Here is a 109,189-nt window from a genome sequence, read left to right on the forward strand (position 1 = left end):
CCAACAGATGCAGAGTTGTATGTCAGCTCGCCGCTTTAAGCACAGACACCGGATAAATCGCCGTAAACGCCCCGTCGTCGACACTGATCGCCCGGCAATCCACGCCGTAAACGTGGGCAAGGTTTTCCGGAGTCAATGTGTTGCGCGTCGGGCCGCTGCAGTGCACGTGGCCGTGATGCAGCATCAGCGTGTCGTCGGCATAACGGCTGGCCAGATTCATGTCGTGGAAGATCGCCAGCGTGACGATGTTTTCCTTGCGGGTATAGGCGCTGACCGCATCAAGAATCTGCAATTGATTGGCCAGATCCAGTGCCGAAGTCGGCTCGTCGAGCAACAACAGGCGCGGGCTGCGCACCAGTGCCAGTGCCAGGGAAATCATCTGTCGCTCACCACCGGATAACTGCCCCGGCTGACATTCGGCAAAACGCTGCAAACCGAGCAGTTCGAGCATTTCACTGGCCTTGCGCTGGGCATCCTTGCCAGTTGCCCAACCGCGTGCGCTGCCGTGCTGAGCGAGCAACAGCAGTTCGTAGGTGGACAGTCTCACGTCCAGGTGCGCCAGATCCTGAGCGACATAGCCGATCAATTTAGCCCGGATCGCGGGAGATGAACTCAGCAGGTCGATACCGTCGATGGTGGCTGAACCGTGAGCCTTGGTCAGCCCGCACAGGCCTTTCATGAACGTTGATTTGCCGGCGCCGTTGGCACCCAGCAGTGCCAGCGTACGACCTGCTTCGGCTTTTACGGCGAGCCCGTCGAGGATGGTCCTGCCGTGGATCGTGACGCGATAGTCAGCAGTAGCGAAGCTCATCGGGATGTCAGTCTCCGGTCGCGCAGGATAAGAATGATGAAGAACGGCAAACCGATGAGCGAGGTCACCATGCCGATGGGTAGCACGGCGCCCGGCACGATCAACTTGCTGGCCAGCGAGGCGAGGGTGACGAAGATGATCCCGCAGGCAATCGTCACGCCGATGGTGAAGCGTTGATCTTCACCCACCAGCAGGCGAGCAACATGAGGCGCTACCAGACCGACAAAGCCGATGATGCCGACCACCGACGTCACAGCACCAGCGAGCAAGGCCGCCAGCATCAGCATCACGGTGCGTATACGGCGCACCGGAATGCCTAACACCGCCGCCTGTTCGCCGAAGCTGCGCAATGCCGTCAGTGCCCAGGCTTGAACCAGCACCACGGGAATCGCAATCGCCGCGATGATCGCGCACAGCGTGACCTTGTTCCAGGTCGCATGCAACAGCGAACCCATCAGCCAGAACACAATGCTTTGCAACTGGTCGACACTGGCCACGTATTGCACCAGACCCAGCAGCGAGCTAAACACGAAGTGCACGGCGATGCCCAGCAGGGTGATCGCTTGCAAGCCGACATGGCCGCGGGTCAGCAGGAGGATGATGCCCACCGTCAGCAAAGAAAACAGAAAGGCATTGCCCGTCACCAGCAGGTCGGCACCAAACCCCGGCAAGGCATTGCCCAGGGAAAAGTTGAATGCCAGCGCCAGTGACGCGCCAAACCCTGCTGCCGAGGAGATCCCCAGCGTGAAAGGTTCGGCCAGCGGATTATCGAGTACCGTCTGCATCATCAACCCGGCCAGCGCCAGACAGGTGCCCGCGAGCACCGCCATCAGCGTCATGGGCATGCGCAGCTCCCACAGGATGACTCGCGTGCTGGCGTCGACGCTGTCGGGCTGCAACAACCCGCTCATGGCCTGGCCAAACGTTAGTGTCCCCGAGCCGACGATCAGGTCGGCAATGAAAGCCACCACCGCGATCACCAGGAGGCTGATCAGCAAGACCGTGCGTTTCCACACGGTGTGGGTGTAGCGAGTCTGATAGCTGCTGGCGTCAGATGAAGCGTTACCGATAGAGGTCGTCATGGTTGCGGGTCATTTACCGGTCGCTGGTGCAGGCGCGTACAGAATTGCAGGTACTGCCTTGATGCCGGTCAGGGCGAACAGCGCCTTGAGGCTGGCATCGGCGTCGAGCTGTTTGGCGCTGTCCGGGTAGAAAGCCTGACTCAGGTTTTCTACCGCCAGAATGTTCCAGCTGCTGGCGTAAAACTGGTGGTAAACGCCGTAGACGCGACCGTTCTGGCTGGCCCTGAGCTGAGCAAAACCAGGGCGTTGTTCCAGCAGCTTCAACTGGCGCTGGATGGCGTCAAGCTTGACACTTTCACCGAAGCCAAATGGTGGCGAAACCGATGTGTTGCCCGGGAACTGGGTGCCGGTCATGACATACACATCAGGTTGCTTGCCCAGTACGGTTTCCAGCGTGACATCGCCAGTTGCGCCCGGCAGCAGTTGCGAACCCAGGTTCACCCCGCCGGCAGCCTGTACCAGCTTGCCCCAGTACACATCGCCATGGGTGAAGCAGCAGGCGGATGCGCCGCCCTGGCCCGCTTTGGCTTCAACGAATACCAAAGGCTTTTTGTTGCGCTCTTTGGTAATGGCTTCAACTTTTGCCAGTCGGGATTTGTAGAAATCGATATAGGCTTTGGCTTCTTCTTCGCGGTTCAGTACCTGACCGAGCAAGGTCACAGTCTTCTGGCTATTGACCACCGGCTCCAGGTCGCTGTCGACGAACAGGACGGGAATCTTCAGTGCGGCCAGCTTCTGCGCTACGCCTGCGTTTTCCAGCGAAGCACGGGCGCGGGTCTGGAACACCAACAGGTCCGGGCGGGCTGCGACGACTGCTTCAAGGTTGAGATCACCGTCGTCACCGAACTTCATGTCGGTGGCCTGATTGGCGGTTTTCGGCCACTGGTTCTCGAAGACTTTCCAGGTGTTGGGATCGGAGCGCTTGATGATGTTGTTCCACGCAACGATACGCTGGAACGGATCGGCGCGGTCCAGCAGGGCGAGGGTGAACAGGTCACGGCCGTCCTGCAGAACGATGCGTTTGGGTTCGGCGGGGATTTCAACCTGGCGGTTGGCAACGTCGGTGACAGTGACTGGATAGGTGGTTGCGAAGGCCAGGGTCTGACCGGCTAGCAGCAGGCTGACACCGGCTGCGAGATGTTTGAACAGGCGCATTGAATTACCCATACCGAGAGGTGAGGACGAATCGGCCGCAGGCAGCACGACATATCCGCCGTAAAAAAGTGCGCACAGGGTAACGGAATTGTTCTCATTCGTCAGGTTTTAGCATTCACACCGGGCAAGGTGCCTCTGACAATTTGAAATGTCATTGTGAGAGCCGAGATTGGCCTGGGGATTGAATTGCATTTTCTGTAGGAGCTGCCGAAGGCTGCGAAGCATTTCTCCTGATTACGCCGCGATCGCAGCCTTCGGCAGCTCCTACAACATCAATATCTGGGTTTCAGGCAATTTGGTTAGCCTGCAGCCCTTCAATCACTCTGCCAACAACACCGCCGCATCAAAGCCCATCCGCAGGTTGCCCCAATGGCGACCGTCGAAGAAGAACGGCACATCGATCTCGGTCATGATTTCACCGGTGTCGCGCAGGTAAGTCTGGAGCAGGAAACGCTGCGTGTTGCCCGCCGCGCGCAGGCCGATCGGGTCGGAGAACATGCGTTTGTTGCGGCACACCGGCAGGTCGATCGCGCGATCGCCGGTCGGTTGTTTCGATACCCAGCTGTTGTTCACCGGGCAATAGCCTTTGCTGTCGACGATAAACGATACCTTGCCGCCTTTTGTACCCTTGGTCAGCTTGTCGCATTCTTCCTGGCAGACCTGGGCGAAGCGTTCGGTGTAGCTGGTCAGGTACTGTTTGGGGTCGGTACCGGGGATCAGTTTGTAATTTTGATCGAACAGATTCAGTCCGCTGCGGTGCAGTTCGGCGAGGCGCTCCTGCAGAATGTCGCGGCAGTGGCTGGCGCGGGTAATGGCTGCGTCCAGCGCGCCATGCCCCAGGACAAACTTGCCAAGCATGGTTTGCACGCGCTCGGCGACTCCTGAGAGGTCGCGGGTCGCAGTTGCCGAGTGCTGCATGCGCTGATCAATGGACTGGCTGTCGGCATAAATCTGGGTGACCCGATCGTTGATGCCGTTGTTGCTTTCAGCGAACTGCAGGATGTGTTCGGCAATGTCGGCGAGCTTGCCATTGGTGGACTCAAAGTCGCCGATCATGCTTTCGAAGTGGCCGGAAGCGCGCTCGACGACTTTTTGCGTTTCACGTGCGCTGTGGCTGATTTGCGTGGTCTGCTCGTGAGTAGAGCTGACTTCCCTGAGCATCGCATCGATGTTTTGTGAAATGTCGTCGGTGGCCTTGCTGACGTTCTGCGCCAGCGTGCGGACTTCGTCAGCCACCACCGCGAAGCCTCGGCCGCTTTCCCCGGCGCGCGCCGCTTCGATGGCAGCATTGAGCGCCAGCAGGTTGGTTTGCGAGGAAATCTGCTGGATCAGACCCACGATGGATTTGATGCTCGACGAGCGCTGATTGAGCGCCGAGACCAGCGTGCCGAATTCGTTGAGGCTGGAGGAGATTTCGCTGATGTTGCCGGTCACTTCCAGAAGCTCGGCATAGGAGTCGCGTGCCATGCTCAGGTTTTGCGCGGTGGTGCTGGAAATGCCTTGGGTTTGCTGGGAAACCTCTTGAATGTTACCCACGGCCATATTGCTCTGGTCCATCACTTCCTTGGCGAAGCGTGCCTGATGGGTGGCGCTGTCGCTGGAGTCGCTGATGTTCTTCAGGGAGCGTGCCGATTCAACAGCGATGTGCACGGTCAGGGCTTGTACGTTGCTGATGATTTCCCGTTGTTTACCCAGAAACCGGTTGCAGGTGCTGGCCAGTACGCGGATCTCGTCGTGGGTCAGTAACGGCAAGTCTTTGGACAGGTCGCCTTCACCATTGGCAATCTCCGCCAGGGCGTTGGTCATGTGCGTAACCGGGCGAACGATCAGATGGCGAAAATACCAGACCAGAAAGCTGACCATGAACAGCGTAAACAGCGTGCTGAACAAAATGGCGTTGCTAAGCCCGTTCAGGCTGCCTTCAATCTGGCCGAGCAGGGCAGTATCCAGTTGTGCGCCACGCAATTGCTGAACGATGTCGGCACGAATGCTCAAGGCGATCCAGTACAGCAACGCACTGACGGCAACCAGCAGAAAAAGGCTTGAGAGCTTTTTAGTCAGCGAATCGAAAAACTGCATTTCGATGGATTCATACAATGCCTTGAACATCCGCATGCCGCTGCTCCTAGAGGTATTTATTTATTCTTTGATAGGTAATCGTCGACCGCAGACGGCAAAGCTTTAACCTGACCTGTCGCCCCATACTGCAAAGAGGCCCGATCACGCACATTCATCGGTCTGATCGATGTTCTTATATCTGCACGGTAATCTTGCTTGCTACACGGTTACGGCCTGATGCCTTTGCGTAGTACAGCTGTTGATCAGCGCGTTTTATCAGTGCAGTTGTATTGGCATCTGCGGAGTCGGCCAGGCCAATACCGATGCTCACGGTCACTTGCCCAACCAGATCAAAGGTCGCATCGGCAACGGCTTTGCGAATCCGCTCGGCAACAACTTCCGGGCTTTCCGCGCCTTCTGGCTCCAGCAACAGAACGGCGAACTCTTCACCGCCATAGCGAGCCACAAAGTCAGTGGAGCGGACGTTTTCCTGAATCAACTGAGCCAGTTGGTGCAGCACGTCGTCGCCGGTGGCATGGCCGTAGGTGTCGTTGACGTGTTTGAAGTGGTCAGCATCAATGAACAACAGGGCGAAGGGTCGACCGGAACGCTCAAACAGTTGATTGCATTCGGCGAGCTTTTCATCGAAACGGCGGCGGTTGTAGACCCCGGTCAAAGCGTCATGGGTCGCCATTTTCAACAGGTCGGCATTGGCTTGGGTGAGGGCGGCGGTCCGCTGCTCGACAGTCGCTTCAAGGGACGCATTGGTGTCCTGCAGTTCGCGTTCCTTGTCCAGCAACGACTCGGTCATGCTCTGGATGGACTGGCCTAGCTGGGCGATCTCCCGTACCGAATGCACCTGTGGAAAGTCGGCGCCGGGCTGTTTTGCTTGAACCTGTTTAGCGGCCTTGGCCAGTTGCTCAATGGGGCGGCTCATGTACTGCGCCAGGTAATAAGCCACCAGACCAAATGCCAGCGCTGCGGCGACCCCCAGTATCAACAGCTTATAAAGCAGAATCCGCGCAGGCTGTAGCGCCGTCTCAAGAGGCTGGCGAACCACGATGTACCAGGACAGTTTGGCTGACTGAGGCGTCGGCACCTTCAATATGCTGGACAGGTAGTCAGCGTCTTCTGACCATTCTGGTGCGTCAGCGGCTTTCTGATTAGGGGAGGGTTGCTGTGCGGCGAGCAGTTCGGGGCGCATTTGCCCGACCATCTGTTGTGGATACAGCACCGCACCATCGCCATTGATGATCATGACCTCAAGGTCAGCAGTCACGCCTTCACGCAGAATGGCCGACTCGACAATCCGGGTCATCCAGTTCCAGTGCACATGGGCGCTCAACACCCCGACCACCGTTCCGTCGGTAGTGCGTATCGGTGCAGCGAAGTCGATGAAGCGCAGCAGTTCACCACTGGCATTGGCAGGCAGGAGTTTGGCCAGCAACACCGCTTCGTGCGGGTCGCCGGTGTACGGTCCCTGTAGTCCGGCTTTGAACCAGGGACGCTCCAGCACGGATTGATTGACCAGCAGGCCTTGCACCGCTTGGCGAACTTTGCCTTGGGTGTCAGCAACCCCCATCCAGGCGTACTCGGAGTGGGACTGGGTGCGCAGTTCCATCGAGGGCAAGATATCCGGGTCATCCAGGTTGCCGCGCACCAGATGTGGCTCACGGCTGAGCAGGAAGATCTCCAGTTGACGCTCACGCAACTGGGTTCCCAGCATTGTAGAGGCTGACTTGGCGGTGCTCAGCAGCGCGTTGCCACTGGCCTGTTTGATTTGTTCGGTAGCGATATGCCCGACATAGAAACCCACGCTCAGCAGGGCGAGCAGCGACAGTCCGGCGAACCAGAGTGTCAGGTGGCTGCGCAGGCTGGCTATAATCATGGGTGATATCTGGCTATATGGAATCACGGCATGTTATTCCCAAGTCGGATCAGCCGCTAGTAGCGCGTGAACAACGTGCCAGTCATTTATGGCAACACTAGAGAGTGTTGCTCTCCAGGTATTCCTGTAACCGATGCTGGAAATGCTTAATAGCTGACGTATTCGCCAGAAAAGCCTCTATCGTGGTAACCGCCCAGCGCTGGCCTTCATTGCCGAAGCTGATGTTGGCGAAGGTTGCGGGCGGAACCTGTGCCACGAAGAACCAGGTATCGAGGCCGCCCATCCCCTGGCCCGGATACACTTGGGTCCAGACAACAGTGTCGGGGCTGATGGTCAACCCAAACTCTTCCCAGGTCTCGCGTAAAGCGCACTCCAGCGGCGTCTCTTTTCCCTCGCGGCCTCCGCCAGGAAGGTCCCATAAACCGGGCCATGGAATAGAAGGTTTGTCATCGCGCAGATAGCTCAGCAGCATGCCTTCGCAAAGAAGCGCGATCTTGGCGCCTGAAAACGGAGCAACGCTGGGCATGTGTGTCACCTGTCGCAGAAGAGGGAATAGGACCGTATTGCTCGGGTCGAGTTGAAAAAATAATCGATAATCGCACGCTTTTGAATTCCCGGAATGGCTCTGCCAATAAAGATTTATTGATGGTTTTCGGCGAATTTATATTTCATTAGGGCTAGTTTCGAAGGATATAAACGACTTTAGATGCCAGAGGCTCAGGCTTGGCGGCAAATAATCGGTGCTATTGGATATTGACCGAATTAACCAGTTAGTATATTTTCCATGTCATAAACCTTGGCCAGCAGTGCCTCGGAACAATAAAAACAATGGAGACACCCCCATGCGGCCGCAATTGCACGTTCTCGATTCCTTCCCCTGTGCCCGACCAATGACCCGGCAGGCTATGCCCAGCGGCATTTGCATGCGCGCGCGTCACCACGATTCGGACCAGTAAGGGCCAAGTCAGATTAGTCGAGCCGGATTTTGGGTCTCTGCGAGGCAACAATAATGAAAAGAATAGTCGGCCTGTATTTCAAGCTGCTGAAGTTACTGATCGTGCTGTGCATGATTGCCATGCTCGTCCTGGTGTTCGGCAATGTGGTGCTGCGCTACGCCTTCAACTCGGGTATCAGCGTGTCGGAAGAGCTGTCGCGCTGGCTGTTTGTCTGGATGATCTTCCTCGGTTCATTGGTGGCGCTCAAAGAGCGCGCGCACATGGGTTTCGACAGCCTTGTGCGGCGCTTGCCGGCGGGCGGCAAACGGTTCTGTCTGGTGGTCGGCCATGTGCTGATGCTCTACATCTGCTGGTTGGTATTCAGTGGCAGCTGGCAACAAGCGGTCATCAACCTGGACGTGGTCGCGCCTGCATCGGGTCTGTCCATGGCGCTGTTCTACGCTGCGGGGCTGGTGTTTGGTGCCAGTGCTGCGGCGATTCTTCTTTATGAGCTGTATCTGGTGCTGACCGGCAAACTGGCGGATGACGAGTTGGTCATGGTCACCGATAGCGACGCCGCGGAAGAAATCAAACATATCCAGAATCAGCAATCGACCACCGGGAGAACTCATCCATGACGCTGGTTATCTTTCTCGGTTCGTTGATTGGCACCATGGCGCTGGGCATTCCAATCGCGTTCGCCTTGCTGCTGGTCAGCGTTGCATTGATGGTGCAACTCGATCTGTTTGACGCGCAGATCATCGCGCAGAACCTGCTCAACGGCGCTGACAGCTTTCCGTTGATGGCGGTGCCGTTCTTTATGCTGGCCGGCGAAATCATGAACGCTGGCGGTCTGTCCAAACGCATCGTCAACATCGCCATGGCGTTGGTGGGGCACAAGCGCGGTGGTCTGGGGTATGTGGCCATTCTGGCGTCTTGCCTGCTGGCGTCGCTGTCGGGTTCTGCGGTGGCCGATGCCGCCGCGCTTGCGGCGTTACTGGTGCCGATGATGGTTCGCGCCGGGCATAACCGGGCTCACTCGGCGGGCCTGATTGCGGCGGGCGGGATTATCGCGCCGGTGATTCCGCCGAGCATCGGCTTTATCGTCTTTGGTGTGGCGTCGGGTGTGTCGATCTCCAAACTGTTCCTGGCCGGCATCGTGCCCGGTCTGATGCTCGGTGCATCGCTGGCAGTGGCCTGGTGGTTCGTTTCCCGCAAGGAAAATATCGAGCCGCCGCCCAAGCAGAGCGCCAGGCAAATCATGCGCGCGTTGATCGAAGGCCTATGGGCGCTCGGCTTGCCGCTGATCATTGTCTTCGGCCTGAAGTTCGGCATTTTTACGCCGACCGAGGCGGCGGTGGTTGCTGCGGTGTACTCGCTTTTTGTCGCGTTGTTCATCTACAAGGAACTGAAGATCAACCAGCTGTACGACCTGATTCTTTCATCGGCGAAAACCACGTCAGTGGTCATGCTGCTCGTCGCTGCGGCTATGGTCTCGGGGTGGCTGGTAACCATTGCTGAGCTGCCCGAACAACTGGCTGGCGTGCTTGAGCCATTCATGGACAACCAGACGATACTGCTGGTGGTCATCATGCTGCTGGTGATTCTGGTCGGTACGGCCATGGACATGACCCCGACTATTTTGCTGCTGACGCCAGTGCTGATGCCCGCTGTGGTCATGGCCGGTATCGATCCGGTGTATTTCGGCGTGCTGTTCATGATCAATTGCGCCATCGGCCTGATTACCCCGCCCGTAGGCACGGTGCTGAATGTGGTGTGCGGCGTTTCCAAAATCAGCATGGATGAAATCATCCGCGGCGTCTGGCCGTTCATGCTGGCCCAGTTTGTTGTGCTGTTTCTGCTGGTGTTGTTCCCTTCGCTGGTGCTTGTACCGCTGAAGTTTTTCACCGGCTGACGTCGGTGGGCATTTACGTAACTCGACTTCTAAAAACAATATGGAGAGTGACATGCAAAAACTGATGAAAACCCTGCTGGCAGGCGCCTGCGCCACGGGCCTTTTACTGGGCAGCATGGCCAGCCACGCGGCCGAGATTCGTGAACGGACCCTGCGTTTCGCGTTCCAGAACGTGCAGGAACATCCTCAGGGGCAGGGGGCTCAGAAGTTCGCCGACCTGCTGGCCGAGAGCAGCGGCGGCAAGATCAAGGTCAAATTGTTTCCGGGCGGCACGTTGGGCGGTGACGTCGTGACAGTCTCGGCGTTGCAAGGCGGGACGCTGGATCTGACCGTGCTCAACTCCGGCATCCTCGCGGCTCAAGCGCCTGACTTCGCCATGCTGGACTTCCCGTTCCTCTTCAATAATGTCGAAGAGGCACACGCCGTTATCGATGGTCCCGTCGGGCAAAAGCTTGCTGCACAACTGGACAGCAAAGGGCTGGTCAGTCTCGGTTACTGGGACCTGGGGTTCCGTAACGTGACCAACAGCAAGCATCCGATCAACAAGCTGGAAGACATGCAGGGCCTCAAGATCCGCGTGATTCAGTCGCCGATCTATCTGGACACCTTCAATGCGCTGGGCGCCAACCCGGTGGCCATGGCGTTTCCGGAGGTCTACACCGGCCTGGAGCAGGGCGTTATCGACGGTCAGGAAAACCCGCTGACGGTAATCCAGGGCAGCAAGTTTTATGAGGTGCAAAAGTACATCTCAACCACCGGCCACATCTTCAATCCGCAATCTTTCATCATTGGCCAGAAAACCTGGAACAAGCTCAATGATGATGAGAAAAAACTGGTTAAAGACGCCGCGGTTAAGGCCCAGCAGTACCAGCGTGAAGTGACCGCGAGCAGCATGGACAAGGCGCGTGGCTATCTGGAACAGCAGAAAAACGTTGCTGTGAACGATATCTCTGCCGAAGAGAAAGACCGTTTCCGCGAGCGCGTTCAGCCGGTCATCAAAAAGTACTCGGAAAAACTCGATGGCAGTCTGGTGAAATTGATGTACGACGAAATCGCCAAGGTGCGTGCCAAGCAGTAAGTCTTGTTCCGATGGGTCATAAGTTCGCCGTGCTACTCATGACCCACGGCTAGCGCTATCAACAACTCCGTCACGAGATTCCCGTGACGGCTATTAATCGCTTTCCATTGCTGATGCGGGCCTTTACGGCCGCGCATGGAGCTGTTCGTCCAACTGAAAGTGGGGATAACAAAAATGGCTAAATTAAATACCCTTGCAGCGAATGTTCTTGGCTTCACCACGACGGCGCTGGGCCTGTCACTTATTGCGCCGGGGGCTGCCTTGGCCGCCGGTTTTGTCGAGGATGCCAAGGTCAACCTTGGGCTGCGCAACTTCTACATCAATCGCAACTTTGTTGACCCCAGCAACCCGCAGAGCAAGGCGGAGGAGTGGACCCAGAGCTTCATTCTCGATGCCAAGTCCGGCTTTACTCAGGGGGTGGTGGGTTTTGGCGTTGATGTGCTGGGCATGTGGTCGGTCAAGCTCGACGGCGGTGGCGGTACTTACGGCACTGCGCTGTTGCCTCGTCACAGCGACGGCCGTCCGGCAGATGACTTCGGACGCCTGGCGGTGGCGGGTAAAGTGCGAGTCTCCAGGACCGAGTTGAAAGTCGGCGAATGGATGCCAGTATTGCCGATCTTGCGCTCGGATGACGGACGCTCGTTGCCGCAGACCTTCCAAGGCGCGCAAGTGACCTCCAATGAGATCGATGGGCTGACCCTCTACGGCGGCCAGTTTCAGGGCAACAGCCCGCGTAACGACGCCAGCATGGAAGACATGAACTTCGCTGGCGGTGTCTCTGACCGATTCAACTTCGTCGGCGGCGAGTACAAGTTCAACCAGAACCGCACGATGGTGGGGTTGTGGGGCGCGGAACTGAAAGACGTTTATAACCAGCAATACCTGCAGTTGTTACACAGCCAGCCGCTGGGCGACTGGACGCTGGGTGCGAATCTGGGCTTCTTCAAAGGCGGGGAGGACGGTCGGGAGCTGGCGGGTAATCTGGACAACAAGACGTACTCCGGCTTGTTCTCTGCCAAGTATGGCGCGCATGTGTTTTACGTCGGTTTGCAGAAAGTCAGTGGCGACACCTGGATGCGGGTCAACGGCACCAGTGGCGGCACCCTGGCTAACGACAGCTACAACGCTAGCTTTGACAATGCCGAGGAACGCTCATGGCAGGTACGCCACGATTATGACTTCGCCGCACTGGGCATACCCGGCCTGACCCTGATGAACCGCTACATCAGTGGCGACAATGTCAGAACCTCAGCCACCAACGACGGCAAGGAGTGGGCACGCGAAACTGAGCTGGCCTACACCATTCAGAGTGGCGTCCTGAAAAAACTCAACGTGAAGTGGCGCAACTCCACCATGCGGCGGGACTTCAGCAACAACGAGTTCGATGAAAACCGGTTGATCATCAACTACCCGTTGTCGATTTTGTAATTGGGTTGAAACGCTTGCTGTAGGCGTATACGAGCAATGCGAGGTCGCGATGGCGGGGTGTCAGACAACATGCCATCGCGGCCTCGCGTTGCTCGTGCGCTCCTACAGGTTCGGGGTTTATTACCCGAAACGTGCCAGCCTCACTTCAACAGCTGTTTTACCAACTCCGGCGTCACGTAATGTGGACCATCAAACAGGTACAGCGGGTAACCGTCATACGCTGCCAGCTGCGGTTTGAGTTCTTCTGCGGTGGCTGAGCGGAAACCGCCGCCGTATTGCGGCCTGAAGGCTTCGGCGATGATTCGAACGCGATCCTTGCCCAGTCGGTCGCGCATGGCATCGGCATAAGTACGGGCCACCGGAGCGGTGCGGGCATAGACCCCGACGCCGTCCTGAAAGAACACACCGATGTCATCCGGCAGCCACTGCTTGAGCCAGTCAGCCGTGGCAGCGGGGCCGATGTTGGCGCCGTCGTAAACGCTGATCCACAGGGGTCTTGGCAGCTTGGCGAGTAGTGCAGGCAAATCCTTGGCCTTGGTCCAGCTTGGATCGACTTCAGCCGGGAAGTAATACCCCGTAACGTTCAACGGCAAGGACAGCGTGGCAATTTTCTCCGAGAGTCTGGCCAATTGCTCGACATTGTCTCGTGAGCGATTCTCGCTGAAATACCCGGCCAGACCGACGATGACGTCTTTGGCCCAAGGCTCTTTACCGATGCGCGTCCAGTCCGGCATTACTGGTACGCTAGGCAGGCCCGTACCCGGAATGAACGCCTGATCGTCGACCACCGTCCACTGCACCAACAATTCGCGAGCACCCAGTTTGTGCCAGTCGCCCTTGATGCCTACCGTGGCGTTGTCCGGTTGCCAGACCATCCCGACGACTCCGGGTTTCAATGCTTTAACTGCGTTCGTGCTCAACATGGCGATCCCTGTCCCAATCATGGCTGCAAGCAGCAGAGCGGTCAGAGTCGCACGGTTTAAACGTCTACCCATAATCCTCACGGAAGCGCCTGCTTGATGCGCTGATGCCACTGGCTCAACGACACCACGCCTTTGGCGTTCCAGTTCGCCGAAGCATCAGGACCTTGATGGAACTGCCCTTCATTGAACTGCCAGACGATGACTTGAGGTTTTTGCTGAGCAAAATCCGGTGATTGCAGGTATTGCAGCAGGGTGGCCCATGGACCGATATCACCGGGGTTCCAGGTCAGCGTAACGGGACGATCCAGCGCGTTGGACAGCTTTTGAGTGAAACCCAGATAAGGCTGCACAAAGCTGTTGCCGATCACGTGTACCGGCGCCGGAGCATCGTCGATCAGCAGGTCTTTTTCCACCTGATGACGCACTGTATAGATGTCGCGGCCGATAGCTTTGCGTTTGACCGCAGGCAGGAAGTTGCTCGCCAGGTCGCCAAAGGCGCGTTTGTCGAACCATTCACCCAGCACTGCGCCGCCACCTGGCTCGCCTTGCAGCTTGTAGCGCTGGTTGATCAGCCGGGCAGTCGCATCAGCAGTGTTTTCGGCACTCCAGGCAGTCCAGTGATAATCGGCCCGGTAGAACGCAGTCTGATCACCGTGTTCGGTTTGTTGCAGGATAGGTTTGATATCCAGCGTGGTAAGGCCCGCTTTATTCATCGCACCCTGCAATTGATCGTAGCGCTGCGCAACGGCTGGTTTCAGAGGCTGATCAGCGGGCAAGCGCTGAGCATAAAACGGCGCTTTCATGGGCACGACCAGCACAACCAGTGCAATCTTGTTGCGCTCAAGTTGCTGCTGCACATCCTTGATCAGAGCGATGCTGCGAGTGGTACCGGCATTGTCGACTTTGCTGAGGCTTTCCCACGCAGGGAATAGCCAGCCGTCTTTGCCGGTGATCACGGCTGAAGCAGCTTGCACCGTGGTGCTGGAGAGCCCCAGCAATACGGCCGTGATCATCGCGGGCATAAGCAGGCGGCGTCGGAAGAGGGGCACGTTCAGTCGGGCCATCATGGCGCAGTCTGATCAACAAGGCCCACCAGACGCGGAGTCTGGCCCGAGCCGATCAGGAACAGGCTGTAGCGATCACCGGCCTTGAACGGTTCGAGTTTGAACGGCAGGCTGACGCTCTGGCCGCAGCTGGCGATCAGGGTCGCTTGCACTGGATTGATAGTGCGCTGCGCCTGACCCTTGAGCGGCAGTTGGCTGAACACGGTCGAGCCATTGGCCAGTTTGATGTCGGCCTTGTCACACGCGTTGTTCAGGTTGTAGACGTTGAGTTCAGCGCGCAAATCCTTGCCGCGTGCCGGCGGATCAATCACCACGCGCGGTGCAGCGGCGGGGTTGCTGTCGAGGATCAGGGTGACAAAAGCGTTCGCCTGAGCCTTGAGGTCTTTGATCTCGCGGCCATTCACCGTCAGACGCAACGGTTGACGCCCGTCGACAACCTGAAACGGGCTGGCCAGTGCTGACTGGGCAGAAAGATTGAAGCTGGTGCCCTGATCAATGCGAACCTGCATTGTGGTGTCGGTTGGGTTGACCACCCGCACCCAGGCCGAGCCTTCCGGCAATTTGGATTCATACAGTTGAGCAATTTCGGACGCGGCGTGGGCCGTCGTGGCAGCCAGGCTCAAGCCCAGCCACAAACAGATTCGAGGGTACATATCAGTCCTCAGTAAGAGTAAGTCAGTCGGGCAAACACGCCTTTGGCACGGTCATCGCCAGACACTTTCACCCGGTATTGCAGAGAAAAATCCACGTAAGAGCGTGGCGCGTTGTACGCGTCTTCACGGAACCAGTAGCGCACGTTATTACCCACGCCAACGCCAGCAGCGTGCCCCGACGAATAATCATCGCGGCCATCGGATCCGGTTTTGCTGTTCATTTTCGAGTCGTAATCGTAAGCCGCCACAACATGCGGGAAGGTCACCCAGCGCGAGCCAGTACCACCGATGGCGTAGCTGCGGCCGCCTTGCCATTCGCTGTTGAAGTAGTTGCGCGAATCGTTGACGTAATGCCCGGCTTCGGCGAACAGCTGTGAGGTCCACCAGCTTGGTGTGTCGACCCGCAGATCGGTACCGATGCTGGAGCCATAACCCAGGCGAAGCAGCCAGTCGCCGTCGACGTTGGACGAACCGATTGGAAAGGTGCGTTCCGCAGCCGCCATCACGTTCAGCGACGAGAACGGTTTGACCCGCACGCCCAGTGCGCCTTGCAGAGCGTCAAGGCCGGTGTCCGAATCGTTGTTCTTGGCCCACAAGGTGTCGGTGATCCGCCCGTAAAGCTCGACAAAGCGCGCATTGCGATAACCCAGCGGACGCCACGACAGTTCGGTGCTGTTTTGCAGGCTGTCGTTGCTGCTGCCGCCACTTCCACCGTTGCCATTGCTGCCAGTGCTCGGCGCTGAGCTCAAGCCGCTGCTGGAACTGTTGCCGCGATAACTGGTGGTGCTGATCAGGCCCCAGGTGCGCGAGACGTCGGCGACTGCACGTCGGGTATCGAACAGCTGTTGCGCAGGCATGTCCAGTTCACCGGCATTCTGTGCATCGATCACGCGCTTGAAGTAGCCCACCGCCTGCTCATCGTCGTTGACGCGCATGGCGTTGTACGCCGCGTCCTGAGTCGCTGTCGGTGGCAATGGCGCTTCGGCGTCAGCCTTGCGAAACGAGTCATGCGCTGCGTCGTCGTCACCGGCCTGAACCGACAGGTAGGCGACTTGCAGATTGCTCATGCCTTCCAGCTCACCGGCATCACGCGCCTGTTGCAAGCGCTCACGTGCGGTACGGCGTTGCCCGAGCGCAGCGTAAAGACTGGCTTCTTCATAGGTGGGCAAGCTGCCCAGTGCCAGCGCTTGAGTGAAGTCTTTGCGCGCCCCGGAATCATCTCCGGTTTGTTGGCGCAGACGACCGCGTTGAGCCAGCAAACGCGCATCGTCGCCATTGGCGGCAATACCTTGGCTCGCTGCGTCGATCGCCTCTGGCAGGCGCTTTTGTTCAGTCAGCGCACTCACCAGCAAACCGCGGTACGCCGGATTTTGCGGCGCACGACGAATGGCTTCGTTGGCCAGTGCAGCCGCTGAGGCGGCGTCTTTGCGAGCCAGTGCGGCATACGCCTGCACCGCAGTGTCGGTGCCGGCATCTCGTTGGTTGCCTGGCCAGATATCGCAGATCAGGCCGAAGGCGCTTTCCTGGCAGTTCAAGGCCGGGGCAGGGAAGCGCACCGCCGTTTTCAGACCGTTGCTTTTTTGTCGCGCAACCACCTGCGCAGCGGCACGTCGACGGGCGACTTCACCACCTTCGTCAGGCTTGAGTTGCTGCAACTGGTCGAGCGCTTGTTGCGGGTTGCCGTTGGCCAACGCCAGATCGGCCGCAAAGAAGCGAATCTCACGCTCTTCGGAATCCAGCAAGCCGTCAATGGCCAGTGCCTTATTCAGATCAGCCTGTGCCGCCTGGGTTTTGCCCTGACGATCCAGTGCATAGGCGCGCAGCACCCACGGCGCAATTTCACCGTCGTCTTGCGCCAGCGCGCCGGTAGCGGCTTGCTCGGCGGCAGAATAATCCTTTGAGGCGAGCAGGGCGCTGATCAGCAGTTGCTGGTTCGCGCCGATTTCTGGCGCCCAGCCCACGGCCCTGCGAGCCTGATCCACTGCCAGCGGCAGGTTGTCCTGTTCCAGCGCACGATAACCGGCGATGGCCAGCGGTGCTGCAATCTGGCGGCGAATCGCTTCGCGGCGCATCAACAGCGCATCGTCATCCGGGAATACCCGCAGCGCCTCAGTGGTTGCCTGATCGGCCTCGACCAATTGCTGTTGGCGTTGCAGAGACTCGATCAGCAGCAGTCGATAGTCCATGCGCTTTGGCGCCAGGGCGATGGCTTTGCGGGCGGACTGGGCAGCAAGACCGAAATCGTCGCGGTCGTAGGCTTTGAACGCCTGAGCCGCGACGCTGAAGCCAGGAGCGGGCTTCGCTTGCGGATAACGCCGAGGGTTGTCGCGCATGTCCTTGTCGCGTTCCGCCAGTTCGATCAGCCGGTTCAAACGGGTCACGTCGGCACGCTGCCGCAAGGCCTCACGAGCTTTGGCAATCGCCAGGTCGTAGTCCTTGCGATCGTAAGCGCTGTAGGCTTCGTTAGCCGTTTGATAGGCCGGGCCGGTTAACGGCAGCGGCAGCGTTTCGGCCTGACTCAAGGTCGGCAGCAGGGTTGCACTGGCGACCACAAGGCTCAGCAGAGAGCGGTTCATAATGCGGGCTCCGGCTGATAATGGCTGTGCTGACGGGCGACCGCCTGCTCAATGGTTGCGCGAGGCAGTACACCGGTATCCACCAGGTAGTCACCGATACGACCATGTTGCTGTGGTTTGTAATGCAGCATCGCTTTGTTGAACACGTCGCGATCCAGCAAGCCCATTTCGATCAGCAGATCGCCCAGCAGCGGTGCGCTGGCATGCGGCAAGGCGCGATCATCCGGTGCATCAAGCTGACGCAACTGGTTGATGATTTCGCTTTCTCGAGCGATCAACTGCACAGGCTCGCTGCCCAGTTCAGCGCTGACTTGCTCAAGCCCTTCGGCTGACAGTGGGCTGGCCACCGCAATCTGCTGACGGCCCTCAGGACTCAGGCCGACCGGCACGGCGCGCCAGCGCAGGGCAAACTCGTCGGCCAGCGCAGGTTCTGCACGCTCAGCCTTGGCGGCCACATCGAAAACACGCGGCATATCATTCTGAAAGGCAATGGCTTCGGCGAGGGTTTCATCGTCCAGCCAGCCGTTATTGAGCAGAATGCGCCCCAATGGCAGTTGGCGAGTCTGTTGTTCGGCCAGTGCGCTTTGCAGATTGCTGTCGTTGATTGCTTGCCACGACAACAGCACGCTGCCCAGCTTGCGCGGGGCAACCGCTACAAGGTCAGTGGACGGGAAGTCATGCATGGTCTTGTCCCAGACCAGCTTGCGGTTGAGCACCTTACCGACAATGAACATCTTCCAGGCCCGGGAAGCGGCCATGAAATTGACGAAGTTACCGACGACCATCCGTGGAATAGCCAGCAATGCATGCTGCCAGCCATACAGCACGCCGGTGAAGTAGCAGCGATGAACAACGCGCCAGGCCAATGCGATACCGTTGGCCACCAACAGGTATTTGATCCAGCCGTTGGCTTCGAACGGGGTAGGGAAGCTCACATCCCACAGGCCGCTTTGGCGCAGGATGATCAACACCAGCAGTTGCACCAGGATCAGGTAGGCAATGATGCTGACAAACGCCGTGACCACACCTTTGCGGTCACGGAACAGCAAATAACGGTTGGCCAGCGAACCGGTCCAGCCCATCTGCTCCCAGCCTTGCAGGCCGATACCCAGTGTCCAGCGCGCCTTCTGGCGAAATGCAGTGCGGAACGTGTCAGGGAAAAACTCACGCACACACAACGGCATCTTAAGTGTCGATTCGTAAGGCTTCCTGAACCAGGACTTACGCAGCACCCGGTATTCCACCGGGAAACGCACGAAGATCGCGTTCATGCCGACTTTCGACAGACGAGCACCAACATCGTAGTCCTCGGTCAGGCTGTCGGTGTTGAACGGCATGTTCTGGGTTTCCCCGGCCAACACCTGCAACGCACGGTGCGAGAAGCAGGTACCGACACCGGCTGAAGGCACGGTGTCGCTCATGCTTTCGCGCACCACCAGGTCCTTGCCGTGCCATTCGGCGAACTCGTCCATGTAAGTGCCCGCAACCCACTCGTACCAGTTGCGCTCCAGCGAAACCACCGGCAACTGGATCATGTCCTTGCGCGGCAACAGGTAGTTGAACAGACGCAATTCCAGCGGGTGCAGCACGTCTTCACTGTCATGCAGGACCACACCGGCGAACGTCATACCGTGGGTTTTCTCATGAAGGAAGATCGCCTGAATCACCCAGTTCAAGCAGTCAGCCTTGCAGGTCGGCCCGTCATGCGGGACTTCTACACGGTGCAACTGCTTGTAGCGGCGACGCATGCGTTCGACTTCGTCGATGGTGCGCTGATCGTTGATGTAGGTGCCGACGAAAACCACATAGTTCTGGTAGTCCAGCGTCGACACCATGTTCTCGATCATCGGTGCGATGACGTCGTATTCCAGCCACGCCGGGACCATGATCGCCAAGGGCTGCTCGTCCCTGGCGACCAATTGCTCTGCGGTCAGCGGCCGGTATTTGCGTCCGGCGGTGAAACTGCGGAATATCCGGCGCGACCAGTACCACAGGTCGATGAACAAGTCGTCCAGGCTGGAAATCAGGATCAGCACCGCGATCACGATGGTCGCGACTTCCAGGACGCTGTAGTAATGGGCCAGCCAATAAGGCCAATAAAGCGACGTCATCTCAGGTTCCCGTCACTGGCGATTGCGACGGGCGCTACGGCCAGCCAGCAACAGCACGAGGAACAACAGAATGCCGCCCGGAATCAGCCACAACAGCGAAGGCGTGCGCCATGCATCCAGACCTTTTGGCTCGTCGTCATCAATCATCCGGCTGCCGTTAGGGTCTTTGCTGTCCAGGGTGGTCAACACACCGTTGTTGCCCAGCACGCTGGTATCGCCGCGGGTCAACAGGATTGGCTTGGCGAACTGCGGAGCGTCGCTGCCCAGAGCCTGATAAACCAGACCACGCTGGCTGCCGGACTCGACCACTTGCAACGAGGCGAGGTTGTTCAACTGGGTAACATCCAGCAGGACTTTATCCTTGTCGTTGATGCGCAGTCGGCCTTGATCATCGACTTGCAGCGCCTGCTTGCTGTCGGCGACTGGCAGTGCGAACGCCAGGAAGGATTTCTCCGGCTTGACTGCGGTTTTCGGGTCAGCACTGACATTCAACTGCGCACGCAGTGGTGAAACACCGGTGGCGCTGGCTACTGAAATCACCTGCGGCAAGCTGCTGGCCGGGTGATCGAGCCAGGTCTGCGGAACCAACACCTGGGTATCAACCGCGAAGCGTGCTGCCATGCCTGCGAAGTCATCACTTGGCGTGGTTTTTTCGAGGACGATGTGGCTGGTCGGGCGTACCGAAACCGGGAACGCCTGTGGCGTTTCCAGGCAGCGATCACTGACCGGCTGGCGCTGGAAAGAGACGCGCAGGACGTTGGTCGAGCCCAATGCGTAACGCGGGATGCGTGCTTCAATGCGCTGCTTCTCGCCGGTAGTTTCCAGCTGCTGCGCGCCGATCAGGTAATCATTGAGGAACAGCGAGGCGACCGGGGCAGTGTCCGATGCGCCTGGTGCGGCAGCAATATCAATCACTGCTTTGACCGGCAGACGTCCGTCGTAAGCTACGGCACCCAGCGGGAACGAGGCGCTCCAGTCGGCTTTGGCCAATACGTCGATGGTGCCCGGCTGGCCGCCCAGTCGCGACAGCGCTACACGGCCATCGGTATCCAGCGGCGCCTGTGCTTCGCTGATGGACAACTGACGGGTGCGGGCCAGTTTGTTCCACGCCGAGCTGAACATCGTCAGCGCTTTGGTGGTGGCGTCCGGTGCAATCATCAGCATCGGGCGGCTGCCCAGCAATGCCAGACGTACGTTTTCTTTTCCGGTTTTCTGACCTGCGTTGATATGACGCTCACGCCATTGGTTAAACGCATCGACTGCAGTCGCGTCGCGGCTTTGAATCTGGGCCTGCAAGGCATCCAGCGAATCGTTGATTGCTTTAAGCAACTGCGGATCATTGATCGCCAGGTCAGCCTGAACGTTTGGCGTCTGACCGAGCACCAACAAGGCGCCGACCTGTGCCGGGTCGCTCAGAGTCTGTGTGCCTTTGCCATTCAGGCTGGCGAAGGCCGGAATGTTCAGCAGTTCGGCCGGGATGCGCAGAGCGCTCAGGTCGACGCTGTCCTGCAAAGCAGGGAATGGCAGGATGCGTGCGTGCTTGCCGATGCGCTCAAGAGCGACACCGATACGCCATGCAGCGTCGTAACTTTCGGCAGACAGGCTGCCCGGAGCAACCATGATGCCTGGCTTGCCGGGGAGGGCATTCCACGCCGCGCCGATGTCCTGCAGATCATTGGCGTCGTAGCTGTAGGTCAAGCGGGTCGCCGGGTCGATACGCAACACATTGCCGATCACGCGTTCGTCTTCGCACAGTACGCGGGAAACGATCGACGACCAGGCGACGCCCAATCGCACCGAACCGCTATCGCGGGCTGCCTTGTCAACGCCCAACGTAGCGCTGGCGTTGCCTTGCGGCTCGGTCAGGCCTTCGGCGCGTACCGGGAAACCGTCCAGCGACAGCAACATAGTGTTGCGTCCGCCTTCGCCGTTCAGGTAGCTGGCGTCGAACTGCAAGGTGGCGTCAGTCAGCGGCACACCAGCCGGGACCGGCAGATACAGCTCGCGGCGCGAGTCGGTGGAGCCGAGGATGATCGGCGCATCGATACCCAAATCGCTGAGACGAATCTCGCGCTGTTGTTGGGTATCAGTGTTCAGCCGGTTGATTGCCTGAGTGAGCGGGCTCTCCGCGGCCAGGGCAAAGTTGGGCATGAGCGCGAGCAGGCTCACGCCACAGGCAAAGGCGCTCAGCGCGCCCGGTTGAGTGGCAACGGAAAACTTCATTCAGGCAGATCTCGGGCTGTTAAGGGGCGAATGTTTATTGGAATGTGGAAACTGGCCGGGTGAATTCCGGGTTCGGAATCATCAGGGGGTGTTCAATGTTTCGCGGTGATTTGCCTACCACGAATTCATGCATGGGTCTGCCCAGCAGGACATCGACAATGCGGGAGCTGGCTTTGCCATCGCCATAAGGGTTGGCCGCCTGGGAGGCGCGACGCCACAGCAGGTCATCGTCGTACAGGGCCGCGACGCCGCTGATGATGGATTCCGGCGCAGTACCGACCAGTCGAACGGTGCCCGCCGCGACAGCTTCAGGGCGCTCGGTGACGTCACGCATCACCAGCACTGGCTTGCCGAGGGAAGGGGCTTCTTCCTGCACGCCGCCCGAGTCGGTGAGAATCACGTGAGCACGCTGCATCAAGCGAACAAAGGCCAGATAGTCCAGTGGCTCGATCAAATGTACGTTATCCAGACCGCCCAGATGCTCGTTGACCGGGCCTTGAACGTTAGGGTTCAAATGCACGGGGTAAACGATCTGGATGTCCTTACGACTAGCCAACTGGCGCAGCGCCTTGCAGATATCAAGGAAGCCGTCGCCGAAATTTTCCCGACGGTGACCGGTGACCAGCAATACCTTGCGGCCTGGCTTGATGAACGCAAACTGGCTATCAAGACTGTCACGCAATGCATGGTCTTGATCGATCCGGCTAGCGGTCAATTGCAGGGCGTCAATGACCGTGTTGCCAGTGACGAAAGAGCGACCTTGCAGGCGCTCACTGAGCAAGTTGGTACGGGACTCGAAAGTCGGCGCAAACAGCAGGTCGGCTCCCAGGTCGATGCAGCGGCGGTTCATCTCTTCCGGCCACGGCGAGCGAATATCACCCGTACGCAGCCCTGCCTCAACATGGCCGACCGGGATACGGCGATGGAACGCCGCCATTGCAGCAACCATGGCTGAGGTGGTGTCGCCATGCACTAGAACGCGGTCCGGCTGGATCATTTCCAGTATCGGATCAATTGCGCCATAAAGAGCAGACGTCAGTGTATTGAGGGTCTGATTGGGCCTCATCACGTCGAGACTGAAATCAGGCGTGAGGTCGAACAGATCCATCACCTGCTTCAGCATGCTTTGATGCTGGCCTGTGACGCAGATCTGCGAATGGACGCCAGATTCCGCCGCCAGTGCTTTAACCAGCGGAGCCATTTTTATGGCTTCGGGACGCGTGCCGAAGATCGATAGGACCTTAATCCTGGATTCACTGCGAGCGATGATGCCCTCCTCGCGCAAGTTTCTTGCGCCGCACGAGCAGTCAGCTCAAAGCCTGATGGCATGTTGAGCAAACTACTGAATAGTTTTTAGGCCGGGGTTGAATCGGAATGAAGCTGATTATTCACTTCGTGTGAGATGGCGCATTGCCTTGCAACCCGGAACTGGGCCGATTATTAGCAGCATTCGCGGCGAGCGCAAAGATTTAAATAGTGTTTTTGACATTAATTTCAGAGTTCGAAACTTTTACATTTGTAACGAGTCTTTAACAGGTTTTGCGGGGGTTTGGCGCGGGATTGAGAAGAGCGTCTTACTGTTGTTAACTGTTTGTTTTAATTGACTATTGTTAATTTAATAAACCATTCGTCAATCAATGTTGAATCTTTTGTTTAGGGTGATGTCGGCCAATTTTTTTTGGAGAAAAGCATGTCGGTTGGCTGACGCCTGTATATTGTCATCGATTCGAAGTGTCCGACAATATCGAGAGAACCACAAGTAAAGTTTAATAGTGGTTTGAACGGGCCGACCAATTGCTGGTCAGCCCGTCCTCATAATGAAGAGTTCATTCATATGAGGGTAATGACACGGCGGCGTTATTAGCAAACGAATGTTTTCCGAGTGGTGAGGCTTTTCTTTGGGAATGTCGTTCAAGTCACATCACCGCCAGTTGCTGTCCATGGTTTTTACATTGAGCGTAAGACCCATCACCGCGTGATGGGCATTGCACTGATCTCTCTGTTTTTGACTCCTTTCACGCTGCGACCCTTGAGATAGAGCCTTTCGCTGTTGAAGCAAACCCGACGTACGGAGGTATCTGAATATTGACGTCAAGATGATGGCTATCTAATATCGCCGCCTTTTTGCGATATCGTAGAGCCATCACAAGGACGTGCCGTGTATTTTTCTGTTCACCGAATTGCAGCGCTACTTGCGCTCGTCCTTATGCCTTTCATGGCATACGGCGCACCCACGCCGGGTGAACAAGACCTTATTCGCGACCGTCAGGATCGCCTGCTCGAAGAGCAGCGTCGCCGCCTTGAAGAACTCAAAGACCTGCCCGGTCGCCAGCAGGCACTTGCCGCTCCGACGACCCCTCCGGATGCGCGCTGCTTCCCGATCAAAAACATCGAGCTCAAAGGCGCGGCCTCGCTGTCCACTCGCGAGCGTAATGCGCTGCTAGAGCCTTTTATCGGCCAATGCCTGGGTGTGGCTCAGCTCAATGGCGTGCTCAAGGCCATTACCGATCACTACATCGACAAGGGCCTGGTCACCACCCGTGCCTATCTACCGCAACAAGACCTTTCTCAAGGCACGCTTCAGGTATTGGTCGTCGAGGGCAAGCTGGAAAGCCTCAAGCGTGACACTGCCAGTGGCCTGACTCAGCGCGAGCTGGCCATGGCTTTTCCAGGGCGCGAAGGGCAGGAGCTGAACCTGCGCGAGATTGAGCAGTTGCTCGATCAGCTCAACCGTTTGCCGTCCAATCAGGCGCAGATGGAGTTGACCCCCGGCAATGTGGTCGGTGGCAGCAATGTGTTGGTGAAAAACACCCCGCAAAAACCCTGGCGCGCCACACTGGCCCGCCATAACGACGGCCAGAAAAGCACCGGCGAACAGCAGTGGGGTGTGGGTCTGGATTGGGACAGCCCGTTGGGCCTTGCCGATCAGTTAAACCTGCGCGGCGGGCGTGATGCGGTCAGCGATCATCAGCGCACGTATGAGAGCAATATGCTCAATTACAACCTGCCGTGGGGCTGGTGGAACTTCAGTTACTCCTACAGCGACAGCGAGTACCGCACCCTCGGCCAGGGCGATGGCTTTGATTTCAAATATACCGGCGAAAGCCAGACCCACCAGTTTCGCGCCGAGCGCGTCATCCACCGTGACGCCAAGGGTAAAACCGCGTTGAGCGCCGGTCTGAGCCACCTGCGCACCCGCAACTTCATCGAAGACAGCGAACTGGCCAACGGCGGCCAGCGCATCACCGAAGCCCAGTTTGGCTTCAGTCATGGCCGCGTAGTGGGCAGCGCATTTGCCAACCTTGAACTGGGCATGCAGCAGGGCGTTGGTGCACTGGACGCCATGGGCGAAGGCGAGCGCGCCAGCAACGAACCCACCGCTCGCTATCGCAAATACACCGCCACCCTCAGTTATCTGCAGCCGTTTCAGATCGGTGACGAGCGCTTCAGTTTCAGCAGCCTGGCCACTGGTCAGCGCAGCGAAGACATGCTCTACAACAGCCAGCGTTTCAGCGTCAGCGGCCAGTCAGCCGTGCGCGGTTACAAGGAGCAGTTTCTCTCCGGCGACAGCGGCGGCTACTGGCGCAACGATTTGCGCTGGACACGGCCCGTCACCCTCGACTGGCTGCAGCCGGTCTTCCAGCAATACAGCCTGGGTGTCGGCTACGACCAGGGCGTGATTCGCCGCGATGACAACAGCGGCGGCCAGAACGGCCGGGTGTCCAGCAATTCCCTGGAACTGTCCGCCCGTGGCAAACACGTCTCCGCCAGCGTGACGTTCGCTCACTCACTGGAGCGGCCTGTCGCCCTGAGTGAACGTGAAGCCCCGATCTATTTCCGTCTCGAACTTCTTCTCTGATTCCCGCGCCAAGGAACCCTCTACATGGACGTTAAACAACTGGCCTTCCTGGCGCGTCAACCCTCGGCTGCGCTGAACTCGCGTGAGCGTTTTTGGGGCATGCCCAAACGCGGTATCGCGCTGATTCTGGCCAATGCGATGTTCTGGCAGCCGCTCATGGTCCAGGCCGAAGGCATCGCTGTCAGTGGCAGCGGGACCAGCCTGACCACGGCGGGCAACGGCGTTCAGGTCATCAACATCGCCAAGCCCAATGGCACGGGGCTGTCCCACAACACGTTCGACCAATACAACGTCGGCAGCCAGGGCGTCATCCTCAACAACGCCACGTCCCGGACCCAGAGCACCCAACTGGGCGGGATTATCATAGGCAACAGCAACCTGCAGGGCACTGCGGCGACCACCATTCTCAACGAGGTCACCGGCACCAATCGCACTCAGCTCAAGGGCTACACGGAAGTGGCCGGGCAAGCGGCGCGGGTCATCGTTGCCAACCCCTATGGCGTGACCTGCAACGGTTGCGGCTTCATCAACACTCCGCAGGCCACCCTGACCACCGGCAAACCGGTGCTGGATCAAGGCCGTCTGGATCACTTCCAGGTGGATGGCGGCGACATCTCCATCGAAGGCGCTGGCCTTAACGCCAGCAACATCGAACAGTTCGACCTGATCACCCGCTCGGCAAAACTCAACGCCAGGCTCTATGCGAAAAAACTCAACGTCGTGACCGGCCGCAACAAGGTCGACGCGAATACCCTCGACGCAACGGCCCTGGCCGACGACGGCAGCGTCAAGCCATCGTTGGCCATCGACAGCAGCGCACTGGGCGGCATGTATGCCGGCTCAATCAAACTGGTGGGCACCGAGCAGGGCGTAGGCGTGAAGCTTAATGGTGAACTGGCAGCCAGCGCGGGTGATATTCAGCTTGATGCCAACGGCAACCTGCGAATGGCCCAGACCTCAGCCAACGGTGCCGTCAAGGTCAAGGCTGATAGCCTGGATGTGCAGGGTGTAGTTTCTGGAAGTAGCGTCGATCTGCAGACCAGGCAGGCGCTCAACGTCCATCAGAGTATCGTGGCGCGGGATAAGGTCACCCTCAGCAGTGGTGGGCAACTGACCAACAACGCGGTCATCGAATCCGGGGTGAATGCTGACAATAGTCGCAACGCCACGGGCGATATCAGCCTGACCGCAAAAGACCTGCGCAACGTCGGCAGCGTGGTCGCCAGCCGGGACTTGAAAGTCAAAACCACCCAAGTCCTCAATAACGACGCCGGTACATTGGCCAGTAACAATGCGCTGGAGCTGGACGTCGACGGCCTGCTCTCCAATCAGAACGACGGTCTGATCTACAGCCGCAACGCTAACACGAAGATCAAGGCAGGCTCACTCGACAACAGCAAGGGCACGCTGCTCGCCGCACAAGGCCTGGATGTCAACGTCACTGGCGATATCGTCAATCGCAACGGGCGAGTCATCGCCCGGGACGATGTACTTAGCGTCAAGGCCGCCAACCTGAGTAACGCCGGTCAGCTGGCAGGCAAGTCCGTCGATCTGGTTGTGAGCAAAGCGCTGAACAATCGCGGTGGCTCCATTGAAAGCGACAACACGCTGACTGTCAGCGCTGCCAGCGTCGATAACCAGAACGGCGCCCTGCGCGCGGTGGGCACCAGTGGCCTGACGCGGTTTAGTATCGGCGGCGCGTTCGATAACAGCGACGGTACCTTAGAGACTGCCAACAACGCCCTCGAATTGTCCGTTGGCAGCCTGATCAACACCGGTGGCAGCGTGTTGCACATCGGCCGTGGCGATTTCGGCCTTTCAACCCGCACCGTCATGCGCGCAGGCGGCAGCCTTGTCACCCACGGCGGCCTGACCCTTGACGCCGACAGTTGGATCAACAGCAGCGTGATCCAGGCCGCTCGGCTGGTCGTCAATGTCGACCACTTCACCCAGACCGTCGACGGCCAGTTGCTGGCTTCCACTGCGTTTGAAGGCAGCGGGGTTGACTGGACCAACAACGGTTTGATTGCCAGTGACGGCGATCTCGTGATTGACCTCAGCGGTGAATACGCCGGAGCCGGGCGAACCACTAGCCAGGGTGATCTGTGGCTCGATGCGGGCAGCCTGAAGCTGGCCGAGGCCGGCCGGATCACCGGCGGTGGTACAACGGACGTCTACGTCAGTGGCGCGCTCAATAACGCCGGGCGCATCAGCGCCAGTCAGGACCTGCTGATCAATGCGGGATCACTCGAGAACCGGGGTACGCTAAGCGCCGCTGAATACGTCACGATCAACACCGGAGAACTGCTGAACGAAGGCGGTTTGATCTTCAGCGGCGCGGACATGGAACTGCGCGGCACCAAGGTCACCAACCGTTTTGGTGATATCTACAGCATGGGTGATCTGACCATCGCCAAAAACGCCGCAGGCGACCGTGCGCAGGTCATCGAAAACATTTCCGGCACGCTCGAAAGCGCCGGTGATATGAGCCTGTCCGCTGACGCCGTCACTAACCGCAAGGATGTCCTGACCCTCGCCAATCAACGAGTCAATGCCTACATCACCCATAGCTGTGCGCACTGCTCGGACGAGTGGAACGTCTGGTACTACGTCAACGAAATCTACGAGCGCACCGTCACTGAGGATTCAGCGTCCGCGTTCATGACCATTGGCGGCAACCTTACCGTCACCGGCGCAAGCTTCCTCAACCAGTACAGCTCGGTATCGGCGGTCAAGGACATCGACATCACCGTCAATGACTTCAAAAATGAAGGCACCACGTTAGCGACCATCACTTACCGAGCGAACTACCGAAACCCCGCTGACCAGGAGCCGGGCAGCATCTATCTGGGCCTGATCGATCCGGGTGGAGCGGTAAACGAGTTCAACAAGTACAGCGCCAAATACGTGCCGTTATACCGGCGAGCAGATGGCAGTTATTTCTATCAGCAGGAGAGCGGTTTAAGTACCACGCTCAACCCTGATTACGACCCCACCAAAAACATGCCGGTGCCCACCGCCGTCACCCGGTATGGCGTGTTTTCCGCAACCCAGGTCACCACACCGGGCAGAAGCATCGATGCCGTGATTCAGTCCGGTGGCAACACCACCATTGTCGCGAACGACGAGTTCAACAACAGCATCCAGAAAGTCAGCGCGCCCATCGTCACCAGCGACAGCCAGGTCGATGCCTCCGGCACGCTGCAGGCCACCACGCCTTTTATTGCCCAGCTCAACACCCAGCTTCCGGCAGACCTGGCTCAACAGCAGGTCGACCCGCTGACGTTGCCGGGCTTTGTTATCCCCGACAGCGAAAATGGTCTGTTTCGGCTCAGCAGTGGACCTGCCAGCCAGAACATCCCCGATGCCAACGGTCAGGTCACCCCGCACAAATACCTGATCGAAACCAATTCCGCGCTGACCGACCTCAAGCAGTTCATGAGCTCGGATTATCTGCTGGAAAAGCTGGGTTATGACCCCGCACTCAGCGCCAAACGCCTGGGTGACGGCCTCTATGAACAGCGTCTGATCCAGCAAGCCATCGTCGCCCGCACCGGTCAGCGTTTCATCGACGGCCAGACCTCGGACGAGGCGCAGTTCAAATACCTGATGAACAACGCTGCTGCCAGTAAGGAAGCGCTGAATCTGTCCGTGGGCGTGACCCTCACCGCAGCGCAAGTCGCGGCCCTGACCGACGATATCGTCTGGATGGAAGAGCGTGAAGTAAACGGCGAAAAAGTGCTGGTGCCTGTGCTGTATCTGGCTCAGGCCGACAACCGTCTGGCCCCGACCGGCGCGCTGATTGCGGGTAACAATGTCTCGGTGACTTCCGGTGCCAACCTGGACAACGCCGGAACGCTGCGTGCCAGTAACAACCTGTCCGTCCTGTCGGGCGAAGACCTGATCAACAGCGGCCTGATGCAAGCCAATGCCCGCCTGGACGCCTTGGCGACAAACAACATCGCCAACCAGGCGGGCGGCATCGTCAAGGGCAACGACGTATCGATCACCTCGCTTTTCGGCAGCGTGCTCAACGAACGCACCGTCACCACCTATGCGGGCAGCAACACCAGCGGCAAAGGCAACTGGAACTGGTCCCAGGACTTCGTCGATAACGCCGCCCGCATCGAAGCAGGCAACACGCTGGGCATCAATGCCGCAGGTGATTTCACCAGCGTCGGCAGCGTGCTCAGCAGCGGCGCAGACATGAAGATCGACGCAGGCGGCAGCGTCAACATCCTCTCCACCCAGCAAAACAACCGCATTGCCGACGGCGAGTCCCACGACGACTCCACGATCCGTCAACACGCCTCGCAAGTCATTGCAGGCGGGTCTCTGACCGTAAATGCCGACAACGACATCACGGCCGTCGCCAGCCAGATCGAAGCCAAAACCGACGTTACCCTGACCGCAGGCAAGAACCTGACCCTGGCCTCAGCCGCTGACGAAGACCACTCGTACACCAAAGGCTCAAGCATCACCCGGCAGGAAGATCATGTTCGCCAGGTTGCCGCCACCGTGAAGGCGGGCGGGGATGTGAAGCTGAGTGCGACTGAAGACTTGACCATGATTGCCAGCCGGATTACGGCGGGTGACGAAGCCAGTCTGATCGCAGGTAAAGACCTCAACATCCTCGCCGCGCAAAACAGCGACTACACGCTGTTCGACATGAAAAAAGAGGGCGGTTTCGGCAACAAGGAAACCCAGCGCGATGAAGTTACGCAAATCACCCATGTCGGCAGCGAGATCACCACAGGCGGCAACCTGACCCTAAAGAGTACTGGGGACCAGCTGTATCAGGCGGCCAGGCTCGAGAGTGGTAAAGACCTGACGATTGATAGTGGTGGGTCGATTACGTTTGAGGGTGTGAAGGATCTGCATCAAGAAAGCCACGAGAAAAGCAAAAACAGCATGGCATGGATGTCCATGTCGGGCGAAGGCAGTACGGATGAGACGCTGCGCCAGAGTGAGCTAATCGCTCAGGGGCAGCTGGCAATTCGTGCAGCAGGCAAGATCAACATTGATATCAAGCAAATTGATCAGAAGAGCGTCAGCCAGACCATTGATGCGATGGTCAAGGCTGAGCCAGGTCTGGCATGGCTTAAACAGGCAGAGGCCGAAGGCAAGGTCGATTGGCGAGTCGTCAAGGAAATTCACGAGAGCTGGGATTACGAGCAATCCGGACTAGGCGCTGCTCCGGCGATGATTATCTCCATCGTGGCCAGCTTTTATCTAGGTCCGCTTTTGGGGGCGATGCTCAGCAATTTTGCCGTTGGTACGATCAACGGCGGTGGTGATTTAGGTGCCGGTTTAAAAACTGCCTTCAGCGCAGATGCAATCAAGGGCTACGCCACACAGTACGTTACTGGTTATGTGATGGGCGGACTTGACGGGATGGTGAGCGGTTGGAGTACTGACGGAGCACTCATCATTAAGCCAGACGGAATCATGAATCCTGGCTACTCGGCCAATATGCTTGACTGGAATACCATTAGTCAGAATGTTCTGCGTAGCACATCGCATGCACTTATTGCCGGGTCTATTAATACAGCTATCAATGGCGGCAGTTTTGGGAGCAACCTGGGTTTAGCTTTTGTCTCAGAAGGTTTGGACCTGGCTGCTGCGTTCGGCAACAAGCAAGTAGGAGATCTCGCCGAATATTTGAACGCTGATCCGGGGTCAGCACAAAAGATACTGATGCATGCGGTTTTAGGTGGCTCGTTATCGGTGGTCAGCGGTGGGGACTTCAAGACGGGAGCTTTGGCGGGAGCTGCTGCTGAAGGCTTAAGTGGACCCGTTACCGAGGCGCTGGGAGAGTATCTGGATTCTCGGTTCTCAACGGACGATCAGTTCAAGGTGGGGACCTCACAGATTATTGGTGTGCTGGCTGGCGCGTTGTCTGGAGGCGACCCCGCAACAGCGAGTTGGATCGCGGGGAATGTCCAGCGGTATAACGATTGGCTCCATCAAGGTGGAAGCGGTGATCCGGGGTTTAGTGACCCGACGGACATGTTGGATGGGAATGGAATGTCCATCGCACAACCAAATGATTTGACCCCCATAGACAAACTCAAGGTTCAGATATCGCTAGCTATTCTTTTTGGGTTTGTACCGGGTTTATCTCAGTCGATGACAATCTGGGAAGAGGGATTTGGTGGGATCTTCTCCGATATCGGGTCGATTTTCAGTGAGTCAACTGAAGGTCTTGAGACAGCTGGTGGCGGGACCGAGGTCGGTTCGAGTGGGGGGTTGGTTGACGTAGGGGGCGGAGCGGGAGAAACTTCCGGGAGCCTTCCAAGTGAAGTGCTGGCAGATCTTGGATATAGTGAGAATAATATTTCACATATTTTTCAAGATAAACACTTGCTCGATTCGCTTGTAAAAAACTTTGGTTCGCGAAATGAGGCATTGCTCGCCATGCAAAAGGAAGTGACTAGTGTAGTGACGCCGGTAGAATACCAAACTGGGTCTTGGGTTAGTATCCAGGTAGGTGGCGTTCCTGTTGCTGTTAAAGGGGCTTTCGTAAACGGTGTTTTTAGAATTGCTACCGCTACAATGAGGTCGTTCTGATGCTGCTGACAACTGAAGAAAAATTTGCGCTGCAGATGCTCTTCGCTGGATCTGATGAAGTAAGTGTTATGGTTAGACTACAGTTAGATAATTGTGAAGTGCTAACGCGTAAAAATACAGGCGTTGGTTTTTTTACTAGCATTGCTTTGGAAGTGCCGCTGGATGTAAATTTTCCGCATCAGCGGGACTTGAGCTTTGAACATCGTGATTTAAGTCATGGTGGATCGTTTATGTGTTGGTTTGAGAATGCTAGTGTTCTAGAGCTGGAGGCTGTTTCTTATAATGGCGAGTGGCCGCAGCGATTCGATGTTCTTGATTTTAAGTGGGTCTAACTATTTGAGTTTGAAGCGTGGTCTGAAGAGCTAGTCGGTATTTAAAGTGAGCATCTAGGAGAGAAGCGGGGTCAGATTACCATTGTTTTATTGGCTCTTTAATTGTTGATCTTTTGAAGTGATTAGGTTGTTCTTAATCGTGGTCTGATCTCAATTTTCCATAGCAGGGCTTAGATATATTTCTCGAAGCGATGCGGGAGCGGTTGAGCAGGTATTGATTGAGTGGCACGGTAAGGGGGAGGGAGGGGCATTGATGAATAGGATAAATAGCATAGCCAAAACTAATCCGATCTATGCGGAATCGCTTACTAGAGGCGCGGCTCTATTGAAAACAGCCGGTTATCCAGGATTTTAACTATGAGTAAAGCCGGGGATGTCTATGCTATCGCAACGAAGAATGGAAATGCATATTTTCAGTATGTGAGGAAGGTGCCTTCTTTAGGGTATCTTATCCGTATCTTGCCTGGTATGTATGAGTCGGAGCCTGATCTAGATTTGGCTAGGTATACCGGTGATGGAACTCCGGTGGTTGTCCGCATTGTTGATAACACGAAAGGTACTGACTTTTCCCATTTTGTTGTGGTGGATGGGGTTACAACTAGAAATGGAATCTCCGTTGAAGCTATTCGCGATCCGCATGGGACCCAATACTTTAGTCCCGTCAGTACCTTTCAAAGAAATTTTTCAGGTGAGGTTGTTGTTCCTCGGAGTGCACTAAAATGAAATTAAATATCGACTTCCCTGAAAATATGATCACGGATGAATTACTCAGGCAGGAACGAATACCCTGCTTTTGTAAGGTTTCAAAAGAATTTGAGATCTCGTTTTCGGATACTGTTCCTGAGTCATCGGGGGTGGTATCGGAATGGGATCGTAGAGAGTTGGAGTTAAGAGCCGTTGCAGGGGCGGGTGGTCGATACACGCATTTTGCTAATGGTTTGATTACATTGCAGAAAATTAATAAAGGCGTTTACAAGATCCTTGATCTTGAGATGTTTTATAGAAGTTATGGCTGGTGCGCTGTCTTACGGGGTGGGGAGTATGCGCCTCCCGGAAATTTTTGGGATGAAGAGTAAAAGCTTTCTGATGTATCCTGGGCTGGGGATTCAATTGCATGAACGGACTCTCCGAGTCGAATTTTGAATCCAATCATTTGTTGCTAAGCTTCCCACTGCTGCAAAAAACTTGGTTGGGGCTTTGGCTGAGTTGCCATTGATACGATCGATGGGGAAAGCTCCGGAGATTGGGGGCGAAGGTGGTGCAAAAGGAGGGCCAGAGAGTAATCTGAATGCGACGAGTGCTATAACAGACGCTGAGGCTGGAACCAGTGGATTGGCAAAGATAGGTTCTTTGAAGGGAGAGCCTGAGCTGCCACCAAAAAATGCAAGTCCGGACATGATTCGATCAACTGAGCGTCAAAATGAAGCTTCGAAGGGGCTTGCTCAAGCTGGATATGATGTTGAGCAGTTGGCAAATTCTGGGAAAAAAGGGGCCAACCCTGATTTGCGGATTAATGGTGAACTAGCTGATGTTTTTTCGCCAATCACCAATAGCCCAATCTCAGTGCTGAAAACAATAACCGGTAAAGTTGAGACTCAGGCTAGCAATATTGTTGTGAATTTGGCTGACTCTCCATTGACCTTTGATCAGTAGAAAGTGCACTGCGCTCGAATCCTGTCGAAGGTTTGAAAAAGCTTTATTTGATGAAGGGCGGGGAATTTAGGGTGATAGGGGCTGCGAAGTGACAATTACAATGAATCTTGAGGTTGAAGTTGGAATTTCCTTTGAAGAAATTGCTTCAGTGCTCTCAGTGATGGGGGCTGAGCACGCAATTGAAAGTGGTTATCTAACAGGTAACTTTAAATATTCAGGTGTTTATTTTGTATTTCGTTGCTTTAGTACTCCTGAGGACGTTGCTGCTGAAGGGGTTGATGTTGATTGGAAAGCAGGTATGAGTGGAGCGTTTCATTGTCCTATAAAATATTTGCTGGAGAGTTCTGAGGATATTAAGTCTTTCCTTACGAAGCTGTCGATAGAGACGGATTTTAAATTTGTTCTTTCTTTTCAGTACGAAAGCTTGTATGTGATTCGTGATGAGTTTGGTATTGGTTTTCTGAGAAATATGGTTGATTAGTTGATCCAAAAGTAACAGGTGGTGCAGTAGAGCTAACGTTTGACAAGGCTACCCGGACTTGGACAACTCCAGCTGGTCTAGACTATGGACAAGGATCGGTTCAAGGAAACAGAGTTTTGCATGTTTTAGAGGATGCGGAGCCGAATCCCGCCAAGACAACACATAGCGTCTTTAGTACGGGTAGAAAAGAGATTTTAGGCGCTGTCGATGAAGCATGGCTCAAGAAAGGTAGTCCTGTAGTAGGTTATCCGGGTGCATATTTTGTCCCGATGGGCCGAGCGATTGGTACTTCGGGAGAAACGAGTATTAAAATTATTGTTCGGCCTGGGACCAGTCAGCTCATTACAGCCTATCCTGTTAAATAGAGAAGTTTTATATGTTGTGTCCAAGGTGTGAGCAGGGAGATATTGTCAACGCTGAAATTATAGCTGACAACACTTGTTTGTTCGTATGTCAAGAGTGCGAGGCCTCATGGTTTTTATACGAAGACATTGGGATTAGGGACTTTTTCGACTATGGGACTTATATGGAAAGTCTAGGGCTGAAACCACTATGGAGTGAGTTGAAAATTATTTCTGAGTAGGTCCAAAAGCTACTGGTGGCGCTGCTGGAAAGGTAAATGATCTTGCGTCAACTAAGGTCAAGTGGGTTGATGAGAATGCAGGTATGAGTTCGCGTACCCTTGATTACAATGACTCAGCAACCGGTGCTCGCTCCAATCCTGCAACCCAATCTGGCCAAGCTCCTGCGCTAGAAAGAACAATGCGGATGGATCAATAAGGTTGGTTAAATTTGATGGTGTGGATGGTGAAGTCTTAGTTGATCGCAAGATTCCGGGGTGCTCGACAAGTCCTTTGGCGTTAAAACTGCGGATATATCCAAAGCTACTCACGGTTTCGAACTTGGAACCGTGGATGACTTTACCAAATTTGCAGGCTATACCGTTGCTCAAGAAGGCTTTAGCGCGGTTGCAAATACCGCAATCAATGGCGGGAGTCTCAAGGATAACCTGGCTCAAGTCGCAATCAGCTCTGCAGCCGATGTGTTGACGGCTGGTATTTACAACAAACTGGGATCCCAGTTGGAGTTCTCCGGACTTCCGGCGAAAGTAGGTGCACACGCCCTGGTTGGCGGGTTGATTGCAGAGTTGGCGGGTGGGGACTTCCGGGTCGGCGCCTTGGCGGCAGGTGCCAATGAAGCGTTTGTCGCCTCGGTAGGCGACAAGATATTTGCAGAAAACTCTCGCGATCAGTTGCTGGCGATGACCTCTCAACTGATTGGTTTAACGGTCGCTGCGGCAGCGGGAGGATCTGACAAGGATCAGGCGGTTGCGTCGTGGGTTGCCATGCAGGCGACTAAATACAACAGTCTTGATCACCCGACGGCCGAGAGACTGCTGGATGAATTGAAAGCGTGCAGGGCCAATCGCTGTAGCGAAGATCAGCAGCGCAGCCTGATTGCGAGGTACGAGAAAATCTCGGCCGACCGTTCAGCTCTGCTAGCGGCTTGTCCTACTGCTGAATGTAGGGAGGCTATTCGAGCCAATACGATAGCGTTGGATGATCCCGTCGCCCAAGAGCTGGTGGCTTGGTATCGGCAGCGTGTTTCGTACGACATGGTCGGTCTGCTGACGGGGGACCCGAGCCAGATCGCAATGCCAGCGCAAGGGTATGATCCTTGGGGGGCAACATATGTAACAGATGATCAAATAATACTGGCACTAAATATTCAGCAGAATGCGCTGACACCCGCTCAGCAGGCATATTTAGAAACATGGAATAAAGAAACAGACTGGATGGACCTGGCTGCAGGGCGCGTGTTGACAGTGGCCGAAAAAGCAGAAAAGATTGTGGCGCTTGGCAACGCGATGCTGACCGAGGGTTGGGGGAAAGCGTCAAGTGGGAATAGCGCCTCTGGAAATGGAACTGTTCAAGGCGGGAGCGGTGCTGGTGCAAAAGCAACAGCTACTCCACGCACTCCACTAGCTGGTCCTACTGAAAACTGGAAAACCTTTGTTAATGCTGAAAAACAGATTCAACTGGAAGCAGGTGCTGGGCAGCGTGTAGATCAAGTTATCAATGAAACTCTATCTGGTAAGAAAAATTTCACGAGCTCTATGACGCTCACAACCGATGAGGCTCTATCGGCAGGGCAAAAATATCTCGGTCCCGAGTACAGGGAAATCGGTAAGCCCGGCTCTGGGGTGTTTCACAGTGCTGATGGCACCAAGGAGTTCCGTATCGACTCAGGATCTATATCAGGAGCACACGCTCCGGGAGTTCCGCATGTACATTTCGGAGTTAAAGACCCTGTGACTGGAAAATATATTTCTAACAATTATGTTCCCTATGCGGACTAGGATATGGATATGTCTATCATTCGGAAGGGTATTGTTGTCACTGGCGAATATTCTGGTTGGGAAATTTTTGTTGCGGGCGACCGTGATGGCGACACTGGCGGGTACTATCTTTACTTGAAGAAAAGTAATGTTGAAGGGTTTGACTACTGGTTCGAGCATGAGGCAGGGCTTCAGGCTCAGCTAGTTGATTTTGAGGTGAAGTGGATAGTTTAGTAAGTTAATTAACATGGCTTTTATTTTGCCGTCGGTGCAAAAGACGCAGGCAGTGCCACACTTCATGCGGCTGACAATATTCGGTTCTCGCAAAATAGCGTTTCTTTCAATAAAACTGACCGAGTAACGGGTACGAATTGCACATACGAAGATTTGGTTAAAAAGCATGCGGACTAATGGTTGGAAAGGTGATCCAGCTGACGTCGTTAAAATGCCTGATGGCAAACTTGCTAGCATGGATAACACTCTTGGAGTAATACATACGAGGATTGACAAGGCTGTTCTACCTGAGTGGCCAGGGGGCGCAAAATCACCCATAGATACAGTTTTTGAGATAAAAATACCGGCAGGTACGAAGGTATACATTGGTGAAGTTGGATCTCAAGGCGGGTTCTATGTTGGTGGATCGCAGCAAATTGTTGTCCAGAAGCCTTGGCTGGTTGACGGAGTTCAGGTGACTAATTCGAGACCATTGAAATGAAAAATCTTAACGACATTGAAGTAATCCTGACGAGAATGATTGAGCTGCTACGTATTGGGGCCTTTAATGATTGGGCGATAGCTCTTGAAAAAGTAAAGACGGGTTTTGAATTTGACCCAAAATCTTCACCATCAAAACTGTTGTCAATGTACGGGGGGATGGGGTCTCTGAACGATGTTGTCCTCTATAAAGATGGTCAGCCACTAATTTTAGAAAATAATGAATTAGATGGCTTAAGATCGCATCTTTATGAACTTTGTAAAAAATAGTCTGATGGTCCAAAAGGTCTAGGTTCAGACCCCGATTGTTATATTGTCAGACCCCGATTCTTTCCCATTTTGGAGAATCAAAATCTAGTTAATGAGTGGGTCAAGGATGTACCTGCGGCTCAACAGGATAAGATATTGCTTCTTAGGTGATTAAGATGGGTATGTATATTTCTATTGACGATACAGCTGGTTGGGGTACACATTTTGGCATTTTTGATTGTATTTTTTAGGCTGCGAGAGATAAATTTTCCACCGAGCAGGCCGAGTGTGTGTACAGAATATATGATGCGCTATATGCACAGGGGCAGAGTTTTGTGACTCTCGATAAGGTTCGACTCAAATTGCTTTAATTTATTTTACTAGCATTGTGAAGAGGCTATGAATGAGTTTGCAGACTCTGACCGAGGAAGGTATGTTTCTGAAAGGCATGTTGAAGGTATTCTTTGGAATTGGTCTGAAATGCTCCGAATCATGAGAGAGGATTCACGCTATGTAGTGGTCAGGTGTTGCACCCTCCGATGAAAAGTACTTTTTGATTGTGGCCGCAGATAACCAAGCACCTAGAGAGTTTTTCTACTACGCCTACAAGTCAATTTCCCCTGGGATGATTGTCTCTGACGCGATGAGAAGCGCGCCGTTTGGAGTGGTGACTGCCTATGTTGAGTTTCCGGATGAGTAGGTCGGAGCTAAGTAACGCGGGATCAGAAAACGATTTGCTTGTTCATTTTTTATACTTTATTTTTCAAAATGATTAGGTTGTTCTTGATTGTGGTCTGCCCCCAGTTTCTCTTGAACATATCGAGTTCGATACGTTTGCGTCGCGGTAATAAAATTTTCCGCTAGCCAAATTCCAACTTTCCAGAGATTCAGAATAAAAATGCAGCAGTCGTTGCAGGTTTGAAATCTTTACTTCTCAGGCCTTAGTAAGCACGATCAACAATCGAGGCGATTTAGGCGCCGTTTTCAAGGATGTAACAAGCGGCGATAGTTTAAAAAAATCTGGCCATCACTGGACTTGCTGCTGGGTTTACGGCTGGGGTGATAAAACCTCAGTTGGCGGAACAACCGAGCCTTACAACGGCCTGACTAAAGGTTTCGATTTATCAGATTTGAGTGATATTGGCGGCTTCGCCTTACATGCAGGTGCGGAGGGTGTCGCGTCTGGTTCTATCAAAACCGCAATCAAAGGTGGCGGTCTAAGCGATAACATCGTTGGAAGTCTGGTGTCTCAAGCAGGTAACGTCGCTGCCGCTATTGGCTTCAATTACATCGACAACGATGTTCAGCAGCAGAATGTAACAGCCTTGCTTAACAAAGATTTTGCGGGTCAATTGCTTTGGATGGAAGGTGGTCTAGGAAGAGTTGCTTTGCATGCACTTATGGGCGGAGCCATTTCAACGGCTACGGGTAGTGATTTTGCATCCGGTGCGATTGCCGCAAGGGCAAGCCAAGCGATGGCTGGAGTGCTAGATGATGTATTCCCTACTCATCCAGAATTTCGCGAGGCAGCTTCACGAATTGTCGGATTGACTGTGGCTGTTCTCGCCGATAAAGACGTTGAAAAAGCGTCTTGGATTGCTCTCGTTGCTGATCAGTACAACCGACAGCTACGTTCAACTGAGCGAGAAATGGCCAGAGCCCTTGCGGAAAAGAGTGGCGGTAAATTCACTGCGCAGCAGATTGAGGATCAACTGAGAATCTCCTACATCACTGGTACCGAGATTTATCCCACTAAGTACATGGTGGCTAATAACGCTGGTATCTATGACACCGGCGGGGGATTGGATTGAACTTGGAAATAGTGGTCTATATGTTCAGAATTTCGCACACGCCGATAAAGACGTCATCGCTTTCATCAAGCAACATATTGATATATTCATGGGCCGTATATGACTCGAGCAATTATCCGCGCATGCCAGTCGCTTCTGGTAGCAGTAATGGTGCAAGGGATCGACTGATCGACTGATCGGTTATTCGCTAGACGAAAATGGAGGTTACAGAGTGCCGGTCGCGATGGATGGGGTTGTTTACACTCCTCGGTACTTTTCTTGTGGGAGTGCTGAGTGTATAGCGAGTGGCGCTAATATTGATTTTTCTGATGTAAAAAAGTTGTCGTGGCTAAAGGCAGTAGATGCCAAAGCTATAAGTGATATTGGCTGGATGATGGGTGTGGCTGCGGTGCCGACAAATGGGGCCGCAGCGACTTTCATCCAACGGGTCTACCGCTGCATCTTTGCTGTCATCCTATTTAAAGGATGATCTCGCAACTGCAGTTGCGAGTGCTGCGCTGGGTTATTCTTTTGAGGAATTTGCTGTTGCGCGTGGGGTTCCAGAAAAAAAACGGCCAGTCAGATCTCGAATGGTTTGGGTGCAGCAGGGGTATGGGATACAATTGCTCAGAAATCTACTGAAATATTTAAGGGCGATTGAGTGTTGAGAGTACTAAAGGAATATTGCCATTTTATCGGTTTCGCCTTACTGGTTGTCTCACTGTTAGCGAGTTTTATTAGGTTTGATGGGAGTTGGCACCGATTTTTTTCTATGCTGCTAGTCCAGCTGTGGTTTGGTCAAGCTGTATATAACTATCTGCGCGGAGGACGTGTAGGTATCGGGCCTGGAAGTTTGGGGGCGGACGCTGATCCAGTGATGAGAGGAGCTCTTGCAGCTTTTGCCTTGTTTGTACATTTTCTCGTATTTGCTCTTTTCTAAGTCGTTTAAGTCTTCAGGATAATGGGGGCAGATGACTATTGTTTTATCCGTTATTTGATATTTTGATTTTATTTTCTGTGCAGGGCGGTTGCAGGAATTTCTGTAGGAATAACATTTCTTTAATTCTTTTTGGATATAGATAATCCTCATCGCCCAGCGACCTACATCTGACAGGCCGCCCCAATCGAGGATTACCAATCGCCACCCAGTGCGCTGACATTAAAGTCAGCAGGCTGCTCCATGGTGTCTCAATCTGTTGGTGAGATCCCACATGATCAAATCCGCACCACATTCAGCTACCCCTATACCTTCGCTTCAGTCTCCAAGCTTCAGCCCCCTCACAGTAAAACCAGATGTCAGCACAAAGCGATTTAGTGTGTTTTGGTAGGGGCGTTTTTCAATGGCGGTGGATGTAAGTCGTTAATTCATCTGATGCATCATCGCGCTCATATCGCGGGCAAGCCTCGCTCCCACAGGGAGTTTAAGTTTGCAGAGACATTCCAGAGGTATATCTCAATATTGGGGAGAGTTCGTGGTACAGGCTTTAACCACGACAATAAAAAACCCGCTGTCACCGTTGAGGTGGCAGCGGGTTTTTGCTTTTACTGATTACTTGCTATCAGGCAGCGCGTAAGCGATCACGTAGTCACCGCGATCCGGCGACTGACGGCCACCACCGGCGGTGATGACCACGTATTGCTTGCCGGTTTTCGGCGAAACAAAGGTCATTGGGCCGCCCTGGCTGCCGACGGGCAGACGGGCTTTCCAGGCTTCTTCACCGTTGGCCGAGTTGAAGGCGCGCAGGTAGTAATCCTGAGTACCAGCGATGAAGATCAGGCCACCCTGGGTAGACAGCGTGCCGCCCAGTGTTGGCATGCCGATCGGCAGCGGCAGGTGCATCTTGATCCCTAGCGGGCCGGTGTCTTCAACGGTGCCGACCGGCACTTGCCACGCGACTTTCTGGGTCTTCATGTCAATCGCTGTCAGCGTACCGAACGGCGGTGCTTGGCACGGAATACCGGCAATCGACAGGAAGCGGTTTTTGTTCACAGCATACGGCGTGCCTTTGAGCGGTACTGCACCCATGCCGGTGTTCAACGCTTCGCCACCGGAAGAGGCTTTGGCGTCTTTCTGTTGCGGCACCATCTGAATCCACAGGCCCAGACGCATGTCGTTGACGAAGATGAAACCGTGTACCGGATCCGTCGAGAGGCTGCCCCAGTTCATGCCGCCCAGCGAACCGGGGAAGCTCAGCGACTTGTCAGTGCCCGGCGCGGTGTACAGGCCTTCGTAACGCATTTGCTTGAACGAGATACGGCACAGCATCTGATCAAACGGCGTGGCGCCCCACATGTCCGATTCGGTCATGTGCTTGGTGCCAATCTGCGGCATGCCGGTCGACAGCGGTTGTGTCGGCGAGTAAGGCTCGTTGGGGATGTTGGCGGCCTTGACCGCGACGTCTTCAACTTTGGTCAGCGGCTTGCCAGTGGCACGGTCGAGCACGAAGATCTGACCGGCCTTGGTACCGATCACCACGGCAGGCACCTTGCTGCCGTCGGCCTTGGTGAAATCGATCAGGCTTGGCTGCATCGGCAGGTCGAAGTCCCACAGGTCATTGTGGACGGTCTGGTAGACCCACTTTTCTTCACCGGTTGTTGCATTCAGCGCCAGAATCGAAGCGCCGTATTTGTGATCCAGCGCGGTACGCTCAACGCCGTAGATGTCGGTCGACGAGCTGCCCATTGGCAGGAAGATGGTGTTCATCGCCGGGTCGTAGGACATTGGTGCCCAGCTGTTTGGCGTACTGCGCACATAAGTGGCGTCGGCCGCTGGAGCTTTCTTGTCTTCTGGATTACCCGGGTCGAACGCCCAGCGCATGGTGCCGGTGATCACGTCAAAACCTCGGATCACGCCGCCAGGCATGTCAGCCTGAACGTTGTCGGCAACGCGACCGCCCACGACCACAGTAGAACCGGCCATCAACGGCGCGGACGACAGCTGATAGTAGGAATCCGGAACATTACCCAGGCCTGCTTTGAGATCAACCTGGCCGTTGGTGCCGAAGCCTTGGCAGAACTCGCCAGTGTCGGCGTCTACAGCAATCAGGCGTGCATCGATGGTATTGGTCAGCAGACGACGCTGGCAGTTGGCACCGGCGGGTACCGATACAGCAGTGGCGGGCGTGCTGCCGTCAACTGGCTGCACCAATGCGGCTGTCGAGTCGAAGTACGCCAGGCCACGGCAACGCTGCCAGACTTTGCTCTGCGCGTTGATTTCGTTTTTCCACAGCTGTTTGCCGGTGTCGGCATCCAGTGCGATGACGTTGTTGTGTGGGGTGCAGATGAACACTTTGTCGCCGACTTGCAGCGGGGTCATCTGGTCTTCAGCGCCGTTGCCGTCGCTGATCGCAACGTCGCCGGTCTGGTAAGTCCAGGCGGGCACAAGGCTGCCGACGTTGCTGCGGTTGATCTGGTCCAGGGCAGCGAAGCGGCTGCCGCCTTCGTCATTGCCGTAGTGAGCCCAGTCTTTCTGCGCCTTGGCAGGGTCGACTTTGGTCAGGCCCGGGCCGTCGCCGGTTGGGGAAACCGAGGCGTGAGGAATAAACATGCCCCATGCGCCGCCGACGATGGCCAGTGCCAGAAGGCCGCTGAGTGCATAGCCACCACGACCTCCGACCAGGCCATTCGCCTTGCGCATTGTCGGGTAGACCAGTGCCACCACCAGGCTCAACACGCCCAGTGCGAACAGGCGGGAGATTTGTGGCCAGAAGTTCAGCCCGGCATCTACCAGCGCCCAGATGATGGACAGCACCATGACGACCGCGAACAGCCAGGCACCTGTGAGGCGCTGTTTAAATAGCAGTACCGCAGAGACGAGCATGCCGAGACCGGCGAGCAGGAAGTACCAACTGCCGCCAAGTGTGGCGAGGTAACCGCCCAGTCCTGTGAACAGTAATCCAAATACCAGCACGCCGAGCGCCGCGACCCAGATGGGCCAGCGGCTGACGGATGCCGTAGGTTGAGACTTAGTCATGGTGCATGATCCTGGTGACGCATGAGCGTTTGTATGAAAGGTTAAGCGTAGTGGAGGAAACGGCTTGAAGAGCTGTTCCCGAACAGCGGTCGCGAGGGGACTTTTCAGGGTCCATGCTGACGACACGGCTCAGTTCTATTGAACTCCGCAAACAATTAACTAACTGGTTACTTTTGCAAAGATATCAAAAAAAGCCCCGCCTGCGACAAATTGTCATTCCGCATTTAGGGAAAACACTGTTGCGGGATTGGTAATAATTGCGAATTATCGAGCCGCTAGAGGGCGTTATTTGAACTTTATTGTTCTGAGCTGAACCGGATCCTGTAGGAGCTGCCGAAGGCTGCGATCGCGATGTGTCAGGAAATGCTTCGCAGCTTTCGGCAGCTCCTACGGGAACTACATTTCAATCCGGATGATCAGTGTGTTTCACGCGCTCTTCGATCACTTCCCGATCCGTACGCCGCCCCAGATACCACCCGGTAACCGCCCAGAGCGCCGCACACGCAGCGCCTACCAAGGCCACCAGCGCAGTACCTTGACCGAGCATGTCCAGCAGGCTTTTGGCCCAGCCGCTGATGGCGTCGCCGCCGCGATAAACCACGGTGTCAATGAAGTTCTTGGCCTTGTACTTGGTCTCGGCGTCCAGCGGCGCAAAGAGCATTTCCCGGCCGGGTCGGATAAACGCGTACTCGCCGATACGTCGCACGATCATCAACCCGGCCAACATGGCGAATGTTGGCGCCAGTGCCAGGCCGATAAAGCCGATACACACCAGCACTGGCACGCCCGCCAGCAGTACGCTAACTCCAAAGCGCTGGGCGATACGCCCGGTGATGAACAACTGCGAAACCAGCGCGCCAGCCTGCACCGCGAAATCGATCAGGCCAAACACGCGGATCTGTTCTTCACGAGTCGCGAACAACTCGGACACCAGTCGTGCCTGTTCGAAATACAAAAAGGTGCTGGCAGTGGCGAGCAGCACCACGAACAGACACACGCCCAGCAGATACCGCGAGCGCAGTACCCGCAGCATGCCGCTGAACGGATTGCCTGCCACCGGCCGTCGCGGGTTTTCAGCAGGCGGCGCACCGGGCCGACCCGCGCCGCCAGATTCGCGCCAGGCCATGAGGTAACGCTTGAGCGCCAATGCCAGCAGCAACAGCAGGGCACTGAACAGCGCCAGCCCGCCCTGACCGAGCACTTCAATCGAGAAGGCGCTGATCAACGGTCCCAACAAACCACCCACGCTGGCACCCGCTGCGATAAAGGCAAACAACCGCCGTGCCTGAGCGCCGTCGAACGCATCGGCCATCAGGCTCCAGGCGACTGAAACCACGTACAGGTTGTAGACCGAAATCCACACATAGAACACTCGCGCCAGCCAGACACTGTCGTCATGCAGGGCAAAGGTCGCGGCGAAAAACAGCAGGTTGACGGCAAAGAACCCATAAACCCAGTCGATGAACTGGACACGTGGCACCGCAGAATTAAGCCAGCCAAAGAACGGAACCGCGATCAGCATGACCACGAATGTCGCGGTGAATAGCCACTGAAGATTTTCGACCCCGGCCTGAATACCCATGGCTTCACGAATGGGCCGCAGCATGAAATAGCCGCAAAACAAGCAGAAGAACAGGGCGAAGCCTGCCAATGCCGGACGCAGTTCGTCCGGTTCGGCATTGATGGTGCGGGCAGCGCGTTGGCTCAGTGGGTGGTCAACAAAGGACACGGATACGCTCCCGGCTGTGAATGATCAGGCGAACAGTTCGGCGATCCGCTCACGCAAGCTGGCGTCGGGCAACCGACCTTGGCCCGCCAGCAGGTTGTGGGCAGCATAACGCGGGTTGTTGGTCGCCGGAATCACTGCGGTGATGGCGGGGTTGGCGAGCACGAACTTGAGCATCAGTTGTGCCCATGAACTGGCATCCAGTTCAGCGGACGCCCAATCCGGCACTGGTTTACCTTTGACCTTGGTAAATAGTCGTCCGGCTTCGAACGTGCGGTTGGCCAACACTGCCACACCATTATCTGCGCACCAGGGCAGCAGACGCTTTTCAGCGTTGCGGGCGCCGATGGAATAGTTGACCTGTACGAAGTCGACTTTCTCTTTTTGCAGTACGGCCAGCAGTTCGTCGTGGGCGGACTCGACGTAATGCGTCACGCCGATGTAGCGAATCCGGCCCTGTTGCTTAAGCTCGCGCAACGTCTGCAATTGCGTGGCGGTGTCCTGCAGGTTGTGCACCTGAATCAGGTCGATGCGCTCGGTTTGCAGTTGCTTGAACGCTTGTTCTATTTGGCGAAGACCCGCCTCACGTCCGGTTGATGAAACCTTGGTGGCGATAAAGGCCTGACGGTGGGCGTTGGCGCGGGTCAGCAATTCACCGGTTACGGCTTGAGAATCGCCGTAGCTAGGCGCGGTGTCGATCAACTTGGCGCCGCCACTCAGTAGCGTCTTGAGTACTTCCAGCGCCGGAGTCATCTCCTCTGAAGTCACCGCAAAATTGAAGGTTCGGGCAGTGCCCAGGCCAATCACCGGCAAGTCCTCGCCTGATGCGGGAATCTTGCGGGTCAGCAGCGATGTTGCGGCAAACGCCGGGAGCAGGGGAGACAGGGCTGCCATGGCGGCCAGCGCTGAGCTTGCCTGAATGAAGTAGCGACGACTGAGCGAGTGGGCGGGCATACGAAGACTCCTTTCATTCTTGAAGGTGTAACAGAGGTGTCATGGATAGAAACACATCCAGACCCGGTAAGGCGGGCGCCTGTCGGTGAGAGGGGCGGGGATGTTTTACAAATCGTTACTCTGACTTGATGGGGGTTGCTGACAGGCAGCGAGGTTTACAGCGCCAGTGAGGTGTTCGTCCCACCCCGGTCAACGTGGCTGATGGCCGACCGATTCGCTCGGGTCAGCGAGCGGCTGAATGCGCTGTATCAGCAGCACATTAGCCAGCCTGTATAGGCCTTGGTGTGGAATGCTGTTTCATGTGGGAGCGGTGCTTGCACACCCCCAAAACGCTACTTACCCACTGGCTTCACAAACCGCAACGTAAACCGGTCCGACTCGCCAATCTCCGCATATTTCGCCCGGTCTTGTTCCCCCAGTTTGTAAGACGGCGGCAGGGTCCAGACGCCTGCTGAATAGTCCTTGGTGTCCTTCGGATTGGCGTTGACTTCGCTTTGCGCGTCCAGCTTGAAACCCGCATCCGTGGCCAGTTTCACTACGTAATCGGTGGGCAGGTAGCCGCTGTCCTTGATGCTGCTGACATCAGCGCCGTCTTTGGCGCGGTGATCCACTACGCCCAGCACGCCGCCGGGTTTGAGCACCTTGAAGAAAGCCGCGAACATCTGTGGCGCGTCATCAGCCAGGACCCAGTTGTGTACGTTGCGAAAGGTCAGTACCCGGTCGGCTGTGCCGGGTTTACCAAATGCCGGTGCCTGGGAATCGAACTCGATGGTTTCGGCTTTGCCATAGCGCGCAGGGTCCGCCTTGAACTTTTGCTTCAAGCCATCAGCGGCTTTCTTGTAATAGTCGCCGGAGGAAGGTGCCTGAAGGGCGGCGATGTAATGCCCATGCTCCTTGAGCAACGGAGCAAGAATCTCGCTGTACCAGCCACCCCCAGGCGTGATTTCGATTACCGTCTGCTGAGCCTGCAGACCGAAGAGCTTCAACGTCTCTTGTGGATGACGATAGCTGTCGCGAGCGCTGTTTTCTTTGGCTCGCCATGAGCCTTCGAGCACCTTTGCGTATTGCGCGTCAGTGATATCCGTCGTCGCAGCCTGGCTGAGTGCCGGTGCAAGAAGCGAGGCGAGGGTCAACGCCAGAAGGGTGCGGGTCATGATTGTCCTTGTCGGGTAGGTGCAGCAAACAGAAGACCTGTAGGAGCTGCCGAAGGCTGCGATGGCGGTGTGTCAGGATGCATGCTTTCGCAGCCTGCGGCAGCTCCTACGAGGAATGGGTTTTCAAGTCAGTATTGCGCTGCTACTTCCAGCCTGCGCCCCGGTATCGCATCAATCAGCTCACGGGTATACGCCGCCTCCGGCTGATCGAAGATGTCGCTGGCAGCGCCTTGTTCGACGGTCTTGCCCTGGCGCAGCACCAACACCTGATGAGCCACGCTGGCAACCACGGCCAGATCATGGGAAACCAGCACGTAGGCAATGCCCAGTTCGCTTTGCAGCTCCACCAACAGGTCAAGGATCTGCGCCTGTACCGAGACGTCGAGGGCGGAGACCGGCTCATCGAGCAGCAGCAAGTCCGGTTGCAACGCCAGTGCCCGTGCGATAGCGACACGTTGGCGCTGGCCCCCGGAAAGCTCTCGTGGCAAACGATCAAGATAAGCCACCGGCAAATGCACCCGCTCGATCAGCTTGCGCGCCGCCTGTTCCAGATCCCGGCCTTTGAGCAGCCCGAACGACACCAACGGTTCGATGATGCTTTCGAACAAGGTGAAACGCGGATCGAGTGCAGCGAAGGGGTTTTGCTGAACCAGTTGCATGCGTCGGCGCAGCGGGCGGAACTCACCCCAGCCAAGGTGGGTAATGTCCTGATCTTCGAACAATACGCGGCCCTGAGTCGGTTTTTCCAGGCCCAAGGCAATGCGCAACGCAGTACTTTTGCCCGAGCCGGACTCGCCGACAATGGCCAGCGTCTGCCCCGGATAAACCTTGAAGTTGACGTCTTCAAGGGCCTGAAACTCCGCGCTTTCGCCTTTCACATAAGGCAGCCGGAACGACTTCCCGACATTCTCCAGCGTGAGAATCGGCGCTGTACTATTCACCAACGTGCGCGGCGCGGCGGGCGTCTTGCGCTGGCCGAAGGCGGGCGCTGCGGCGATCAATGCCTGGGTGTAGGAATGGCTGGGGTTGATGAGGATCTGTTGCGGCGGACCTTGCTCGACCAGCTCACCGCTTTTCATCACCAGCACCCGGTCCGCGCGATCTGCGGCCACGCCCAGATCGTGAGTGATGATCAGCAGCGAAATGCCTCGCTCGGCCACCAGCCGTTGCAGGTGGTCAAGAATCTTGCGTTGTACGGTCACGTCCAGCGCGCTGGTGGGTTCGTCGGCGATGATCAGCCGCGGGTTGCCCGCAAGGGCAATGGCAATCAGCACCCGTTGACGCATGCCGCCAGACAGTTCGTGAGGGTACTGCCGGGCGCGCAGCAGTGGATTGTCCAGACCGACCTGTTGCAGCAACTCCAGCACATCGGCGTCCACCGCGGGATAACGACGGCCATGAGCCTGAATCAACGCCTCGCCGATTTGCTTGCCAATGCGCAGGGTCGGATTCAAACCGACCATGGGGTCCTGAGGCACCAGGCCAATGGTGCTGCCGCGAAGCTGGCGTTTCTGTCGTTCAGAGGCGTGGGTCAGGTCCGTTCCGTCGACCCACAGTTCGCCGCCAGTCACCACTGCATTGTCTGGCAGCAGACCAAGAATGGCATTGGCCATGGTCGATTTACCGGAGCCGGACTCCCCGACAATGGCCAGGGTTTCGCCCTTGGCGACCTGAAAGGAAACGCCGCGCACAGCCTGATTGACCTGCCCGCCAAAACGGTAAGCAACAGCCAGTTGGCGCACGTCGATCAATGCATCGGTGATGCTCATCGTTGCGTCTCCTCAAGGGTGCGGGCGATGTGGTTGAAGCTGAACACCACGGCGACCACGAACAGACCTGGCAACAACGACACCCACGGCGCGGTCATCAGGAAGTGACGACCGTTGGCGATCAGCGTGCCCCATTCGGCAGCCGGAGGCTCGGCGCCGAAACCGAGAAAGCTCAGGCCCGCTGTGGCGAGAATCGCCGCGCCGAAATCCAGCGTGGCCAGCACGGCGACCGGGCCCCAGGCATTGGGTAGGATGTGTCGCAACAGGGTCCGGGTCCAGCTGGCACCGCCCAGGCGTGCGGCCTCGACATAGGGCAGGGTCTTGATCCGCAGCACTTCGGCGCGGGTGGTTCGGGCAAAGCCGGGAATGATCCCGACGCCTACCGCGATGGCTACCGGAATGGTGCCGAAGCCGATCGCGGTAACGATAGCCAGTGCGAGCAGCAGACCGGGCAGGGCCAACAGTACATCGATGAAACGCATGATTACGGCGTCGATACGTCCGCCAGCGAAACCGGAGACGATGCCCAGGCTCAAGCCGCCTGCCAGCGCGATACCGACCGCGAGCAATGCTGCCTGTACCGAGAGTCTGGAACCGTAGACCACGCGGGTATAGAGGTCTCGGCCAAGTTCGTCGGTGCCGAACCAGTGCACGCCATTGGGCGGTGTGAGTTTGTCGATGGGGGAGGTGGCGTAAGGCGCAAAGTGGGTGAGCAGGCTGGGCGCCACGGCGGACAACAATGCAAAGGCGATGATCGCCACCGCCAGCACGAAACCCGGTCGGCGCAACAGCGGTTGAGTGGCCTCCAGTGCCCGGCTGAAACGACTGCGGCGGCGCCACAGGGCAGGCGGTGCAGCATCCGTCTTGGTGAAGCTGCGGGCCAGACGTTCAAGGCGATTATCGAAAATAGTCATGGCGTCAGGAGACCTTTGGTGTGTGGGCGATACGCGGGTCGAGCGCGGGGTAGAGCAGATCGACGATCAGGTTGATCAGCACAAAGGCTGCTGCGGACACCGCGACGATTGCCAGTACCACGGGGATGTCCTGGCGCAGCACGGCTTCTTGCGCCAGTCGACCGACGCCGGAGCGGGCGAAAATGGTTTCCACCAGCACGGCCCCGGACACCGTGTTACCCACTTGCAGCCCGATCAGGGTCAGCAACGGTAGAGCGGCGTTCTTGAATGCGTGTCGGGCCTGAACCTGAGCGCGGCTCAGACCTTTGGCGTAAGCGGTAATGATGTAGGGTTCTTTCCAGACACCCTGAAAACCGCGCTGCAGCACTTGGGCGTAGACCGCAGCACTGGGAATCGCCAGAGTGACGGCGGGCAGGATCAGGCTGGAAAAGCCCTGATTGCCCGTGGCCGGGAACCAGCCCAGGGTGAAGGCGAACAACTGAATCAGCAGCAGGCCCATCCAGAACACCGGCACTGAAAAGCCCAGTGACGGCAGTCGCGCCAGGGCGACCTTCAGCGGTTGCCAGCGCACATAGGCGGCGAGATACGCCAGACCGATGCCGCCAATCAGCGAAAACACGATGGCCAGGCCGGCCAGCGCCAATGTTTGCGGCAGACGCTCGACGAGCAATTCTGACACCGGCCGATTGAGGGTCAGCGAGCTGCCGAAATCACCCTGCACAGCCCCCCACAACAGGTGGAAGTACTGCTGGAAAATCCCGCCATCCAGACCGTAGTAGGCCTGAGCCTTCGCGATCTCCTCGGGCGACAGAGCGTCGATTTCGACGCCTGACGCACTGAGCATGATCGACAGCGTGTCACCCGGCAGTAAATACAGGATGAAATACGTCACGCTATACGCGCCCCATAACACCAGCAGCGCCTGGGCAATCCGGCCGATCACGTAGCGGCTCATGGCGCTGCGATCTCGATGTCGTTGAGCAGCGCGAAGCCTTCGGCAGTCCAGTAAAAGTTATGGACCTTCTTGGCGGTCGCGGCCTGCCAGACGCGCTCGTAGATCGGGAACGCCGAGCCTTCTTCGATCAGCAGATCCTGCAAATCGCCGTAGGCCTTGGCGCGTTGTTCGGCTTTGGTTGCCGTCAGGCCCGCGTCGAATAGTTCCAGTGCCTTGGGCAGGGTTTCCGGTGCGTAAAGGTTGGTGGCCAGGGTCGAGCTGTTGGCGCTCCGCGGATCAATGATGGTTTGCAGAATGATCGGATCGGCGCGGGTCATGTAGGTGGAGGTCAGGTCATAGTTGCCCGAGGCGTTGGCGGCGGCCCATTCAGCGGTGGTCAGCACATTGAGCTTGAGCTCGATGCCGATTTTGCGCAGTTGGTCCTGGATCAGCACATCCCCCGCACCTTCTGCCGGGGACAGGTTGTAGACCAGCTTGAGGCGTTTGCCGTCCTTGCTGCGATAGCCATCCGGACCTTTTTGCCAGCCTGCATCATCCAGCAGCTTTTCCGCGCCTTGCGGGTCGTAGGCCAGTTGATCGGACTTGTTCTTGTAATACGGCGTGGTGACGTCGTAGATGCTGGTCACCACCGGAAACTGTGGGTTGTACACAGTGGCCGCGTAGGTCTTGCGGTCGATGCCTTTTTGCAGCGCAAGGCGCACATTGCGATCCGCGAGGATGCGTGTACCACGGGTGTTGGGGTAGAAGTTCAGCGCCGGGCCTGGCAGCGAACGACTCTGGATGGTTGCGCCCTTGGATTTGAACAGGTTCAAGTCGACTTCGGAAAAAGGCGCGCGGGGCCAGAGAATGTCCACTTGGCCCTGTACGAACTGGCCGTTGCGCACACTCTCTTCGGGTACGTAGCTGACCTCAACGGTATTGAGGTGCGCTTCGCCTTTGTTCTTCGCGTTGGCGGACGGCCATGCATAGCCTTTGCGCTTGACCAGCTTCAAGCCGCTTTCCGGGGTATAGCGCTCCAGCACGAACGGCCCGGTGCCAATAATCGCGCCCAATGAACGCTCCTTCACGCTGAGCTTGTAGGATTCCGGGGCGAGAATCGAAAGGTTGGTGGTAGAGGTGGCCTGCAGGAAGCCTGCATTGGGTGTGGACAGCACCAGCTTCACGGTGAAGTCATCGACGACTTCGGCGTGATCGTAGCCCTTCAGGTAGGTTGCGCCGAATGTGGCGGGCAGTTGAGCGGCGAAGGCCTTGTTGGAGTCATAGGCGGCTTTTACTGCCTGGGCATCGAAGCGCGTGCCGTTGCTGAAGGTCACGTCTTTGCGCAGATGAAAGGTGTATTCCAGCGCGTTGTCGCTGACTTCCCAGCTTTCGGCCAGCCAGGGAATGATCTTGCCGTTCTGCGGGTCCTGATCGGTCAGCGACTCGGCGACGTTGCGCAGTACCACTCGGTGCTCCAGCCAGTAAACCTGAAAGGGGTCGAGGCTGACCAACGTGGTGTTATCGCGGAAAAAAGCGATCTTCAAGGTCTTGTTGGCTTCCAGGTCCTGAGCGGACGGTGAGCAGCCCAGCAGGGTAGCGGCCGTTGCACAGGCGGCCAGCAGGCGAAGCAAGTGGAAGCGTTTACTCATCGCGCAATCCTCGACCCGTGACCCATGAGGCTGTGTATCGCTACGCCTGTGGCGTGATTGGGTGTTGCCGAGGAATGTCTCAGGGGCATGGATGAATCCTTTACACAGCGGGAAGTGGGTGCACGGGAGGCTGACTGATCACACAATCAGGCTGATTTTCTAAGACCGTATTCTTATGATTAGCCGCTGTAAAAGGCTTTTTGGTTCTAAGCTAATATGTATTTTATTGATCGGTTTTGATTTTTATTATGCCTGATATTTATTTAGTGGCTCGCGCCTGATGAGCCATGGTTCATGCGCCTCCAGCGGTGGCAACTGCGCCACTCGCCTATAAGGGCTCTATCACCTGGATATGCCTTTAGGGAATGATCTGAACGATAAAAAATAACCTGATTAAATATTAGGTTAGATCGATAAGGAATTTCACAAGCTCATTTCCATGCTTTAGGTTCTTAAGCGTCAGCCGCACAAGCGGCAACAGCACGACGACTCGACCCGACCCCTCGCACGGTGGAGGAGAGCAACAACCCGCCACTATGCGAGGGATCTCGACCATGACCAGCTAGTTTTCCTGCCCGTTTCGGACCCACCGGCTATCAGCGCTGCGTGCTCCGACCTCCTTGAATTGCCAACCTGTCGTCGCGCCATTGATATCCGCGCAGTGACGGCGTTCGCCTGAAGAAAAAAGCTCGGCAACACGAGCACTGGTTGAGTAGAACCGAATGAGCCATGCACCCACCGTCACTAAAAGCATCTACAGCCTGCCTCACAGCAATAACCGTCTGACACTCGACACCGTTCCGCGCCATGCCGATTTGCTGCAAGAGCGGTTGCATCGCAAGCAACGTCTGGCGGCCGCTTATCGTCTGTTTTCCCGTTATGGATTCGAAGTCGGCCTTGCCGGGCACTTCACGGCGCGCGACCCCATCGAAACCGACCACTACTGGATCAACCCGTTGGGCGTGCCTTTTTCCCGGATCAGCGTTTCGCAATTGCTTCGCGTTGACGCTCAAGGCCAGGTCGTCGAAGGCGACGGACTGCTCAATACCAGCGCGCTGGACTTGCACTACGGCTTACAGCAAGCCCGCCCGGAAGTGGTAGGCATTGCCCATTTGCACGGCTTCTACGGCCGCACATGGTCATCGCTTGCCCAACTGTTCGATCCGATCACGGCTGAAGCGGGAGCCTTCGTCGGCGATCAGGCGATTTTCCCGCGTCACGATTTGCGTAGAGCCGACGGCACCCTGGAGCAGGACCGCGACATCGTGACCGGCGCGTTCGTCGACAGCTTTGCGGGCAATAACTTGTTGTTCTGGCAAAACCACGGCGTCTGGACCGTCGGGGAAACGGTCGAAAGCGCGGCCTGGCGTTTCATCCTCGCCGAAGACGTAGCGCGTTCGCACTTGCTGGCGCGTGCCGCCGGGGTGCCGGTGACTCCGCAGGTTGAACCGCCAAGTGCTCAGAGCAGGGCGCGCAACGAGCTGTTTGCCTGGCTCAACTTCCAGCCGCTGTGGGACGAGATCATCGCCCAGCAACCTGATCTGATGTCCTGAGTCATGGTTGCTATTACCCGACGCAAACTGTTAGCCCGCAGTGCGATTGCCGCAGCCGGTGGCTTGCTGGCTTCCATTACTCCGCCAGTGTTCGGCGCCCAGCAGGCGCCGCTGCGCGTCTGGCGATACAAGGGCTCGGCAGCTTCGTTCATGGGCCTGGCCGGGCAGCTCGATACGCCTTATCCGGTCGAGTGGGTCGACATCGGCGGCGGCAATCTGGTCCTGGAAGCGCTGAACAGCGACAGCCTCGACTACGTGTATATGAGCGAGATTCCGCCGATTTTCGCCTCAATTGCCAAGGTACCGATAGCGCTGGTAGCAACCATTCCCGGTGATGTCAGCGACATCGGCATCGTGGTGCGCGATAAGGCCGGCATCCAGCAGGTTGCCGACCTCAAGGGCAAGAAGATCAGTTATGTGCGAGCCACCAATACCCATTACTTCCTGCTGCGTCTGCTCAGTCAGCACGGTCTGTCTCTCAAGGACGTTCAGCCTATTCCGATGCCGATCCAGGAGGCACTGATCGCGTTCCGCAGTGGGCACCTGGATGCGGTAATCGGCGGTGGGATTTCCGTGCTTCAGGCCGTGCAGTCCGGCGGCACCCGCTTGCCAAACGTCAGCGACTACCGGGGCAACACGCTGATTGCCACCACGCAGCGGGTCTTGCAGGACCCGCAACGCAGGGCGCAGGTCGCTGACTTTCTCCAGCGTGAGCGCGCCACCTGGGCCTGGGTGCAGAACAACCCGCAAGCCTGGGCACAGCGTAATCAGGACATCACCGGCATAGACGCTGCGCTGTATCTGGATCAGTTCCGTCTGCGTGGCGAAGCGCAGCGCATGGTGCCGGTTTCAGAGCAGTCCATCGCCTCCCAGCAGCAAGTCGCTGACGCCTTTTTTGAACATCAATTGATTCGCCAGCAGGTCGATGTGCGACCGCTGTGGCGTAACGATTTCAAGCAAATTCTGGAAAGTTGATTCTTATGAAAATGAACTCCTACGCGGTGGCACCTTCGCTGGCACCGTTGTTCCTCGCCGGTTTCAGCCTGCTGCCGGGCGTGGCGCTGGCCGCTGACAGCAGCACGGATACGTTGGACACAGTGATTGTCACCGGCTCTCGGGGCAGTGAAGCTCGGACCGTCACCAGCAGCCCGGCACCGATCGATGTGATCAGCGCCCAGCAACTGGAGAAAACCGGTTCTGGCAGCCTGCGTGGTGCGCTGGAAAAGTCGCTGCCTTCCTTCAGCCAGCGACCGTCGGGCAGCTCCAATGACAGCATCGCCCGGCCTTACAGTTTGCGCGGCCTCAACGGCTCCAACGTGCTGGTACTGGTCAACGGCAAGCGTCGCCATAACAGCGCCGTGATCAACCTCGATTCGACGGCGGCCTACGGCACCAATCCGGTGGATCTGGACATGATCCCGATCAGTGCCATCGACCATATCGAAGTACTGCGCGACGGGGCTTCGGCTCAATACGGCTCGGACGCCATCGCCGGGGTGATCAATATCATCCTCAAGCAAAACGACAACGGCGGCTCGGCCAGCACCCAGTTTGGCGAGTATTACAAAGGTGATGGCGAGATTATCAAGCAGGCGCTCAACGCCGGTTTTGCGCTGCCCAACGATGGTTTCTTCAATTTTGCTCTGGACGCCAAGTCGCAGCAGACTGCCGTCCGTTCCCGTGATGCGACGGGGGCGTTGTACTACACCCAACCCGATGGCTCGGCCGATCCGCGAGAAGCGACGACGAATCGCGAACTGCAAAAAAACGGGCTGCCAAAGATCAAGGCAATCAACGTCGGTTACAACGCCGAGCTGCCACTCAATGACGACCTGGGCCTGTATTCCTTCTCCACGCTGAGCAAACGCGACGCACGGGGCGGGCAGAACTACCGACGGCCGAATTCAACCAACATCATTCCCGAGATCTATCCCAACGGCACGGCACCGTTCTACACCCTTGAAGAGATCGACTATCAGGTCGCGGCCGGGGCCAAGGGTCTGGTCAAGGAATGGAACTGGGACCTGAGCTCCACCTTCGGCCGGGACAAGGGGCAGGCCGGTACCGATGAAACACTCAATGCATCGCTGGGACCTTCCAGCCCGACCCATTTCGATACCTACTCCAATACCTTCGATCAATGGACCAATAACCTCGACCTGACCCGTGCCTTCGAAGTCGGCCTGGCCAAACCCTTGCAGGTTTCCTGGGGCGCCGAGCACCGTCATGAGCGTTACAAGACAGAGTCCGATGACCCGCTTTCGTATATCAATGGCGGTTATGTTTACCCGAGCGGCCCGTTGGCCGGGCGACCGGCAGCCATCGGTGCGCAAGGCGCGATTACGCTCACGCCCGAAGACGAAGGGCAGAACAGCCGTAACAGCTATGCGACCTATCTGGATATGGGCATCAACCCGACGGAAAAGCTTTACGTCGGCGTCGCCGGGCGTTTTGAGAAATATGACGACAGTTCCGGCAATACCGCCAGCGGCAAGCTCGCGCTGCGCTACGATTTCACCCCCGAATTTGCTATTCGCGGCACCCTGAGCAACGGCTTCCGGGCGCCGTCGTTGTCGCAGTCCACCTATGCGCAGACCTCCAACCAGTACACCTCGGTCAACGGTGTGCTGCAGTTCGTTGAGGCCAAGACTGCCAGAGTTGATTCGGCACTGGCCAAGGCCTTGGGCGCCAGCGACCTGGACCCGGAAAAGTCGCGCAACATCAGCGTGGGCTTCACCTACAAACCGGTGCCTGCGGCAAACCTGACGCTTGATGCTTACCAGATCGAAATCAAGGACCGCATTGGCCTGACCGGTTTTCTGTTCGGCAACAGTGTTGACCAGATACTTCAGCAGCAGGGCTACCGGCCCGGTTACCGGGTGAAATACTTCACCAACGCGGCCGACACCACCACCCGCGGTATTGATCTGGTCACTGATTACAAAGTCGATTACGGCCGCTATGGCAGCGTCAAATACGGTCTTGCCTTCAACTACAACAAGACTGAAATCGACAGCATCAAATCCACACCTTCCGCATTGGCGTCCACCGGGCTCGAACTGTTCGACCGGGTTGCCCAAGGCTATCTGACTGTGGCCAATCCCAAAACCAAGCTGATCCTCAGCGGTAACTGGAAGATCGACAGGTTCGACATAAACCTGGCAGTCAATCGCTACGACAAAGTCATCTCCCGTGACGTCAATCCTGACTACGACGTGACCTTCGGCGCCAAGTGGATCACTGATCTGGAAGTCGCCTATGCGGTGACCGACAGCCTCGGTGTGGCAGTCGGCGCCAACAACCTGTTCGATGTGCGGGCCGATAACAACGCTTACCCCGCTGGCGACGTCAACGGCTTCCCGAAATTCGGCAGCATCTCGCCGTTCGATCCCTACGGTGGCCTCTGGTACACCCGCTTGAGTTACAACTTCTGACAGGGGCATCAAGCATGAGCAACGCAAAACCACAGATCATCCTTGGCGCGTTCATTCCCAGCGCCGGGATTTTGGGCTCCAGCTGGCGTCATCCGCAGGCGGCTGCCGATTCGTTCAAGGACTTCAGTCACTTTCGCTGGATCGCCGAGACTCTGGAAAAAGCCCGTTTTCATACGCTGTTCTTCAACGACAGCCTGAACGTTGATCTGGACCTGGAAGCCCTGGCGCGCGGTCCGAACAGCGTGCGCTGGGACCCATTGGTGCTGATGCCAGCGCTGGCGCTGGTTACCCGCAATATCGGCCTGATCGGCACCGCGAGCACCACCTACAACGAGCCTTACAATATTGCCCGCAAGCTAGCCAATATCGACCATCTGAGTGGCGGCCGGGCAGGCTGGAATCTGGTCACGTCACTGGGCGGTGGCGAGAACTTCAACCTAGATGCCCATGTTCAGCATGCGGACCGTTATGAACGCGCGGAAGAGTTTTATGACGTGGTCACTGGCCTCTGGGACAGTTGGGAAGACGACGCTTTTGTTCAGAACAAGGCCAGCGGTACGTGGCTCGACGTCGAGAAAATGCACGTGCTGGATCACCACGGCAAATCGTTCCAGGTCAAAGGCCCCCTGAACGCTGCGCGACCGCTTCAAGGCTTTCCGGTGATTGCTCAGGCCGGGTCCTCCGATGCCGGGCGTGCTTTGGCGTCCAGAGCGGGGGAGCTGGTGTTCACGGCGCAACACACGGTGGAGCAAGGCCAGGCGTTTTACGCCGAAATCAAGCAGCGCGCGGCGGCGCTGGGTCGTAACCCGGAACACCTGAAGGTACTGCCGGGCGTCTCGCCGGTGGTGGGGCGAACTCAAGCCGAGGCTCAGGCCAAGTACGACCGTTTGCAGGAGCTGCTCGACGCCAAAACCTTCCTGCGCACCATCTCCCGCTTTACCAGCCTGGGCTTCGACCTTTCCGAGCTGCCGTTCGACGAAGTGGTGCCGTTACCGCCGGAACAGTTCGACACCAACACTCACAAGAGTCGCCAGAAGCTGGTCTTCGACCTGATTCGCCGCGAGCGGCCAACGGTGCGCCAACTGTTCAACAAGCTGACGTCGGGCGGGCACCGGATTCTGATCGGCACCCCTGAAAGCATCGCCGATGACTTCCAGCAATGGTTTGAAGCGGGAGCAGCAGACGGTTTCAACGTGATGTTCAGCGGCCTGCACGAAAGCATCAGCGACTTCGCCGAAGGCGTCGTGCCCGAGCTGCAGCGTCGCGGGCTGTTCCAGCGTGAATACCAGGGCAAGAGTCTGCGGGAAAACCTCGGGTTGCCGTATATCGCGAATCGCTACTCAGCAGCACAGTAAATCCCTGTGGGAGCCGGGCTTGCCCGCGATAAGGCTGGAGGCGATCCAAAGTGAACCGCGTCCAGGCTTATCGCGGGCAAGCCCGGCTCCCACAGGGTCCAAGCCAGACTTCAGAGAAAGTTGTTCCTTATGACCTTGAGCACTTCGTTAAACCTTGTCACCGGCGTTCGACTGGCTTTGCTCTTCGTCGCCGTAACCCTCGCTGGATGCGGCGATCAGGCCAACGCGCCGAGCGCTAAAACCAACGCCAGCCCGGTGGCGGGCGGCATTCTCAAAGTCGCGCTGGACGGCGACCCCAATTGCATTGATCCGCAGCAGGCAGGTAACAACACCGCATTGAACGTGGGCCGGCAGGTGGTCGATTCACTGACCGATCAGGACCCGAAAACCGGCGAGATCGTGCCCTGGCTGGCGAGTCGCTGGGAAGTCGATGCCCAATCACGACGTTTCACCTTTCACCTGCGCGAAGGCATCAAGTTCAGTGACGGCAGCGCGCTGAACGCCGCGTCGGTGAAGGCCAACTTCGAAAATATTGTGGCGCTGGGAGCGCGCTCGGTACTGGGTTCGACCTATCTGACAGGCCTGAAAAGCATCGAGACGCCGGACCAGAATACGGTGGTTATCGAGTTCGGCCAGTCCAATGCGCAGTTCCTTCAAGCCACCTCTACCATGAGCCTTGGTCTGCTGGCGGCGTCGACACTGGCGCTACCAACGGCTGATCGTTGCCAGGGCAATCTGATCGGCAGTGGACCATTTGTGATCAAATCTTTCGTGCATAACCAGAAGGTAGTGCTGACGCGTCACGAGGCGTATTCCGGGGAATCGTCATTGGCGACGCACAAAGGCAAAGCCTGGCTGGACGGCATCGAGTTCGTCATCGTGCCGGAGTCCGGCGTACGTCTGGGCAGCCTGCTCTCGGGGCAGATCGACGTTGATACCGCAGTGGTGCCACAGAACGAAGCCGTGCTGGAAGCTCAAGGCGTGCCCTTACTGACCCGGGCCAATCCTGGCGTGGTTTACAACCTGACACCTGACGAAACCGACCCCTTGTACAGCGACGTCAAGGTCCGTCAGGCATTGATCAAAGCCATTGATCGCGAGCAATTGCGCAGCATCATTTCCCGCTATCAAAAACCGGCTACGGCTTTGCTCGCCAGCAGCACGCCGTTCTACCGCGATTTTTCCTCGTTGCTGACTTACGACCCGAATGGCGCGAAACAGCTGCTGGATGAGGCGGGCTGGAAGGTGGGCGCTGACGATATCCGCGTTCGAGAAGGCAAGCGTCTGGCGCTGCAACTCAGTTACTGGCAGAACGCGCCGATTCTGGAGTTGGTGCAGCAGCAATTGCGTCAGGTAGGCGTGGAGTTGCGTCTGAACAAATCCACCATCAGTCAAATTGCCGCATTGCAGGCCAGCGGCGACATGCACCTGACGTTCTTCAACCTGACCCGCTCCGATCCGGACGTGGTGCGTACCGTTTACGAGGTCAACGGCCGTAACTACAACCGTCGTCAGCCAGCACAGGTGGATCAGATTCTGCAGCAGGCCGCAGCCACGCTGGACAACGCCCAACGCCAGAAACTGACTGATCAGGCCAGCGAGATCCTCTTGCGTGAAGGCCACGCGATTCCCCTGATCGAATTGTCCTCGGTACTGGCCCATGGCAAACAAGTGAAAGGGCTGCACTACGAAGCGTCATCGCGACTGCAGTTTTTTGATACGTGGTTGCAGCGGTAGAGAAACAGTAGCCACGGACCTGTAGGAACTGCCGAAGGCTGCGATTCGCGCAGCGTCAGAACGAATGCTTTCGCAGCCTTCGGCAGCTCCTACAGATGGACCCGCTCAACCTCAATGGGAACAACCATGAGCAACAGTTTACTGACCACCCCCGGCAATGAAGTCGCGACCCACTTTCCGCTCAGGCAGGCATCGATTTATCTGCTCAGCCGTATCGGCCAGGCGCTGCTGGTGCTGTGGGCGGCGTTCAGCGTGTCATTTGTGATTCTGTACGCGTTACCCAGCGACCCGGTGAGCATCATGCTCAACCAGCAGGGTGAACCTACGGCGGTGGACCAGGTGCAAATCGACGAATTGCGCGCCGAATACCATCTGGATCAACCGTTACCCGTTCAATACGGCATTGCCTTGTGGAAGGCAGTGCATCTGGATTTCGGCAGTTCGATACAGAGCGGTGAGCCGGTGGTTCAGTCGTTGGCCCAGGCACTGCCTGCCACTGCAGCATTGACATTTCTGGCGCTGGGGATTGCTTTGCTGGCGGGTATTGCGCTGGCGCTGACCGCCAATCTGGTCAAGCGTGACGGGTTGCGTAATGCACTGCTGGGCATCCCGTCGGTGGCAGTGTCGTTGCCGACTTTCTGGATCGGATTGCTCCTGCTGCAGGGCTTTTCATTTTCGTGGCACTGGTTCCCGGCCATGGGCAATCAGGGCTTCAGCGCCTTGGTGTTGCCTGCGCTGACCCTGGCAATTCCGACTGCCGCAGTCATTGCCCAGGTGCTGACTCGCTCGTTACAGGCGGTGCGTGCGCAGCCTTTTGTCGAAGTGTTGATCGCCAAGGGTCTCAGCCCACGCCGGTTGTTGTTCGTGCATTTGCTGCATAACGCGGCCATTCCGTTGCTGAGTCTGTCCGGGGTCATCGTTGGCAATCTGCTGGCCGGTTCAGTGGTCACCGAAACCGTATTCTCCCGCGAAGGCGTCGGCCGACTGGCCCAGGGCGCCGTCAGCGGTCAAGACATTCCGCTGGTGCAGGGTGTGGTGGTGCTGGCGGCGTTGATCTTCATCAGCGTCAACCTGTTGGTGGATTTGCTGTACCCGCTGCTTGATCCCCGTATCCATGGAGGGACCGGCAAATGACCCGCGTACTGAATAACGACCTGGCGCTGGATAGCCTCGCCAGTGCACCGCTCAGCAAGCCGCACTGGAGCCGCGCACTCACTGCCTTGCTACGCAGCAGACCGTTGCTGCCATTGGGGGTTGCCGTGCTGCTGACAGTGCTGGCGTGGTCATTGTGGCCGAGTGCGTTCAGCCACTATGACCCGTTGCTGGGTGTGCCCACTGAAGCGCTGCAAAGCCCTGGTCCCCGACACTGGTTTGGCACTGATCAATTGGGCCGCGACCTGTACAGCCGAGCGGTGCATGGCTCTGCGATTTCGTTGCAGGCTACCGCGCTGGCGGTGGCGATCGCCTTGCTGGCAGGCATTCTCCTCGGGGTCATCGCCGGCTACTTCGGTGGTCTGGTGGATGCGTTTCTGATGCGCGTGGTGGAAGTGCTGATGGCAATTCCTTCTCTGCTGCTGGCCATGGCGATCATTACCGTATTGGGCTTTGGCACTCTGAATATCGCCTTGGCGGTGGGATTGTCGTCAGTGGCAACCTTCGCCCGACTGGTGCGTGGCGAAGTCTTGCGTTGGCGCACCTCAGTGTTCGTTGAAGCGGCAGTTTCCTGTGGGGTGGGGCCATGGACGATCATTCGTCGGCATATCCTGGTGCATGCTGCCGGGCCGGTGCTGGCCCTCGCGGCACTGGAGTTCGGCAGCGCGGTACTGGCTGTTTCGGCCTTGAGCTTTCTGGGTTTTGGCGCGCCGCCACCGCAACCGGAATGGGGGCTGTTGATTTCCGAGGGGCGCAACTACATGGTCGCCGCGTGGTGGTACACGACTTTGCCGGGGCTGGTGGTTGCGTCGGTGGTACTGGCTGCCAATCAACTCGCCCGCGCAGTGCAGGATTTACAGGGAAACAAATCATGAGCACCGCGACTGCAGTTTTACAGGTCAGCGACCTGAGTATCGGCTATCAGACCCGAGAGGGCCGGGTGGATGGCGTCAGCCAAATCAACTTCGCCCTGTACCCTGGCGAGATTCTGGCCGTGGTGGGTGAGTCCGGCTCTGGCAAGTCCACCACTGCATCGGCACTGGTCGGTCTGCTGGCGGGCAATGCCCGGATTGAGTCCGGGAGTATTTTGTTTAACGGTACAGAACAAGTCGCCGCCAGCGAACGGCAATGGCGCAATGTGCGCGGCAATGTATTGGGCTTTGTTCCGCAGGACCCCGGCCTGTCTCTGGACCCGGTCAAACGCATCGGCGCCCAGTTGCAGGAAGCCATGACCATTCACGGTGTGCCCAAGGCCGCCGCCAGATTACGCACCGTACGCTTGCTGGATGAAGTCGGCCTGAAAAACGTCGAGCGGGTACAGCGCAGCTTCCCGCATCAATTGTCCGGTGGCATGCGCCAGCGGGTGTTGATCGCGATGGCCTTGGCGAATAATCCGGCGCTGATCATTGCCGACGAACCTACAAGCGCGCTGGACGTCGGCGTGCAGCGGCAGATTCTTGATCGTTTGCAGGCTCTGGCCCGGGAGCGCGGCACCGCGGTGCTGTTGATTACCCATGATCTGGGCGTCGCGCTGGATCGGGCTGATCGTGTTCTGGTCATGTACCGTGGACGTGTTGTTGAAAGCGGTGATACCCGGCAGATGTTCCAGCGACCGCAGCATGCTTATACCCGCGAACTGTTGAAAACCGTGCCGGCGCTGTCGGCGGCGGCTCATCCAGTGGTGCCCGAACGCCGTAGTCCGGCCTTCGAAAACGAGCGGCCATTGTTGGTGGTCGAACGACTGGGCAAGGACTTTTCCAGTTGGCGCAATCCGGGTTTGCCTGCCGTGGACGATGTGTCTTTCACGCTGCTGCGCCGAGGCACCACCAGTCTGGTGGGAGAGTCGGGCTCGGGTAAATCCACCACGGCGCGACTGATCCTCGGCCTGGAAAAGCTTGATAGCGGGCGGGTGCTGTTTGACGGTACTGAAATCAGCCAATACACCCGCCGTGACTGGCAAGCGCTGCGCCGCAGGATTCAGGTGGTTTATCAGAATCCGTATGCGTCGCTGGACCCTGGCTTCACGCTGGAGCAGATCATCACCGAACCGTTGCAGGCTTATGCCATCGGCGACAAAAACTGGCGCTCGGCCCGCGCCGCTCAACTGCTGGAGCAGGTAGAGCTGCCGTCACGTTTGCTGCATTGCCGACCGGCGCAGCTTTCCGGGGGGCAACGTCAGCGTGTCGCCATCGCGCGAGCCTTGGCGCTAGAGCCGGAGCTGGTGGTGCTGGACGAACCCCTTTCGGCACTGGATGCTTCGGTGCAGACCCAAATCCTGGCGCTGCTGGCCGATCTGCAACAGAGGTTGGGCTTGAGTTACCTGTTCATCTCTCATGATCTGACGGTGGTCCGGCAGATCTCCGATCAGGTAGTGGTGATGCAGGCGGGGAAGGTGGTGGAGAAGGGCGATACCGAACAGATATTCCAGACTCCGGCCCATCCCTATACCCGAGGTTTGCTCGCCGACGTGCCGGGCAGGCGTTACCTGGACCTGCTCGACGAATTTTCCCGAGCACTGGTGCTGCGCCGGATAGCAATTTGAGTGACGCCAGTGATGGCTGTGATGATCCTCTGTGGGAGCAGGGCTTGGTATGGGCGGCATTCCGACGATAAACGATAACGCGGTGTGTCTTCTGACTAAGTCTCATGCATCGCGAGCAAGCTCTGCTCCCACGGAGCCCACGGTTGTCCGCAAGACCGGCGTTAGCCGGGACATTCACCAAATATTCTTCGGGAGAAATACTGCTCACCCGGCTAAAGCCTTTCCTACAGATGCAGCACGCCGCCTTTGCTTATGCCTTTCAACTCTGTGAGCTGCCCACGTTATGCTCGTGGTGCATATTCTTAGCCGAAAGGGTTCGTTCGGATTTATGAAGTTTTAGATTAGCGTAGTGGCCATTGGTAAGCCTCACAGAATCATTCTGTGAGCTGCTCACAGACTGGATTGAGCCGCTAGATGACTTCTCCCGCCACGCCCTTCGCCAGACCCGAAGTCGCCAGTTTTGGCGATGACGCCTACAGCCGTATTCGTCGCGACATTCTTTCCTGCCGCTTGATGCCTGGCACAAAAATTACCGAGCCTGACCTGATGACCGAGTACGGCATCGGCAAAAGCAGTTGCCGCATCGCGCTGACACGGCTGTGCCACGAAAACCTGCTGCGTTCTATCCCCCGCAAGGGCTATCAGGTCGCGCCAATCACCTTGAAAGACGTGGAAGAAATCTTTGCCCTGCGGGTGCAACTCGAACCCATGGCGGCGCGGCTCGCTGTCGGGCGGGTTGATCTTGAGCAATTGCGTGCGCTGGAAGCCGCCTGCCGGGTTCGCCATCTGGCGCCGTTGTCGGAGCAGATCGATGTGTTCATGGACGCCAACAAGGCATTCCACATGGCGATCATCGAGGCCTCGGGCAATGAACGACTGGTGCGCACCTTGTCCGGTCTCATGGATGAAATGACCCGTCTGGTGGCACTGGGTTTCAATGTGCAAGGCACCAAACCCGAGATCAAGCACGATCACAACGCCATGATCAGCGCCTTTGAAGAGGGCGATGGCAAGCGTGCCGAGCTGATTGCTCGCCGCCATATCGAAACCTTTCAGGCAATGACGCTCGAGAAGGTTTACGACAGCCTCAGCGAATCGGGTGCGTCACTGCCCATGCTCGCCGCGAGGTTTGCCCGATGACTGCGCAGGCCTTCTTCTCGATCACAGCTCCCGCGCTAAGCCTGGACGGTATCTCCAAGAATTTTGGTGAACTGGAAGTCCTGCGTGATATCTCGGTGCAGGTCGCCCAGGGCGAAATTCTTGCCTTGCTGGGCACTTCAGGCTGCGGCAAAAGCACTCTGCTGAATATTCTGTCCGGACTGCTCAAAGCTGATCAGGGCAGTTTGCAACTGGAAGGCCAGGCCGCCGAACATTTTGACGGCTGGCGTCGCGTCGCCTACATGTTCCAGGAAGATCGCCTGTTGCCGTGGCGCACAGTGCGCAGCAACGTCGCATTTGGCCTGGAAGGGGCGGGTCTGAACAGGGCCGAGCGCCTCGCCCGTGCCGACGCGGCGCTGAGGCTGGTGGAACTGGAAGCATTCGCCAAAGCCTGGCCACATCAGCTGTCTGGGGGGATGCGCAGTCGCGTGGCCCTGGCGCGCAGTCTGGTGGTGGAGCCCAGCGTGCTGTTGATGGATGAACCGTTCTCCAAGCTCGATCCGCAAACCCGCAGCCAGATGCACCATGAGTTGCTGCGCCTGCAAGCGTTGAAAGGCATGACCATCGTCTTCGTCACCCATGATGTGGAAGAAGCCGTGGTGCTGGCCGACCGCGTAGTCGTACTGGAGCCACGTCCGGGGCGGATTCGGGACATTGTCGGGATCGACTTGCAGCGTCCCCGCGCTCCGACTGCCGCTGATGTCAGCGAGCAGGTTCGCCAATTGCGGTTGAAGGTATGAACAGCATGCTTTCCAACCGTTTCGTAATTCTATTGGCCCAGCGCCTGCTGCTGGTGGCGGTGTTCGCCATTGCCTGGTGGTACGCCGCTGGACGCTTGCCGTCGTTCGTGTTGCCAGGGCCGGAGAAGGTCTTCGCTGCTCTGAATACCCTGTGGCACAGCGCGACTTTTGTGCATGACCTGAGCGCGACCATGGGCCGGGTGTTCAGCGGTTTTGCCCTCGCAGCGCTGATCGGTACGCCGCTCGGTCTGGCCTTGGGGTCAAGCCGAACCCTGGCGCAATTCTTTGAGCCGATCCTGGCAGTGTTCAACACGGTCTCTTCTGCGATCTGGGCGATCTTCGCGATCATCTGGTTCGGCATTTCCGATGCGACCACCGTGTTTGTGGTGTTCATGACGTCGATGCCGCTGATCCTGACCAACGTCTGGCAGGGCGCCCAGACCGTGGAACGCCAGTACATCGATCTGGCGCGCTCGTTTCGCATGTCGCGCAGCCAGATCCTGGTCAAGATTTATCTGCCGACCATCCTCCCGTATTTCTTTTCCGGTGCGCGGCTGGCCTTCGGTTTCGGCTGGCGCGTGTCGCTGGTGGCGGAAACCCTTGGCGCGTCGGACGGTATCGGCTACCGCCTGCGGCAGGCGGCCGATCTGGTGCAGAGCGATCAGGTGTTCGCCTGGACGATCTTGCTGGTCACTTTGATGTTGCTGCTTGAGGCGGGTGTGCTCAAACCCCTCGAACGGCGTTTGTTTCGCTGGAAAACCTCCAATCAATGAACCCTCTAGGAACTGCACCCATGCGCAAGCTTTTTGCCGCCGCAGCGTTGGCGATGACTGTTTTTGTTTCTTTCTCCAGCCAGGCGGCCGAAGCCGTCCGCATTGGTTACTGGACCAGCGGAGTCAGTCTGGGCTATGGCTCGGTGCTTGAAGCCAAAGACTTTCTGGCCAAGCGCGGCATCGACGCGACCTTCGTGCATTTTCCGGATGTAAACGCGCCGATTCGCGCACTGGCAGCAGGCTCGATTGATCTGGCTTTCGGCGCGCCGGTAGCGGGCGTTTTCAGCGCCGCCGCAGAAGGTGTGCCGATCAAAATCTTTGCCGCGACCCAGCCTGCAGATGTGCAGTTCGTGGTGCCTGCGGATTCACCAATCAAGTCGGTGGCTGAGTTCAAAGGCAAGAAGATCGGCATGTCGCCCACTGGCTCTTCGGTGGCGGTGATCGCTGGCACGGTATTGGCGGGTAACTACGGCATTCAGCCCACGGACTTCTCGCTGATTGGTGGCAACGAATCGCGACTGGCGCAGTTCCTTTCACAAAAGCAGGTGGATGGTGCGGCCTTGCGTTCGTTGACCATCGACCAACTGGACGACGAACTGAAGGTTAAACGTCTGGGCAGCTTCGCGGATGAGTGGAAGAAACTGACCAAAACCGATGCTGTGCCGTACATCGGGGTTGGCGCAGTGAACGCCAAACTGGTGGATGAGCACCCGGAGACAGTGGCCAAAGTCATTGCTGCATTGCGCGACACCCTGGCCTGGGGCGCGAGCCACCACGACGAAGTAGTCGGCATTCTGGAAAAGAGCGCCAACCTGCCCACCAAGGACGCCAGGGTTTACGTCGGCCTGTGGAATGCCATGAACCGCGTGTCCTTCGAGCCTGCCGACATCGAGACCCTGAAGTTGCAGCACAAAGTCTTTATTGAGGGCGGTCTGGTCAAGGGCGCGCTCAAGGATGACCTGTTCGCTACCAAGCCTTACGCCGAATCAAAAAACCTCAAGTAATCCATCCCCGATTGATCACCAACTCAGGAGAAATCCCCAGTGAGCAAAACCATGAAAGCCTTGGTACTCGATGCACACGGCGACCTTGACCGTCTGCGTGTGGTAAGCGACAAGCCGCTACCGGCAGTCACCCAGGGTCACGTCGTGATCCGTGTTGGCGCGTCTTCTTTCAACTACCACGATGTGTTTACCGTCAAAGGCATGCCGGGCATCAAGGTGCCGCTGCCGGTGGTGATCGGCCTCGATCTGGCGGGCACCATTACTGAACTGGGCGAGGGCGTCAGTGGCTGGAACGTCGGCGACCGCGTTCTGGTGAATCCGTTGAAGCCCGACATCGGGCTGATGGGCGAAATGGTTGACGGCGGCATGGCTGAATACGCTCTGGTGGATGCCCGTCAGTTGATCAGCCTGCCGTCGGCGGTGAGCTTCGAGCAAGCGGCGGCATTGCCGGTGGCTTACGGCACCGCGCACCGAATGTTGATCACCCATAACACCGTCAAGCCGGGTGACCGGGTGCTGATTCTCGGTGCCAGCGGCGGCGTTGGCACGGCCAGTGTGATTCTCGCCAAACTGCTTGGCGCCGAAGTCATTGCCTGTGCGGGGAGTGATGCGAAGGGCGAGCGCCTCAAGGAAATCGGTGCCGATCACGTGCTCAATTATCGCGAGACTGACTTCTCCAAGTGGGCCATTGCCAAGTACGGCAAGCCACAACGCCGCACTCACGAAGGCGGTGTGGATGTGGTGATCAACTTCACCGGTGGCGACACCTGGGTGCCATCGCTCAAATGCCTGAAGCGTGGCGGCACTTTGCTGGTGTGCGGCGCAACTGCAGGCCACGATCCTGCCGAGGATTTGCGCTACGTGTGGAGCTTCGAGCTGAACATCAAGGGCTCCAACAGCTTCTACGAGGAAAACCTGGTGGGCCTGCTGGACTTGATCGCTGAAGGCAAGATCGACCCGCTGATCGACCGTGTTCTGCCGCTGGAACAGGCCGCCGAAGGCCTGGCCCTGATCCGCGACCGCGAAGTGCTGGGCAAGGTTGTCGTCAAGCCCTGAGCCCTTTTTAACCGTTTAACGCTGTACCGCTGCCGGAGTTTTTGATTCGGCGGCATGGGGCTCTGCACGTTCAATTCAGCCGCCTAACCGAATTGAAATGCATGTTTCTGTAGGCGCGCACGAGCACCGCGATGGCGGTGGCTCAGGCAGAACGCTATCGCTGCCTCGGTGCTCGTGAGCTCCTACCAAACTCAACAACCAGGAAATTAAACATGACCGATACATTGCCAACTGCAGCTGACATTCAGGCCCGCTTGCTCAAAGGGCCTTACCACCAATGGCTGGGCCTTGAAGTCATTGAGGTGGGTGAGGGCAGCATCGAGCTCACCGCCAAATGGCGCGAAGAGTGGGTGGTTAACGTCGAAGGTGGCTATACCCACGGCGGCATTCTCGCGGCACTGGTTGACCTGACTGCCGACTGGGCGCTGGTCTCCAAAACCGGCAAGGGCGTGCCTACCGTTGACTTGCGCGTTGACTACCACCGTGCGGCGAAAGGTGATTTGCGCGCCACTGGCCGGGTGATCAAGTTCGGCAAGCAGTTCTCGGTGGCCGAAGCGCAGGTATTCGATGGCGAGGGACATCTGGTCGCCAGTGGGCGTGGCCTGTATTCGACTCCTGCACCCAAGGCCTGATCATGCAAACCGCTCTGGATCATCTGGTCATCAACACTCGTTTTGAGACTGACACCGCAGCTCAAGTGTTCGCTGCGCTGGGTTTCACCCTCACGCCGCGTGGCTATCACTCGCTGGGTTCACTCAACCATTTGATGATGTTCCCGGGCGGCTACCTCGAACTCATCGGCCTGCCGCTGGGCACGCGCAAATTACGCCAGGAGGTGCTGGACAGCCCACTGGGCATCGACGGTCTGGTGCTGAATACCAGGAATGCTCACGCCACTCACAGCGAACTGGTCAGCGCCGGTTTTCTGGTGCAACCGGTACAACGCTTCTCCCGTGCGGTGGAGCATCAGGGGCGCGATCTGACCGCACGTTTTACCACGGTGCGCTTGCAGGCCAACGAGTTCGCAGCCGGTCGCGTTTACTACTGCCACCACGAAACCCCGGAGCTGGTCTGGCAGCGGCAGTGGCTGACGCATGCCAATGGTGTCAGTGCGATTATCAAACTGACGGTGCTCAGCGCAGAGCCCGAAGCGGAAGCTGCACGCTACGCTGCCCTCGGTCAACTGGGCGATGGCTTTGCACTGGACATTGTCGATCAGGCCACTCTTGAGCAGCGCTTCGGTGCGTCCGCCAGTCGGTTAAGCCAACGAGACGAGCGCTTTGCGGCGATCACCTTGCGTTGCGTCGATCCGGTTGAACTGGCGCGGCTGGCTGAACAGGCGGGCTTGAGTCATCGGGTCGAAGCGGACCGGGTGCTGGTCGAGATTGCCGAATTTGAAACCGTGCTGGAGTTTGTCTCGTGATCAACGGCATAAAAAACCTTGGTCGCGTGATTGACCGGCAAGCTGATCGGGACCGGATCGCGTTTGTTGGCGTCTGCGATACGGCCTCGACCGGTGGGAGCGAACGTGTTCGCAAGGCAGCGAATCTGACACACCGCCTCGCGAGCAATTTCGCTCCTGCCGGGGATGACGCTGCAGAAAGAATCATCACCTACGGCGAACTTGACGCCCTCGCCGACGGCATCGCCCGGGCGCTTGCCTTGCGCGGTTATGTTCAGGGTGATCGGGTTGCGCTGCTGGCCGCCAATTCCGTGGAATACCTGGCAGTGGTGCTGGGCATCATGCGTGCGGGGCTGGTGGCTGTGCCGGTCAATTACAAGTTTCCCAATGCCACGATCCATTACGTGATTGCCGACAGTGGGGCGCGGTTGTTGTTCTGTGATCCGCGTCGTTTGCCGTCAGCGCCCGCCGGGCTGGAGACGATAGAGTTAAGTGCCGAGGGGCTTACCGCTTTCGCCGACCCCGGCCCGTTTGATGCTTTCGAACCGCTGGCAGACGAACCCGCGCTGATCCTCTACACCTCAGGCTCCACCGGCAAACCCAAAGGCGTCATCCTCAGCCATGCTGCGCATTTATGGGTGGTGCAAACCCGGTTGCAGGCAACCCGTCTGGCTGATGAAAAACCGCTGATTGCTGCGCCGTTCTATCACATGAATGCGTTGGCGCTGGCCTTCCTCAGCCTTGCTTCCCATGCGACAACGGTTCTGCTACCGCAGTTTACTGCCGCCAGTTATATCGCTGCGATTCAGCGCCACCGCTGCACCTGGTTGACCGCCGTACCGCCGATGATCGCCATGATGCTCAGTGAAAAAGCCTTGTTGGCCGAAGCCGATTTTTCCTCGGTGCGCGTCGTGCGAATGGGCTCTGCACCGGTGAGCGCCAGCCTGCTGGAGCAAATCCATCGTCTGCTGCCTGAAGCAAAAGTCATCAACGCCTATGGCACGACCGAAGGCGGGCCGGTGGTCTTTGCGCCCCATCCTGACGGGTTGCCCAGCCCACCGATGTCGCTGGGTCGTGCCCACCCCAAGGTTCAGGTGCGCTTGCGTGACGAAGCGGGCGCGCTGAGTAATCAGGGTGTGCTGGAGCTGCGCAGCCCCGGTTTGATGAGCGGTTACCACCATCGTCCGGACCTGCCTTTGCCGTTTACTGCGGATGGTTACTACATCACCGGCGACGTATTTACCCGCGATGCGCAAGGGTTCTACACCTTTGTCGGCCGACGCGACGACATGTTCGTCAGCGGCGGCGAGAACATCTATCCCGGCGAAATAGAAAAGCTTCTGGAGCGTCATCCCGCCGTCCAGCAGGCCTGCGTTGTACCCGTGGAAGACGCCATCAAAGGTCATAAACCGGTCGCATTCGTGGTCCTGAGGGAAGGGTTTGCCGCTACCGAACAACAGTTGAAAAGCTTCGTGCTGGAGCACGCTGCGGCTTATCAGCATCCGCGCCGGGTCTGGTTCCTCGACGCATTACCCCTCGCCACCACTAACAAGATCGACCGCCGCGCCCTGATCGATCAGGCGCTCTCTGGATTGACTCAATAAGGACTGCTCATGACCCTTGCAAAGTTATTGCTGCCGCTGTCTGTGCCCCTGATGTTCGCCGCCACCCACGTTTGGGCACTGGATGATGTAACCGTGGCGCTGGCGATCCCGCCTGCCGTGCATGACGGCGCAGCTTACGCCGCCGCTGAAGAACTGGGCCTGTTCAAGGAGCAGGGCCTGAAGGTCAACGTAGTGGTGTTTCAAGGCGCGGGGGCGCTGTTGCCTCAACTGGCAAGCAAGCGTGTGACCTTTGGTTTTCCGGTGGCCGAGCCGATCATTTCCAGTTACTTCAACGGCAAGGATCCGTTGCCGGTGCGCTACTTCTATAACGGCGTGCCGAGTCAGACCATGGAGTACGCGGTGCTGGCGGACTCGCCGATCAAGTCCCTGGCCGATCTGAAAGGTAAGCAGATCGGCGTGGGAGCTTTGACTTGGGGCACCTTGCCCAACAGCCGCGCCGCGTTGCGAATTGCTGGGCTGGAGCCGGGTAAGAACGTCGAGTTTGTTGCGGTTGGCGCATTGGGTGCGGGCTTTCAGGCGCTGAAAACCGGACGTGTCGATGCGCTCAATTTCAACAGCAGTTGGGATGACATGCTGGAGCTGTCCGGTACGCCGATTCGCCGGATTGCCTACCCACCGGTTTTTCAGGAAAACCCCGGCAATGGCTTCGTCGCCCATGTGGACACGTTCAAGGAAAATCCGGACCTGATCCGTCGTTTTGGCCGTGCTTACACCCAGGGGCAACTGGTCTGTGAGGCTAACCCGACGTATTGCGTGCAGGCGTTCTGGCGCCAACATCCGGAAAGCAAACCGGCTGACGCCGACGGCAAAGGTTTGGCCGATGCCCGCGAGCTGCTGGTTCGCCGTTTGCGCAACACCTTGCATCACCCGGATGGCAGCGCCCGCGTGCCGGGTGAATACAACCTGCAGATCATCAAGGATGCGATTGCAGCCATGGCGAAAACCGGGGAGTTCCCGACCGCCGATGTGCCGGTAGACACGATTTTCTCCAACGAATTTGTTCCCGCCTTTAGTGAGTTCGACCGCGCCGCGTTGCTCAAGCGTGCTGAGGAGGCGCAATGAGTGTGCAGTACTGGATTGACGCTGATGAAGGGCTGATCGACCAGCCCCGGCACATCCGTTTCACCGGGCTGGCAGCGGGCGAAGCGAAGTTGCGCGCATGGATGGACGGTGCTGACGGCAGCCGCTGGGAGAGTCAGGCGCAATTTCTGATCGGCGCACAGGGTGAGCTTGATCTGACCAGAGACGCACCGTTCGCCGGCGACTGGTCAAGCGCCGATGCCATGGGATTGGTGTGGTCGATGCGACAGGTTGCGCCGCCAGTCTCCGTACCTCTTCAGGAAAGTCTCGCGGCGCAGCGTGTTGAATTGCAATTGACCGACGCTCAGGGCCAGCAAGTTAACGCGGGGTTTACACAGCACTATCTGGCACCTGGCGTGCAACGCAGCGAGATCAGGGAGGGCGGAATCAGCGCCACGCTGTTTCAACCCGCCGGTGATCAGCCCCGTGCAGCCGTGGTGGTGCTCAATGGTTCTGGCGGCGGCACACCGGAGCAGCGTGCTGCGCTCTATGCCGCTCACGGCTATACCGCGTTGGCGCTGGGCTATTTCAAGGCGCGAAATCGCCCCGAACACATCAGCGATACGCCGCTGGAATATTTTCAGCAGACGCTGGAGTGGGTGGTTGCCACGCTCAAGCCCAAGAACGGCTTTATCGCTGTCGCAGGTTTGTCCCGTGGCGGCGAACTGGCGCTGCTGTTGGGGGCGCGCTTTCCGGCATTGGTCAGCGCTGTCATTGGTTACGTACCCAGTTCGGTGGTACACGGCACCTTGCGCGCCGGTCGACCGGATCAACCCCGGGACGCCGATGCCTGGACCTGGCAAGGGCAGCCGCTGGTCAATGTCTGGCAGGGCAACCCGCTGGTGGACTGGCGTCCGTTCGATGTGGCTGAGCCTGCGGGCGCGCCGATTCGTCAGGCACCTGCCTTTGTGGCGGTGCAACAGGATGCGCCGTCGGTGGCGCGGGCGCGTATCCCGGTGGAAAACATCAACGGTCCGCTGTTGCTGATCTCGGGTGACGATGACGGTTTCTGGCCTTCGACGGCCTATTGCGCAGAAATCGAATCGGACCTGAAGGCGCGTGGTCATGCCTGGCCGGTGGAGCACGTGCTGAATCAGGGCGCCGGACATGCCATCGGTTTTCCGTATGTGCCCACCACGGTCATTGCGCGTCTGCATCCGGTGGCCAAGGTGTTGATCAGCGGCGGCGGTACGCCTGCGGCCAACGCGCTGGCCAACCAGCACAGCTGGAGCAGGGTGTTGAGCTTTCTTGAGCAGGCTGTTGCAGCGAAAGGCCTTTCGCGATGAGTGCCACGATGAGAGCCGCGCTGAGTTTGCAAACGGTAGGGCTTACCTACGAAACCCGTCGTGGCCATATTCAGGCGTTGAGCAATATCGACCTGAAGGTTGCCGAGGGTGAGTTCGTTGCATTGTTGGGGCCGTCCGGCTGTGGCAAGTCCACGTTGCTGAAACTCGCGGCAGGTTTGTTGCCGGTCTCCAGTGGTCGCATCGAGCTGGCGGGCAATGAGGTGCAGGGGCCCAGTCGGCAAAGCGGCGTGGTGTTTCAGAAACCCAATATGCTGCCCTGGAAGTCAGTGCTGGATAACGTCCTGCTGCCCGCGAAAACCCTGGGGCTGCCCATGGTCGAAGCGCGGCAGAGGGCGCTGCAGTTACTGGAGCTGGTGGGCCTGCAGGCATTTGCCAATGACTATCCTTTCGAACTGTCAGGTGGCATGCAGCAGCGAGTCGGTATTGCCCGAATGTTACTGCATGACCCGCGCATGCTGCTGATGGATGAGCCGTTCGCTGCGCTGGATGCCATGTCCCGGGAGGCATTGACCCTTGAGTTGCAGCGTATCTGGAGCGTGCATCGCAAGTCGGTGCTGTTCATTACTCACAGCATTCAGGAAGCCGTGTTTCTCGCTGACCGGGTGCTGGTGATGTCGCCGTCGCCGGGCACCATCATTGATGAATTGCCCATCCCGCTGCCGCGCCCACGCACTCTCGATACCCTCAACGACCCGCAGTTCACCGCGCTGTGTCATCACCTGCGGAGGCATTTCAGCCATGCGTAGATTTCTGCCCTTGTTGTACCCACTGACCAGCCTGGCGGTGCTGATTCTGGTTTGGGACCTGGCCGTGCGCGGGCTGGGTATTTCCGATTACCTGCTGCCACCTCCTTTGGCGGTGTACCACGCGCTGGCCAATGGTTTTGCCGATGGCACCCTGTGGCCGCACATCGCGACAACGGTAATCGAGACGTTGAGTGGCTATGTGATCGGTTCGGTACTGGCTGTGGTGCTTGGCGCGGTGCTGGCTGAATCACGGACTTTCGAACGCTTTGTCTACCCGCTGCTGATCGGCCTACAGGCCACGCCAAAGGTCGCGCTGGGACCGATCATTCTGGTCTGGTTCGGCTTCGGCATGACGTCGAAGATCGTCCTGGTGACGCTGGTGTGTTTCTTCCCGTTGTTCGTCAACACGGTCAATGGCATTCGTCGCACGGATCCGGAACTGCTGGACGCCTGTCGGGCATTTTCTGCGTCGCGCCTGTACTTGCTGCTGCATGTGAAGTTTCCGGCTGCGGCAGGGGAAGTCTTTGCCGGGCTGCAGATCGGTATTTCCCTGGCGCTGATCGGCGCGGTGGTGGCCGAGTTTCTCTCGTCGCAAAGCGGGCTGGGTTATCTGATCGCTTCAAGCTCGGTGAGCATGAACATGGCGACGATGTTCAGCGGCCTGATTCTGCTGGCACTGATCGGCCTGTGCGGCGCGCAAAGCGTACGGGCGATCCAGCATCGCGTGATTTTCTGGGAGCCGGGTGCCGCTCGGCGACAACGTAAAGACTGAATCAAGGAGTGCTCATGGCTTTCGATTGGCAAAACCCTTATCCCACCACCCGTATTCCGTTGTTCGCCCGTAATGTGGTGTCGACGTCGCATCCGCTCGCGGCCCAGGCCGGACTGAATATTCTGCTGGCCGGTGGTAACGCTGTGGACGCGGCGATTGCGGCTGCGGCGATGTTGACCGTTGTCGAGCCCGTGTCCAATGGACTGGGCAGCGACGCATTCGCGATTCTTTGGGACGGAAAGCAACTGCATGGCCTGAACGCATCCGGCCCGGCGCCGCAGGCCTGGGATCTGGAGCATTTTCGCAGTCGCTACGGCGAGGATGGCGCAGGGCGCGTCAAGCGTCCGGTACGTGGTTGGGATTCAGTGACCGTGCCTGGCGCAGTGGCCGGTTGGGCTGCGCTGCATGAGCGTTTCGGCAAGCTGCCGTTCGCTGACATTCTGGAACCGGCCGCCCAAGTGGCCGAGCGCGGTGTGACTCTGGCACCCACCGTGGCGCATAAGTGGTCGGGTGCTGTGCCATTGCTCAATACCCAGCCCGGTTTTGCCGAAACTTTCATGCCCGGCGGACGTGCGCCGCGTATCGGCGAGAAGTTCGTCTTCAAGGACGCCGCACGGACCTTGCGCCTGCTTGGCCAACAAGGTGGCCGGGCGTTTTATGAAGGCGAGATCGCTGAGGCCATTGTCGGTTTCGCCCGGCAGACTGGCGGGGCACTGACTCTTGACGACCTGCGCAACTATCAGCCGGAGTGGGTCAAGCCGATCTCCAAATCCTATCGCGGTTATGACGTACACGAGATCCCGCCGAACGGGCAGGGCATTGCGGCGCTGATTGCGCTGGGAATACTGGAGCGCTTTGACGTGGGTTCACTGCCGCTGGATTCGGCGCAATCCCAGCACTTGCAGATCGAAGCCATGAAGCTGGCGTTTGCCGATATTTATCAGTACGTGGCTGATCCTTCTAGCATGGAGGTGACGCCGGAGCAGATGCTGGACGATGCGTACCTGGACCGCCGCGCCAGGCTCATCAATCCGGCCAAAGCCAGTGATCCGGGCTTTGGCATGCCGCGTAGCGGCGGCACCGTGTACCTGAGTGCGGCGGATGAAAACGGCATGATGATTTCATTCATCCAGTCCAATTACATGGGCTTTGGATCAGGGATTGTGGTGCCTGAGTACGGGATCAGCTTGCAGAATCGTGGTGCTGGTTTTTCCAGTGATCCGAAATCGGCCAATGTGGTCGCGCCGGGCAAGCGGCCGTTCCATACGATCATTCCGGCCTTCCTGACCAAGGACGGCAAGCCGCAGATGAGTTTCGGGGTAATGGGCGGGGACATGCAGCCGCAGGGTCATTTGCAGACGCTGGTGCGGATGCTGGATTACAACCAGCAGCCTCAGGCGGCCTGCGATGCACCGCGCTGGAAGGTCAATCGGGATTTTTCAGTGGACCTGGAGGACACCCTGGCCGCAGCGACGGTGGGTGGTTTGCGGGATTTGGGGCATCGCTTGAAGTCGGTGGAGGATCCGTACATGGACTTCGGTTCGGGGCAGTTTATCTGGCGGCTGTCAGAGGATGCGGACCATGGTTATGTGGCGGCCAGTGACAGCCGCCGAGATGGGCATGCGGCGGGGTTTTAGCCTGGCGCTGTCGCGCAACAAACACAGACCTGTAGGAGCGCACGAGCACCGCAAGGCCGCGATAGCGGTGTATCAGACGAAACGCCATCGCGGCCTCGCGATGCTCGTGCGCTCCTACAAAAAAGCACTCCGAATCAGGTGATTATGTTTTTTGAAATGACGCAGCGCTTTTTCCAGACACAGCGCTGTGGCGCAGTAAACAAGGACCTGTGAGCGCACGAGCACCTACAAAAAAGCACTCCGAATCAGGAGTTATGTTTTTTGAGATGACGCAGCGCTTTTTCCAGACACAGCGCTGTCGCGCAACAAACACAGACCTGTAGGAGCGCACGAGCACCGCGAGGCCGCGATAACGGTGTATCAGACAAAACGCCATCGCGGCCTCGCGATGCTCATGCGCTCCTACAAAAAGGTATTCCAACCAGACCGTTGTAGTTCGTTTGATAAGCGCTGCGATCCAGCCCCGGGAGCGAGCTTGCCTACGCTATCGTCACTCGACTCTCTGTAAACCCGGTTCAAGCTGCTGTCGTCTGAATTGCCCGGGCGGCAGCCCGTGTATCTGCCGAAAACGTCTCGAAAAATACGCTTCATCTGCAAAACCGCACAGGCGTGCGACTTCGCCTACGGGTTTTGAGCCGTTAAGCAGGTAATTGCGCGCGGCGTGCATACGCCGTTCCAGAACCAGTTCGCTGAAGGTTTTACCTATTTCCTTACGCAGCCAGTGGGTCAGGTACGTGGGCGACAGGTAGGTAGCCGCGGCGACTTTTTTCAGGCTCAGGTCCGGGTCGGCAAGGTGTTTGCGCACGTACTCGGACATTCGTGTCAATGCATCGCGACGGCTCAGTTGTGCGGCATTGCCATCGGCAAGGCTCACCAGTGGCTCGCCATATAACGTGCAAACCGTGCTGATCAGTTGCAGCAACAGGCCCTTGAGCATTTCCCGGGTGCCAAACTGGCGGTTCTGGTCCAGCGCGCGCATCTGCTCAAGCAACGCACAGATTTTGTCGAACTCATTCTGTTCAAGAATGAAGTCCAGATGTTCCTGAAACCTGAATGGTGACAGCTCCGGCGCAAGCAGGATTGATACGTCCTCCAGATCCAGCGGGTCGCACTCCAGGTGCGGGAGCAGGAAGGTCTGGGAAAAGTTGATGACCATGAAGTTGCTGTCCGCAGGGTGCGGGATCATGTGCATGCGATGCGGCAGGATGAACGCCAGAGCGTTGCGCGGGAAGGGCCGTTCGACGTTGCCGATGTGCTGGACGGTATCGCCACCCAGATTGATCTGGATCTGAAAATACTCATGGCGGTGGGGACTGGTTTCTGCGCTTCGGGCGGTCTTGTCGCGGATATAAAAATCAGCCCGCTCGCTGCGTTGCTGCATGCCGTAGGTGGGCACATGTTGGGTCAGGTGCATGGACGACAACTCCTGCTGGTCTTTCCAGAGCGCTAGGGATTTTATGGCGCAATCCTCTATTTGTTGGTGTTCATATGATGACCAAGCATGCGCGGTTAGCCGTAATGCAAGCAACTGGTTTGCGTCGATGTCCAAAACATTGGCGTGATGGCACAAAAGTTTAAAAGGCTCTAAATAAGTATTTTCAGGGGTGTGTACGGGCAATTTGCAGGTGTTGCCCCATGGCGAATTTTTTTGGACTTCTTTGATGTACGCCGCCTTTAACTGAAAAAACGGTCTAACCGGATCATTGATTTTCCATGGTTGTACGATAACTTGAAGGCCGTTGCAGACCGACATCTATCAACAATAATTAAAAGGTGCTCGTATCATGACTTCCGATTTTCGCCGCTTTGCCTCTCCGTTTTACGCGTCTTCTCGCGTCACCTCATGCACATTCAGTCCCCCCTGTTGATACCGCTGCGCGCCTGATCTGCTGATCAACGGCGCCTCAATCCCCCGGCAGTTCTTTTCGCTCTTGGTTCAAGGGTGATGGCTTGCTTTGTCCGAAAACCGGCAACTCCCAACAATAATGAGGCTACTTCATGTCAAGTACCCAAACCTCCCAAGCCGCAGTGGCAAGCGCTGCCACCGCCCCCAAAGACACCGTTACTTCCCAGCGACTGCCGACCCGCCGACGCTGGTTCATGCTTTCGCTGTTGCTGATTGCAACGATCATCAACTACGTCGACCGGGTGAATATCTCTATCGCGGCACCGTTCATGGCCAAGGACCTGGGCCTGGACAAGGTTGAGATGGGCCTGATCTTTTCCGCCTTCGCCTGGACATATGCGTTGGCGCTGGTGCCAGCGGGTTTTGTCGCTGACCGCTTCGGTTCGCGGATCACCTACGGGGTTTCGCTGATCAGTTGGTCGGCGGTTACCGTATGCCAGGGCCTGGCAGGCGGCTTTGCTTCCCTATTCGGCTTGCGTCTGGCTGTCGGGGCCATGGAAGCCCCGGCATTCCCCGCTAACAGCCGTGCCGTGACGGTCTGGTTTCCGGCCCGCGAGCGGGGCATGGCCAGCAGCATTTATGTGTGCGGGCAGTATCTGGGCACTGCGTTGTTCACCGGCGTTTTGTTGTGGCTGGCGACCACTTATGACTGGCGCCATGTGTTCTACAGCACCGGCCTGGTCGGGATTGTGTTCGGCATCATCTGGCTGTTTGTCTATCGCGATCCGCTGAATTGCAAAAAGGTCAGCAAGGAAGAACTGAAGTACATCGAAGACGGCGGTGGCCTGGTCAAAAGCAGTCAGGAACGCACCAAATTCAACTGGCGGCAGATTGCCGAGCTGTTTCGCTATCGGCAAATCTGGGCAATCTGCATCGGTAAGTTCGCCAGCACCTCGGCATTGTATTTCTTCCTGACCTGGTTCCCGACGTACCTGATCGAAGAGCGCCACCTGACCATGATCAAGGTGGGTATCTTCGCCGTGTTGCCGTTCATTGGGGCCACAGTAGGCATTCTGCTGGCGGGCATCGTTTCCGATCTGTTGATCCGTCGTGGCTACTCGATGTCCTTCGCACGCAAGTTGCCGCTGGTGGTGGGCTCGATGCTGGGTATGTCGATTGTGCTGGTCAATTTCACCGACTCCAACGCGCTGTGCATTGCGGTGCTGACCACTGCGTTTTTCGCGCAGGGGATTGCATCTGCGTCCTGGGCGGCAGTCTCGGAAGTCGCCCCTAAAGAGCTGATCGGTCTCACCGGTGGGGTGACCAGCCTGGCAGCAAACATAGGCGGGATTGTCACGCCGATTGTCATTGGCGGCATCGTCCATGCCACCGGCTCGTTCGCCATGGCGTTCTGGTTTATCGGCGGTGTGGCACTGATTGGCACCTTGTCTTACTCGCTGCTGTTGGGCCGTCTGTATCGCATCGAGTTGCAGACCCGTTAAGGCAAATACCCCTTTTTAATCCAGGACGAAGCCGCTTTCGTCCAACTTTGCGCACGCTCAGCGTCGTAGGCTGAACGCTCTGGTCAGGACGTTGCACGAGGACAACAATGAATAATTACGTATTTACGCCCGCCACCGTTGCAACGTTGCCCGTCGAGGGCAGCAACGCCCGATTCCCGGTCGGCCGCGTGTTTTGTCTGGGGCGCAATTACCCGTGGGGAGATTCAACCGGGCAGCCGCGTGAGGCTCCGGTGTTCTTCATGAAGCCTGCCAGCTCGGTGATTGACGCGCTCGGTGAAATCGCTTTCCCGCCGCTGACGGAAGAGTTCTGCCATGAAATCGAACTGGTGGTGGCGATCGGCGAGGGCGGTTCGAACATTTCCGAGGACAACGCTCTGGAGCACGTCTGGGGTTATGCCGCCGGGCTGGACCTGACCCGTCGCGACTTGCAGAAAGTTGCCAAGGTCGCTGGCATGCCCTGGGACGGCGCCAAGGCGTTTGATGGTTCGGCGCCTGTCACGACGATCATGCCGGTGAGCCAGATTGGCCACCCCAGCGAGGGTGCCGTATGGCTCGCGGTGAATGGCGAGGAGCGGCAGCGTTCGACGCTGGAAAATCAGATCTGGTCGGTGCGTGAAGTGATCAGCCGCTTGTCTCAATCCATCACGCTCAGGCCGGGTGATTTGATCATGACCGGCACGCCGCCAGGCGTAGATGCACTCCAGCCGGGCGATGTGATCAGCGCAGGAATTGACGGCGTCGGTCAGCTTGAAGTGCGCGTCGGTCCGCGGCCGACCGCGATCTAGAAAAACCAACGCAAGACCCTCTAGAGCCGGCCAAGTGTCGCTGATGCCGCTGTCGCACAGCCAACATGAACCTGTAGGAGGGCACGAGCACCGCGAGGCCGCGATAGCGGTGTACCAGACAGGGCGCCATCGCTGCCTCGCGGTGCTCGCGAGCTCCTACAGGTCGGATGCATCCAGAAGCATGTTTGTTTGCCCAACACCCCATTCGAAACAAGGAGAACAACAATGTCCAATAACACTTCCTCCAAAATAGCCTTGGTGACCGGTGCCGGTAGTGGTGTCGGTCAGGCCGTCGCTCGTGTTCTGTTGGCTGAGGGTTACAAGGTCGTGGTGGTCGGCCGTCGTCTGGAACCGTTGCAGGCTCTGGTCGATGAGGCCCATGGCCAAGGGCGTGAAGCCCTGGCGGTGTCGGTTGATGTGCGTGACCCGGCCAGCGTCGATGCAATGTTTGCCACCGTCGAAGAGGTCTATGGTCGTCTGGACGTGATCTTCAACAATGCGGGGATCAATGCGCCTGCGGTGCCAATGGACGAGTTGCCGGTAGAAAAGTGGCTGGACGTGATCAATACCAACCTGACGGGGGTGTTCCTGTGTTCGCGGGGCGCCTTTGCGCTGATGCGTCGGCAGCAGCCGCAAGGTGGACGGATCATCAATAACGGGTCGATTTCAGCGCACACACCACGACCGTTCACTGCGCCCTATACCGCCAGTAAGCATGCGGTGCTGGGCCTGACTAAATCCCTCGCGCTGGACGGCCGCGAGTTCAATATTGCGTGCAGCCAGATTGATATCGGCAATGCGTTGACCGAGCTGTCGGTCCGCATGACCAAAGGCGTGCGCCAGGCCAACGGCGAGATCGCCGTCGAGCCCATGATCGACGTCAAGCATATCGCCGACGCCGTTGCGTATATGGCCAGCCTGCCGCTGTCCGCCAACGTTCTGAACATGACCGTCATGGCCACCAACATGCCCTTTGTCGGTCGCGGCTGAAACCCGTCTTGTCATCTTTTCAGAGGTTCTCATGAAGCCAGAAGTCCTGTTGCTCAGCCCTATCCTGATTCCACACATTCGTGCCCAGCTCGATGAGCTGTTCACCTTACGGCCTTATCATCTGCAAACCGATAAAGCGGCTTACCTGAAGGAACACGGCGCTAATATTCGTGGCGTGATTACTGGCGGCCACACCGGTATTACTCATGCGGTAATGGAGCAGTTGCCCAAGCTGGAAGTGATCGCGGTCAATGGTGTCGGCACTGACGCGGTGGACCTCGCGTATGCCCAGGACCGTGGCATTCATGTGACTGCCACGATTGGTGCGCTGACTGAAGATGTAGCCGACCTGGCCATCGGGCTGTTGATTTCGGCGTGTCGCGGTTTGTGTACCGGCGACCGCTATGTGCGCGCCGGTGAATGGGCAAAAAGTGCAACGCCACTGGTGCCCTTGCCACTGGCTCGTCAATTCAGCGGGATGCGAATCGGTATTGTCGGTATGGGCCGGGTAGGGCGCGCCGTTGCTGTTCGGGCCGCAGCGTTTGGGTGCCCGATCAGCTACACCGACCTGCAACCCATGAATGATGTTCCCCATACCTTCGTCGCCGACCTTACCGAACTGGCCCGCGACAGCGATGCACTGATTCTCGCGGCAGCGGCTGACAAGGCCGAAGGCATCATCAATGCTCAGGTCTTGCAGGCACTGGGCAGCGAGGGATATCTGATCAACGTGGCACGGGGCAAGCTGGTCAATGAGCCGGACCTGGTCGCTGCGCTGAACGCAGGGCAGATCGCCGGTGCCGGGCTTGATGTGTTTGTCGATGAGCCGAATGTGCCCGAAGTCTTTTTCGCCACTGAGCAAGTGGTGCTGCAACCGCACCGGGCCAGCGCCACCGTGCAGACCCGTACGCGTATGGCGCTGATGGTCGTGTCCAGTCTGGTCGACACCTTCGCCGGGAAAAAGCCCGAGCGGTGTGTGACGGGCTAGCCTCTGTGCAGCCCTGCATAAGTCGCCCGGGAGTTGCTGACACCATGCTGTCGCGCAGCCAACATGGGATGTAGGAGCGCGCTTGCCCGCGATTCGGTTTGTCAGTCGATGAATATCTGGCTTGCGCTGACGTCATCGCTGGCAAGCGCGCTCAGAAGATGCATTTCATTGCAGGATGTATCTCACTCACTACAAATCGCCGTTAACCAAACCTGTGCAGAGGCTTGAGATCCACTGCTGCGGGCAACCCGACACAGCCCACCCAAGGCTGTCGGTTGTCTTGAACAGGCCTCATCCGTTTTTTACGCGGGCTTTGCTACAGCTCTTCTCCCACGAGGGCTGTAGCTTTTTTTGTCGCGCAAAATGACATTGTTCTTTCCCGTGCAGCATCCCTTTCTGACAGCTCAAAGCCCATGGACGAAGTCTTCTCGAACACAGCGCTCCCTGCTGATTAATGAATCTGGTTCAGGAGTCTTATTACATCCAGCCATATAGTCATGGTCTCGCATGCTGGTTAAGTTCCACCCCGTCTTAAGCGGGCGCAGGTACGAAAGCCATGAGCATCAAAGCCGTCAACACCCTGGAAATCCGCATCAACCCCGAGGCTGACTCACAGCTTGAGCAGCATCTGCAGGCCTGCGTGGCACGCATTGAACCCATGCAGGGCTGTCTGGGCTATTCACTGATTCGTAGCGCCAGTCGGGACGATGTGTGGATCATGAGTGGCTACTGGTCCAGTGCTGAGCAGATGACTGCACATTTCTCCAGCGCGCCGATGACCGAGATTGTCAGCTCGCTGATCGATTCCTGCGGGGGCCTGACATTCGCCAGCTTTATCCCGATGGTGGAAAAGTAAGGCGTGACAATTCCAGATGCTTTAATTGGACGGACTTGCCAGCTCCGGCACTCAGTTGCCCCAGAAAACGGAAACCAGCATGCAGCAGGAAAACTTCAACGATCTTTTCGCCTTTGCCGCCGTTGCGACCGATCGCAGTTTTACCAAGGCTGCCGCCAAACTGGGTGTCAGCCCGTCGGCCTTGAGCCATACCATCCGCAATCTCGAAGCCCGGCTGGGGTTGCGTTTGTTGACGCGTACCACCCGCAGTGTTTCGCCGACCGAGGCCGGTGAGCGTTTATTGCGCACGGTGAAGCCGCGTTTCGACGAGATCACTTCGGAGTTGGCGGTGTTGAGCGATCAGCGTGAAACGCCAGCTGGGACTATCCGTATTACCGCCAGTGAGCACGCGGCCATTTCCATCATTGCTCCAGCGTTGCAAAAGCTGTTGCCGCGGTACCCGGATATCAATGTCGAGGTGAGTGTCGATTCCGGCCTGACCAACATCGTTGCCGAGCGTTTCGACATTGGCGTGAGGCTAGGCGAACGGGTTGCCAAAGACATGATTGCCGTGCGGATCAGCCCTGATCTGCGCTGGGTAATCGTCGGTTCACCAGACTATTTCAGCAGACATCCGACACCCGTAGTCCCGCAGGACCTGACCGGGCACAACTGCATCAATATTCGCTTTCCGACCCATGGCGAACTGTTTGTCTGGGATTTCGAAAAGGATGGCCGCGAAGTCAAGGTGAGGGTAGAAGGGCAACTGACGTTCAACAGTATCGTCATGCGTCTGGATGCGGCAGTGGCGGGTCTGGGGCTGGCTTATGTGCCTGAAGACCGGGCATTACCATTCATTGAAGACGGTCGATTGATTGCTGTGCTCGACGATTGGTGTCAGCCGTGTGCGGGTTATCACCTTTATTACCCGAACCGTCGGCATGCCTCGCTGGCGTTTTCTCTGGTGGTTGATGCATTGCGGTACCAGGCCTGAAGAGTATTGGTGAATTCTCCTCATGGTTGCATGCGGGTATAGCCCATAGTCCTGATCCTTTCGGTGCTTTAACGTCCAAGGGTCGTTTGCCCGCCGGAGCCTGAACCCGGGCACATTTACCTATCTGAAAGGCCCATGCATGAAGCTGATAGCAACCGCGTTCGCCACACTCTTTTTTGCCGCTGCGTCCGATGGCAGCGAGTCCAAAGCCAAGCCAGATCCGAAGCCATCACCTGATGTGCTGGAAGTGACGCCTCAGCTTTATCAATACACCACTGAATTACTCTTCGGCGAAGTCTGGAAACGCAAGGAGCTGTCGCCTCGTGATCGCAGCTTGATCACCCTGTCTGCGCTGGTGGCTGCTGGTCAGACCGCTCAGATGACCAGCCACGTGAAACTCGGTCTCGACAATGGCCTCAAGGCCAGCGAGATCAGCGCATTGATTACCCATCTTGCGTTCTATTCCGGCTGGCCGAACGCGATGTCGGCAGTGGGCGTGGCGAAAAAGGTTTTTGACGAGCGCGGTATTCCCGCTGAGCAGATCGTGCCACCGGCCACTGCGCCGCTGACGCTGGAACCGGCCGCCGAAGCCCGACGCAAGGCAGCTGTTGCTGCTGCAACCGGGGATGTTGCCCCGGAACTGGGACGTTTCACCGATGACGTGCTGTTTGCAGATGTGTGGCGACAAACCAGCCTGACGGCACGGGATCGCAGTCTGGTGACCGTCGCTGCATTGATTACTCAAGGCCAGGCAGCACAACTGCCGTTCCACCTGAATCGCGCCATGGACAACGGTCTGACCCGTGAGCAAGCGGCTGAAGTGGTGACACATCTGGCGTTCTACACCGGTTGGCCAAAAGCAATGTCGGCGGTGCCGGTACTGAAAGAGGTTTTTGCAGGTCGTGGCACTCAAGGCTGAGGTTGCAGCATCTCGCAGCCACGGTTCAGAGCTGAATAAATTCCAGTGAGGTCCATCATGAGAACACTTGCCACCGCTGCTTTATCGTTCACGCTAGTAGCGTTCGAGTCCCACGCGGAGACGATGCCGGTGACCGTCACGCCTAACGGATCACAGCCTTCGGTGCAGGGCCCGGCGGACTTTTTCACCGGCACGGTGCGTGTTGATGCGCCGTTCAAGGGGACTGAACCTGCCAGGGTCAGCGGCGCCACTGTGACGTTTGAGCCCGGTGCTCGCTCAGCCTGGCATACCCACCCTTTGGGGCAGACCTTGATCGTCACCGCGGGAACCGGATGGGTGCAAGAATCGGGCAAAGCGATACAGATCATCAAGGCCGGTGACACGGTGTGGATACCACCCGGCGTCAAACACTGGCATGGCGCGACACCAACAACCGGGATGACCCACATCGCCATCGCTGAAGCCCAGGATGGCAAGGTCGTGAACTGGATGGAGCAGGTGAGCGAGCAAGATTACCGCAATACTCGTTGACCTTAAGGTCGACCGGCAGATCACCACGGTTATCAAGGCCACCTCGGTTCTACTCAGTTGAGGGGTGGCCTTTTTTATTTGCAGCGTTGCAGGGGAAGTATGTTGCCGATAAGTCAGCGTGGCGCAGTGAGGTTGTTATCAAACGAGCACGATGGTCTGATTTGAAACGCGATCTCCTATAGGAGCTGCCCCTGTTGTCCAGACGCAGCGTTGTCGTGCAGCAAACACGAACCCTGTAGGAGTGAGCTTGCTCGCGATAACGGTAGACCTGTTGAGAAGTTATCGTCTGGCCTGACGCTATCGCGAGCAAGCTCACTCCTACAGAGAAATGTGCATCCGTTCGTTTAAATCATTTCAGGCAACGATTTCAGGACTTTGTCCAGGGTAATCGGATATTCCCGAACCCGTGCGCCTGTGGCGTTGTAGATCGCATTGGCAATCGCCGCGCTCACGCCGCACAGGCCCAGTTCGCCGACGCCCTTGGCTTTCATGGGCGATGACGTCGGGTCAGTTTCGTCGAGGAAAATCACTTCCTGCTCGGGAATGTCGGCGTGTACCGGGACTTCGTAACCCGCCAGGTCGTGATTGACGAAAAAGCCCAGTCGTTTGTCCACTGCAAGCTCTTCCATTAGCGCTGCACCGACACCCATGGTCATCGCGCCGATCACTTGGCTGCGGGCCGACGTCGGGTTGAGGATTCGGCCTGCTGCGCAAACGGCCAGCATGCGTCGTACGCGGGTTTCGCCTGTTGCCATGTTGACGGCGACTTCCACAAAATGCGCGCCGAAAGTTGATTGCTGGTACTTCTTCGCCAACTCTGCAAACTCGATGGAGTCCTCGGCCACCAGCTCTCCGTTACGAGCAGCCTGGCCCAGCGGAACGCTGCGTCCTGCAAACTGCACCTGACCGTCCGCGAACACGGCATCGTCGGCGGTGTAACCCAGGCGTTTGGTGACGGCCTCACGTAACTTCACGCAAGCCGCATAGACACCGGCAGTCGAGCAGTTGGCACCGAACTGGCCGCCGGAGCCCGCCGACACCGGGAAGTCTGAGTCGCCCAAGCGGACCACCACATCATCCAGCGTGACGCCCATCATTTCTGCCGCTGTCTGGGCAATGATCGTGTAGCTGCCGGTGCCGATATCGGTCATATCGGTTTCCACCGTGACCTTACCGTTGCTGCCCAGACGCACCCGAGCGCCGGACTTGAGCAGAATGTTATTGCGGTAGGCGCAGCCAACGCCCATACCGATCAGCCAGTTGCCTTCGCGCTGCATGCCGGGACGCGGGTTGCGCTTGCTCCAGCCAAAACGCTCGGCACCGGTTTGCAGGCACTGGATCAGGTTGCGTTGTGAGAAGGGTCGCTGCGGGTTGTTAGGGTCGACCTGAGTATCGTTCAGGACCCTGAACTCAATCGGGTCCAGGTTGAGCTTCTCCGCCATCTCGTCCATGGCAATTTCCAGGGCCATTAACCCCGGTGTTTCACCCGGCGCGCGCATGGCGTTACCTTCCGGCAGGTCCAGCGTGGCAAGGCGCATGGCGGTCATGCGGTTTTCACCGGCATACAGAAACTGGGTGGGCTGCACGGCGTTTTCCACACCGCCGCCCGCGAGATCACCGGACCAGCCTTCGTGGGCAATCGCGGTGATCTTGCCGTCCTGACCCGCGCCGATACGGATGCGCTGAATGGTTGCCGGGCGGTGCGTGGTGTTATTGATGATCTGCGGGCGCGCCAGCGCAACTTTCACCGGCCGGCCGCACTGTCGAGAGCCCAATGCCGCGAGAATGGCGTCTGAGCGAATGAACAGTTTGCCGCCAAAACCACCCCCTATGTAGGGCGAGACCAGCCGCACATTTTCCTTGGCCATGCCTAGCGTGGTCGCGATGTCACCGACGCTCCAGGCAATCATCTGGTTGGACGTCCAGAGGATCAGTTTTTCGCCTTCCCAGGTCGCCATGGAGGTATGCGGTTCCATGGCTGCATGGGACTGATCCGGAGTGGTGTAGGTCGCATCGAATTGCACCGCAGCCGAACTGAACGCACCCGCAAAGTCGCCGCGCGCAGTATCGGGCGCTTCACCATCGGGCTTTACCGCTGCATTCAGATCGCGGCCCAGATCGTATTCGCCGTTGCTGCGCAGGTACTCCACCTGCACCAGTTGCGCGGCAGTGCGTGCCTGCTCGAAGGATTCAGCCACCACCAGCGCAATCGCTTGATGGTAGTGCTGGATCTCCGGGCCGCCGAGCAGCGTGGCGGTGTTGTATTTACCTTTGCCAAGCTTGCCCGCGCTCACCGCGGTGACGATCCCGATAACCCCAGGCGCGGCGTTGGCGGCCTCCAGATTCATCGAGCTAATACGGCCTTTTGCAATGGCGGAGGTGACCACATAGCCATAAGCCTGATTCGGCACGGCGTCGTGATGCTCGTAGGCGTAATGCGCCTGGCCGGTGGTTTTCAGTTTGCCGTCGATGCGCGGTGTGGCTTTGCCGACAACTTTGAGCTGGTCGATGGGGTTGGTGCTGGCCGGAGTATCAAATTTCATGAGGTAGCCCTCGCGTGCGCCATGACCGAAGCCAGCGTGCGCTCGGCGAGGGTGACTTTGAATTCATTCTCGTGGGTCGGCGTGGCACCGGCCAGTAGCTTGCTCATGACCGCCTTGGCACCGTCGGGCATCAGCGATTCAGCGTCCTCAACGCGCCATGGCTTATGCGCAACACCGCCCAGCGCTACACGACCTCTGCCGTTGCTTTGAATCACTGCGGCAACTGATATCAGCGCAAATGCGTAGGACGCCCGGTCACGAACTTTCTGGTAGATGTGCGTGCCGCCTATGGGCGCTGGGAGGGTAACGGCGGTGATCAACTCGTTGGCTGCCAACGATGTTTCGATGTTGGGCGTATTGCCGGGCAAGCGGTGAAAGTCAGCAATGGGAATGACCCGGGTTGTACCGTCCGGGCGAACAGTTTCCACCTGTGCATCCAGAACCCGCATGGCGATGGCCATATCACTTGGATGGGTGGCAATGCAGGCGCTGCTTACACCGATAATTCCCAGTTGCCGCGTGACGCCGCCAATCGCTGCACAACCACTGCCCGGATGGCGTTTATTGCAAGCCTGATTGGTGTCGTAGAAGTACGGGCAGCGTGTGCGCTGCAGCAAATTGCCAGCGGTGGTCGCGGCGTTGCGCAGTTGGCCGGAAGCCCCCGCCAGCAATGCTCTGGACAATAGGCCGTAATCCTTGCGCACACGGTCGTCGGCGGCGAGGTCAGTGTTGCGCACCAGTGCGCCAATTCGCAGGCCGCCGTCGGGGGTGGCTTCGATACGATCCAGCGCGAGGTCATTGACGTCGATCAGGTGCAGCGGCGTTTCAATCTCCAGCTTCATCAAGTCCAGCAGATTGGTGCCGCCTGCGATGAACTTGGCACCTTCGGTCTGGGCAGCCTGTGCCGCTGCTTCGGCGGGCGACTGCGCCCGTACATAAGTGAAAGGTCTCATGCGCTTACCTCCGCGACTTCGCTGATGGCGGCAATGATGTTGGAGTACGCACCGCAGCGACAGATATTGCCGCTCATGCGTTCCTGGAATTCACTGGCTATCAGTTGTGGACGGTCAGTCAGGCTCTGGCTGACGTGGCTGGGGATGCCCTGGCGAATTTCATCGAGCACGGCGACAGCGGAGCAGATTTGACCCGGTGTGCAGTAGCCGCACTGGAAGCCATCGTGCTTGATGAACGCGGCCTGCATCGCGTGCAGCTTGTCCGGTGTGCCCAAACCTTCGACGGTGGTGACCTTGGAGCCTTGCTGCATGACCGCGAGGGTCAGGCATGAGTTGACGCGTTTCCCGTTGACGATCACGGTGCACGCACCGCATTGGCCGTGGTCGCAGCCTTTTTTGGTGCCCGTCAGTTGCAAGTGTTCGCGCAGGGCGTCGAGCAACGTGGTGCGGGTGTCCAGGTCCAGCTGCCGAGCCACACCATTTACTTCAAGTGAGACCGGTGCGCGTACCGGGCGAGCCATCTGGTTGGCCGCCGATGCCAGGGCGGAAATGAATGGAGGGAGCACGGCCGTAGTGGCTGTTACTGCGCCCACGATCAGGAATTTGCGTCTGGTTATTTTCATCAGGTCACGGTCGTCCATTGTCTTGTTCCCACTCTTATGGGGTGGCTGCGAATTCAGCGGTGCTGGGCAGCGGCATCTGTATCGATGCCTTGTCAGTAAGTTCGCTTGCTCCGGGCGTCTTTGCGCCTTTGGGCCTGGTACGGCTGGCCGGTTTCAGGTCGGTCGTGTTTCAGGCAGGTCATGTTTCGTACAGGTCAAGGTTACGACTCTCCACCTTCTAGGAAAGTTTGCGGTTTCTGACCGCTAACAGTTATGCGCTCTGCTCATGAATTAATGCGCTAATGTGCGAAGGGTTTGCGAGAGTTGTGAAGGTAGTGGGCCAGGCTTCACAGGACTATGCGCACAGATCGCAATACAGACCTGAGCTGAGCTCATCAATACCCTTCAATCCTTTATATCCGGTGTGTTAATGGGCTTTGGACCCTGGTTGCTTCGATACATCTTGCAAACAAAAAGGATAGAGAATTAAGCGCTAGCTGGTTTAATCCAGCCTTTGAATGACGAGGGCTCATGAATGGCGCGGGACAGCTACAACGATTTGCTGGCATTCATCGCCGTGGCCCGGGAACGAAGTTTCACCCGTGCGGCCGCCCAGCTCGGGGTTTCCCAATCCGCTTTGAGTCATACCATCCGCTCGCTGGAAAACCGTCTCGGAGTACGGTTGCTGACCCGTACGACTCGTAGCGTGGCACCTACCGAAGCTGGCGAGCGTTTGTTCGAGAGCCTGGCGCCGCGCTTTGAAGAGATCGATGCTGATCTGGCCGAAGTGGTCGGTATGCGAGACAAGCCGCGGGGCACCATCCGTATCACTGCCACCGATCACAGTGCCAATACCGTTCTGTGGCCGAGGCTGGCTAAGGTTTTGCCGGAATATCCCGAACTCAAAGTCGAGATCGTTACGGATTACGGCCTGACGGACATCGTCGCTCAGCGTTATGACATCGGCGTGAGGCTTGGTGATCAGGTTGCCAAGGACATGATCGCGGTACGCATCGCGCCGGACATGCGGATGTGCATCGTCGGCGCGCCGTCCTATCTGGGAACCCGCGGCATGCCGCTCAAGCCCGATGACCTGCATCAGCACAACTGCATCAATCTGCGTTTGCCGACTCATGGAGGGTGTTATGCCTGGGAACTGGCGAACGGCAACACCGAGCTGCAGATTCGAGTGGACGGGCAACTGACGTTCAACGGGGTGTATCAGATGCTTCAGGCCGCTCTGGATGGCGGTGGTCTGGCGTATATCCCGGAAGACCTGGCGCAACCGCACGTCGATGCGGGCCGTTTGAACTGGGTGCTGGAGGAATGGTTTCCGACTTTTCCGGGCCTGCATCTGTATTACGCCAGTCGTCGTCAATCTTCCCGGGCGTTGGCGATCGTGGTGGACGCCTTGCGATTGAACAAATGAATCTGTTTCATAACTGCATCTCGCTTTACGGCCTTACTCAATAATCCCCGGTTCTCTACGATGGGCTGAATTCGTATTTCAGCCACTCTCCAGAGGACTTTATGGACTACCGATATCTTGGCCGCAGCGCTCTGAAAGTGTCGCCCCTGTGTCTGGGCGCAATGATGTTTGGCGGTGAAACAGATGAGCCGACGTCCAGACGCATCATCGACAAGGCATTCGAGCAAGGCATCAACTTCCTGGATACGGCCGATGCCTATCACGCCGGGCGATCCGAAGAAGTGGTCGGTCGCGCTATTGCTCAGCAGCGTGACAGCTGGGTCTTAGCGACCAAGTTCGGTTACCCGACGCCCAGAACTCAAGGGCCCAACGAGCAGGGCCAGTCGCGCAAATGGATCATGCAGTCGGTTGAAGCCTGCCTGAAGCGGTTGGGTACCGATTACATCGATGTGCTGTATTTCCACCGCGCGCTGACCGATGCACCGATGGAAGAGGGCGTTCGGGCAATCGGTGACCTGATTCGTCAGGGCAAGATCCGCTACTACGGCGTTTCCAATTTTCACGGCTGGCGCATTGCGGAGATGGTCCGTATCGCTGATCAACTGGGCATCGAACGGCCGGTGGCGAGTGAGCCGCTGTACAACATCGTCGACCGTAGTGCGGAGGTTGAGCAATTACCTGCTGCCGAGCAATACGGCCTGGGTGTTGTGTCGTACAGCCCGTTGGCACGAGGTGTATTGAGCGGCAAGTACGGGGTTGATGCACAGGTTCCGGCAGATTCCCGCGCCGGGCGTGGTGACAAGCGTTTGCAGCAGACCGAATGGCGTCCCGAGTCGCTGAAAATTGCCCAGACGATTGCCAGACATGCGGCTGAGCGTGGTACGACTTCGATTGCTTTCGCTTTGGCCTGGGTCTTGAAGAACAAGCTGATCAGCGCCGCGATTGCCGGTCCCCGAACCGAGGCGCATTGGGACACGTATCTCGAGGCGCTGAGTCTGAAGCTGGGTCCGGACGATGAGAAACTGGTGGACAGCCTTGTGGTGCCGGGGCATACGTCGACCCATGGTTATACCGATCCGGGTTATCCGGTGCAGGGGCGGAGGGTGGGGTAGGGCTCGCTTGAAATGTAATCCCAATTGAGGCCTTGGCGCCTGCTTCATCGGAATCCCGCCCAAGCCCGGCTCCCACAGGAATCACTGATGACGTGGGACCGGCTTCAGCCGGGAATACGCCGGGACAGGCGTTGAATCTTTATCCGCAGAAATACCGCCTTCCCGGCTAAAGCCGGTCCCACGTCGTCAATCAGCTTGCGCAGAGTTCTGTGGGCGCTGGGCATTACCACCCATGCAACCGCCCCCAAACCTGCACTCGACCTTCGGCATCAACCGCCTGATATTCCGGAAACTGCGCGCCTGTCGCACAGGCATGGTTGGGCAGGATGCGCAGGCGGCTGCCGATGGGGTAGCGCCGGGTGATGTCAGCTTCGCTAGTACTGACAATTCCGTGCTCCTGATTGGCCCCTTCAAACACTGCGCCTTCCACCCATTCGCCGCTTTCGGTGCAGACCTGTCCATAACCGAAGTCGCGTTTCTGTTTCTGGGTACCCCGATCCCGACTCATCGCCATCCAGCCCGCATCGGTAATGATCCAGCCTTTTTCTTCCTGATGACCAATGACCGTAGTCAGCACGCTAAGGGCCAGTTCGTCTGGCTCGCAGATGCCGACGTTGAGCATCACCAGATCAAAAAATACGTAAACCCCTGCACGCACTTCCGTCACGCCTTCAAGGTCTGTGGCCGACAGTGCCGTGGGCGTCGAACCGATGCTGACTTCAGGGCAGGGCAGCCCTTGGGCGCGGATCGTCTCGGCAGCCACTACGCAGGCCCGACGTTCCTGTTCAGCCATTGCCTGCAACGCCTCGGGATTGTCCAGCTCGTAACTTGAACCGGCGTGGGTCATGACGCCGAGCAGTTGCATGCCGCCCTCATGAAGTGTTCGTGCAACGTGCAGCAACGTCGGGTCGTCGACTTTCAACCCGGAGCGATGGCCATCGCTGTCGATTTCGATCCAGACCTCGAAGCGATGTCCATGTTCTCTGCCAAAGCTGACGATGGCCTCGGCGCCGACCAGACTGTCAGTCACGATGCTCAAACGACAGCCTTTCACTCGCAGCTCAAATGCCTGCTGCAGTTTGCCCGGTGCCATGGCCACGCCGTAAAGAATGTCGTTGATGCCGTGGGCGAAACAATGACCGGCTTCTTTCAACGTAGAAACCGTAATGCCTTGTGCACCAGCTGCACGTTGAGCGTCGATGACAGCGAGGCATTTGCTGGTTTTCACATGGGGGCGCAAGCGAACGCCCAGCGTGTCCATCCGTTGTTGCATACGCTGGATGTTGCGGTGCATACGGGGGATGTCGATGATCGCGGCGGGCGTATCGAGGGTCTGAAATGTCTGCATGATCGTGACTCTTGTTGGCGGTGCGTGCCGCCAATCTACGTCGTTAACGTAAGTCTGTGCTTCAATGCAGCGGCATTTATCATTAAGTGAAATTGAATGATCGCCATCGAAGATCTGCGTCTGGCCGTGACACTGGCTCGTTCTGAATCCCTCAGTGCCGCGGCCAGAAGCCTGAATGTCTCGCCCCCGGCGCTCTCCATGCGTCTGCGCAAGCTGGAAGGGTTGCTGGGTATCAGCCTCGCAAACCGGACTGCCCGACGGTTGAGCCTGACCGCCGAGGGTGAGCGCTTCGCCCGGCAAAGCGCGTTGTTGCTGGAGCAACTGGAAGCACTGCCGGAGGACTTCAAACAGTCCGATGATCGATTGAATGGCACGCTGAGACTGGCAGCGCCGTTCGGTTATGGCCGGTTGCGCATCGCGCCGTTACTGGCCCGCTTTGCCAGGATGCATCCACAGGTGCGGGTGCATCTGGATTTGCGTGAAACGCCTTGGCCTGACCGTCACGACTGCGACGCGGTGATCCATATCGGTAGCGTCAGTGACAGCTCGTGGGTGGCGCGCACGTTGGCCCACAACGAGCGTTGGCTGTGTGCCAGCCCGGCGTATCTTGAGCAACACGGAATGCCTGAATCGCCCGAGGATCTGTTGCATCACCGGTGTATTTGCATTCGCGAAAACGAAGAGGACGTGACCCTCTGGCAGCTACGCATGCATTCGGTACGGCGTACTCTGCGCATCGAACCGGCAATGCTCAGCAATGACGGCAGCGTCGCACGGCGTTGGGCGGAGCAGGACCTGGGGCTGGTGTTGCGTTCCCAATGGGACATCAAGGATGCATTGGCGAGCGGGGCGTTGATCAGAGTTTTGCCTGATTGGGAATTCGACAGCGCGCCCATCAGCCTGCTGGTGCGCTCGGAAAAACCGTACAGCGCGTTTGCAGGCGTTGGTGGCGTTTCTTGAAGAGGCGCTGGGAGATTAATCTGGAATGTGATCCTTATGGGAGCAGAGCTCGGTCTGCGCGGCATTTCGACGATAAGGCACCGCACAGGAATCACTGATGGACGTGGGACCGGCTTCAGCCGGGAAGAGGCCGGTACAGACGCCGAATCTCTATCTGCCGAAATACCGCCTTCCCGACTAAAGCCGGTCCCACGTCGTCAATCCGCTTGCAGGCGAACATAGAGTCTCCCACAAGGTCCAGCGCTCACTTTGGAGCGTGTCCATCTTCCTCAATCACCACCCGCTCAAATCGTCCGGCCAGCAAGCCATAGGACAGAATGCCCAGCACGCCATGGGCCGCGACGAACCACAGGGCGATGTTGAACGAGCCGGTCACTGCGACGATGTAGCCAATCACCAGCGGGGTGATGATCCCGGCAATATTGCCGATGCCGTTGAATACGCCGCCGCTGAGGCCAACCATGTTCTTCGGTGCGGTGTCAGACAGCACTGCCCAGCCGACCGCCGCCAGACCTTTACCGAAGAAGGCGATGGCCATGACCGTGATCACCATCCAGTTGGCGTCCAGAAAGTTGGCCGAGACCAATATCGTCGACATTGCCATGCCGATGATGAAAGGGGTTTTGCGGGCAATGGAGGGGTGCACTCCACGGCGAATCAGCAGGTCTGAGAGCATGCCGCCCAATACACCGCCGGAGAAACCGCAGATGGCAGGCAGCGCCGCAACCCAGCCGGCTTCCATGATGGTCATGCCGCGTCCCTTGATCAGGTAGATCGGGAACCAGGTAATGAAGAAGTAGGTGAGGGCGGTGATGCAATACTGACCCAGGTAGATCGACCACAAGGTACGGCTGGTGAACAGCTGCTTGATTTCGCTGAGCCTGGCCTTGGGTTTTTTCGTCGTGCGGGTCAGCTCCAGGTCCACCAGTGCGCCGCCTTCGCGCATATATTCCAGCTCACGAGGACTGAGGTTCTTATCACTGTGGGGTTCGCGGTAGAAAGCAAACCAGATCACGCTGAGCGCAAGACCCAGGCCACCCATCCACAGGAATACATGTTCCCAGCCCCAGGCATGGGTCAGCCAGGCCATTAGCGGAGTGAACAGCACCACCGCCATGTACTGCGCGGAGTTGAACAACGCCGAGGCCGTGCCGCGCTCGCTGGTGGGAAACCAGCAGGAAACGATGCGGTTGTTGGCCGGGAACGCAGGTGATTCAACAAGCCCGAGCATGAACCGCATGGCAAACAGACTGATGGCTGCCGAAGCGCCCATCAGACCGAACCAGCCGACGGTACCTTGCAACATGGTGAAGATCGACCACAGCACCAGGCTGCAACCATAGACTCGTCGCGCACCGAAGCGGTCCAGCAACCAGCCACCCGGTACCTGACCCAGCGCGTAAGCCCAGGCAAACGCGGAGAAGATCACGCCGAGCATCATTGGATCCAGGCCAAGGTCCTTGACCACCCCGGTGCCCGCGATCGACATGGTGGCGCGGTCGGCGTAGTTGATCACGGTAACGATGAAGATCAGGGCAAGAATCAGGAAGCGATGACGGCCAACCCGGGCTTGCGCCTCGACCTGGTCCAGTGGAATGGATTTTGAAAGCATGGGGCGTCTCCTGTAGGGACGTTTTATTTTTGTTAGAAGATATGACGAAATCTTTCCCCGATAGTAGGAGCGTTGGTGGATATACGTCTAACATAGATGCTGGATAGGTTGATGCGGATTTTGAATCGTGGAACTACATCAGTTGCGATGTTTTGTCGCCGCCGCCGAAGAACTTCACTTCGGCAGAGCTGCAACGCGGCTGCATATGACACAGCCGCCGTTGAGCCGCCAGATCCAGTTGCTGGAACGCTCATTGGGCATCGTGCTGCTTGAACGCAACAACCGCGGCGTACGACTCACGGCAGCGGGTCGCGGCTTCCTGCGGGATGCGCGGCACATTCTTTCGTTCTCCGAGCAGGCCGGTAATTCGGCGCGGCGTCTGGCTTCGGGGGAAGTGGGCAGGCTGACGCTTGGATTTACCGGAGTGAGTGCCTACAGCCTGGTGCCACAGTTACTGGCCAAAGCGGCGATTGAAATGCCTGAGGTGGAGTTTGTGCTCAAGGAGATGGTCTCCGATGCGCAACTGGATGCGTTGTCGGCAAACCTGATCGATATCGGCCTGGTGCGTCAGGTCAGGGATCGAGAAGTGTTCGATGCGCAGCTGGTTTACCGCGAGCCGCTGTTAGTGGTGTTGCCCTCGGGACATCCGCTGACCGCGCAGCCGTCGATTGCCCTGGCTGATCTGCATCATCAGCCTTTTGTGATGTATGCGCCGGATGAAGGCCGTTACTTCTACGACTGCATTGTCGGCCTGTTCGCCATGAGCGGTGTCACGCCGCACTACACCTATCATCTTGGCCAGACCCATACCATTGTCAGCATGGTTCAGGCGGGGTTGGGGTTGTCGATTGTTCCGGCCTCGGCTCAGCAACTGCACAGCGGTGCGGTGGCATTTCGTCCTTTGCGTGATGCAAGTCTGAATGCTGATCTGCACATGATTTCCCGCAGCGATAACGAAAATCCGGTGCTCCCCGCGTTCCGAGCCTTGCTCAGCAAGGAGTTTGAAAATAGTCGATCCTGAAAAACTCGTCGATTGGTCCAGACGTGATGGCAAATTCAGGACAAGCCTCGGTATGCTGCGCCCATGACTGCCTCATTCCCTATCCGTCAGCCGTGTCCACCCGGCGCCTGCAACTGCGGGCGTGAACTGTTGCAGGCGCATGAGCAGCGGATTCTGGCGTTGACCCGTCAGGAAGAGAAACGCTTGCTGGAGCGTCTGGAGAATTTGCAGAGTCTGGCCGACCTCGAGCATATGCAGCGCAAGTTGTACGAGCAGTTGGGGATTCGGCTAGAGGTCATGCCGGGTTTTAATGAGGTACGCAGCATGCGTGGTATCGCGATCAACATCGACGAGTTGCCGGGGCTGTGCCGCAAAACCCGGCAATCGATCCCGGCGGCGATAAGGCGGGGCCTGGAAAAGAACCCGGAAATCGCCTACCGGTTGCTGGACGCCCACGATCTGTTTCGCGACGCTTGAATGGTCTGCTAAAAGTTGATGCTGCAAATCTCTTGTGGAACTGGCGTCAGGCGGTAGAGCGCCTTACAGCCGCCACGCTTGTGTCGGCTGCCAGGCGGCTTTTCCGCTGAATCAGCCCTGCGTCAGCGGCTAACCGAAGACGTATCGGATTGCAGCAGTACCTTGGAGTGAATGGCCAGCAGATCTTCTTCAAGCGTCGACTTGCCTGTCATAGCCCGCGAGCTTCGGTCGTTGCGCAGGGCATCGTCAATAATACCCAGCAAGTTGCGAGACGTGGAGATCTCTTTCGGGGTGTTAATGGTATCGACCAGTTTACCCATCTCGTACCTGAGCACATTTGTAGACTGTTTGACGTTCTGAGTTGAACGGGCCTCTACCAGTACACCTTTGTCATAGCTAATGCGCGTTGTGCTGTCGGCCTGGTCCTTGATCTGATAGAAGCTGTAGTTTTGCGACTCGGCGTTCGAATCCAGGGCCAATGCCGTGCCTGGATAAATGCTTTTGTGATACGACGCGTCGAGGCTGGATGTCTGTTTCTGCTCGATTGATCGCTTATCGTTGCTTGCACCTTTGATTTCGGTAGTTTGCGACGCGTTATAAGAGAACTTGTCGGCTTCGGCGGGCCGCATCGGGTTGATGTACTGGGCGGTTTGCGTCAGCGATGCGTTGAAGTCTGCAAGACCGGTCAACATTGAGCGATCAACATTATTCAGGCTGGAACTGGCGGTGCCGCTCAGGCTCTTGGTACCGCTCTGCAGCGATGAAAACGCATCCTTGAACAACGCCATCAGATCTTTATCGCCTTCGCCCCGGCTTTGCGCCGCGTCAAATTGCTCAAGGTAGCTTTGGACGGCCTTGGCTTGCTGTTGTGCATTACCCAGTATCGCCGCGTTGTTATTGACGCTCAGTTGAACGTTACCCGCTGGGCCGCTCATGTCTACTGACTTGGTCTTCTCATCAGCTTTGAAGCTCAGGGTCTGAACTTGATCCTGGCCAACTTTCAGGCTTGCACTGAGGTCAATCGATGAGAACAGACCAGGGTCAAGTTCGGCGAGGCTGCCGAGGTTCAGGCGCGGCGTTTTGGCGGTAAGTCCATCAATCGCGCCCTGAAACGAATCGGCCAACGAGGCGAGGGCCTCGCGCTCACCGTCGGTGAGCTTGCCGCCTGTGACGTCGGCTTTGACCGCCAGACCATCATCGTCGCTGCTCAAGTTCAGGGTGATAGTTGCGCCACTGGTGGTTTTCAGGGTCAGGGTAATGGTGTTCTGCGCATTACCGTGCAGTTGCGTCTGAGCTGACTTCAGCGCCGAAGCATCTTTCACGTCGCCAGCGGCTGACCTGATGATGGACTGGGAAAAAGTAGTGGAGTCGCCTTTTGCAAGTTGCTCCAGCAGCGCCGCGCCCAAGCCCTGAAAGCGTGCCGCATTGGATCTCGTCGACAGGTTGTGTGTCATCGCAACGGTCAGCGGGTCGCTAACATTTTGCTCCAGAGTCAGCACCGGTTCTGCGTTGTACAGACCACCCCGATTGGAGTACGTGGTCGCATCGGTGATTTTTACATCCTGGCCAAGCATAACCACGGAGGCGGGTGAACTGGCGAGTGTCAGAGGCGCACTGTTGGCGCCCACCGGTACGGTGGTCGTGGCTGGAGTAGTGATGAGCGGCGTGCTGGCAGTGACTAACGAGACAGAGGTCATAGCGCTTCCATGCTGGCTTGATTGGATTTGTATCTACTTTGTAGCGGCCAATTGCAGGGAAACTTTAGAGCCGGACCCGGATGAGGAATGCGCCATGGTTGCCGACGTGGGACCGGCTTTAGCCGGGAAGGCTGCCGTTCAGACAATGTAGATGTGCTGAACGTACTGGCCTCTTCCCGGCTGAAGCCGGTCCCACATCAGTTGCCGAAATCAAATCCTGTTCCGAAGGGACTCCAAGTACTCTTACTCATTAGGCTCATCGGTATTGATGTATTCCGGCACTTTGGCCAGCGGTAACCGACGGGCCTGTTCAATGCTGATTCCTGGCCGATCTGGCAGTGGCTCAAGTTTTTGCACTTGGCCGGTTTCCAGGCTGCGTTCGATCGCCGCCAGTACCCGAACATCGCGCCAGCCTTCGTCGCCATCGGGTTCTGGCTCACGGTCTTGCAGGATGCAGTCTGAGAAGTACTGGGTCTGGCCGCCGAACTGGTCCACCACAGGATGTTCATGTTCTGTGGTTTCGTCACCGATGATTGCCCGGTAACTGATCGCGACGCCTTCACCAAAACCGAAGCATGGCGATGCTTCAAACTCGCCCTTGGTGCCTATCAATTGATAGCGCTGGGTGCCCGGCAGGCTGTAGCTGACGGTGAACTGCGCCAGTCGTTCTTCCGGAAAGCGCAGGGTCACGCTGACGGTATCCGGCGTATTGATTTCGCGCCCCGGCGTATGAATAGCCACCGCATGAACTTCCAGCGGCTCGGCATCGAACAGGTTGCGGACCGCATTGATTGGATACGGCCCCATGTCCGCCGCAGGTCCTGCCCAATAGCCGTTTTGCATGCGGTGATTTTTCGGATCTGTAGTTTGCGCAAAGGTCGCTGTAAACAACCGTGGATCGCCGATTTCGCCTGCGCGGACGCGGCCGATCATCTCCACAGTGCCCGGCTCGAAATGCAGCCGGTACGCAATCATCAGTTTGGCGCCCGAGCGTTTGGCGGCCTCGGTGATTGCAATGCAATCTTCTTCGCTGGTTGCCATGGGTTTTTCCAGCAACACATGAATGCCAGCTTCCAGTGCAGGTACGGCAAACTCCCGATGGCGGAAATTAGGGGTCGCCAGATAGATAGCGTCGATTTCGCCTGACTTCAGCAGCGTGTCGAATTCGTCGTAGTGATAACTTTTCAGGTCGTACAACTCGGCCAGCTTGTCAGCTTTGATCGGGTCGCCAGTCACCAGTGCAGTCATCACCGAATTATCAGTCTGATCGACGCCCGGCATGAACGCCCCTTGAGAAATCCAGCCTCCGGCAACCACTGCGTAACGGATTTTGCCCTGTGCATCTGGCATGAGATAAGCCTCCAGAATCGCCCGGCGGTATGCCCGGCACCTATAGAAGGGGCACGCGGTGGCTCTGGAAGTTCAAAGCAATTTCAGATGTGAAGACGGGCGAGGGCAGAACGATGTCAATCTTTGTAATACTTTTCGTGAGTGGGAAAGTGACTTTCTCGTTGTAGGATCACAGCCCGTAATAAATCTCAGGATTGTATGAACACCGTTCAGGAACCTCCCGGTTGCTTTGCTTATAACTGCTTCGCTTTCAACTTCAGTGCCGATCCCGCTCCCCCTCGCGGATCTGCTCGTCTGAATACCCCCTTCGATAATCCGTCTCGTGTGTCCTTTGCGGCCGACGTATATTTACGTCCGGCAGGCTCACTAACGTCCGTCAAATCCCGTCTGCGAGAGATTCAATAGTTCTATGGAATGGATAGCTGATCCCACGGCCTGGCTTGGCCTGCTCACTCTGATCGTTCTGGAACTGGTGCTGGGCATCGATAACCTGGTGTTCATCGCGATCCTCGCCGACAAACTGCCCCCTGAGCAGCGTGACAAGGCGCGGGTCATTGGTCTGTCGCTGGCGTTGATCATGCGCCTGGGTCTGCTGGCCAGTATTTCCTGGATGGTGACCCTGACCGCGCCGCTGTTCGAGCTGTTCGATCACAGCTTCTCGGGACGCGACTTGATCATGCTGTTCGGTGGTGTGTTCCTGTTGTTCAAGGCAACCATGGAATTGCATGAGCGACTCGAAGGTCACGTTGCCGAACGCACCAGCAACAGCACGTACGCCCGATTCTGGCCCATCGTTGCGCAGATCGTGGTGCTGGACGCCGTATTCTCCCTGGACGCGGTGATTACAGCCGTGGGCATGGTTGAGCACTTGTCTGTGATGATGATTGCCGTGATTTTCTCCATCGGTCTGATGATCATCGCCAGCAAACCGCTGACAAAGTTCGTCAATTCACACCCGACTGTGATCATGCTGTGTCTGGGCTTCCTGATGATGATCGGTTTCAGCCTGACTGCCGAAGGCCTGGGCTTCCATATCCCTAAAGGCTATCTGTATGCGGCGATTGGCTTCTCGATCCTGATTGAGCTGTTCAACCAGATCGCCCGCAAGCGTCGCAAGAAATCGTTGCATGGTGCGCGGCCTATGCGTGAGCGCACAGCACACGCCGTGCTGCGCCTGTTGGGTGGGCGCAAGCTGGATGCCGATGAAGTAGGCGAAGAAATTGCCGATTTACTCGAGGGTGAGCAGACCGAGGCGGTGTTCCACCGTCGTGAGCGAGTGATGATCAGCGGTGTGCTGCAACTGGCTGAGCGTCCGATTCGTTCGGCCATGACACCGCGGGCCGAGGTGGACCTGATTGACCTGGCGGATGACCCGGAAACGGTGCGAACCAAGCTGATGCATTCTTCCTATTCACGTTTGCCGTTGATTCGTGAAGGTCGTGTGGATGAGCCATTAGGTTTCGTGCACAAGAAGGAGTTGCTCAAGGATCTGCTGGCTGGCAATGAGCCGAACCTGGAGTTCATGGCCCGTAAAGCGATCAATTTGCTGGAAAGCTTCACGATCCTTAATGCTCTGGAGCAGATGCGCAAAGAGTCGACACACATCGCGTTCGTGATCAACGAATTCGGCGACTTCATCGGTCTGTTGACCATGACCGATATCCTGGAATCCATTGCGGGTGAATTACCCGATGCCAGTGAAGTTGAAGGTCCGGACGTCGTGGCTGAGGAGGACGGTTTTATCGTCTCTGGTGGCCTCAACCTGAGCCAGGTACGTGAACGGGTCGGTTTTCAGGCCCATGCGACCGAGGACTACCAGACACTTGCCGGCCTGGTGATGAGCCTGCTGGATCGCTTGCCGAGGATTGGCGACAAGCTGGACTGGGAAGGTTGGGATATGACCGTTGTGGGCGTCGAAGAGCGACGTGTCACCCGTGTTCTGTTGCGCAAGCCGCAGTGACCATCACGTGATGAAAGCCCTGCTGTTGCTGGGCAAGCGCGAGCCAGACACCTCGCGCTCCAGCATCATCGGGGCTGATAATCAGTATCTGTAAGGGTGGTTTTTCATAAGGCGCTGGTGAATTTAGATTGGCCCCATCACTTCGAAACAACTATTGGAGCCACATCATGAAACGCACTATCGCTTTGAGCTTTGCCCTTTCGGTCCTGACTGCTACCGGCGCTTTCGCCAGTACTTCGCCCATCCAGACCGTCGCTGCGTCCACTCAGGTTGCAGATCGCTCCAGCGTCGCTACCCCGGAAGTTCGTGTTGCCGGTGCCGGTAACAAAACCTTCGACCGCGCTGAAGTGAATCTGGACAAGAAAGTAGTGGTTGCAGAAAACCGCAAAGAATTCGGCTCGCAGTATCAGCGCTATTGATTGCGAAGTCTGAACAGGAACAGCCCGGCTAGCCGGGCTTTTTTGTGTTCATCGAAAACACAAACCTGTAGGCGCTCACGAGCAGTGCGAGGCAGCGATAGCGGTGTGTCAGGAAAGACGCGATCGCTGCCTCGCACTGCTCGTGAGCTCCTACAGGGTAATGTGCTTATTCAGCGATCCCGCAGACTGCGCTCCATTCGCGCCAACCCTTCCTCCAGAAGTACCCTTGGGCAACCGAAGTTCAGCCGTACGAACTGTTGGCAATCATCACCAAACTCCGCTCCGGCGCTGAGGCCGACTTTGGCGTGTTCGAGGAAAAATTTCTGTGGATCGTCCAGGCCCAGGGCGGAGCAATCAAGCCACGCGAGATAGGTGCTTTGCGGCAGGTGCATGATGACTCCCGGCAGGCGGGTTTTCACGGCCTGGGCCAGATAATCACGGTTGGCCTGCAGATACGCATTGACGTTTTTCAGCCATTCTCCGCATTCGCTGTAAGCCGCGCGCGTGGCCTCAAGACCGAGCACATTGACGCTGTCGACCAGACCCAACCGACCGGCATTGAAGCGCTTGCGCAGAGATGGGTCCTGAATCACTGCGAAAGCGGTTTTCAGTCCGGCGATGTTATAGGCCTTGCTCGCCGACATCAGGGTGACAGTGCGCTGTGCAATCTGCGGGCTGAGAGAGGCGATGGGCACATGCCGACGGCCGTCGAAGAGGATATCGGCGTGAATATCATCAGAAATGATCAGCACGTCATGCTGCACGCAGGCTTCGCCAATCAGATGCAGCTCTTCGCCACTGAATACTTTGCCCAGCGGGTTATGCGGGTTACTCAGCAACAGGGCGCCGGCGCTGGCCAGTTTGCTGTTTAGCGCAGCAATGTCTGTGTGGTACTCGCCATTGGCGTCGGCCTTGAATGGCAATTCGATACGCGGCTGCTGCCAGTGATTCGGCGCTTGAGACAGTGGCGAGTAATTCGGCGTTTGCAAGACGACGCCGGAGTCGGCCGGAACCAGTGCGTTGAGCGCCATGTTAAAGCCCGGCTCGACGCCGGGCAGGAATACCAGTTCTTCAGGTTGAACACGCCAGGCATAACGCTGCCAGAGATACTCGACCACTGCCTGGCGCAGGTTGTCCTGCGCAACGCCGTAACCGAGCAGCGGATGTTCCAGTCGTTTCTGCAACGCCTGAATAATCGGTTCGGCCACCGGGAAATCCATGTCCGCTACCCACATTGGCAGCACGTCGGCGGGATACAGGCTCCACTTTTTGCTGTCGGTGCCGTGGCGTTCGAATACGGTGTCCAGGTTGATCGTCATTTCAGTCTCTACTGGCGGGGGAGCAAGGGCGACAGGTTAGCTGCGCCCATCGCATCGGTCCACCCGCACCTGAGCTGACTGAACGGGACCGTGATCAGGTCAGCGCCGGTTTTTATAAGCCTTGCCGTAATGCCGCTCCAGACGGGCCTGAATCAACTCCAGCCCAATGGACAGCAGCCAATAGATCAGCGCCGCAGTGGTCAGCATTTCGATATAGCGGTAGGACGACCGGCCGTAAGACTGCGCGAGGAACATGACCTCCCAGACACCCATCACCGAGATCAGGGACGAATCCTTGAGCATGGAAATGAATTGGCTGGTGGTCGGCGGAATGATCGTGCGCATCGCTTGCGGCAAAGTGATCTGCCAGAACACCACGGTAGGACGCATGCCCAGCGCAGCAGCGGCTTCGCGTTGCCCGGGCGAAACACCGATGATACCCGCCCGAAAGATCTCGCTCAGGTAAGCGCCGTAGTTCAAAGACAGGGCGATGATGCCTGCGCTGATCGCGCCCGGCACCACGCCCAGTTGCGGCAGGCCGAGGTAGATCAACAGAATCTGAATCAGCAGGGGCGTGCCACGGAAGAACGATGCATAGAAACTGGCGATGCCAAACGCGACCGCACTGTTGGACAAGCGCGCCAGCGCCGTCGCAAAGCCCAGAATCAACGACAGCCATATCGAGCAGAAGCACAGGAAAAGCGTCAGTGCAGCGCCTTGCAGAAAGCCGTTGGGCGCCAGATGCAGCCCGACCAGATATTCCCATTTCGCCGCGATAATCGAGAACTTCAGGTCGAAGCTCATGAAAAACGCGATGCACAGACCGAGCATCACCATCCAGGTCAGGTACAGGCGCGTTTTAAAGCCGAAAACTCGCAGCAGGCGCGACGATCCGGCGTTCAGGTCAGGCGGGGCAGGTTGATGCTGGCTCATTGGGTGATATCAGAGCCGATCCATTTCTGGGAGATCTTGCCCAGCGTGCCGTCGGCCTTGAGCTCGCCGATGACTTTGACCAGCTTGGCATCCCATTCCGCATCGCCTTTTTCGGTTGCGACCACATTGGGTTCCGCGTAGAGCGTCTCGCCAGCGATCTTGAAGCGCGGGTCCTGATTGATTCGCTCGCGCGCAGTGATCAGGTTAGTGATCATGGCGTCGAGACGAACACCTGCGCCCAGTGCCAGGTCCTGGAAGGCCACGGTTTCGTTGTCGTACGGTGCAGCCTGAACGGCGTCGAATGGATAGCTGATCGGCTTGTCTTCCGCGCCCTCAATCACCAGGTCCTTGTTCAGGTAAGCCTCGTAGGTCGAAGCGCTGATGACGCCAACTTTCTTGCCCGAAAGGTCTTTGGCTGACTTGATCGCATCATTCTTGGCGTTGACCACGATGACCGCTGGCGACTGATAGTACTCAACCGGGAAGTTGAATACCTGAGCGCGGGCCTGACTCGGGGTCATGGAACAGATGCACACATCGTAGCGGTTGCCCCAGTGGCCCGCGGCAATGACGTCCCAGGACGGAGTGGCCAGTTGCAGTTTCACGCCCAGCTTGTCGGCGACTGCTTTTGCTACGTCGACATCAAAGCCATCTAGCTGATTTTGCTCATTGAGGAACGAGAACGGTGGATAGTTCTCCATCATTACGCCGACCATTTCGCCTTTTTTGTTGATTTTATCCAGCGTCGCACCGGCCATGGCGGTAGAGCAGACGGACAGCAGGGCAAGGCTCAAAGGCAAAACAGCACGTAGATTCATCACATCACCGAATAGATCGAACACAAATAATTGGTATATATTTAAACGCGATATTAAAAATGTCCTTAATTATTAATTGATCTATGTTCCTGCGCTTTGGTTATAAGTCGAAGTTTTTGGGTTTTATCAATCGCAGCTGTTCATCAATTCATCTAGTCGCTGCTTCCCGCAGCGGGCGTCCAGTTTTCAGGAGTTCCCCATGTCCGCAACCGAATCCACAATCGAAAAGTCTGTTCCTCTACGCCTGCTGGACGGTGGAATGGGCCGGGAACTCATGCGTATTGGTGCTCCGTTTCGTCAGCCTGAATGGTCGGCTCTGGCGCTGATCGAAGCCCCGGAATTTGTCCTCAAAGCGCACCAGGCCTTTATCAACGCCGGAGCGCGGATCATCACCACCAACAGTTATGCGCTGGTGCCGTTTCACCTGGGTGAAGAGCGTTTCGCTGCGTCCGCTGCGGCGTTATCCGAACTGGCAGGTCAGCTTGCACGGCAGGCCGCAGCAGAGGCTTCTCAGCCAGTTCTGGTGGCCGGTTCGTTGCCGCCTGCGTTGGGCTCCTATCGTCCGGATCTGTTCGATCACGATCAGTCTGTCGCTATTCATCGCATCTTGATTCAAGGGCTGAAGGCCAGCGTCGATGTGTGGCTGGCTGAAACTCAAAGCTCGATCGCCGAAGTGCGCGCCGTACGTGAAGCGTTGGGTGAGGATGAGAAGCCATTGTGGCTATCATTTACCCTCGAAGACGGTGAAGACCACGGTCCTCGTTTGCGCTCCGGTGAAACGGTCGCCGAAGCGACAGCCGTTGCCATTGAACTCGGTGCGCGTGCCGTGCTGTTCAACTGCAGCCAGCCGGAAGTCATGGCTGCCGCACTGGTGGCGGCGCGTGAAGTGATTGAGGCGGCATCGGCGCAGATCGAGTTGGGCGTGTACGCCAACGCATTCCCGGTGATGGAAGTGGAAGAGGAAGGCGCCAACGACACCCTGCACGAAATCCGCGCAGACCTTGGGCCAGACGCTTATGCAAAGTGGGCAAATACCTGGGTAGAGCAGGGCGCTTCGGTAATCGGAGGCTGCTGTGGCATCGGGCCGGAGCACATCGCGGCGTTGCACAGCCATTTCAAGCTGGTGTAGACCCAGGTAATCACACAAGTGATCTGTAGGAGCGCACGAGCACCGCGAGGCCGCGATAGCGGTGTGGCAGGCAGAACGCTATCGC

General features: G+C 57.5%; 83 protein-coding genes and 1 pseudogene. 52 read left to right on the forward strand and 32 right to left on the reverse strand.

All coding sequences use genetic code 11. The features are described 5' to 3' along the window. Window positions 1-22 precede the first annotated feature (22 nt). The 6 genes from AUC60_RS20805 to AUC60_RS20830 all read right to left on the reverse strand — a co-directional run bounded on the left by AUC60_RS20805 (window position 23) and on the right by AUC60_RS20830 (window position 7,520). Window positions 23-811 carry an ABC transporter ATP-binding protein gene (locus tag AUC60_RS20805; RefSeq protein ID WP_087272051.1) on the reverse strand — a complete coding sequence of 263 codons (789 nt, stop codon included), beginning with the start codon at window positions 809-811 and terminating at the stop codon, window positions 23-25. Continuing rightward, on the reverse strand, window positions 808-1,893 hold the full coding sequence (locus AUC60_RS20810) for a FecCD family ABC transporter permease (protein ID WP_087272054.1): 1,086 nt from the start codon (window positions 1,891-1,893) through the stop codon (window positions 808-810). Before AUC60_RS20810 ends, AUC60_RS20805 begins: the two co-directional genes overlap by 4 nt. 9 nt (window positions 1,894-1,902) lie before the next feature. Next, window positions 1,903-3,048 carry an ABC transporter substrate-binding protein gene (locus tag AUC60_RS20815; RefSeq protein WP_087272057.1) on the reverse strand — a complete coding sequence of 382 codons (1,146 nt, stop codon included), beginning with the start codon at window positions 3,046-3,048 and terminating at the stop codon, window positions 1,903-1,905. A gap of 318 nt (window positions 3,049-3,366) precedes the next feature. Continuing rightward, a complete protein-coding gene (locus AUC60_RS20820) occupies window positions 3,367-5,163 on the reverse strand; it encodes a methyl-accepting chemotaxis protein (RefSeq protein ID WP_087272060.1) in 1,797 nt (598 codons plus the stop codon). A gap of 136 nt (window positions 5,164-5,299) precedes the next feature. Further along, a complete protein-coding gene (locus tag AUC60_RS20825) occupies window positions 5,300-6,994 on the reverse strand; it encodes a sensor domain-containing diguanylate cyclase (protein WP_087272063.1) in 1,695 nt (564 codons plus the stop codon). Window positions 6,995-7,091: 97 nt separating this feature from the next. Beyond that, a complete protein-coding gene (locus AUC60_RS20830) occupies window positions 7,092-7,520 on the reverse strand; it encodes an NUDIX hydrolase (RefSeq protein ID WP_087272066.1) in 429 nt (142 codons plus the stop codon). Between the two features lie 483 nt (window positions 7,521-8,003). Here AUC60_RS20830 and AUC60_RS20835 point away from each other — a divergent pair, with 483 nt between their 5' ends. From AUC60_RS20835 to AUC60_RS20850, 4 genes are all read left to right on the forward strand, one after another. Beyond that, on the forward strand, window positions 8,004-8,567 hold the full coding sequence (locus AUC60_RS20835) for a TRAP transporter small permease (RefSeq protein WP_087272069.1): 564 nt from the start codon (window positions 8,004-8,006) through the stop codon (window positions 8,565-8,567). Then, window positions 8,564-9,844, forward strand: coding sequence for a TRAP transporter large permease subunit (locus tag AUC60_RS20840; protein WP_087272072.1), 1,281 nt, complete (start codon window positions 8,564-8,566; stop codon window positions 9,842-9,844). Before AUC60_RS20835 ends, AUC60_RS20840 begins: the two co-directional genes overlap by 4 nt. A gap of 52 nt (window positions 9,845-9,896) precedes the next feature. Then, entirely contained in the window at window positions 9,897-10,922 is a 1,026-nt protein-coding gene (locus AUC60_RS20845) for a TRAP transporter substrate-binding protein (protein ID WP_087272075.1), read from the forward strand. A gap of 174 nt (window positions 10,923-11,096) precedes the next feature. Then, window positions 11,097-12,350: an OprD family porin gene (locus tag AUC60_RS20850; RefSeq protein ID WP_087272078.1), complete on the forward strand. Its 1,254-nt coding sequence runs from the start codon at window positions 11,097-11,099 to the stop codon at window positions 12,348-12,350. Window positions 12,351-12,490: 140 nt separating this feature from the next. Here the strand turns inward: AUC60_RS20850 and AUC60_RS20855 are convergent, their stop codons facing one another. Genes AUC60_RS20855 through wecB form a run of 7 tightly spaced genes read right to left on the reverse strand, consistent with a single transcriptional unit; the run spans window position 12,491 to window position 23,101 of the window. Further along, complete coding sequence (locus tag AUC60_RS20855) at window positions 12,491-13,354, reverse strand: alpha-amylase family protein (RefSeq protein WP_405624442.1); 864 nt, start codon at window positions 13,352-13,354, stop codon at window positions 12,491-12,493. Next, a complete protein-coding gene (locus AUC60_RS20860) occupies window positions 13,351-14,295 on the reverse strand; it encodes an alginate O-acetyltransferase AlgX-related protein (RefSeq protein ID WP_238599611.1) in 945 nt (314 codons plus the stop codon). The genes AUC60_RS20855 and AUC60_RS20860 overlap by 4 nt, the downstream gene beginning before the upstream one ends. A gap of 41 nt (window positions 14,296-14,336) precedes the next feature. After that, a complete protein-coding gene (locus AUC60_RS20865) occupies window positions 14,337-14,990 on the reverse strand; it encodes an alginate O-acetyltransferase AlgF (protein ID WP_087272083.1) in 654 nt (217 codons plus the stop codon). A gap of 8 nt (window positions 14,991-14,998) precedes the next feature. After that, on the reverse strand, window positions 14,999-17,566 hold the full coding sequence (locus AUC60_RS20870; protein ID WP_087272087.1) for an NfrA family protein: 2,568 nt from the start codon (window positions 17,564-17,566) through the stop codon (window positions 14,999-15,001). Further along, complete coding sequence (locus AUC60_RS20875; protein WP_087272090.1) at window positions 17,563-19,677, reverse strand: glycosyl transferase family protein; 2,115 nt, start codon at window positions 19,675-19,677, stop codon at window positions 17,563-17,565. The genes AUC60_RS20870 and AUC60_RS20875 overlap by 4 nt, the downstream gene beginning before the upstream one ends. A gap of 12 nt (window positions 19,678-19,689) precedes the next feature. Continuing rightward, window positions 19,690-21,900 (reverse strand): cellulose biosynthesis cyclic di-GMP-binding regulatory protein BcsB, encoded by a 2,211-nt coding sequence (locus tag AUC60_RS20880; RefSeq protein WP_087272093.1) that lies wholly within the window; start codon window positions 21,898-21,900, stop codon window positions 19,690-19,692. 34 nt (window positions 21,901-21,934) lie between these two features. Then, window positions 21,935-23,101 carry a non-hydrolyzing UDP-N-acetylglucosamine 2-epimerase gene (wecB, locus tag AUC60_RS20885; RefSeq protein WP_238599612.1) on the reverse strand — a complete coding sequence of 389 codons (1,167 nt, stop codon included), beginning with the start codon at window positions 23,099-23,101 and terminating at the stop codon, window positions 21,935-21,937. 1,005 nt (window positions 23,102-24,106) lie between these two features. On the opposite strand from wecB, the gene AUC60_RS20890 reads away from it, so the two are divergent. The 11 genes from AUC60_RS20890 (at window position 24,107) to AUC60_RS20955 (ending at window position 39,907) form a co-directional block, all read left to right on the forward strand. Beyond that, window positions 24,107-25,759: a ShlB/FhaC/HecB family hemolysin secretion/activation protein gene (locus AUC60_RS20890; protein ID WP_087272096.1), complete on the forward strand. Its 1,653-nt coding sequence runs from the start codon at window positions 24,107-24,109 to the stop codon at window positions 25,757-25,759. A 24-nt stretch (window positions 25,760-25,783) separates the two neighbouring features. Beyond that, window positions 25,784-32,329: a two-partner secretion domain-containing protein gene (locus AUC60_RS20895; RefSeq protein ID WP_087272098.1), complete on the forward strand. Its 6,546-nt coding sequence runs from the start codon at window positions 25,784-25,786 to the stop codon at window positions 32,327-32,329. Further along, a complete protein-coding gene (locus AUC60_RS20900) occupies window positions 32,329-32,661 on the forward strand; it encodes a hypothetical protein (RefSeq protein WP_087272100.1) in 333 nt (110 codons plus the stop codon). The genes AUC60_RS20895 and AUC60_RS20900 overlap by 1 nt, the downstream gene beginning before the upstream one ends. Window positions 32,662-33,018: 357 nt before the next feature. Next, window positions 33,019-33,384, forward strand: coding sequence for a hypothetical protein (locus tag AUC60_RS27695; RefSeq protein ID WP_144443283.1), 366 nt, complete (start codon window positions 33,019-33,021; stop codon window positions 33,382-33,384). After that, complete coding sequence (locus AUC60_RS20910) at window positions 33,381-33,737, forward strand: hypothetical protein (RefSeq protein WP_087272104.1); 357 nt, start codon at window positions 33,381-33,383, stop codon at window positions 33,735-33,737. Before AUC60_RS27695 ends, AUC60_RS20910 begins: the two co-directional genes overlap by 4 nt. Window positions 33,738-33,858: 121 nt before the next feature. Continuing rightward, a complete protein-coding gene (locus AUC60_RS20915) occupies window positions 33,859-34,314 on the forward strand; it encodes a CdiA C-terminal domain-containing protein (RefSeq protein WP_238599613.1) in 456 nt (151 codons plus the stop codon). A gap of 88 nt (window positions 34,315-34,402) precedes the next feature. Next, a complete protein-coding gene (locus tag AUC60_RS20920; RefSeq protein ID WP_144443284.1) occupies window positions 34,403-34,795 on the forward strand; it encodes a hypothetical protein in 393 nt (130 codons plus the stop codon). An 838-nt stretch (window positions 34,796-35,633) separates the two neighbouring features. Continuing rightward, on the forward strand, window positions 35,634-37,154 hold the full coding sequence (locus AUC60_RS28055) for a DUF637 domain-containing protein (protein WP_202973077.1): 1,521 nt from the start codon (window positions 35,634-35,636) through the stop codon (window positions 37,152-37,154). Between the two features lie 3 nt (window positions 37,155-37,157). Further along, window positions 37,158-37,367: a hypothetical protein gene (locus tag AUC60_RS20940; RefSeq protein ID WP_202973078.1), complete on the forward strand. Its 210-nt coding sequence runs from the start codon at window positions 37,158-37,160 to the stop codon at window positions 37,365-37,367. 477 nt (window positions 37,368-37,844) lie between these two features. Then, complete coding sequence (locus AUC60_RS20950) at window positions 37,845-38,117, forward strand: DUF6966 domain-containing protein (protein WP_087272119.1); 273 nt, start codon at window positions 37,845-37,847, stop codon at window positions 38,115-38,117. A gap of 932 nt (window positions 38,118-39,049) precedes the next feature. Then, on the forward strand, window positions 39,050-39,907 hold the full coding sequence (locus AUC60_RS20955; protein WP_238599615.1) for a DUF637 domain-containing protein: 858 nt from the start codon (window positions 39,050-39,052) through the stop codon (window positions 39,905-39,907). Between the two features lie 1,528 nt (window positions 39,908-41,435). Here the strand turns inward: AUC60_RS20955 and AUC60_RS20965 are convergent. From AUC60_RS20965 to AUC60_RS21000, 8 genes are all read right to left on the reverse strand, one after another. After that, window positions 41,436-43,859: a glucose/quinate/shikimate family membrane-bound PQQ-dependent dehydrogenase gene (locus AUC60_RS20965; protein ID WP_087272128.1), complete on the reverse strand. Its 2,424-nt coding sequence runs from the start codon at window positions 43,857-43,859 to the stop codon at window positions 41,436-41,438. Window positions 43,860-44,262: 403 nt separating this feature from the next. Continuing rightward, the gene (locus tag AUC60_RS20970) at window positions 44,263-45,588 is read right to left on the reverse strand and encodes an NTP/NDP exchange transporter (RefSeq protein WP_238599614.1); all 1,326 of its coding nucleotides are present in this window, start codon (window positions 45,586-45,588) and stop codon (window positions 44,263-44,265) included. 24 nt (window positions 45,589-45,612) lie between these two features. Beyond that, window positions 45,613-46,539: an aldo/keto reductase gene (locus AUC60_RS20975; protein ID WP_087272130.1), complete on the reverse strand. Its 927-nt coding sequence runs from the start codon at window positions 46,537-46,539 to the stop codon at window positions 45,613-45,615. Between the two features lie 332 nt (window positions 46,540-46,871). Continuing rightward, window positions 46,872-47,693: a class I SAM-dependent methyltransferase gene (locus AUC60_RS20980; protein ID WP_087272133.1), complete on the reverse strand. Its 822-nt coding sequence runs from the start codon at window positions 47,691-47,693 to the stop codon at window positions 46,872-46,874. A gap of 128 nt (window positions 47,694-47,821) precedes the next feature. After that, entirely contained in the window at window positions 47,822-49,462 is a 1,641-nt protein-coding gene (locus tag AUC60_RS20985; RefSeq protein WP_087272136.1) for a dipeptide ABC transporter ATP-binding protein, read from the reverse strand. Beyond that, window positions 49,459-50,376: an ABC transporter permease gene (locus tag AUC60_RS20990; RefSeq protein ID WP_087272138.1), complete on the reverse strand. Its 918-nt coding sequence runs from the start codon at window positions 50,374-50,376 to the stop codon at window positions 49,459-49,461. The genes AUC60_RS20985 and AUC60_RS20990 overlap by 4 nt, the downstream gene beginning before the upstream one ends. 4 nt (window positions 50,377-50,380) lie before the next feature. After that, the gene (locus tag AUC60_RS20995; RefSeq protein ID WP_087272140.1) at window positions 50,381-51,331 is read right to left on the reverse strand and encodes an ABC transporter permease; all 951 of its coding nucleotides are present in this window, start codon (window positions 51,329-51,331) and stop codon (window positions 50,381-50,383) included. After that, entirely contained in the window at window positions 51,328-52,959 is a 1,632-nt protein-coding gene (locus tag AUC60_RS21000) for an ABC transporter substrate-binding protein (RefSeq protein WP_087272143.1), read from the reverse strand. Before AUC60_RS21000 ends, AUC60_RS20995 begins: the two co-directional genes overlap by 4 nt. 722 nt (window positions 52,960-53,681) lie before the next feature. Between AUC60_RS21000 and AUC60_RS21005 the strand changes: the two genes are divergently transcribed. The 21 genes from AUC60_RS21005 to ggt all read left to right on the forward strand — a co-directional run bounded on the left by AUC60_RS21005 (window position 53,682) and on the right by ggt (window position 78,032). Beyond that, a complete protein-coding gene (locus AUC60_RS21005) occupies window positions 53,682-54,512 on the forward strand; it encodes a class II aldolase/adducin family protein (protein ID WP_087272146.1) in 831 nt (276 codons plus the stop codon). A 3-nt stretch (window positions 54,513-54,515) separates the two neighbouring features. Further along, on the forward strand, window positions 54,516-55,487 hold the full coding sequence (locus AUC60_RS21010; protein ID WP_087272149.1) for an ABC transporter substrate-binding protein: 972 nt from the start codon (window positions 54,516-54,518) through the stop codon (window positions 55,485-55,487). 5 nt (window positions 55,488-55,492) lie between these two features. Next, window positions 55,493-57,946, forward strand: coding sequence for a TonB-dependent receptor plug domain-containing protein (locus AUC60_RS21015; protein WP_087272151.1), 2,454 nt, complete (start codon window positions 55,493-55,495; stop codon window positions 57,944-57,946). A 14-nt stretch (window positions 57,947-57,960) separates the two neighbouring features. Continuing rightward, the gene (locus AUC60_RS21020) at window positions 57,961-59,301 is read left to right on the forward strand and encodes an LLM class flavin-dependent oxidoreductase (protein WP_087272154.1); all 1,341 of its coding nucleotides are present in this window, start codon (window positions 57,961-57,963) and stop codon (window positions 59,299-59,301) included. 129 nt (window positions 59,302-59,430) lie between these two features. Beyond that, window positions 59,431-61,038, forward strand: coding sequence for an ABC transporter substrate-binding protein (locus tag AUC60_RS21025; RefSeq protein ID WP_087272157.1), 1,608 nt, complete (start codon window positions 59,431-59,433; stop codon window positions 61,036-61,038). A 126-nt stretch (window positions 61,039-61,164) separates the two neighbouring features. After that, window positions 61,165-62,172 (forward strand): ABC transporter permease, encoded by a 1,008-nt coding sequence (locus tag AUC60_RS21030; RefSeq protein WP_087272159.1) that lies wholly within the window; start codon window positions 61,165-61,167, stop codon window positions 62,170-62,172. Beyond that, a complete protein-coding gene (locus tag AUC60_RS21035; RefSeq protein WP_087272162.1) occupies window positions 62,169-63,065 on the forward strand; it encodes an ABC transporter permease in 897 nt (298 codons plus the stop codon). Before AUC60_RS21030 ends, AUC60_RS21035 begins: the two co-directional genes overlap by 4 nt. After that, complete coding sequence (locus AUC60_RS21040; RefSeq protein ID WP_087272165.1) at window positions 63,062-64,732, forward strand: dipeptide ABC transporter ATP-binding protein; 1,671 nt, start codon at window positions 63,062-63,064, stop codon at window positions 64,730-64,732. Before AUC60_RS21035 ends, AUC60_RS21040 begins: the two co-directional genes overlap by 4 nt. Window positions 64,733-65,146: 414 nt before the next feature. After that, complete coding sequence (locus AUC60_RS21045; RefSeq protein ID WP_087272168.1) at window positions 65,147-65,872, forward strand: GntR family transcriptional regulator; 726 nt, start codon at window positions 65,147-65,149, stop codon at window positions 65,870-65,872. After that, window positions 65,869-66,630 carry an ABC transporter ATP-binding protein gene (locus AUC60_RS21050; protein ID WP_087272171.1) on the forward strand — a complete coding sequence of 254 codons (762 nt, stop codon included), beginning with the start codon at window positions 65,869-65,871 and terminating at the stop codon, window positions 66,628-66,630. The genes AUC60_RS21045 and AUC60_RS21050 overlap by 4 nt, the downstream gene beginning before the upstream one ends. Window positions 66,631-66,635: 5 nt before the next feature. After that, window positions 66,636-67,403 carry an ABC transporter permease gene (locus tag AUC60_RS21055; RefSeq protein ID WP_087272288.1) on the forward strand — a complete coding sequence of 256 codons (768 nt, stop codon included), beginning with the start codon at window positions 66,636-66,638 and terminating at the stop codon, window positions 67,401-67,403. Between the two features lie 20 nt (window positions 67,404-67,423). Beyond that, window positions 67,424-68,407: an ABC transporter substrate-binding protein gene (locus AUC60_RS21060; protein ID WP_087272174.1), complete on the forward strand. Its 984-nt coding sequence runs from the start codon at window positions 67,424-67,426 to the stop codon at window positions 68,405-68,407. A 39-nt stretch (window positions 68,408-68,446) separates the two neighbouring features. Beyond that, window positions 68,447-69,463 (forward strand): zinc-binding dehydrogenase, encoded by a 1,017-nt coding sequence (locus AUC60_RS21065; RefSeq protein ID WP_087272177.1) that lies wholly within the window; start codon window positions 68,447-68,449, stop codon window positions 69,461-69,463. A gap of 212 nt (window positions 69,464-69,675) precedes the next feature. Then, a complete protein-coding gene (locus AUC60_RS21070) occupies window positions 69,676-70,095 on the forward strand; it encodes a PaaI family thioesterase (RefSeq protein WP_087272180.1) in 420 nt (139 codons plus the stop codon). A gap of 2 nt (window positions 70,096-70,097) precedes the next feature. Continuing rightward, window positions 70,098-70,886 carry a VOC family protein gene (locus AUC60_RS21075; RefSeq protein ID WP_087272184.1) on the forward strand — a complete coding sequence of 263 codons (789 nt, stop codon included), beginning with the start codon at window positions 70,098-70,100 and terminating at the stop codon, window positions 70,884-70,886. Further along, on the forward strand, window positions 70,883-72,469 hold the full coding sequence (locus AUC60_RS21080; protein ID WP_202973079.1) for a class I adenylate-forming enzyme family protein: 1,587 nt from the start codon (window positions 70,883-70,885) through the stop codon (window positions 72,467-72,469). The genes AUC60_RS21075 and AUC60_RS21080 overlap by 4 nt, the downstream gene beginning before the upstream one ends. A gap of 9 nt (window positions 72,470-72,478) precedes the next feature. Beyond that, a complete protein-coding gene (locus AUC60_RS21085) occupies window positions 72,479-73,552 on the forward strand; it encodes an ABC transporter substrate-binding protein (protein ID WP_087272187.1) in 1,074 nt (357 codons plus the stop codon). Next, window positions 73,549-74,856: an acyl-CoA thioester hydrolase/BAAT C-terminal domain-containing protein gene (locus AUC60_RS21090; RefSeq protein ID WP_087272190.1), complete on the forward strand. Its 1,308-nt coding sequence runs from the start codon at window positions 73,549-73,551 to the stop codon at window positions 74,854-74,856. Before AUC60_RS21085 ends, AUC60_RS21090 begins: the two co-directional genes overlap by 4 nt. Then, on the forward strand, window positions 74,853-75,623 hold the full coding sequence (locus AUC60_RS21095; protein ID WP_087272192.1) for an ABC transporter ATP-binding protein: 771 nt from the start codon (window positions 74,853-74,855) through the stop codon (window positions 75,621-75,623). The genes AUC60_RS21090 and AUC60_RS21095 overlap by 4 nt, the downstream gene beginning before the upstream one ends. Further along, window positions 75,616-76,395, forward strand: coding sequence for an ABC transporter permease (locus AUC60_RS21100; protein ID WP_087272195.1), 780 nt, complete (start codon window positions 75,616-75,618; stop codon window positions 76,393-76,395). Before AUC60_RS21095 ends, AUC60_RS21100 begins: the two co-directional genes overlap by 8 nt. Window positions 76,396-76,409: 14 nt before the next feature. After that, window positions 76,410-78,032, forward strand: a complete 1,623-nt coding sequence (gene ggt, locus AUC60_RS21105; protein ID WP_087272198.1) for a gamma-glutamyltransferase — start codon at window positions 76,410-76,412, stop codon at window positions 78,030-78,032. Between the two features lie 490 nt (window positions 78,033-78,522). Here ggt and AUC60_RS21110 read toward each other — a convergent pair whose 3' ends face one another. Further along, on the reverse strand, window positions 78,523-79,413 hold the full coding sequence (locus AUC60_RS21110; RefSeq protein ID WP_087272294.1) for a helix-turn-helix transcriptional regulator: 891 nt from the start codon (window positions 79,411-79,413) through the stop codon (window positions 78,523-78,525). 617 nt (window positions 79,414-80,030) lie between these two features. Here AUC60_RS21110 and AUC60_RS21115 point away from each other — a divergent pair. The 8 genes from AUC60_RS21115 (at window position 80,031) to AUC60_RS21150 (ending at window position 87,443) form a co-directional block, all read left to right on the forward strand. After that, window positions 80,031-81,380, forward strand: a complete 1,350-nt coding sequence (locus tag AUC60_RS21115; protein WP_087272203.1) for an MFS transporter — start codon at window positions 80,031-80,033, stop codon at window positions 81,378-81,380. A 107-nt stretch (window positions 81,381-81,487) separates the two neighbouring features. After that, a complete protein-coding gene (locus AUC60_RS21120; protein WP_087272207.1) occupies window positions 81,488-82,186 on the forward strand; it encodes a fumarylacetoacetate hydrolase family protein in 699 nt (232 codons plus the stop codon). Between the two features lie 225 nt (window positions 82,187-82,411). Then, window positions 82,412-83,176, forward strand: a complete 765-nt coding sequence (locus tag AUC60_RS21125) for an SDR family oxidoreductase (RefSeq protein WP_087272210.1) — start codon at window positions 82,412-82,414, stop codon at window positions 83,174-83,176. Between the two features lie 31 nt (window positions 83,177-83,207). After that, on the forward strand, window positions 83,208-84,164 hold the full coding sequence (locus AUC60_RS21130) for a 2-hydroxyacid dehydrogenase (RefSeq protein WP_087272213.1): 957 nt from the start codon (window positions 83,208-83,210) through the stop codon (window positions 84,162-84,164). A gap of 556 nt (window positions 84,165-84,720) precedes the next feature. Beyond that, window positions 84,721-85,020, forward strand: a complete 300-nt coding sequence (locus tag AUC60_RS21135; protein ID WP_087272216.1) for an antibiotic biosynthesis monooxygenase family protein — start codon at window positions 84,721-84,723, stop codon at window positions 85,018-85,020. Window positions 85,021-85,099: 79 nt separating this feature from the next. Continuing rightward, the gene (locus AUC60_RS21140) at window positions 85,100-85,993 is read left to right on the forward strand and encodes a LysR family transcriptional regulator (RefSeq protein ID WP_087272219.1); all 894 of its coding nucleotides are present in this window, start codon (window positions 85,100-85,102) and stop codon (window positions 85,991-85,993) included. A gap of 139 nt (window positions 85,994-86,132) precedes the next feature. Further along, window positions 86,133-86,912, forward strand: a complete 780-nt coding sequence (locus AUC60_RS21145) for a carboxymuconolactone decarboxylase family protein (RefSeq protein ID WP_087272223.1) — start codon at window positions 86,133-86,135, stop codon at window positions 86,910-86,912. Window positions 86,913-86,969: 57 nt separating this feature from the next. Beyond that, window positions 86,970-87,443: a (R)-mandelonitrile lyase gene (locus tag AUC60_RS21150; RefSeq protein WP_158099145.1), complete on the forward strand. Its 474-nt coding sequence runs from the start codon at window positions 86,970-86,972 to the stop codon at window positions 87,441-87,443. A 344-nt stretch (window positions 87,444-87,787) separates the two neighbouring features. On the opposite strand, the gene paoC is transcribed toward AUC60_RS21150, so the two are convergent. Genes paoC through paoA form a run of 3 tightly spaced genes read right to left on the reverse strand, consistent with a single transcriptional unit; the run spans window position 87,788 to window position 91,562 of the window. Continuing rightward, complete coding sequence (gene paoC / locus AUC60_RS21155; RefSeq protein WP_087272228.1) at window positions 87,788-89,986, reverse strand: aldehyde oxidoreductase molybdenum-binding subunit PaoC; 2,199 nt, start codon at window positions 89,984-89,986, stop codon at window positions 87,788-87,790. Continuing rightward, window positions 89,983-90,939 (reverse strand): FAD binding domain-containing protein, encoded by a 957-nt coding sequence (locus AUC60_RS21160; protein WP_087272231.1) that lies wholly within the window; start codon window positions 90,937-90,939, stop codon window positions 89,983-89,985. Before AUC60_RS21160 ends, paoC begins: the two co-directional genes overlap by 4 nt. After that, window positions 90,936-91,562: an aldehyde dehydrogenase iron-sulfur subunit PaoA gene (paoA, locus tag AUC60_RS21165; protein ID WP_238599616.1), complete on the reverse strand. Its 627-nt coding sequence runs from the start codon at window positions 91,560-91,562 to the stop codon at window positions 90,936-90,938. Before paoA ends, AUC60_RS21160 begins: the two co-directional genes overlap by 4 nt. A gap of 514 nt (window positions 91,563-92,076) precedes the next feature. Between paoA and AUC60_RS21170 the strand changes: the two genes are divergently transcribed. Both AUC60_RS21170 and AUC60_RS21175 read left to right on the forward strand, forming a co-directional pair. After that, a complete protein-coding gene (locus tag AUC60_RS21170) occupies window positions 92,077-92,970 on the forward strand; it encodes a LysR family transcriptional regulator (protein ID WP_087272238.1) in 894 nt (297 codons plus the stop codon). A 101-nt stretch (window positions 92,971-93,071) separates the two neighbouring features. Beyond that, window positions 93,072-94,082 carry an aldo/keto reductase gene (locus AUC60_RS21175; RefSeq protein ID WP_087272241.1) on the forward strand — a complete coding sequence of 337 codons (1,011 nt, stop codon included), beginning with the start codon at window positions 93,072-93,074 and terminating at the stop codon, window positions 94,080-94,082. Between the two features lie 223 nt (window positions 94,083-94,305). On the opposite strand, the gene AUC60_RS21180 is transcribed toward AUC60_RS21175, so the two are convergent. Further along, the gene (locus AUC60_RS21180) at window positions 94,306-95,430 is read right to left on the reverse strand and encodes a DSD1 family PLP-dependent enzyme (protein WP_087272244.1); all 1,125 of its coding nucleotides are present in this window, start codon (window positions 95,428-95,430) and stop codon (window positions 94,306-94,308) included. Between the two features lie 96 nt (window positions 95,431-95,526). Here AUC60_RS21180 and AUC60_RS21185 point away from each other — a divergent pair. Further along, a pseudogene (locus tag AUC60_RS21185) lies at window positions 95,527-96,409 on the forward strand (LysR family transcriptional regulator). 225 nt (window positions 96,410-96,634) lie between these two features. On the opposite strand, the gene AUC60_RS21190 reads toward AUC60_RS21185, so the two are convergent. After that, on the reverse strand, window positions 96,635-98,002 hold the full coding sequence (locus AUC60_RS21190) for an MFS transporter (RefSeq protein ID WP_087272247.1): 1,368 nt from the start codon (window positions 98,000-98,002) through the stop codon (window positions 96,635-96,637). A gap of 127 nt (window positions 98,003-98,129) precedes the next feature. Between AUC60_RS21190 and AUC60_RS21195 the strand changes: the two genes are divergently transcribed. Together AUC60_RS21195 and AUC60_RS21200 are read left to right on the forward strand one after the other, a co-directional pair. Continuing rightward, window positions 98,130-99,023: a LysR family transcriptional regulator gene (locus AUC60_RS21195; protein WP_202973080.1), complete on the forward strand. Its 894-nt coding sequence runs from the start codon at window positions 98,130-98,132 to the stop codon at window positions 99,021-99,023. A 63-nt stretch (window positions 99,024-99,086) separates the two neighbouring features. Next, window positions 99,087-99,479, forward strand: coding sequence for a hypothetical protein (locus AUC60_RS21200; protein ID WP_087272254.1), 393 nt, complete (start codon window positions 99,087-99,089; stop codon window positions 99,477-99,479). A 122-nt stretch (window positions 99,480-99,601) separates the two neighbouring features. On the opposite strand, the gene AUC60_RS21205 is transcribed toward AUC60_RS21200, so the two are convergent. Further along, window positions 99,602-101,176 (reverse strand): hypothetical protein, encoded by a 1,575-nt coding sequence (locus tag AUC60_RS21205; RefSeq protein WP_087272257.1) that lies wholly within the window; start codon window positions 101,174-101,176, stop codon window positions 99,602-99,604. Window positions 101,177-101,419: 243 nt separating this feature from the next. After that, window positions 101,420-102,526 (reverse strand): Gfo/Idh/MocA family protein, encoded by a 1,107-nt coding sequence (locus tag AUC60_RS21210; RefSeq protein WP_087272259.1) that lies wholly within the window; start codon window positions 102,524-102,526, stop codon window positions 101,420-101,422. A gap of 409 nt (window positions 102,527-102,935) precedes the next feature. On the opposite strand from AUC60_RS21210, the gene AUC60_RS21215 reads away from it, so the two are divergent. After that, the gene (locus AUC60_RS21215) at window positions 102,936-104,486 is read left to right on the forward strand and encodes a TerC family protein (protein ID WP_087272262.1); all 1,551 of its coding nucleotides are present in this window, start codon (window positions 102,936-102,938) and stop codon (window positions 104,484-104,486) included. 167 nt (window positions 104,487-104,653) lie between these two features. Next, window positions 104,654-104,905, forward strand: a complete 252-nt coding sequence (locus AUC60_RS21220) for a hypothetical protein (RefSeq protein WP_087272266.1) — start codon at window positions 104,654-104,656, stop codon at window positions 104,903-104,905. Window positions 104,906-105,075: 170 nt separating this feature from the next. On the opposite strand, the gene AUC60_RS21225 is transcribed toward AUC60_RS21220, so the two are convergent. The 3 genes from AUC60_RS21225 to AUC60_RS21235 form a co-directional block, all read right to left on the reverse strand. Then, window positions 105,076-106,224 carry a MalY/PatB family protein gene (locus AUC60_RS21225; protein ID WP_087272269.1) on the reverse strand — a complete coding sequence of 383 codons (1,149 nt, stop codon included), beginning with the start codon at window positions 106,222-106,224 and terminating at the stop codon, window positions 105,076-105,078. 99 nt (window positions 106,225-106,323) lie between these two features. Beyond that, the gene (locus AUC60_RS21230; RefSeq protein WP_087272272.1) at window positions 106,324-107,157 is read right to left on the reverse strand and encodes an amino acid ABC transporter permease; all 834 of its coding nucleotides are present in this window, start codon (window positions 107,155-107,157) and stop codon (window positions 106,324-106,326) included. Further along, on the reverse strand, window positions 107,154-107,975 hold the full coding sequence (locus tag AUC60_RS21235) for a transporter substrate-binding domain-containing protein (RefSeq protein WP_087272275.1): 822 nt from the start codon (window positions 107,973-107,975) through the stop codon (window positions 107,154-107,156). Before AUC60_RS21235 ends, AUC60_RS21230 begins: the two co-directional genes overlap by 4 nt. 199 nt (window positions 107,976-108,174) lie before the next feature. Here AUC60_RS21235 and AUC60_RS21240 point away from each other — a divergent pair, with 199 nt between their 5' ends. Beyond that, on the forward strand, window positions 108,175-109,104 hold the full coding sequence (locus tag AUC60_RS21240; RefSeq protein ID WP_087272278.1) for a homocysteine S-methyltransferase family protein: 930 nt from the start codon (window positions 108,175-108,177) through the stop codon (window positions 109,102-109,104). Window positions 109,105-109,189: the final 85 nt, after the last annotated feature.

The organism is Pseudomonas caspiana, from assembly GCF_002158995.1.
Classification (GTDB): Bacteria; Pseudomonadota; Gammaproteobacteria; order Pseudomonadales; family Pseudomonadaceae; genus Aquipseudomonas; species Aquipseudomonas caspiana.

Excerpts from the sequence above, each read along its gene's own strand:
- AUC60_RS21090 (WP_087272190.1), top strand. The coding sequence starts at position 73,549 with ATGAGTGTGCAGTACTGGATTGACGCTGATGAAGGGCTGATCGACCAG.
- AUC60_RS20850 (WP_087272078.1), top strand. The coding sequence starts at position 11,097 with ATGGCTAAATTAAATACCCTTGCAGCGAATGTTCTTGGCTTCACCACG.
- AUC60_RS20880 (WP_087272093.1), bottom strand. The coding sequence starts at position 21,900 with ATGAAGTTTTCCGTTGCCACTCAACCGGGCGCGCTGAGCGCCTTTGCC.
- AUC60_RS20805 (WP_087272051.1), bottom strand. The coding sequence starts at position 811 with ATGAGCTTCGCTACTGCTGACTATCGCGTCACGATCCACGGCAGGACC.
- AUC60_RS20900 (WP_087272100.1), top strand. The coding sequence starts at position 32,329 with ATGCTGCTGACAACTGAAGAAAAATTTGCGCTGCAGATGCTCTTCGCT.
- AUC60_RS20985 (WP_087272136.1), bottom strand. The coding sequence starts at position 49,462 with ATGAGCATCACCGATGCATTGATCGACGTGCGCCAACTGGCTGTTGCT.
- AUC60_RS21160 (WP_087272231.1), bottom strand. The coding sequence starts at position 90,939 with ATGAGACCTTTCACTTATGTACGGGCGCAGTCGCCCGCCGAAGCAGCG.
- AUC60_RS21140 (WP_087272219.1), top strand. The coding sequence starts at position 85,100 with ATGCAGCAGGAAAACTTCAACGATCTTTTCGCCTTTGCCGCCGTTGCG.
- AUC60_RS20865 (WP_087272083.1), bottom strand. The coding sequence starts at position 14,990 with ATGTACCCTCGAATCTGTTTGTGGCTGGGCTTGAGCCTGGCTGCCACG.
- AUC60_RS21200 (WP_087272254.1), top strand. The coding sequence starts at position 99,087 with ATGACTGCCTCATTCCCTATCCGTCAGCCGTGTCCACCCGGCGCCTGC.
- AUC60_RS21070 (WP_087272180.1), top strand. The coding sequence starts at position 69,676 with ATGACCGATACATTGCCAACTGCAGCTGACATTCAGGCCCGCTTGCTC.
- AUC60_RS20870 (WP_087272087.1), bottom strand. The coding sequence starts at position 17,566 with ATGAACCGCTCTCTGCTGAGCCTTGTGGTCGCCAGTGCAACCCTGCTG.
- wecB (WP_238599612.1), bottom strand. The coding sequence starts at position 23,101 with ATGGCTCCGCTGGTTAAAGCACTGGCGGCGGAATCTGGCGTCCATTCG.
- AUC60_RS21005 (WP_087272146.1), top strand. The coding sequence starts at position 53,682 with ATGAGCCATGCACCCACCGTCACTAAAAGCATCTACAGCCTGCCTCAC.
- AUC60_RS21050 (WP_087272171.1), top strand. The coding sequence starts at position 65,869 with ATGACTGCGCAGGCCTTCTTCTCGATCACAGCTCCCGCGCTAAGCCTG.
- AUC60_RS21125 (WP_087272210.1), top strand. The coding sequence starts at position 82,412 with ATGTCCAATAACACTTCCTCCAAAATAGCCTTGGTGACCGGTGCCGGT.
- AUC60_RS21145 (WP_087272223.1), top strand. The coding sequence starts at position 86,133 with ATGAAGCTGATAGCAACCGCGTTCGCCACACTCTTTTTTGCCGCTGCG.
- AUC60_RS20990 (WP_087272138.1), bottom strand. The coding sequence starts at position 50,376 with ATGACTATTTTCGATAATCGCCTTGAACGTCTGGCCCGCAGCTTCACC.
- AUC60_RS20825 (WP_087272063.1), bottom strand. The coding sequence starts at position 6,994 with ATGATTATAGCCAGCCTGCGCAGCCACCTGACACTCTGGTTCGCCGGA.
- AUC60_RS20895 (WP_087272098.1), top strand. The coding sequence starts at position 25,784 with ATGGACGTTAAACAACTGGCCTTCCTGGCGCGTCAACCCTCGGCTGCG.
- AUC60_RS21170 (WP_087272238.1), top strand. The coding sequence starts at position 92,077 with ATGGCGCGGGACAGCTACAACGATTTGCTGGCATTCATCGCCGTGGCC.
- AUC60_RS21180 (WP_087272244.1), bottom strand. The coding sequence starts at position 95,430 with ATGCAGACATTTCAGACCCTCGATACGCCCGCCGCGATCATCGACATC.
- AUC60_RS21215 (WP_087272262.1), top strand. The coding sequence starts at position 102,936 with ATGGAATGGATAGCTGATCCCACGGCCTGGCTTGGCCTGCTCACTCTG.
- AUC60_RS21235 (WP_087272275.1), bottom strand. The coding sequence starts at position 107,975 with ATGAATCTACGTGCTGTTTTGCCTTTGAGCCTTGCCCTGCTGTCCGTC.
- AUC60_RS20835 (WP_087272069.1), top strand. The coding sequence starts at position 8,004 with ATGAAAAGAATAGTCGGCCTGTATTTCAAGCTGCTGAAGTTACTGATC.
- AUC60_RS20940 (WP_202973078.1), top strand. The coding sequence starts at position 37,158 with ATGGATATGTCTATCATTCGGAAGGGTATTGTTGTCACTGGCGAATAT.
- AUC60_RS21095 (WP_087272192.1), top strand. The coding sequence starts at position 74,853 with ATGAGTGCCACGATGAGAGCCGCGCTGAGTTTGCAAACGGTAGGGCTT.
- AUC60_RS21045 (WP_087272168.1), top strand. The coding sequence starts at position 65,147 with ATGACTTCTCCCGCCACGCCCTTCGCCAGACCCGAAGTCGCCAGTTTT.
- AUC60_RS21015 (WP_087272151.1), top strand. The coding sequence starts at position 55,493 with ATGAAAATGAACTCCTACGCGGTGGCACCTTCGCTGGCACCGTTGTTC.
- AUC60_RS21060 (WP_087272174.1), top strand. The coding sequence starts at position 67,424 with ATGCGCAAGCTTTTTGCCGCCGCAGCGTTGGCGATGACTGTTTTTGTT.
- ggt (WP_087272198.1), top strand. The coding sequence starts at position 76,410 with ATGGCTTTCGATTGGCAAAACCCTTATCCCACCACCCGTATTCCGTTG.
- AUC60_RS21205 (WP_087272257.1), bottom strand. The coding sequence starts at position 101,176 with ATGACCTCTGTCTCGTTAGTCACTGCCAGCACGCCGCTCATCACTACT.
- AUC60_RS21115 (WP_087272203.1), top strand. The coding sequence starts at position 80,031 with ATGTCAAGTACCCAAACCTCCCAAGCCGCAGTGGCAAGCGCTGCCACC.
- AUC60_RS21025 (WP_087272157.1), top strand. The coding sequence starts at position 59,431 with ATGACCTTGAGCACTTCGTTAAACCTTGTCACCGGCGTTCGACTGGCT.
- AUC60_RS20845 (WP_087272075.1), top strand. The coding sequence starts at position 9,897 with ATGCAAAAACTGATGAAAACCCTGCTGGCAGGCGCCTGCGCCACGGGC.
- AUC60_RS20910 (WP_087272104.1), top strand. The coding sequence starts at position 33,381 with ATGAAATTAAATATCGACTTCCCTGAAAATATGATCACGGATGAATTA.
- AUC60_RS21220 (WP_087272266.1), top strand. The coding sequence starts at position 104,654 with ATGAAACGCACTATCGCTTTGAGCTTTGCCCTTTCGGTCCTGACTGCT.
- AUC60_RS21030 (WP_087272159.1), top strand. The coding sequence starts at position 61,165 with ATGAGCAACAGTTTACTGACCACCCCCGGCAATGAAGTCGCGACCCAC.
- paoC (WP_087272228.1), bottom strand. The coding sequence starts at position 89,986 with ATGAAATTTGATACTCCGGCCAGCACCAACCCCATCGACCAGCTCAAA.
- AUC60_RS21135 (WP_087272216.1), top strand. The coding sequence starts at position 84,721 with ATGAGCATCAAAGCCGTCAACACCCTGGAAATCCGCATCAACCCCGAG.
- AUC60_RS21225 (WP_087272269.1), bottom strand. The coding sequence starts at position 106,224 with ATGACGATCAACCTGGACACCGTATTCGAACGCCACGGCACCGACAGC.
- AUC60_RS21075 (WP_087272184.1), top strand. The coding sequence starts at position 70,098 with ATGCAAACCGCTCTGGATCATCTGGTCATCAACACTCGTTTTGAGACT.
- AUC60_RS21130 (WP_087272213.1), top strand. The coding sequence starts at position 83,208 with ATGAAGCCAGAAGTCCTGTTGCTCAGCCCTATCCTGATTCCACACATT.
- AUC60_RS20980 (WP_087272133.1), bottom strand. The coding sequence starts at position 47,693 with ATGACCCGCACCCTTCTGGCGTTGACCCTCGCCTCGCTTCTTGCACCG.
- AUC60_RS21120 (WP_087272207.1), top strand. The coding sequence starts at position 81,488 with ATGAATAATTACGTATTTACGCCCGCCACCGTTGCAACGTTGCCCGTC.
- AUC60_RS20875 (WP_087272090.1), bottom strand. The coding sequence starts at position 19,677 with ATGACGTCGCTTTATTGGCCTTATTGGCTGGCCCATTACTACAGCGTC.
- AUC60_RS20950 (WP_087272119.1), top strand. The coding sequence starts at position 37,845 with ATGAAAAATCTTAACGACATTGAAGTAATCCTGACGAGAATGATTGAG.
- AUC60_RS21040 (WP_087272165.1), top strand. The coding sequence starts at position 63,062 with ATGAGCACCGCGACTGCAGTTTTACAGGTCAGCGACCTGAGTATCGGC.
- AUC60_RS20860 (WP_238599611.1), bottom strand. The coding sequence starts at position 14,295 with ATGCCCGCGATGATCACGGCCGTATTGCTGGGGCTCTCCAGCACCACG.
- AUC60_RS20820 (WP_087272060.1), bottom strand. The coding sequence starts at position 5,163 with ATGCGGATGTTCAAGGCATTGTATGAATCCATCGAAATGCAGTTTTTC.
- AUC60_RS21190 (WP_087272247.1), bottom strand. The coding sequence starts at position 98,002 with ATGCTTTCAAAATCCATTCCACTGGACCAGGTCGAGGCGCAAGCCCGG.
- AUC60_RS20965 (WP_087272128.1), bottom strand. The coding sequence starts at position 43,859 with ATGACTAAGTCTCAACCTACGGCATCCGTCAGCCGCTGGCCCATCTGG.
- AUC60_RS21230 (WP_087272272.1), bottom strand. The coding sequence starts at position 107,157 with ATGAGCCAGCATCAACCTGCCCCGCCTGACCTGAACGCCGGATCGTCG.
- AUC60_RS20815 (WP_087272057.1), bottom strand. The coding sequence starts at position 3,048 with ATGCGCCTGTTCAAACATCTCGCAGCCGGTGTCAGCCTGCTGCTAGCC.
- AUC60_RS21085 (WP_087272187.1), top strand. The coding sequence starts at position 72,479 with ATGACCCTTGCAAAGTTATTGCTGCCGCTGTCTGTGCCCCTGATGTTC.
- AUC60_RS20830 (WP_087272066.1), bottom strand. The coding sequence starts at position 7,520 with ATGCCCAGCGTTGCTCCGTTTTCAGGCGCCAAGATCGCGCTTCTTTGC.
- AUC60_RS21010 (WP_087272149.1), top strand. The coding sequence starts at position 54,516 with ATGGTTGCTATTACCCGACGCAAACTGTTAGCCCGCAGTGCGATTGCC.
- AUC60_RS21055 (WP_087272288.1), top strand. The coding sequence starts at position 66,636 with ATGCTTTCCAACCGTTTCGTAATTCTATTGGCCCAGCGCCTGCTGCTG.
- AUC60_RS20995 (WP_087272140.1), bottom strand. The coding sequence starts at position 51,331 with ATGAGCCGCTACGTGATCGGCCGGATTGCCCAGGCGCTGCTGGTGTTA.
- AUC60_RS20840 (WP_087272072.1), top strand. The coding sequence starts at position 8,564 with ATGACGCTGGTTATCTTTCTCGGTTCGTTGATTGGCACCATGGCGCTG.
- AUC60_RS21035 (WP_087272162.1), top strand. The coding sequence starts at position 62,169 with ATGACCCGCGTACTGAATAACGACCTGGCGCTGGATAGCCTCGCCAGT.
- AUC60_RS21240 (WP_087272278.1), top strand. The coding sequence starts at position 108,175 with ATGTCCGCAACCGAATCCACAATCGAAAAGTCTGTTCCTCTACGCCTG.
- AUC60_RS20975 (WP_087272130.1), bottom strand. The coding sequence starts at position 46,539 with ATGCCCGCCCACTCGCTCAGTCGTCGCTACTTCATTCAGGCAAGCTCA.
- paoA (WP_238599616.1), bottom strand. The coding sequence starts at position 91,562 with ATGAAAATAACCAGACGCAAATTCCTGATCGTGGGCGCAGTAACAGCC.
- AUC60_RS21210 (WP_087272259.1), bottom strand. The coding sequence starts at position 102,526 with ATGCCAGATGCACAGGGCAAAATCCGTTACGCAGTGGTTGCCGGAGGC.
- AUC60_RS20890 (WP_087272096.1), top strand. The coding sequence starts at position 24,107 with ATGCCTTTCATGGCATACGGCGCACCCACGCCGGGTGAACAAGACCTT.
- AUC60_RS21175 (WP_087272241.1), top strand. The coding sequence starts at position 93,072 with ATGGACTACCGATATCTTGGCCGCAGCGCTCTGAAAGTGTCGCCCCTG.
- AUC60_RS21150 (WP_158099145.1), top strand. The coding sequence starts at position 86,970 with ATGAGAACACTTGCCACCGCTGCTTTATCGTTCACGCTAGTAGCGTTC.
- AUC60_RS21000 (WP_087272143.1), bottom strand. The coding sequence starts at position 52,959 with ATGAGTAAACGCTTCCACTTGCTTCGCCTGCTGGCCGCCTGTGCAACG.
- AUC60_RS21020 (WP_087272154.1), top strand. The coding sequence starts at position 57,961 with ATGAGCAACGCAAAACCACAGATCATCCTTGGCGCGTTCATTCCCAGC.
- AUC60_RS20810 (WP_087272054.1), bottom strand. The coding sequence starts at position 1,893 with ATGACGACCTCTATCGGTAACGCTTCATCTGACGCCAGCAGCTATCAG.
- AUC60_RS21100 (WP_087272195.1), top strand. The coding sequence starts at position 75,616 with ATGCGTAGATTTCTGCCCTTGTTGTACCCACTGACCAGCCTGGCGGTG.
- AUC60_RS21110 (WP_087272294.1), bottom strand. The coding sequence starts at position 79,413 with ATGCAGCAACGCAGCGAGCGGGCTGATTTTTATATCCGCGACAAGACC.
- AUC60_RS27695 (WP_144443283.1), top strand. The coding sequence starts at position 33,019 with ATGAGTAAAGCCGGGGATGTCTATGCTATCGCAACGAAGAATGGAAAT.